Annotated in this window: 98 protein-coding genes and 4 tRNA genes; 32 read left to right on the top strand and 70 right to left on the bottom strand. The window is 47.6% G+C overall.

What is annotated here, in order from left to right; all coding sequences use genetic code 11:
- Positions 1-157: 157 nt before the first annotated feature.
- Entirely contained in the window at positions 158-1,024 is an 867-nt protein-coding gene (htpX, locus tag PY479_RS08485; RefSeq protein WP_212596086.1) for a protease HtpX, read from the bottom strand.
- Positions 1,025-1,297: 273 nt separating this feature from the next.
- On the opposite strand from htpX, the gene pepE reads away from it, so the two are divergent.
- Entirely contained in the window at positions 1,298-2,017 is a 720-nt protein-coding gene (gene pepE, locus PY479_RS08480; RefSeq protein WP_275483482.1) for a dipeptidase PepE, read from the top strand.
- A gap of 53 nt (positions 2,018-2,070) precedes the next feature.
- Here the strand turns inward: pepE and bioD are convergent, their stop codons facing one another.
- From bioD to bioB, 4 genes are read right to left on the bottom strand one after another with little or no spacing between them, the layout of a single operon-like run.
- Positions 2,071-2,754, bottom strand: coding sequence for a dethiobiotin synthase (gene bioD / locus PY479_RS08475; protein WP_212596550.1), 684 nt, complete (start codon positions 2,752-2,754; stop codon positions 2,071-2,073).
- A 32-nt stretch (positions 2,755-2,786) separates the two neighbouring features.
- Positions 2,787-3,518: a methyltransferase domain-containing protein gene (locus PY479_RS08470; protein WP_275483481.1), complete on the bottom strand. Its 732-nt coding sequence runs from the start codon at positions 3,516-3,518 to the stop codon at positions 2,787-2,789.
- Entirely contained in the window at positions 3,508-4,638 is a 1,131-nt protein-coding gene (locus PY479_RS08465; protein ID WP_212596083.1) for an 8-amino-7-oxononanoate synthase, read from the bottom strand. Before PY479_RS08465 ends, PY479_RS08470 begins: the two co-directional genes overlap by 11 nt.
- Positions 4,639-4,652: 14 nt before the next feature.
- Positions 4,653-5,717: a biotin synthase BioB gene (bioB, locus tag PY479_RS08460; protein ID WP_212596082.1), complete on the bottom strand. Its 1,065-nt coding sequence runs from the start codon at positions 5,715-5,717 to the stop codon at positions 4,653-4,655.
- Between the two features lie 134 nt (positions 5,718-5,851).
- Between bioB and bioA the strand changes: the two genes are divergently transcribed.
- Positions 5,852-7,174 carry an adenosylmethionine--8-amino-7-oxononanoate transaminase gene (gene bioA / locus PY479_RS08455; RefSeq protein WP_275483480.1) on the top strand — a complete coding sequence of 441 codons (1,323 nt, stop codon included), beginning with the start codon at positions 5,852-5,854 and terminating at the stop codon, positions 7,172-7,174.
- A 66-nt stretch (positions 7,175-7,240) separates the two neighbouring features.
- On the opposite strand, the gene PY479_RS08450 is transcribed toward bioA, so the two are convergent.
- Positions 7,241-8,383 carry an RNA-guided endonuclease TnpB family protein gene (locus PY479_RS08450; protein ID WP_275483479.1) on the bottom strand — a complete coding sequence of 381 codons (1,143 nt, stop codon included), beginning with the start codon at positions 8,381-8,383 and terminating at the stop codon, positions 7,241-7,243.
- A 183-nt stretch (positions 8,384-8,566) separates the two neighbouring features.
- Entirely contained in the window at positions 8,567-9,289 is a 723-nt protein-coding gene (cobB, locus tag PY479_RS08445) for a Sir2 family NAD+-dependent deacetylase (protein ID WP_212596079.1), read from the bottom strand.
- Positions 9,290-9,537: 248 nt separating this feature from the next.
- Here cobB and fur point away from each other — a divergent pair, with 248 nt between their 5' ends.
- Positions 9,538-9,969 carry a ferric iron uptake transcriptional regulator gene (gene fur, locus PY479_RS08440; protein ID WP_212596078.1) on the top strand — a complete coding sequence of 144 codons (432 nt, stop codon included), beginning with the start codon at positions 9,538-9,540 and terminating at the stop codon, positions 9,967-9,969.
- Positions 9,970-10,068: 99 nt separating this feature from the next.
- On the opposite strand, the gene sucD is transcribed toward fur, so the two are convergent.
- The 8 genes from sucD to sdhC form a co-directional block, all read right to left on the bottom strand.
- Positions 10,069-10,941 carry a succinate--CoA ligase subunit alpha gene (gene sucD / locus PY479_RS08435; RefSeq protein ID WP_212596077.1) on the bottom strand — a complete coding sequence of 291 codons (873 nt, stop codon included), beginning with the start codon at positions 10,939-10,941 and terminating at the stop codon, positions 10,069-10,071.
- Positions 10,941-12,107 (bottom strand): ADP-forming succinate--CoA ligase subunit beta, encoded by a 1,167-nt coding sequence (sucC, locus tag PY479_RS08430; protein WP_212596076.1) that lies wholly within the window; start codon positions 12,105-12,107, stop codon positions 10,941-10,943. Before sucC ends, sucD begins: the two co-directional genes overlap by 1 nt.
- Positions 12,108-12,187: 80 nt before the next feature.
- Positions 12,188-13,384, bottom strand: a complete 1,197-nt coding sequence (gene odhB / locus PY479_RS08425; protein ID WP_212596075.1) for a 2-oxoglutarate dehydrogenase complex dihydrolipoyllysine-residue succinyltransferase — start codon at positions 13,382-13,384, stop codon at positions 12,188-12,190.
- Between the two features lie 27 nt (positions 13,385-13,411).
- Positions 13,412-16,234: a 2-oxoglutarate dehydrogenase E1 component gene (gene sucA / locus PY479_RS08420; protein WP_275483478.1), complete on the bottom strand. Its 2,823-nt coding sequence runs from the start codon at positions 16,232-16,234 to the stop codon at positions 13,412-13,414.
- 188 nt (positions 16,235-16,422) lie between these two features.
- Complete coding sequence (locus PY479_RS08415) at positions 16,423-17,130, bottom strand: succinate dehydrogenase iron-sulfur subunit (protein WP_212596073.1); 708 nt, start codon at positions 17,128-17,130, stop codon at positions 16,423-16,425.
- Between the two features lie 12 nt (positions 17,131-17,142).
- Positions 17,143-18,912, bottom strand: coding sequence for a succinate dehydrogenase flavoprotein subunit (gene sdhA / locus PY479_RS08410; RefSeq protein WP_212596072.1), 1,770 nt, complete (start codon positions 18,910-18,912; stop codon positions 17,143-17,145).
- On the bottom strand, positions 18,913-19,260 hold the full coding sequence (gene sdhD / locus PY479_RS08405) for a succinate dehydrogenase, hydrophobic membrane anchor protein (RefSeq protein WP_212596071.1): 348 nt from the start codon (positions 19,258-19,260) through the stop codon (positions 18,913-18,915). It lies immediately after the preceding gene.
- Complete coding sequence (gene sdhC / locus PY479_RS08400) at positions 19,254-19,649, bottom strand: succinate dehydrogenase cytochrome b556 subunit (RefSeq protein ID WP_212596070.1); 396 nt, start codon at positions 19,647-19,649, stop codon at positions 19,254-19,256. The genes sdhD and sdhC overlap by 7 nt, the downstream gene beginning before the upstream one ends.
- Before the next feature lie 408 nt (positions 19,650-20,057).
- On the opposite strand from sdhC, the gene PY479_RS08395 reads away from it, so the two are divergent.
- From PY479_RS08395 to PY479_RS08360, 8 genes are all read left to right on the top strand, one after another.
- Complete coding sequence (locus tag PY479_RS08395; protein WP_212596069.1) at positions 20,058-21,347, top strand: citrate synthase; 1,290 nt, start codon at positions 20,058-20,060, stop codon at positions 21,345-21,347.
- Positions 21,348-21,624: 277 nt separating this feature from the next.
- Entirely contained in the window at positions 21,625-22,680 is a 1,056-nt protein-coding gene (locus PY479_RS08390; RefSeq protein ID WP_212596549.1) for an efflux RND transporter periplasmic adaptor subunit, read from the top strand.
- 17 nt (positions 22,681-22,697) lie between these two features.
- Positions 22,698-25,970, top strand: coding sequence for an efflux RND transporter permease subunit (locus tag PY479_RS08385; RefSeq protein ID WP_275483477.1), 3,273 nt, complete (start codon positions 22,698-22,700; stop codon positions 25,968-25,970).
- Positions 25,967-29,008, top strand: coding sequence for an efflux RND transporter permease subunit (locus tag PY479_RS08380; RefSeq protein ID WP_275483476.1), 3,042 nt, complete (start codon positions 25,967-25,969; stop codon positions 29,006-29,008). The genes PY479_RS08385 and PY479_RS08380 overlap by 4 nt, the downstream gene beginning before the upstream one ends.
- A gap of 102 nt (positions 29,009-29,110) precedes the next feature.
- On the top strand, positions 29,111-30,001 hold the full coding sequence (locus tag PY479_RS08375; RefSeq protein ID WP_275483475.1) for an MBL fold metallo-hydrolase: 891 nt from the start codon (positions 29,111-29,113) through the stop codon (positions 29,999-30,001).
- A 91-nt stretch (positions 30,002-30,092) separates the two neighbouring features.
- Positions 30,093-31,460 carry a sigma-54 dependent transcriptional regulator gene (locus PY479_RS08370; protein ID WP_275483474.1) on the top strand — a complete coding sequence of 456 codons (1,368 nt, stop codon included), beginning with the start codon at positions 30,093-30,095 and terminating at the stop codon, positions 31,458-31,460.
- 43 nt (positions 31,461-31,503) lie between these two features.
- Positions 31,504-32,274, top strand: a complete 771-nt coding sequence (locus PY479_RS08365; protein ID WP_275483473.1) for a thioredoxin domain-containing protein — start codon at positions 31,504-31,506, stop codon at positions 32,272-32,274.
- Between the two features lie 458 nt (positions 32,275-32,732).
- Entirely contained in the window at positions 32,733-35,030 is a 2,298-nt protein-coding gene (locus PY479_RS08360; protein ID WP_212596064.1) for a hypothetical protein, read from the top strand.
- 71 nt (positions 35,031-35,101) lie between these two features.
- On the opposite strand, the gene PY479_RS08355 is transcribed toward PY479_RS08360, so the two are convergent.
- The 6 genes from PY479_RS08355 to PY479_RS08330 all read right to left on the bottom strand — a co-directional run bounded on the left by PY479_RS08355 (position 35,102) and on the right by PY479_RS08330 (position 44,818).
- A complete protein-coding gene (locus tag PY479_RS08355; RefSeq protein ID WP_275483472.1) occupies positions 35,102-38,056 on the bottom strand; it encodes an Ig-like domain-containing protein in 2,955 nt (984 codons plus the stop codon).
- A 463-nt stretch (positions 38,057-38,519) separates the two neighbouring features.
- The gene (locus PY479_RS08350) at positions 38,520-39,236 is read right to left on the bottom strand and encodes a serine/threonine protein phosphatase (protein WP_212596062.1); all 717 of its coding nucleotides are present in this window, start codon (positions 39,234-39,236) and stop codon (positions 38,520-38,522) included.
- 219 nt (positions 39,237-39,455) lie between these two features.
- Entirely contained in the window at positions 39,456-39,638 is a 183-nt protein-coding gene (locus PY479_RS08345) for a Trm112 family protein (protein WP_212596547.1), read from the bottom strand.
- A gap of 19 nt (positions 39,639-39,657) precedes the next feature.
- Positions 39,658-40,659: a tetraacyldisaccharide 4'-kinase gene (gene lpxK, locus PY479_RS08340; RefSeq protein ID WP_275483471.1), complete on the bottom strand. Its 1,002-nt coding sequence runs from the start codon at positions 40,657-40,659 to the stop codon at positions 39,658-39,660.
- Positions 40,660-40,665: 6 nt separating this feature from the next.
- On the bottom strand, positions 40,666-42,468 hold the full coding sequence (gene msbA, locus PY479_RS08335) for a lipid A export permease/ATP-binding protein MsbA (RefSeq protein ID WP_275483507.1): 1,803 nt from the start codon (positions 42,466-42,468) through the stop codon (positions 40,666-40,668).
- A gap of 40 nt (positions 42,469-42,508) precedes the next feature.
- Complete coding sequence (locus PY479_RS08330; protein WP_275483506.1) at positions 42,509-44,818, bottom strand: DNA internalization-related competence protein ComEC/Rec2; 2,310 nt, start codon at positions 44,816-44,818, stop codon at positions 42,509-42,511.
- 89 nt (positions 44,819-44,907) lie between these two features.
- Here PY479_RS08330 and PY479_RS08325 point away from each other — a divergent pair, with 89 nt between their 5' ends.
- Positions 44,908-45,417 (top strand): DUF2062 domain-containing protein, encoded by a 510-nt coding sequence (locus PY479_RS08325; RefSeq protein ID WP_212596059.1) that lies wholly within the window; start codon positions 44,908-44,910, stop codon positions 45,415-45,417.
- 55 nt (positions 45,418-45,472) lie between these two features.
- Here PY479_RS08325 and lolE read toward each other — a convergent pair whose 3' ends face one another.
- Genes lolE through PY479_RS08310 form a run of 3 tightly spaced genes read right to left on the bottom strand, consistent with a single transcriptional unit; the run spans position 45,473 to position 48,667 of the window.
- Positions 45,473-46,726 (bottom strand): lipoprotein-releasing ABC transporter permease subunit LolE, encoded by a 1,254-nt coding sequence (lolE, locus tag PY479_RS08320; protein WP_212596058.1) that lies wholly within the window; start codon positions 46,724-46,726, stop codon positions 45,473-45,475.
- The gene (gene lolD / locus PY479_RS08315) at positions 46,723-47,418 is read right to left on the bottom strand and encodes a lipoprotein-releasing ABC transporter ATP-binding protein LolD (RefSeq protein ID WP_212596545.1); all 696 of its coding nucleotides are present in this window, start codon (positions 47,416-47,418) and stop codon (positions 46,723-46,725) included. Before lolD ends, lolE begins: the two co-directional genes overlap by 4 nt.
- Before the next feature lie 16 nt (positions 47,419-47,434).
- Positions 47,435-48,667 carry a lipoprotein-releasing ABC transporter permease subunit gene (locus tag PY479_RS08310; RefSeq protein ID WP_212596057.1) on the bottom strand — a complete coding sequence of 411 codons (1,233 nt, stop codon included), beginning with the start codon at positions 48,665-48,667 and terminating at the stop codon, positions 47,435-47,437.
- A 116-nt stretch (positions 48,668-48,783) separates the two neighbouring features.
- On the opposite strand from PY479_RS08310, the gene PY479_RS08305 reads away from it, so the two are divergent.
- From PY479_RS08305 to PY479_RS08295, 3 genes are all read left to right on the top strand, one after another.
- Positions 48,784-49,356: a hypothetical protein gene (locus tag PY479_RS08305; protein WP_275483470.1), complete on the top strand. Its 573-nt coding sequence runs from the start codon at positions 48,784-48,786 to the stop codon at positions 49,354-49,356.
- A gap of 76 nt (positions 49,357-49,432) precedes the next feature.
- Positions 49,433-52,897 carry a transcription-repair coupling factor gene (gene mfd, locus PY479_RS08300; protein WP_212596055.1) on the top strand — a complete coding sequence of 1,155 codons (3,465 nt, stop codon included), beginning with the start codon at positions 49,433-49,435 and terminating at the stop codon, positions 52,895-52,897.
- On the top strand, positions 52,897-53,928 hold the full coding sequence (locus PY479_RS08295; protein WP_275483469.1) for a CsiV family protein: 1,032 nt from the start codon (positions 52,897-52,899) through the stop codon (positions 53,926-53,928). The genes mfd and PY479_RS08295 overlap by 1 nt, the downstream gene beginning before the upstream one ends.
- On the opposite strand, the gene PY479_RS08290 is transcribed toward PY479_RS08295, so the two are convergent.
- The 3 genes from PY479_RS08290 to nagZ form a co-directional block, all read right to left on the bottom strand.
- Positions 53,925-54,197 carry an acylphosphatase gene (locus PY479_RS08290; protein ID WP_212596053.1) on the bottom strand — a complete coding sequence of 91 codons (273 nt, stop codon included), beginning with the start codon at positions 54,195-54,197 and terminating at the stop codon, positions 53,925-53,927. The two genes, PY479_RS08295 and PY479_RS08290, sit on opposite strands and share 4 nt — an antisense overlap.
- Positions 54,198-54,354: 157 nt before the next feature.
- The gene (gene ycfP, locus PY479_RS08285; RefSeq protein WP_212596052.1) at positions 54,355-54,897 is read right to left on the bottom strand and encodes an alpha/beta hydrolase YcfP; all 543 of its coding nucleotides are present in this window, start codon (positions 54,895-54,897) and stop codon (positions 54,355-54,357) included.
- A 78-nt stretch (positions 54,898-54,975) separates the two neighbouring features.
- Positions 54,976-55,983, bottom strand: coding sequence for a beta-N-acetylhexosaminidase (gene nagZ / locus PY479_RS08280; RefSeq protein ID WP_275483468.1), 1,008 nt, complete (start codon positions 55,981-55,983; stop codon positions 54,976-54,978).
- Positions 55,984-56,274: 291 nt separating this feature from the next.
- Here nagZ and PY479_RS08275 point away from each other — a divergent pair, with 291 nt between their 5' ends.
- On the top strand, positions 56,275-57,651 hold the full coding sequence (locus PY479_RS08275) for an L-serine ammonia-lyase (protein WP_275483467.1): 1,377 nt from the start codon (positions 56,275-56,277) through the stop codon (positions 57,649-57,651).
- A 59-nt stretch (positions 57,652-57,710) separates the two neighbouring features.
- On the opposite strand, the gene cysB is transcribed toward PY479_RS08275, so the two are convergent.
- Entirely contained in the window at positions 57,711-58,685 is a 975-nt protein-coding gene (gene cysB / locus PY479_RS08270) for an HTH-type transcriptional regulator CysB (protein WP_212596049.1), read from the bottom strand.
- Positions 58,686-58,913: 228 nt separating this feature from the next.
- Between cysB and PY479_RS08265 the strand changes: the two genes are divergently transcribed.
- A complete protein-coding gene (locus tag PY479_RS08265) occupies positions 58,914-59,690 on the top strand; it encodes a hypothetical protein (RefSeq protein ID WP_275483466.1) in 777 nt (258 codons plus the stop codon).
- 55 nt (positions 59,691-59,745) lie between these two features.
- Here PY479_RS08265 and topA read toward each other — a convergent pair whose 3' ends face one another.
- The gene (gene topA / locus PY479_RS08260) at positions 59,746-62,376 is read right to left on the bottom strand and encodes a type I DNA topoisomerase (protein WP_275483465.1); all 2,631 of its coding nucleotides are present in this window, start codon (positions 62,374-62,376) and stop codon (positions 59,746-59,748) included.
- Between the two features lie 323 nt (positions 62,377-62,699).
- Here topA and astB point away from each other — a divergent pair, with 323 nt between their 5' ends.
- Complete coding sequence (gene astB, locus PY479_RS08255; protein ID WP_275483464.1) at positions 62,700-64,034, top strand: N-succinylarginine dihydrolase; 1,335 nt, start codon at positions 62,700-62,702, stop codon at positions 64,032-64,034.
- Positions 64,035-64,095: 61 nt separating this feature from the next.
- On the opposite strand, the gene PY479_RS08250 is transcribed toward astB, so the two are convergent.
- Entirely contained in the window at positions 64,096-67,587 is a 3,492-nt protein-coding gene (locus PY479_RS08250; protein WP_275483463.1) for an invasin domain 3-containing protein, read from the bottom strand.
- A 210-nt stretch (positions 67,588-67,797) separates the two neighbouring features.
- Between PY479_RS08250 and PY479_RS08245 the strand changes: the two genes are divergently transcribed.
- Entirely contained in the window at positions 67,798-69,102 is a 1,305-nt protein-coding gene (locus PY479_RS08245) for a dicarboxylate/amino acid:cation symporter (protein ID WP_212596045.1), read from the top strand.
- Between the two features lie 51 nt (positions 69,103-69,153).
- On the opposite strand, the gene PY479_RS08240 is transcribed toward PY479_RS08245, so the two are convergent.
- From PY479_RS08240 to PY479_RS08195, 10 genes are all read right to left on the bottom strand, one after another.
- Complete coding sequence (locus tag PY479_RS08240; protein WP_212596044.1) at positions 69,154-70,458, bottom strand: inosine/guanosine kinase; 1,305 nt, start codon at positions 70,456-70,458, stop codon at positions 69,154-69,156.
- Between the two features lie 106 nt (positions 70,459-70,564).
- Complete coding sequence (gene hemH, locus PY479_RS08235; RefSeq protein WP_275483462.1) at positions 70,565-71,560, bottom strand: ferrochelatase; 996 nt, start codon at positions 71,558-71,560, stop codon at positions 70,565-70,567.
- Positions 71,561-71,671: 111 nt separating this feature from the next.
- Positions 71,672-72,316, bottom strand: coding sequence for an adenylate kinase (gene adk / locus PY479_RS08230; RefSeq protein ID WP_275483461.1), 645 nt, complete (start codon positions 72,314-72,316; stop codon positions 71,672-71,674).
- A 174-nt stretch (positions 72,317-72,490) separates the two neighbouring features.
- Positions 72,491-73,336 carry a tetratricopeptide repeat protein gene (locus PY479_RS08225; protein ID WP_275483460.1) on the bottom strand — a complete coding sequence of 282 codons (846 nt, stop codon included), beginning with the start codon at positions 73,334-73,336 and terminating at the stop codon, positions 72,491-72,493.
- A gap of 104 nt (positions 73,337-73,440) precedes the next feature.
- Positions 73,441-75,354, bottom strand: a complete 1,914-nt coding sequence (gene htpG / locus PY479_RS08220) for a molecular chaperone HtpG (protein WP_212596040.1) — start codon at positions 75,352-75,354, stop codon at positions 73,441-73,443.
- Positions 75,355-75,526: 172 nt separating this feature from the next.
- Complete coding sequence (recR, locus tag PY479_RS08215; protein WP_275483459.1) at positions 75,527-76,126, bottom strand: recombination mediator RecR; 600 nt, start codon at positions 76,124-76,126, stop codon at positions 75,527-75,529.
- A 20-nt stretch (positions 76,127-76,146) separates the two neighbouring features.
- Positions 76,147-76,476 (bottom strand): YbaB/EbfC family nucleoid-associated protein, encoded by a 330-nt coding sequence (locus PY479_RS08210; RefSeq protein ID WP_212596038.1) that lies wholly within the window; start codon positions 76,474-76,476, stop codon positions 76,147-76,149.
- 103 nt (positions 76,477-76,579) lie between these two features.
- A complete protein-coding gene (gene dnaX, locus PY479_RS08205; protein ID WP_275483458.1) occupies positions 76,580-79,057 on the bottom strand; it encodes a DNA polymerase III subunit gamma/tau in 2,478 nt (825 codons plus the stop codon).
- 121 nt (positions 79,058-79,178) lie between these two features.
- The gene (apt, locus tag PY479_RS08200) at positions 79,179-79,730 is read right to left on the bottom strand and encodes an adenine phosphoribosyltransferase (protein ID WP_212596036.1); all 552 of its coding nucleotides are present in this window, start codon (positions 79,728-79,730) and stop codon (positions 79,179-79,181) included.
- Between the two features lie 156 nt (positions 79,731-79,886).
- Positions 79,887-80,282, bottom strand: a complete 396-nt coding sequence (locus tag PY479_RS08195) for a YbaN family protein (protein ID WP_275483457.1) — start codon at positions 80,280-80,282, stop codon at positions 79,887-79,889.
- 154 nt (positions 80,283-80,436) lie between these two features.
- Between PY479_RS08195 and PY479_RS08190 the strand changes: the two genes are divergently transcribed.
- On the top strand, positions 80,437-81,369 hold the full coding sequence (locus PY479_RS08190; protein ID WP_275483456.1) for a tRNA-dihydrouridine synthase: 933 nt from the start codon (positions 80,437-80,439) through the stop codon (positions 81,367-81,369).
- A gap of 138 nt (positions 81,370-81,507) precedes the next feature.
- Positions 81,508-81,843 (top strand): TraR/DksA family transcriptional regulator, encoded by a 336-nt coding sequence (locus PY479_RS08185; protein WP_275483455.1) that lies wholly within the window; start codon positions 81,508-81,510, stop codon positions 81,841-81,843.
- Between the two features lie 86 nt (positions 81,844-81,929).
- Here PY479_RS08185 and ndk read toward each other — a convergent pair whose 3' ends face one another.
- The 11 genes from ndk to trmJ form a co-directional block, all read right to left on the bottom strand.
- Entirely contained in the window at positions 81,930-82,361 is a 432-nt protein-coding gene (gene ndk / locus PY479_RS08180; protein ID WP_133038686.1) for a nucleoside-diphosphate kinase, read from the bottom strand.
- A 183-nt stretch (positions 82,362-82,544) separates the two neighbouring features.
- On the bottom strand, positions 82,545-82,742 hold the full coding sequence (gene iscX / locus PY479_RS08175; protein WP_343377250.1) for a Fe-S cluster assembly protein IscX: 198 nt from the start codon (positions 82,740-82,742) through the stop codon (positions 82,545-82,547).
- Positions 82,743-82,844: 102 nt separating this feature from the next.
- Entirely contained in the window at positions 82,845-83,180 is a 336-nt protein-coding gene (gene fdx / locus PY479_RS08170) for an ISC system 2Fe-2S type ferredoxin (protein WP_212596032.1), read from the bottom strand.
- A gap of 8 nt (positions 83,181-83,188) precedes the next feature.
- Positions 83,189-85,048: a Fe-S protein assembly chaperone HscA gene (gene hscA / locus PY479_RS08165; RefSeq protein ID WP_275483454.1), complete on the bottom strand. Its 1,860-nt coding sequence runs from the start codon at positions 85,046-85,048 to the stop codon at positions 83,189-83,191.
- An 81-nt stretch (positions 85,049-85,129) separates the two neighbouring features.
- On the bottom strand, positions 85,130-85,654 hold the full coding sequence (gene hscB, locus PY479_RS08160; protein WP_275483453.1) for a co-chaperone HscB: 525 nt from the start codon (positions 85,652-85,654) through the stop codon (positions 85,130-85,132).
- A 24-nt stretch (positions 85,655-85,678) separates the two neighbouring features.
- Positions 85,679-86,005, bottom strand: a complete 327-nt coding sequence (gene iscA / locus PY479_RS08155) for an iron-sulfur cluster assembly protein IscA (RefSeq protein ID WP_228730437.1) — start codon at positions 86,003-86,005, stop codon at positions 85,679-85,681.
- Positions 86,006-86,019: 14 nt separating this feature from the next.
- A complete protein-coding gene (gene iscU, locus PY479_RS08150) occupies positions 86,020-86,403 on the bottom strand; it encodes a Fe-S cluster assembly scaffold IscU (RefSeq protein WP_212596029.1) in 384 nt (127 codons plus the stop codon).
- 34 nt (positions 86,404-86,437) lie between these two features.
- Positions 86,438-87,652 (bottom strand): IscS subfamily cysteine desulfurase, encoded by a 1,215-nt coding sequence (locus tag PY479_RS08145; RefSeq protein ID WP_212596028.1) that lies wholly within the window; start codon positions 87,650-87,652, stop codon positions 86,438-86,440.
- 83 nt (positions 87,653-87,735) lie between these two features.
- Positions 87,736-88,200: a Fe-S cluster assembly transcriptional regulator IscR gene (gene iscR / locus PY479_RS08140; RefSeq protein WP_212596027.1), complete on the bottom strand. Its 465-nt coding sequence runs from the start codon at positions 88,198-88,200 to the stop codon at positions 87,736-87,738.
- Between the two features lie 193 nt (positions 88,201-88,393).
- Positions 88,394-89,215, bottom strand: a complete 822-nt coding sequence (cysE, locus tag PY479_RS08135; protein WP_275483452.1) for a serine O-acetyltransferase — start codon at positions 89,213-89,215, stop codon at positions 88,394-88,396.
- 13 nt (positions 89,216-89,228) lie between these two features.
- Positions 89,229-89,966: a tRNA (cytosine(32)/uridine(32)-2'-O)-methyltransferase TrmJ gene (trmJ, locus tag PY479_RS08130; RefSeq protein WP_212596025.1), complete on the bottom strand. Its 738-nt coding sequence runs from the start codon at positions 89,964-89,966 to the stop codon at positions 89,229-89,231.
- 147 nt (positions 89,967-90,113) lie between these two features.
- Between trmJ and suhB the strand changes: the two genes are divergently transcribed.
- From suhB to PY479_RS08105, 5 genes are all read left to right on the top strand, one after another.
- Positions 90,114-90,914, top strand: a complete 801-nt coding sequence (gene suhB, locus PY479_RS08125; RefSeq protein ID WP_275483451.1) for an inositol-1-monophosphatase — start codon at positions 90,114-90,116, stop codon at positions 90,912-90,914.
- 188 nt (positions 90,915-91,102) lie between these two features.
- Complete coding sequence (locus PY479_RS08120; protein ID WP_212596022.1) at positions 91,103-91,507, top strand: phosphate-starvation-inducible PsiE family protein; 405 nt, start codon at positions 91,103-91,105, stop codon at positions 91,505-91,507.
- 126 nt (positions 91,508-91,633) lie between these two features.
- The gene (locus tag PY479_RS08115; protein WP_212596021.1) at positions 91,634-91,936 is read left to right on the top strand and encodes a PilZ domain-containing protein; all 303 of its coding nucleotides are present in this window, start codon (positions 91,634-91,636) and stop codon (positions 91,934-91,936) included.
- Positions 91,937-92,010: 74 nt separating this feature from the next.
- Positions 92,011-92,679 (top strand): AAA family ATPase, encoded by a 669-nt coding sequence (locus tag PY479_RS08110; protein WP_212596020.1) that lies wholly within the window; start codon positions 92,011-92,013, stop codon positions 92,677-92,679.
- Positions 92,666-93,010: a replication protein RepA gene (locus PY479_RS08105; RefSeq protein ID WP_212596019.1), complete on the top strand. Its 345-nt coding sequence runs from the start codon at positions 92,666-92,668 to the stop codon at positions 93,008-93,010. Before PY479_RS08110 ends, PY479_RS08105 begins: the two co-directional genes overlap by 14 nt.
- On the opposite strand, the gene PY479_RS08100 is transcribed toward PY479_RS08105, so the two are convergent.
- Positions 93,007-93,249 carry a YecH family metal-binding protein gene (locus tag PY479_RS08100; protein WP_212596018.1) on the bottom strand — a complete coding sequence of 81 codons (243 nt, stop codon included), beginning with the start codon at positions 93,247-93,249 and terminating at the stop codon, positions 93,007-93,009. The genes PY479_RS08105 and PY479_RS08100 overlap by 4 nt on opposite strands.
- A 150-nt stretch (positions 93,250-93,399) precedes the next feature.
- Between PY479_RS08100 and PY479_RS08095 the strand changes: the two genes are divergently transcribed.
- The 3 genes from PY479_RS08095 (at position 93,400) to PY479_RS08085 (ending at position 97,449) form a co-directional block, all read left to right on the top strand.
- Positions 93,400-95,079: a sensor histidine kinase gene (locus tag PY479_RS08095; protein WP_212596017.1), complete on the top strand. Its 1,680-nt coding sequence runs from the start codon at positions 93,400-93,402 to the stop codon at positions 95,077-95,079.
- The gene (gene btsR, locus PY479_RS08090; protein ID WP_212596016.1) at positions 95,072-95,782 is read left to right on the top strand and encodes a two-component system response regulator BtsR; all 711 of its coding nucleotides are present in this window, start codon (positions 95,072-95,074) and stop codon (positions 95,780-95,782) included. Before PY479_RS08095 ends, btsR begins: the two co-directional genes overlap by 8 nt.
- Positions 95,783-96,003: 221 nt before the next feature.
- The gene (locus tag PY479_RS08085; RefSeq protein WP_212596015.1) at positions 96,004-97,449 is read left to right on the top strand and encodes a carbon starvation protein A; all 1,446 of its coding nucleotides are present in this window, start codon (positions 96,004-96,006) and stop codon (positions 97,447-97,449) included.
- A gap of 89 nt (positions 97,450-97,538) precedes the next feature.
- Here the strand turns inward: PY479_RS08085 and PY479_RS08080 are convergent, their stop codons facing one another.
- The 7 genes from PY479_RS08080 to queA all read right to left on the bottom strand — a co-directional run bounded on the left by PY479_RS08080 (position 97,539) and on the right by queA (position 104,591).
- Entirely contained in the window at positions 97,539-98,453 is a 915-nt protein-coding gene (locus PY479_RS08080) for a bifunctional precorrin-2 dehydrogenase/sirohydrochlorin ferrochelatase (protein WP_275483450.1), read from the bottom strand.
- Positions 98,454-98,531: 78 nt separating this feature from the next.
- A complete protein-coding gene (locus tag PY479_RS08075; RefSeq protein ID WP_212596012.1) occupies positions 98,532-98,849 on the bottom strand; it encodes a DUF2007 domain-containing protein in 318 nt (105 codons plus the stop codon).
- Positions 98,850-99,091: 242 nt separating this feature from the next.
- The gene (gene secF / locus PY479_RS08070) at positions 99,092-100,039 is read right to left on the bottom strand and encodes a protein translocase subunit SecF (protein WP_212596011.1); all 948 of its coding nucleotides are present in this window, start codon (positions 100,037-100,039) and stop codon (positions 99,092-99,094) included.
- Between the two features lie 13 nt (positions 100,040-100,052).
- Positions 100,053-101,906, bottom strand: a complete 1,854-nt coding sequence (secD, locus tag PY479_RS08065) for a protein translocase subunit SecD (RefSeq protein WP_212596010.1) — start codon at positions 101,904-101,906, stop codon at positions 100,053-100,055.
- A gap of 17 nt (positions 101,907-101,923) precedes the next feature.
- Positions 101,924-102,259, bottom strand: coding sequence for a preprotein translocase subunit YajC (yajC, locus tag PY479_RS08060; RefSeq protein ID WP_212596009.1), 336 nt, complete (start codon positions 102,257-102,259; stop codon positions 101,924-101,926).
- Positions 102,260-102,286: 27 nt separating this feature from the next.
- Complete coding sequence (gene tgt / locus PY479_RS08055) at positions 102,287-103,411, bottom strand: tRNA guanosine(34) transglycosylase Tgt (RefSeq protein WP_212596008.1); 1,125 nt, start codon at positions 103,409-103,411, stop codon at positions 102,287-102,289.
- Between the two features lie 142 nt (positions 103,412-103,553).
- Positions 103,554-104,591, bottom strand: coding sequence for a tRNA preQ1(34) S-adenosylmethionine ribosyltransferase-isomerase QueA (queA, locus tag PY479_RS08050; RefSeq protein ID WP_275483449.1), 1,038 nt, complete (start codon positions 104,589-104,591; stop codon positions 103,554-103,556).
- Positions 104,592-104,946: 355 nt separating this feature from the next.
- Here queA and PY479_RS08045 point away from each other — a divergent pair, with 355 nt between their 5' ends.
- The gene (locus PY479_RS08045; protein ID WP_275483448.1) at positions 104,947-105,540 is read left to right on the top strand and encodes an ACP phosphodiesterase; all 594 of its coding nucleotides are present in this window, start codon (positions 104,947-104,949) and stop codon (positions 105,538-105,540) included.
- A gap of 46 nt (positions 105,541-105,586) precedes the next feature.
- Positions 105,587-106,240, top strand: coding sequence for an RluA family pseudouridine synthase (locus PY479_RS08040; RefSeq protein WP_212596005.1), 654 nt, complete (start codon positions 105,587-105,589; stop codon positions 106,238-106,240).
- 15 nt (positions 106,241-106,255) lie between these two features.
- Here PY479_RS08040 and PY479_RS08035 read toward each other — a convergent pair whose 3' ends face one another.
- The 6 genes from PY479_RS08035 to PY479_RS08010 form a co-directional block, all read right to left on the bottom strand.
- Positions 106,256-106,651: a hypothetical protein gene (locus tag PY479_RS08035; protein WP_275483447.1), complete on the bottom strand. Its 396-nt coding sequence runs from the start codon at positions 106,649-106,651 to the stop codon at positions 106,256-106,258.
- 251 nt (positions 106,652-106,902) lie between these two features.
- Positions 106,903-108,126, bottom strand: coding sequence for a serine/threonine transporter SstT (sstT, locus tag PY479_RS08030; RefSeq protein ID WP_212596003.1), 1,224 nt, complete (start codon positions 108,124-108,126; stop codon positions 106,903-106,905).
- 127 nt (positions 108,127-108,253) lie between these two features.
- On the bottom strand, positions 108,254-109,144 hold the full coding sequence (locus tag PY479_RS08025; protein WP_212596002.1) for a chemotaxis protein: 891 nt from the start codon (positions 109,142-109,144) through the stop codon (positions 108,254-108,256).
- Between the two features lie 94 nt (positions 109,145-109,238).
- Positions 109,239-109,685, bottom strand: a complete 447-nt coding sequence (locus PY479_RS08020) for a hypothetical protein (RefSeq protein ID WP_275483446.1) — start codon at positions 109,683-109,685, stop codon at positions 109,239-109,241.
- An 83-nt stretch (positions 109,686-109,768) separates the two neighbouring features.
- Positions 109,769-110,299, bottom strand: coding sequence for a methylated-DNA--[protein]-cysteine S-methyltransferase (locus PY479_RS08015; RefSeq protein WP_275483445.1), 531 nt, complete (start codon positions 110,297-110,299; stop codon positions 109,769-109,771).
- A 1-nt stretch (position 110,300) separates the two neighbouring features.
- The gene (locus tag PY479_RS08010; protein ID WP_275483444.1) at positions 110,301-111,827 is read right to left on the bottom strand and encodes an AlkA N-terminal domain-containing protein; all 1,527 of its coding nucleotides are present in this window, start codon (positions 111,825-111,827) and stop codon (positions 110,301-110,303) included.
- Between the two features lie 190 nt (positions 111,828-112,017).
- On the opposite strand from PY479_RS08010, the gene PY479_RS08005 reads away from it, so the two are divergent.
- The gene (locus PY479_RS08005; RefSeq protein ID WP_275483505.1) at positions 112,018-113,847 is read left to right on the top strand and encodes an ABC transporter ATP-binding protein; all 1,830 of its coding nucleotides are present in this window, start codon (positions 112,018-112,020) and stop codon (positions 113,845-113,847) included.
- A gap of 204 nt (positions 113,848-114,051) precedes the next feature.
- Here the strand turns inward: PY479_RS08005 and PY479_RS08000 are convergent, their stop codons facing one another.
- From PY479_RS08000 to PY479_RS07980, 5 genes are all read right to left on the bottom strand, one after another.
- Positions 114,052-114,450: a GFA family protein gene (locus tag PY479_RS08000; protein ID WP_275483443.1), complete on the bottom strand. Its 399-nt coding sequence runs from the start codon at positions 114,448-114,450 to the stop codon at positions 114,052-114,054.
- Between the two features lie 417 nt (positions 114,451-114,867).
- Positions 114,868-114,943, bottom strand: a tRNA-Ala gene (locus PY479_RS07995).
- A gap of 27 nt (positions 114,944-114,970) precedes the next feature.
- Positions 114,971-115,046: transfer RNA gene (locus PY479_RS07990), tRNA-Glu, on the bottom strand.
- A 119-nt stretch (positions 115,047-115,165) separates the two neighbouring features.
- Positions 115,166-115,241: transfer RNA gene (locus tag PY479_RS07985), tRNA-Ala, on the bottom strand.
- Positions 115,242-115,267: 26 nt separating this feature from the next.
- Positions 115,268-115,343, bottom strand: a tRNA-Glu gene (locus PY479_RS07980).

Here is a 115,343-nt window from a genome sequence, read left to right as displayed (position 1 = left end):
AACAAAATGTGCGCTAAATCAAGTTAACTGCGAACTTGGATGGACTTTTACAAAAATTTTACTTGATAAAACAGTCAGTAATACATTTGACAGCAAACGCTTAATTAAAACTGAAGAAGGCCTAAAAAGACCTTCTTCATGCATGATTTTGTTTCAATTACGCAGCGCTACGTAATGCTTCGATACGCTTCTCTAATGGTGGATGGCTCATAAACAGTTCAGCCATTGAACGCTTACCATTGATGCCAAAGGCGGAGATGGTAGCAGGCATATCACCTACAGCCGGCCCCTGACGCAACCGTTCCAGCGCCGCAATCATCTTGTTACCACCGACCAATTTTGCAGAGCCTGCATCAGCACGAAATTCTCTTACACGAGAGAAGTATGCAACGATAAGCGATGCCAAGATACCAAACAGCATTTCCATCACAAATACCACGCCCATGTACGCAAAGGTGCCAAGACCTTCACCCTCTTCGTCATTATTAGCCACGACATTGCTGACGATACCTGCCACCACCCGCGCGGCAAAGATCACGAAGGTGTTCACCACACCTTGGATGAGGGTTAACGTTACCATGTCACCATTAGCAACGTGACTCATTTCGTGCGCCAGCACCGCCTCAACTTCATCAGCATTCATGCCGTACAATAAACCGGTACTCACCGCGACCAATGAGTTGTCTTTACTCGGTCCGGTAGCAAATGCATTCATCTCTGGTGACTGATAAATTGCCACCTCTGGCATTTTCAGTCCGAGTTGCTGAGCCTGACGCGCAACAGTTTCCACTAACCATCTTTCAGTATTATCACGAGGATTAGTGATAACCTCACACCCCATAGCTTGTTTAGCCATCCATTTAGAAATAGCCAAACTGATAAAGGCACCGCCAAAACCAAATATTGCGGCAAATACCAAAAGCCCTTCCATCGAACGGCTGTTAACACCTAACAACGACATCACAATGGAAGCTACCGCTAAAATAGCTAAGTTTGTCGCTATCAACAGAATCACACGCTTCATATCAGCTCCTGTGCATGAAATCCGCTACATTATCATTTGATACAGACATAATATGTCCAAAATACTGCTTTTCAAGAGAACGTCAGATTAATTTATGTTTATTTAAGCGTAAGTCCGCGGCCTCATTGCAGAATGGCTGCAGTCTAGAAACCACTGATTAAACCAAACTTAATAGAACATGAGCATTCACTGAAGTGATAGCGGCAAGCCGTTGTTGCTGTGTAATGCTTTTTGCTAAGATGGACAGACCAATTGACCAGTCAGGACGACTGTATGGCATTTAATGCATTATTACTGAGTAGTTCCAGAGTTGGCAACACTCCCTACCTAGCACACGCCCTAAGTTATATTGAGCCGCTTACTGTATCTGCACGCAAGTGGATCTTTATCCCCTATGCGGGTGTCAGCATGACTTATGACACCTATCTGGAAGCCGTAGTCAATGGGCTGGCTCCACTAAAATTAGATATATCGTCAATTCACCAATATGGCGATCCTAAGCAGGCAATACGTGATGCTGACGGTATTCTGGTGGGCGGTGGTAACACCTTCCATTTACTGCATGAGTTATATCGTTACGATTTGCTGCATCTTATCCGAGAACAAACTGCAGCGGGTAAACCGTACATTGGCTGGAGTGCCGGCTCAAATATCGCGGGGCTGAGCATTCGAACCACCAATGACATGCCGATTATTGAACCGCCGTCATTTACTGCGCTTGGATTGCTACCATTCCAAATCAACCCACATTACAGCAATGTGACCTTACCTGGTCATAATGGCGAATCTAGAGCGCAACGGATCCTGGAATTTACTTGTGTTGATCCACAAACACCGGTACTGGGAATTCAGGAAGGTTCCGCATTAAGGCTACAAGACGATAAGCTATCGCTGCTAGGCGATAAAGACGCGTATTTATTCAGTGGTGTGGAGCAGGAAATACCGGTACCAATCGGCAGCGATCTGTCACATATGCTACTTTCTGCTATTTGATGAGTCTGCGTTTAAAGAGCCATCTGATACGATGGCTCTTTAAACGCGATCAATTAACGCTGCTGCATTAATGGCGTTAAATCTAAATAACTCGCCATGTCCTCAACCGATGGCTCTGTCAGATGCGGTATAACGCCGAGACACGGTGACTGCATCATTTGTTTGAGGCTTGCCAAATTTTCTTCAAATCTTGCCATATCAGCCTGAGCCCGATTTGCCACCCAACCGGCGACTTGTAGGCCATCAGCGCGCACCAATTCCTCCGTCATCACAGCGTGATTCAAGCAGCCGAGTTTCATTCCCACGACGATGATCACCGGCATCGCCAACGCTACCACGGTTTCAGACAGGTAACGGTTATCACCAAGGGGCAGTCGCCAACCACCGGCACCTTCCACCAAACAAAAATCCGCCATGGCATACTGGGTCAGATCTAGCTGCGCAAATACTTCCTCCGGGCTTAAATCTACCCCGATATCGGCAGCAGCAATATGCGGTGCGATGGCTGGTTCGAAAGTGAAGGGATTAATTTTGTTGTAGTCCAGCTTCAGCGTCGACTCGGCAATGAGCATCCGCGCATCAGCATTACGCAAACCGTCGGCGGTGCGCTCGCACCCGGAAGCGATAGGTTTTACACCCACGGTTTTCATGCGGTATGAAGTGCGTGCTTTATGCAGCATTGCCGCAGCTACGTGAGTCTTGCCACTGTCGGTATCAGTACCTGTGACAAAAAAAATCATGATGTTTTCCCTAAAAATACCGCCCTTATTCAGTTGCAAGCGGTGATCAATACAATGTTATACGTTAGCGGTATTCCCCTCGCCGTTCTCAGTGATTCAGCCGTTTGTTGTAATTGTTGCCAGCGTTGACGACCACGCAATCCGCGATGTGTCGCTATCATCGACGCGCCAACGCCTTTTAAGGAATACAGTAAGCTTCTGAGATCATCGAAGTAGCAAGTTAATTCCTGTTGTTCAACGTGCAGAGTCTGCCAATCCACCGAACTAAACTGATGTGATATTTCACCAACGCCAGCAAATTTTTTGCGCGACAGGCCTAACATAGACAGTTGCGGCAAACTGTTGCCTGCGACCAGAGACAATCGCGCTTTAGCGCCGGTACGCAAAACCCGCTTAAGTTCACGCGCGACAGCCCCAAGATCCTCGCACCATTGTAAAGCCAGATTAGAATAAACTGCATCAAACATTCTGTTTTTAAATGGTAAATTCTGAGCGTCAGCACATATTGGCGAATAGGTTGGGAAATCAATCCTTAGCTTTTTTAGCATCGCGGGTGCGATATCTAAGGCTGTAACACGCTCGGGTTGAAATGAAGAAAATGCAGTGCCGGGTCCGCAGCCAAGATCTAACCAATGCCCCCCCTGACAAGCCATACCATCCAACAACATACGAGCAGTCATGCGCTGCACGGTATCGTGTTCACCGTAGATAGAGGCCGCGCGGGAAAACCTTGCCGCCACTTGCATTATTTCAGCATTCATCACAACATTCCGCGATTGCCTTGGCCAGATCGATGAGTTGCTGTGGCTGATGGGCAGCGCTTAGCGTCAGCCGCAAACGCCCCTGGCCATGCGGCACGGTTGGAGGCCGAATAGCACCGACCAGAAAACCACGTTGCTGTAATTTGTTGGCCACCAGCATAACTCTGGCACTATCGCCCAGTACTAACGGCTGAATGGCACTGCGCGATGCCATCAGCGTAATATTCCTGCGTTGACATTCGTCATGAAATAACTGGATATTTTCGTTGAGCCGCTGCTGCAAGTGACCATCTAACGCCAATGCCAATGCTTGAGAAACTCCGGCACAGGCGGCCGGAGCCAGCGCAGTCGAATAGATATACTCGCGTGCATTAGCCACCAAATAGTCAATGAGGGTCTGCGAGCCGAGAATGGCGGCGCCCTGTCCCCCCAAAGCTTTTCCAAAGGTCACTAATCGAGCAAATGGTTTAACCGATAAAGAGTCACTTAATAAGAAGCCATGAGCATCGTCTATGATGAGCGGACTTTGATAACGTTGGCATAATTCAGCTAACGCTCCCATCGGAGCTTCATCACCGTCCATGCTGAAAATTGATTCAGTGACTAACGCGCTGCCTGGCGCTTTAGCCAGTTGTCGCTCTGCTGCGTCGATATCATTGTGAGGGAAGCGCTTAAGGGTGACTTGATGATCCCGTAACGCATCGATCATGGATGCATGGATCAATTTGTCGGCAACAACAGTATCTTCTGCGGCAAACAGCGTTTTCAGCAACGCAGCATTACCCGCAAAACCACTTGAGAGCAGTAACGCTGCCTCAGCACCAGATGCCGCACAGAGTTGCTGCTCCAGCATCGCATGAGCCTCGCTATAGCCACTGACTAACGGTGAGGCAGTACTGCCTGCACCATATGTTGCTAATGCGGCGGTTTGCGCTGCAATCACCTGTGGGTGCGAGGCCAAACCAAGATAGTCATTCCCAGCAAAATCGACCAGCGGCTTACCATTGCGCACTAATAACCGTGGAGACCCCGCGATGGGCGTGGTCATTTGACGGTCACGCCATAAACCAGCGTCTTGCAATTGTTGCTTACGAGTTTCAATACGTTGTAACAGCGTCATAGCAGTACCCAGAATTACAGCGCTCCGGCATCATAGAACTGGCCACTGACTTTATCTGCAACCGCTTTGGCATGATTTACCGCATGTTTCAGTTCTGTGCCTTCATCTTCCACCATCGCGGCTTGTCCCTGCTCGGGTTTTACCCCAAGACGACGAAAGAGGTTCATATCATCGTTTTCCTCGGGATTAGTAGTTGTTAACAATTTACAGCCGTAAAAAATGGAATTAGCGCCAGCGAAGAAACACATTGCCTGCAGTTCGTCGGTCATTTTTTCCCGTCCAGCCGATAACCGAACTCGTGACAATGGCATCATGATGCGTGCGACGGCAATGGTTCTGACGAACTCAAGTGGGTCCAGATCCTGTTGTTGTGCCAACGGCGTACCAGTAACTTTCACCAGCATGTTAATCGGTACAGAATCTGGATGTTTTGGCATATTGGCCAACTGCTGCAGCAAGCCGGCGCGATCGGTGACCGTTTCACCCATGCCGACAATGCCGCCTGAACACACTTTCATGCCAGCAGCGCGAACACGTTCCAGCGTGTCTAATCGATCCTGGTAGGTGCGAGTGGTGATGATATCGCCATAAAATTCCGGCGATGTATCGAGATTGTGATTGTAATAATCCAATCCGGCGTCAGCCAGTTCTTGCGCCTGCTGAGCATCTAGCATTCCCAGTGTCATGCAGGTCTCCAATCCCAGCGCTTTTACTTCTTTCACGATTTGTGTCAGATATGGCATGTCACGCTGTTTAGGATTGCGCCATGCGGCGCCCATACAGAAACGTGTAGCTCCCGCGGCTTTGGCACTGCGAGCTTCAGTGACAACCTTTTCCAGTTCTAGCAGACGTTCCTGCTCCAGCCCGGTGTCATAACGCGCACTTTGTGGACAATATTTACAGTCCTCAGGACACGCGCCGGTTTTGATAGACAACAGCCGACTTACCTGGATCTCATTTGGATTAAAATGTTGCCGATGCAGTGTATGTGCCTGAAACAATAAATCATTCATTGGCAAAGCAAAAAGTGCTTCGATTTCTTCACGCTGCCAATCATGGCGTAATTGCATCTGCGACATAAACACGGGTTCCTATTGAATACTCATACCAATAGCCAAGGCGACTTGAAGGCCTTACTAAATTTGGCTAGCATACCCGTGCGCCGACGTTAGTCAACGCCATTTATTTTAACAGGTTTACATCTGGTTATAATATGAACAATATTGATTATGCATTTGATCGGCAACATCTGTGGCACCCATACAGTTCCATGTCTCACCCAGCACCGGTGTTTGGTATTGCTTCGGCATCAGGCGCAACGTTGGTTCAGGAAAACGGCAAGCAGTTGATTGATGGCACCAGCTCCTGGTGGGCTTGCATCCATGGTTATCAGCATCCCGTTATCGTCGATGCCATGCAACAGCAGTTACAACGACTGAGTCACGTGATGTTTGGCGGTATCACTCATGAGAGTGCCATTGAACTTAGTCGGCAATTATTAGCATTATTGCCCCGGTCATTGACGAAAGTGTTCCTGGCCGATTCCGGCTCGATCGCGGTGGAAGTCGCGCTGAAAATGGCATTGCAATATTGGCAAGGTCGTAACGTTCCGCAAAAGCAAAAAATTCTCACCATTCGTCATGGTTATCATGGTGATACGTTTGCAGCAATGAGTGTATGTGACCCCGAGGAAGGCATGCACACCATGTTTGGTGACAATGTCACACCGCAATTATTTGCCCCGGCCCCTAAAAGCCGCTTTGGTGAACCGTTATGCCAGTCTGATATTGATGGTTTACAACAAGTACTGGAACAACATCATCAGCAAATTGCCGCGCTTATCCTGGAACCGGTAATGCAGGGCGCTGGCGCGATGTGGTTTTACAGTGCTGACTATCTTAAACTGGCACGACAACTGTGTAATAAGTACCAGGTATTATTAATTGCGGATGAGATTGCCACCGGATTTGGTCGTACCGGAGCGCTATTTGCCTGTGATCATGCGGGCATTTCCCCTGACATTATGTGTGTTGGCAAAGCCCTCACCGGCGGTTACATCAGCTTGGCTGCTACAGTGTGCAATGATGAAGTCGCTGCGGGTATTAACCAATCGCCCGCAGGCGTCTTTATGCATGGTCCAACATTTATGGCCAACCCACTCGCCTGTAGTGCGGCGCGCGCCAGTCTGTCACTGATGGCGTCTGGGAAATGGCACCAGCAAGTCAGGACGATTGAGGCCCAGATGCGCCAGGAATTAGCTGCGGCGCATTCATTACCCGCCGTGAAAGATGTTCGCGTTTTAGGTGCGGTGGGCGTACTTGAGCTGCATGAGCCCGTGAATACTGGCGTGCTGCAAGCAGAGTTTGTTAAACGTGGGGTGTGGGTGCGTCCATTTAGTCGGTTTATCTACATTATGCCACCATACATCATTGCAGCTGAGCAACTTAGTCAACTGACTCAGGCAATGATTGAAGTTGCAACATTACTTCCGCAAATACAGCAACATTCCCACCAGCAAACACTCAGCCATGGGTGACTACTCACCGCCCTTAATCGGGTGATGCTTCTTATTTCGTTAGCCGTTGCTCGATAGTATCGAGACTTACGCAGCTTCCATAAGCAAAAACGACCGTCCAGCCGCTTTTAATTCCAGAATCCCTTTATCACGGATATTAAGAGCGGCATTTAAGTCCCGATCTATATCCGGTGTTCCGCAGTTAGGGCAATCCCACTGACGAACTGATAATGGCATTTCTTCCATTTTATGACCGCAGCAATGGCAAGTTTTAGAGCTGGCATACCACTGATCTATTTTTATCAGGTGCTTGCCTTGCTCCTTTGCCTTATATTCCAGCTTATTAATAAAACTGTTCCAGCTTGCATCAGCAATATGCTTTGCCAATTTGCGTTTTTTCATCATATTGGCTGATTTCAGAGTCTCTACGATTATTGCTTGGTTTTCGTCAACAAGGGTTCGACTGAGTTTATGTTGAAAATCAGCGCGAGCGTTCGCTACTTTTTCATGGCACTTGGCAACCAGCAAACGGGCTTTAGCCCTGTTTGCACTGCCTTTTTTCTTTCTTGATAACTTGCGTTGTTTGCGTCTGAGATTCTGTTCAGCAAGTTTTACAAATCGAGGGTTCGCAGTCTTTCTGCCATTGGATTGAATTGCAAAATGAGATAAGCCTAGATCGATACCTGTAACCTTACTCACCGAATGTATAAGGCTAGGCATTTCTATTCCATCATCAACAAGAATAGAGGCGTAGAACTTGCCTACTTTGCTTAGACTGACAGTAATGCTCTTTACTTGCCCGATAATCTCTCGGTGGATATTTGCCTTTACTGGCTGCATCTTTGGCAGCTTAATCGCGGTATCCAACACTTTAACACCGACACAGTGATAACTTGATTGCTTGCCGTGTCTGCGTTTGAACTGCGGATATTTTGCTTTTAGCTTCGGGTTAAAGAAATTGTCGAAAGCGGTATGCAGATTAATGACCGATTGCTGCAACGCAATGGAATCGAACTGCTTGAGCCATTGATATTTTCGTGATTTTTTCGCCGCAGCAAGCAATGGCTTTAAGTCCTTTTTAGGGCTTAAAGATACACCATGCTTGCGGTACATGTGAGACTTAATATGCAGGGCTTTGTTATACGCAAAACGCACAGCACCAAACTGAGCGATTAAAAACTCAGCTTGCTCTGATGTTGGGTAAATGCGTACTTTCGTTGCTCTTAACATAAACTCAACACTGGATAGATATACAGATATCATACCGAAGAAAGGATTTTTCTCAAGCCGTTCTCACTGCTTGAGAAGCGCCTTATATCCCCGCCCGCATTGGCCGAGGGTTTACGGCGCAATTGCTAACATCCGTGACGGAATAAACTGGCGACAGAGGTCACCAGTTTATTTTTCTAACCACTAGGTCTTAGAAAACAAACTTCCTTTCAAGATCTTATCTACAACTCCCGGCACTATTTCGCTGGCTTTTCCTTGATAATGCAGGTGAAACAAACTGTGAGGTTCTTTAGCGGTAATATTCACTTCTGCCGTTAAGGCACCATGGTGATTAGCAATATCGACAAAGCCTGCAGCAGGATAAACCGTGCCCGATGTTCCAATAGCAATGAACAAATCGCAAAGCTCTAACTCGTCATGAATGCGATCCATACTGATAGGGATTTCACCGAACCAGACAATGTGAGGTCTTAGACGTTGCGCAGGAATACAGCATGTACAACAATTCTCTGGGCCAAACGGTTCATCCAAGGTAAAAATCTGTCCCGAACGGGGACAACGGCCTTTTCCCAGCTCGCCATGCATATGCAACAATTTACGGTTACCGGCACGTTCATGTAAGTTATCCACGTTCTGCGTCACCAGCAACAACTTACCAGGAAACTCCTGCTCAAGTCTGGCTAACGCTTCATGTGCGGCATTTGGCTTTACCGCGGCGTCATTCAATTGTTCCCAACGATGATTGTAAAACTGCTCAACTAATTCAGGATCTCGCTGGTAACCTTCTGGTGTTGCCACATCCTCTATGCGATGTTCCTCCCATAAGCCATCCTGATCGCGAAAAGTCTTCAGGCCGGACTCTGCAGAAATGCCGGCACCAGTAAGTACAACAATGTGATGGTACATCCCCTACCCCTGTTGTTTTTTTGTCATCTTGCATGTTGCCCCATACAGGAACAATTGTGCCTTGGTATAACCACACCAGAATTAATGGTAAAAACCAGCTTTTACCACAAGGAACGATAAATGGGTAACAGATGCTCGCAAAAACGCCAACAAAGGTTTAAGTTTTTGAATAAGCCCCATATAATGAAATCTACTATCCAATTCCGAACCGCTAGTTCAACAAAGGGTTCCGCAAGAAGAGATAAACCATGACAGATGGAAATCAGGCACTAAAAAAAGCTGGATTGAAAGTCACCCTGCCTCGGGTCAAGATCCTCGAACTGATGCAGGGTCCAGAAAATCAGCACATCAGTGCTGAAGATCTGTATAAAAAATTGCTGGACATGGGTGAAGAGATAGGACTGGCGACGGTTTATCGAGTGCTAAACCAGTTTGATGATGCTGGTATTGTGACACGCCACCATTTTGAAAGCGGTAAAGCAGTCTTCGAACTGGCAACCCAAGAGCATCATGATCATCTGGTATGTCTGACATGCGGTAAAGTGATGGAATTTACTGACGAAGTGATAGAACGCCGTCAAAAAGAGATTGCCAGCAAACATAATATTAAACTGACCAACCACAGCTTGTATCTTTACGGTGTCAGTACCGATGGTAAATGCGATCACGGCGAAGAGTAATCATCTCAGCAGATGAATGCTGTAAAGTGGGTCAGAGCCTGATTCGCTTAACTTACAAAAAAGGCACCTTTCGGTGCCTTTTTTAATGCCGATTGGATATTACCAACCAGTCTTTTCACGCAGCGCTTTACCAATGTCAGCCAGAGAGCGAACAGTCGTCACGCCAGCGGCTTCCAATGCAGCAAACTTATCAGCTGCAGTACCTTTACCACCGGCAATAATGGCACCAGCATGTCCCATGCGCTTACCCGCAGGAGCAGTCACCCCAGCAATGTATGACACAACGGGCTTAGTCACATTGGCTTTAATGTATGCTGCAGCTTCTTCTTCTGCAGTACCACCGATTTCACCGATCATGACAATGGCTTCAGTCTGAGGATCGTTCTGGAACATTTCCAGCACGTCGATGAAGTTAGTGCCAGGAATTGGGTCACCACCGATACCTACACAGGTAGATTGACCAAAGCCTTCATCGGTAGTTTGTTTTACTGCTTCATAAGTCAGAGTACCGGAACGAGATACAATACCTACTTTACCAGGCTTGTGGATATGACCAGGCATGATGCCGATTTTGCATTCGCCGGGGGTGATAACACCAGGGCAGTTAGGACCGATCATGCGTACACCAGTCTGTTCCAACTTCACTTTAACCTGCAGCATATCCAGTGTAGGAATACCTTCGGTGATACAAACAATCAGCTGAATACCGCTATCGATGGCTTCAAGGATGGCATCTTTACAGAAAGGGGCGGGAACATAAATCACCGACGCAGTTGCACCAGTGCCAGCAACAGCATCTTTTACGGTATTAAATACTGGCAGGCCCAGATGAGTAGAACCACCTTTACCAGGTGACACACCGCCAACCAGTTGAGTACCGTAGGCCAATGCCTGTTCAGAGTGGAAAGTGCCTTGACCGCCAGTGAAACCCTGACAGATAACCTTGGTATCTTTATTGACTAAAACTGACATTATTTGCCCTCCACAGCTTTAACTACTTGCTGAGCAGCGTCGGTCAGACTCTTGGCAGCAATAATGTCCAGACCGGATTCAGCGAGCACCTTGGCACCCAATTCGGCGTTGGTACCTTCAAGACGCACGACAACGGGTACGTTAACACCAACGTCTTTCACGGCACCGATAATACCTTCCGCGATCATGTCACAACGCACGATACCGCCGAAGATATTAACCAGTACGGCTTTCACATTGCTGTCTGACAGAATGATCTTGAATGCTTCTGATACACGTTCCTTAGTTGCACCGCCACCAACATCGAGGAAGTTAGCTGGTTTACCGCCGTGCAGATTGACAATGTCCATAGTCCCCATTGCCAGACCAGCACCATTCACCATACAGCCGACGTTACCGTCGAGTGCCACGTAGTTCAGTTCGAATTTAGCCGCATGAGCTTCGCGTGGGTCATCCTGTGAAGGATCGTGCATATCTTTGATTTTTGGCTGGCGGAACAGCGCGTTGCTATCAACACCGATCTTACCGTCCAGGCAATGCAGGTTGCCTTCGGTAGTGATAACCAGTGGGTTGATTTCCAGCAATGCAAAATCATAATCCAGGAACATGGTCGCCAGACCCATAAAGATCTTGGTGAACTGTTTTACCTGATTAGCATTCAGCCCCAGTTTGAACGCCAGATCACGACCTTGAAAAGGCTGAGGGCCAGTAATTGGATCAATTACCGCTTTATGGATCAGCTCTGGCGTTTCTTCAGCAACTTTCTCAATTTCCACGCCACCTTCGGTAGATGCCATAAACACTACACGACGGGAAGCACGGTCAACCACAGCACCCAGATACAGTTCATTAGCGATGTCAGTACAGCTTTCTACCAAAATTTTAGCAACTGGCTGTCCTTTTTCATCGGTTTGATAAGTAACCAGATTCTTGCCTAGCCATTTTTCAGCAAAGGCGCGGATCTCTTCTTTATCTCCGGTTACCTTTACACCGCCAGCCTTACCGCGGCCACCGGCATGCACCTGACATTTTACGACCCATTTGTCGCCACCAATGTGTCCAGCTGCTTCCACAGCTTCCTGAGGGGTATCGCAAGCGAAGCCCTCAGACACTGGTAAACCATATTCAGCAAATAAGGCTTTTGCCTGATACTCATGCAAATTCATGATGATTTATCCGTTTACAACGTTTCAGTCCAACTGGCCCGCGAACGGGCCAGCTACGAGATCACTGCCTGTAGTCCCCCTTACAGGTCAAGCAGCAGACGGGTTGGGTCTTCCAGTAAATCCTTGACGGTCACTAGGAAACCAACTGACTCACGACCATCAACGATACGGTGGTCATAGGAAAGAGCCAGGTACATCATGGGCAGGATTTCCACCTGACCATTTACAGCCATCGGACGATCTTTAATCGCGTGCATACCCAGAATTGCGCTCTGTGGCAAATTCAGGATTGGTGTAGACATCAGGGAGCCGAATACACCGCCGTTAGTGATGGTAAAGTTACCGCCCATCATATCGTCAACGGTCAACTTACCGTCGCGGCCTTTGATAGCGAGATCGCGGATGGCTTTTTCCATATCAGCCAGAGTCAAGGTATCGGTATCACGCAGTACTGGCGTTACCAGACCACGTGGGGTAGATACCGCAATGCTGACATCGAAATAGTTGTGATACACCAAATCGTCACCATCAATGGACGCATTCACTTCTGGATAACGTTTCAGTGCTTCAGTTACCGCTTTTACATAGAACGACATAAAGCCAAGACGGATACCGTGCTTTTTCTCAAATACGTCTTGATATTTCTTACGAATATCCATGATTGGCTTCATGTTGACTTCGTTAAATGTGGTCAACATCGCGGTAGAGTTTTTTGCTTCCAGCAGACGAGTAGCAATGGTCTTGCGCAGACGAGTCATGGGCACACGTTTCTCACTACGATCGCCAGCCAGCTCTACTGGTGCGGGGGCCGCTGCAGGGGCAGCCTTTCCAGCAGATTTCACATAGGCTTCTACGTCTTCTTTAGTGATACGGCCGCCGACACCGGTACCTTTAACTTTGCTAGGGTCTACGTTATGTTCAGCAACCAAACGGCGTACAGAGGGACTCAGCGCATCGTTGCTTTCTTCAGCAGCAACCGCTTCAGCTTTTGGTGCGCTGGCTTCGGCCTGGGCTTTAGTCACTTCTTGACCAACAACGGCACCGGGTTCAAATTTGGCGATCACTTGTTCAGCCAGTACGGTTTCACCTTCCTGAGCCAAAAATTCACTGATGCAACCGTCTTCCGGCGCAACCACTTCCAGTACAACTTTGTCGGTTTCGATGTCCACCAGATTCTGATCACGGGTCACCGCCTCACCGGGCTTCACATGCCAGGTGGCAATAGTCGCATCGGCTACGGATTCTGGCAGAACTGGTACCTTGATTTCGATACTCATGGAACGCTTTCCTTTTTAAAAAATTTATTACTTCAGATTTAATGCGCTGATAATCAAAGATTCTTGCTGGTGCGTATGCAACTCAGGATAACCACAAGCTGGCGCTGCCGAAGCTTCACGGCCAGCATAACTCAGCTGTGCACCTTTAGGGATTGCGGTCCAGAAATGATGCTGGCTGCAATACCAAGCGCCTTGGTTCTGAGGTTCTTCCTGACACCAAACAAAATCTTTCACATGCTGGTAATCGGCCAGCACTTTTGCCAGTTCTTCATGCGGGAACGGATACAGCTGTTCAATACGAATAATGGCAACGTTATCAATATTCTCTTTACGGCGGCGTTCCAGCAGTTCGTAGTAGACTTTACCGCTACAGAAAACTACACGGTCAACCTTAGTTGGGTCCAAACTGTCAACTTCAGCAATGACGTTCTGGAAAGTCCCTTCGGCCAGTTCCTCTAATGAGGAAACTGCCAGCGGATGACGTAACAACGATTTAGGTGACATCACCACTAACGGACGACGCATAGGACGTACAACCTGACGCCGTAGCATGTGGTAGACCTGCGCTGGCGTTGAAGGTACACACACTTGCATGTTGTGGTTAGCGCATAACTGCAGGAAACGCTCCAGACGCGCACTGGAATGTTCAGGCCCCTGACCTTCATAACCGTGAGGCAACAACATGGTGAGACCACACAAACGGCCCCACTTCTGTTCACCAGAAGACAGGAACTGGTCAATCACGACCTGCGCACAGTTAGCAAAGTCACCAAACTGTGCTTCCCAAATACCCAAACCTTCCGGCTCAGCAGTGGCGTAACCGTATTCAAATGCCAGCACGGACGCTTCTGATAATACGGAGTCATTGATATCAAATGGGCCCTGCTTGTCAGCAACATTACGCAACGGCAGATAGGTAGTGCCGTCATTCTGATTATGCAGTACGGAATGGCGATGGAAGAAAGTACCACGGCCGGAGTCTTGACCACTGATCCTTACCCGTTTACGCAATTCAAGAATTGTTGCATAAGCCAGAGTCTCAGCAGCCCCCCAGTCCAGTAATTTCTCACCGGCAGCCATGGACTTACGATCAGAATAGATTTTCTCGACCCGCGACTGCAGTTTAAAGCCTTCTGGCACATCACTGATTTTACTTGCCAGCTCTTTTAAATGTTCCAGAGGTACGGTGGCATCGTAGACTTCATCCCACTCACGATTCAAGTAAGGAGTCCAGTCCACAGTGTGCAGCGTCATTGGCCGCCACTCTTTAACTACACAGTCGCCTTTATCCAAGGCATCGCGATAATCGTTGACCATCGCAGTGACTTCTTCAGCTGAAATACTTTGCTGGTTGATCAGATTATCGGCATAGATCTTACGTGTGGTGGGATGCTTTTTAATCTTGCTATACATCAGCGGCTGAGTGGCACTTGGTTCATCCGCTTCGTTGTGACCATGACGACGGTAACAAACCAGATCGATTAAAATGTCACGTTTAAAGGTATTACGGAAATCGACTGCCAACTGTGCAATGAAGGCAACCGCTTCTGGATCATCTGCATTGACGTGGAAAATTGGTGCCTGCACCATCTTGGCGATATCAGTAGAATATTCGGTAGAACGCACGTCCTGGTGATTAGAGGTAGTAAAGCCCACCTGGTTATTCACCACAATCCGGATGGAACCACCAACTTTATATGCCCGAGTTTGGGACATGTTGAAAGTTTCCTGGACGATGCCCTGACCGGTAATAGCTGAATCACCATGAATAGTGATTGGCATCACCTGCAAACCATCGGTACAACCACGGCGATCCTGACGCGCCCGGACAGAACCCATGACGACCGGATTAACAATTTCCAGATGTGAAGGGTTAAACGCCAACGCCAGATGGACATTGCCACCGGGAGTTTCGAAATCAGATGAGAAGCCCTGATGGTATTTCACGTCACCAGAACCTAAATTGTCATGGTGTTTTCCGGCAAATTCGTCAAACAATTCTGCAGGACGTTTACCGAGAATGTTGACCAGCACGTTCAGTCGGCCACGGTGAGCCATACCGATAACAATCTCTTTCGTACCTGCATCACCGGAGCGATAAATAATCTCACGCAGCATAGGTACCAGCGTGTCACCACCTTCCAGTGAGAAACGCTTAGCTCCGGGGAATTTTGCCCCGAGATATTTTTCCATACCCTCGGCAGCATTCAGCCCTTCAAGAATACGGTGTTTTACTTTTTGGTCGTAACTGGCCTTACCAAGTGTTGGTTCAAGACGATGCTGGATCCAACGTTTCTCTTCGGTATCGGTGATATGCATGTATTCTGCGCCGATGGAACCACAGTAGGTTGCCTTCAACGAATTCAGCAAATCTGCCAGTTTCATGGTTTCGCCACCATGGTCAAATGACCCGGTGTTGAATTCACGCTGCATATCCTCGGCGGTTAAACCGTGGAAGGCCGGATCCAATTCCGCAACCTTATCACGCTTCCACAACTCCAATGGGTCGAGGTTAGCATTTTGGTGACCACGGAAACGATAGGCGTTAATGAGCTGCAGAACCTTAACCTGCTTAGCATCCACTTCGGGATCGGACACTCTAGCGGCACCTTTATGGCGCCCTTCCGTAGCGAGAGAACGGAAATAGTCACGGATCTTGGAGTGGGCTGCTTCCGGTACATCGGATGACGCACCATTGACGGGAGGGAGGTTATCAAAAACCGCACGCCAGTCTGCGGAGACTGACTCTGGGTCTTCTTGATAGGCTTCATACATCTCTTCTACATAGGTCGAGTTCGCCCCATTCAAGTGGGAGGATTCGAGCCAAGCTTTCATGATGCCTTGGTGCATTTCTGTTCCTTTAAATCTTGCTATAGGTGCATTGCCTGATGTTCATCAGATAAAGACCGCCAGAGAAATCTCCGTATTGCGCGGCAAGTTGTTGTCCTTTACATACAAAATAGAGCCACCTCTCCGCTAGGAAGAAGTGACTCTAGACGAGCCTATACCATTATGGATGATTGGCTGTCTTCTTGCATTTATACCGCCCGTTTCAACAACATGGACTTGATATGTCCAATAGCTTTGGTTGGATTCAACCCTTTTGGACATACATCAACACAGTTCATGATCCCGTGACAACGGAATACGCTATATGCGTCATCTAAATCCGCCAGTCGTTCTTCAGTTGCAGTATCACGACTGTCGATCAGGAAACGATATGCGTGTAGCAAACCGCTAGGACCAACGAACTTATCGGGATTCCACCAGAATGACGGACATGCAGTAGAACAACAAGCACACATAATACACTCGTACAACCCATCCAAATGTGCGCGTTCTTCAGGAGATTGCAAATGCTCACGTACTGGTTGCTTACCATCATTGATCAGGTAAGGTTTAATCTTTTCATACTGTTTGTAGAACTGAGTCAGGTCGACCACGAGATCACGCACCACCGGCATACCCGGTAATGGCCGGATTTCCAGCTTGCTACCTTTAAAGGAAGATACGTGAGTGATACAGGCCAGACCGTTTTTACCGTTCATATTCATGCCGTCAGAGCCACAAACCCCTTCACGACATGAGCGGCGAAAAGCTAACGATGGATCCTGCTCTTTGAGCTTCAACAGCACGTCCAGTACCATCAGGTCAGAGCCGTCTGGTATTTCCAAGCTGTAATCCTGCATGTAGGGCTTAGTATCTACATCAGGATTGTAACGATAAACTGCGATATCCAATTTCATCTGTACAACTCCTTAGTAGGTACGTTTCTTCGGTGGAAACGCTTCACGGAACTTCGGTGCCATGTTGACTGGACGACGATTCATGGTCTCGCTGACCGGATCAAACAGACTGTGACATAGCCAGTTAGCATCATCACGCTCAGGATAATCCTCACGGCTGTGAGCCCCACGGCTTTCAGTACGGTAATTTGCCGCATAAGCCGATGCGATTGCAGTCGCCATCAAGTTATCGAGTTCCAGACATTCAATACGCTGGGTGTTGAATTCTTTGGAGTTGTCAGACAGCTTGGCATTTGCCAGACGCTGACGGATCTGCTGCAGCTCCTCCAGACCTTCCGCCATGGCTTCACCGGTGCGGAATACGGAGAAGTGCATCTGCATACACATCTGCAAATCTTTACGGATTTTGAACGGGTCTTCGCCGTCTTTATTGCTTTCCCAGCGATTCAGACGTTCGAGCGACTTATTGATCTCTTCTTCAGTAGCGGCTTTAGGGCTTTCACCATCTTTCAGCACTTCGCCGAGATGATGGCCTGCAGCACGACCGAAAACAACTAAGTCTAACAGGGAGTTACCACCTAAACGGTTGGCACCATGCACAGATACACAGGCAATTTCGCCGACAGCGAACAAACCTTTTACATCCTGTTCAGTACCGTCTTCATTACGATGGATAACCTGACCGGTAACACGGGTTGGCAAGCCACCCATCATATAGTGACAGGTTGGAATTACTGGAATTGGACCATCAGCCGGATCGATATGAGCAAAAGTACGGGACAATTCGCATACGCCAGGCAAACGGGCCTCAAGAGTTTCTTTACCCAGATGATCAAGTTTTAGCTTCAGATGTGGACCGATATCACCGTCGACACAGCCACGACCTTCACGAATTTCAGTCATCATCGCGCGAGCAACAACGTCACGAGAAGCAAGGTCTTTCGCATTGGGCGCATAACGTTCCATAAAACGTTCGCCATCCTTGTTCAGCAGGTAACCACCTTCACCACGGCACCCTTCAGTTACCAGCACACCAGCGCCAGCAATCCCTGTAGGATGGAACTGCCACATTTCCATGTCCTGCAGCTGCACGCCTGCGCGGGAAGCCATACCGACGCCATCACCCGTATTAATGTGGGCATTCGTAGTCGACGCAAAAATACGACCTGCACCACCGGTAGCCAAAACCGTTGCCTTGGCCTTGAAGTACACGATATCGCCGGTTTCGATTTCCATCGCAGTGCAACCGACAATGGCACCGTCTTCATTTTTTACCAGATCCAGTGCATACCATTCAGAAAACACCTGAGTTTTGTTTTTTACGTTCTGCTGGTACAGGCAGTGCAATAATGCGTGTCCGGTACGGTCTGCAGCTGCAGCCGTACGAGCGGCTTGTTCACCACCAAAATTCCTGGATTGACCACCAAAGGGACGTTGATAGATTTTACCGTTATCGAAACGAGAAAAAGGCAGGCCCATATGTTCCAGCTCAATAATCGCTTCAGGACCAGTCTGGCACATATACTCGATTGCATCCTGATCACCGATAAAGTCTGAACCTTTCACAGTGTCGTACATATGGTATTGCCAGTTGTCCTCGTGGGCGTTACCCAGCGCTACTGTAATGCCCCCTTGAGCCGATACGGTATGAGAACGAGTTGGAAATACTTTAGACAAAAGCGCACAGCTCTTGCCTTCTTTAGAAATCTGTAGCGCAGCACGCATACCAGCACCACCGGCACCGATAACAACTGCATCAAATTCACGAACTGGAATAGCCACTTAAACCCCCCAGACAATCAGTATGCCGGCTGCCAGGTAAACAAAGGCAGTCACCACAAATACAAACTGCAATACCCCACGCAGCGAAATGTTCTTGACGTAGTCAGTGAGCACCTGCCAGACACCAATCCAAGCGTGGATCAGCAGCGCAATCAAGGCTAGCAAAGTGAACACTTTCATTGGCATAGCAGCAAACAAACCATGCCAAACATCATAGGTGAGAGGAGAACTTACTGCGGCAAATGCGACAAGGAATACGGCATAGGATGCCAATATAACTGCACTTGCTCGCAACATAATAAAATCATGGACACCACTGCGCCCAAAACTTGCTGCGTTGGTTACCATACCCATACTCCCGCCAACACTGAAAATATAATTGCCAGTATAAACACTGCCTTAGCAGAGGCTTTACCAGATGCTAGTTCTTCCCAGCGACCGGTATCCATCACCAGGTGGCGAAGACCGCCCAACAGGTGATAGCCAAGTACAGTAAGGATGCCCCACAGGATAAACTTTACAAAGAAGCTATCGAGCATGGTTTGCACATGGTTAAAGCTCTCGGCGGACTGTAATGAGGCATTTAATAGCCACAACAGAATACCGACAGCAAATAACATGATGACACCAGAGACACGGTGGAGGATGGATGCGATTGCAGTCGCCGGAAAGCGAATGGTCTGCAGATCTAGATGGACAGGTCTTTGCTTTTTCACGTTCTGCTCACTCAGCTCCATTGAGCATTTTTGTTATATGAACCAATTTTGATGAAAATTAGTTTGTGACGCAAGTCACATTTTTACATCGGCAAATGGTCTGCGTATTATAAACAGGTAACTAATTGACCTAAATCATATTTATGTATTATACAGCGATAGGTAAAAGCGTTCTGTTCATAGCCCCCAAGAACCGCAGCAAGTATACTCGGGGCAAAAGTCAAATACAAACATCACATTCTTGAAATTTTATTTTTTTTGGCTGTTTTTACCGTAAGCTATAGAGTTAACAGGGAAATTGGTCTTACCTATACCAATGTCTAACGGATTTAAACGCTTATTTAAATTGAAATGTGATCTAGATTACTTGTAAAGTAATTGCCGTTTGATACGCCGCACTCACATAATTGAAGTTAAGGAGATTGGGGTATGGCTGAATTAGTAGCCAAATTGGAACTTCCAGGGAACGACTCAATAGAACTGCCAGTAAAACAGGGAACGGCTGGTTTCGATGTGATCGACATCAGTAAACTGGGCAGCAAAGGATACTTTACTTTCGACCCAGGATTTCTTGCCACCGCCTCATGTGAATCAGCGATTACCTATATAGATGGTGAAAAAGGTATTCTGCTGCATCGAGGATATCCTATTGACCAATTAGCAGTAGAATCCAACTATCTGGATCTGTGTTATCTGCTGCTGTACGGAGAATTACCGACTAAAAAGCAATACCAGGATTTTAGCAAGACTGTCAGTATGCACACTATGGTGCATGAGCAGCTGACTGCTTTCTTCCGTGGTTTTAGACGTGATGCTCATCCGATGGCAATGTTGTGTGGTGTTACTGGAGCGCTGTCTGCGTTCTATCAAGATTCATTGGACGTTACGGATGAAAGACACCGCGAAGTTGCCGCCTATCGGTTGATTGCAAAGCTGCCGACAATTGCTGCGATGTGTTACAAGTATTCCGTTGGTCAGCCATTCCAGTATCCGCGTAACAGCCTCAGTTATGCAGGAAACTTCCTGCAGATGATGTTCGGTGTCCCTTGTGAAGAATATAAGGTGAATCCGATTGTTGAGCGCGCGATGGACCGCATATTTATCCTGCACGCTGACCACGAACAGAATGCCTCAACTTCTACCGTGCGTCTTGCCGGTTCATCTGGCGCGAACCCTTTCGCCTGTATCGCCGCTGGTATTGCGTCCTTGTGGGGCCCAGCTCACGGCGGAGCCAATGAAGCATGCTTGAAGATGCTAGAAGAGATTGGTTCAGTTGACCGTATCCCTGAGTTCATCGAAAAAGCCAAAGATAAGAACGATCCGTTCCGTCTAATGGGCTTTGGTCATCGTGTATACAAAAACTTTGACCCTCGTGCGAAAGTGATGCGCGAAACCTGTCATGAAGTGTTGAGCGAACTTAAGATCGACGATCCTTTATTGGACGTTGCGATGGAGCTCGAACGTATTGCCCTTGAAGATGAGTACTTTATCTCCAAGAAACTGTATCCGAACGTAGACTTCTACTCTGGCATCATCATGAAGGCCATCGGTATTCCAACGAGCATGTTTACGGTAATTTTCGCCTTAGCGCGTACCGTAGGTTGGGTGTCACATTGGAAAGAGATGCTGGATCAACCTGGACATAAGATCAGTCGTCCACGCCAGTTGTATACCGGACACGAACAACGCGATTTCATCCCTCGAGATCAACGTTCTTGATTTCTCTAAAAAAGGCGCCTCGGCGCCTTTTTAATTAGTCATTCCAACTTATCTGCCATCCGCCCTATCTAACCCCCTTGTAAGTCGCATTTAACGATTTGCTCACTTGGATTGGTCAATTTCACCAACTAGTAAACGCTTTTGCTACATTCTCTGGTTAAATTCAACAAATCCAATCAAAAACACTTATAACATATTGATTAACAATAACTATTAATCATGGCACCAGTTTTGCTTTTATGGCTGTAATCTGAATGATAAGGATCTTCAAATGAAACTGACATCCACCTTTATTAATCGTATTGCAGTTGCTAGCGTTGTGGGGCTAATGCTTAGTGGCTGTGGCGAAGAACAACAAGCCAAAAAAGACGAGCCGTTTGCTATTCCAGTTGAAATCGCTACCGTCGCTCAAGGACAGGTGTCGTCCTATTACAGCACAACGGCCACACTCGAAGCCCCCGAAGAGGCCAATGTTGCTACCCGGATCGCTGGGGTTATCGAACATATCTATGTGGAAGAAGGTGATCGGATAAGTAAAGGCCAAGTTCTGGCGCAGATCGATGCCCGAAAACAACGCTATGAACTGGAACATTCAGAAGCAGAAGTAAAAATCCTGTCTCAGGAGCTGGAACGCTATCGAAAGATGAAAAATCCCGAATTCATCAGCGCCGATAGTGTTTCTAAATTGGAATACAGCCTGCAATCGGCCATTGCCCAAAGGGACCTAGCTAAACTGCAGGTGCAAGAAAGTGAAATCCGCTCGCCTATCGATGGCATCATTGCCAGTCGTTTTGTCAAAGAAGGCAATATGGCCAAGGAGTTTGACAAGCTGTTTTACGTCGTTAAGCAAGATGAACTATATGGCATCATGCATTTGCCAGAACAGCAACTTGCGAGTCTCAAACTGGGTCAAGAAGCTCAAGTCTACAGCAACAAGACAGATCATGTTGCCGCCTCAGTGCTGCGGATAAGTCCTGTCATTGACAGCAACAGTGGTACTTTCAAAGTAACCTTGTCGATCCCTAACCAAGAAAACCGGATGAAAGCTGGCATGTTCACCCGTGTGCAGCTGAAATATGACACCCATAACAATGTCCCCGTTGTCCCCTACAATGCGGTGGTCAATCAGGACGATACCCAGGCACTTTACGTGATCCAAGATGGTAAAGCGCAGCGTCGTGAAGTAAGGCTTGGCTACCGCCAGGACGATAAAGTCGAAGTGACTAGCGGTATCAAGCCAGGCGAACAAGTGGTAGTAAGAGGCCAACACAATCTGAAAGATCAGTCAGTTGTCGAAGTGTTGTCACCATTAAGCCTGACTGCTGCCAAATAACTAAAGGGGCTTTTGCAATGTCAATGATTGATACCTCAGTCAAACGCCCAGTTACCGTCTGGATGTTTATGTTGGCCATTATGTTATTTGGGATGGTCGGATTTTCACGGTTAGCGGTAAAGCTACTGCCGGATCTCAGCTACCCGACACTCACTATCCGCACCCAATATAATGGTGCGGCTCCAGTTGAAGTCGAACAATTGGTCAGCAAACCCATTGAGGAAGCGGTGGGTATTGTAAAAGGTCTACGAAAAATCAGTTCGGTCTCGCGTTCGGGAACATCTGACGTCGAATTGGAGTTCGAGTGGGGAACAAACATGGATCTCGCTGGACTAGAGGTTCGCGAGAAGCTTGATACGATTGAACTGCCACTGGATGTTGATAAACCGGTACTGTTGCGGTTTAACCCCAATCTTGACCCCATCATGCGTTTGGCTCTACCCGCAAAAGATGGCAGTGAAGCTGAACTGAAACAACTGCGCACCTATGCTGAAGAAGAGCTTAAGCGCGAATTGGAAACGCTTCCTGGCGTCGCCTCAGTGAGACTCTCCGGCGGTCTGGAACAAGAAATTCATATTCTGTTAAATCAGCAAAAATTATCTCAGCTAAATCTGAGCAGTGAACTGATCAAACAACGGATCGCGCAAGAGAACATCAACCTGTCGGCTGGCAAAGTAGTTCAGGGCGATAAAGAATATTTGGTAAGAACTGTAAACCAATTCAGTAACCTACAAGAATTATCCAACATTATCATCTATAAAAATGGTTCAACTTTGGTACGTCTTGGCGATATTGCCCAAGTCACCGATGGTTTTAAGGAGCGCTCAGATATCACCCGTATTGGTGGTCAGGAATCGATTGAACTGGCGATTTATAAAGAAGGTGATGCCAATACAGTGGCCGTTGCCCAAAAAGTACAGCAGCAACTGCAACGCATGAAAGCCCAAGCGGCTAAAACAGGCGCTCCGACACCGGAGGTGATTTATGATCAGTCGGAATTTATTGAAAGTGCGATCAACGAAGTCACCGCTTCGGCATTGATGGGTAGTCTATTGGCCATGCTGGTGATCTATCTGTTCCTGCGTGACATTATTCCCACCCTTATCATCTCCATTTCGATTCCGTTTTCAGTAATTGCCACCTTTAACATGATGTATTTTGCAGGACTAAGCCTGAACATTATGTCACTTGGCGGCATCGCACTGGCGGTCGGCCTGTTGGTAGATAATGCGATTGTCGTACTGGAAAATATCGACCGCTGTAAGGCAACCGGGATGAACCGACTGGATGCCGCCGTCACCGGAACGCGCGAAGTTGCTGGGGCAATTATCGCGTCAACACTGACCACACTTGCCGTTTTTGTGCCGTTAATATTTGTCGATGGTATTGCGGGTGCACTTTTTAAAGATCAAGCACTTACAGTAACTTTTGCCTTATTGGCATCGCTATTGGTGGCACTGACATCTATTCCAATGCTCGCCTCCAGAGAGGGTTTTAAAGCCTTACCTCCCTTAGTTAAAAGAGCATCTAAGCCGCTAGCTGACAGCCGTTGGGGCAAGTTCCGCTATTATGGTGCCACAGTGTTTGCGCTCCCCTTTACCTTACTATTTAACTGGCTGCCACGAACTCTCATGACTTTCATCCTAATGATTGTCAGGTTCATGAGTTGGCTCGTAGGCTTAATTATGCGGCCATTATCGGCGGTATTTAACGCTGGGTATCAACTGCTCATACGGTTCTATCGGCCGTTACTCAATAGTGCGCTACAGCACAAAGCGGTAACAATCGCCATCGCGTTAGTGTTTACTGCTTCTGCTGGATTACTGGTTAATCGCCTGGGGATGCAGCTGATCCCGCCGATGAATCAAGGCGAATTCTATGTGGAAATTCTGTTGCCTCCCGGCACTGAAGTTAGCCATACCGATAAAGTGCTGCAACAGCTGGCTTCATCTATCAGCGACGATAAAGCCGTAAAACACGCATACAGCCAGGCCGGCAGTGGTGGGCTGATGACATCTGATACCAGCCGTGGAGGAGAAAACTGGGGCCGACTACAAGTGGTTTTGGCAGATCACCACGCTTTTGAAGAAGTAGCAGCTAAGCTGCGAGCCCGAGCCCGGACAATTCCAGAGCTAGAAGCCAACATTAAGTTTCCGGAGCTGTTTACCTTTAAAACACCGTTGGAAATCGAGCTGAGTGGTTACGAGCTTGGCCCATTAAAAAGCAGTGCTGATGCGTTGGTAAAAGCCTTGGAAACGGATCCACGTTTTACCGACATCAACAGTACCTTGCGTGATGGACAGCCAGAAATCACGATTCGCTTCGACCACGCGCGGATCGCAGCGTTGGGCATGGATGCACCGACAATTGCCTCCAGAATTGCACAACGTGTTGGTGGTACTGTTGCCAGTAAATACACCTTGCGTGAACGCAAAATTGATATTCTGGTACGCAGCGAAGCCGATGAGAGAAGGCAGATAAGTGATATTGGTGCCATGCTCATCAATCCTGACAGTCCACATCCACTGCCATTAAGTGCTGTCGCCGATGTGCAGTTGGCCATCGGTCCTTCAGCCATAAATCGCGTCAGTCAACAGCGGGTAGCGATTGTCTCTGCCAATTTAGCGTATGGCGATCTAAATCAAGCCGTTAGCAGTGCCCGTCAGTTACTGGCTCAGGTGCCAATATCAGCATCAGTACAAACCCGTTTCGGTGGTCAGAATGAGGAAATGGAAAGCTCTTTCAACTCGCTGAAAATTGCACTGATCCTGGCGGTATTTCTGGTCTATATCGTGATGGCCAGTCAATTTGAATCGCTGCTGCATCCGTTGTTGATCCTAATGGCGGTGCCAATGGCCCTTAGCGGCAGCGTCTATGGTCTATGGCTCAACGGCAGTAAATTGTCTGTCATTGTGTTTATTGGACTTATCATGCTGGCGGGAATTGTCGTAAACAACGCCATTGTGTTGGTCGACAGGATTAACCAACAGCGGGCAGCAGGCGTCGATAAGCTGGATGCTATCCGCGAAGCTGCGGCGTCACGGTTACGGCCTATTCTGATGACAACCCTCACGACCACACTTGGCTTGCTACCCATGGCTATCGGTCTGGGTGATGGTGCAGAAGTGCGAGCACCTATGGCTATCACGGTGATTTTCGGCTTGAGTTTATCAACCTTGCTGACACTGGTCGTTATCCCGGTGCTTTATGCCTTGTTTGATCGGAAAACTTTCACGGCCAAAGCTGCTATGCCTTCCGATGACGACAAAGTGACAGGAGTCAACGCATGAACCTGACAGCACTCGCGTTAAAAAGACCGGTCACTACCAGCATGTTCTTTATCGCCATCCTGTTATTTGGTATGGCGGCCGCACGCTTGTTGCCGCTGGAAATGTTCCCAGGTATCGATATTCCGGAAATTGACGTACAGGTGCCTTACAAAGGTTCTTCTCCGGCAGAAGTTGAGCGGGATATTACCAATGTGCTGGAAGAATCCCTGGCAACAATGGGCGGTGTGGATGAGCTGAAGTCGAAATCGAGCCAAGATGGCAGTGAAATTGAAATTAAGATGAAATGGGGTGAAAACGTTGCCACCCGCAGTCTGGAAGCCCGCGAAAAAATCGATGCGGTGCGACATTTACTGCCTGATGATGTCGAGCGAGTGCTTATTCAGCAATTCTCTACCGCTGACATGCCAGTGCTCACCGTGCGCATATCCAGTGACCGCGAGCTATCTGCTGCATTTGATCTGCTGGATAAGCAGTTGCGCAGACCACTAGAACGGGTTGACGGAGTCTCCAAAGTCACGCTTTATGGAGTCGATCAGAAGCAGATTGAAGTCCGGATTGATGCCCAACGTCTTGCCGCCAGTGGTATTACATTACCACAACTGCGCCAACGGTTGCTCCGAGAGAACTTTATCGTCAGCGGCGGTAATTTGCGTGACGATGGAATGCTGTATCAAGTCTCACCCAAGGGAGAGTTTCGTAACCTTGATGAAATAAGCGCATTAACCATCGCACCGGGGATACATCTTGGGGATGTCGCAGACATCCGCTTTGCGCTGCCAGAGCGAACTGAAGGCCGTCATCTTGACCAGAAATATGCTGTCGGCTTGGACATATTCAAGGAGTCAGGTGCCAATCTGGTGGATGTTTCCAATAAAGTGATGAAAGTTATTGATACAGTCAAAAACGACCAGCAATTTCGGGGTATTAAGCTGTTCATCATGGATAACCAAGGGGTGGAAGTAGAATCCTCTCTGCATGAACTGTTGATGTCAGGCATGATCGGTGCACTGCTGTCGTTCGTGGTGTTATATCTGTTTCTACGTAACCTGCCGATGACGCTCATTGTGGTGTCGTCGGTGCCAATCTCTATCGGTCTGACACTCGCCGGCATGTACTTTCTCGGTTACAGCCTCAACATACTTTCCATGATGGGACTGTTACTGGCGATTGGGATGTTGATTGATAACGCTGTAGTCGTGTCAGAAAGCGTGCTTCAGGAACAACAACATCATCATGGTGGGATAGAAGGCATCATTGCCGGGGTCGACAAAGTATCACTGGCGGTACTGGCCGGGACACTTACCACCGCCATCGTATTTTTACCCAACATTTTTGGGGTCAAGGTGCAGCTGACCGTCATGTTGGAACATGTCGCTGTCGCTATCTGTATCTCCTTGGCCGCCTCGCTGTTGGTGGCAAAAACCTTAATTCCGTTATTACTGGCCCATATCAAACTGAAAAAAGACGTGGTTGACGCGGCCCCACCCAAAATGCAGCGGCATTATCAACGCAGTCTCGACTGGGTATTATCACACCCTAAAATATCCACCCTGATCGCTGTTTTGATTTTGCTGTCGACCGCCTTACCACTGCAATTCGTGCAAAAAGACAACGAAGACAGCGACAGTACAGAACGGATGTACATTAACTATCAGGTAGATGGTCGCCATAGCCTGCGAGTAACGGAAGCAATGGTTAATCAGATGGAAGACTATCTCTACGCCAATAAAGAGAAGTTCTACATTGATGCCGTATACAGCTACTACGCTACGGATGAAGCCAGTTCAGTGATCCTACTCAAGCCCGATTTACCCGTAGACGTCAATGCGCTCAAAAAGCAGATCCGCGCTGGTTTTCCCAAATACGCCTTTGCAAAACCACAGTTTGGTTGGGGAGATGAAACCTCTGGTGTGCGCGTTACCCTTACCGGCCGCTCCACCAGCGAACTCATTCAACTTAGTCAGCAAGTAATACCGCTGTTATCTCATATCAAAGGGTTACAGGATGTTCGCTCCGAGCTCAATGGTTCCCAAAAAGAAGTCGTGATCCATATTGACCGTGAGTTAGCGGCACGCATGGGACTGAAACTCAACGATATTGCCAGCACAGTTGGCACCGCATTACGTGGCACGCAATTACGTTCATTCCGTCATGATCCCAGTGGAGAACTGCGAATTGAGCTGTTATATGAGCAACAGTGGCAGCAATCACTGGAAACGTTGAAACAGCTTCCCATTGCCAGGATCGGGGATAAGGTATTTTCTCTAGGCACTATCGCCAGCATTGCGATTGAACCCCGATTTGACGTGATCCGCCATTATAATCGGGAAACCGCCTTATCCATCGGAGCCAATCTGGAAGGCATCACCATGGAACAGGCGCAAAAAGAGATCACTCAGGTAATGCAACACGTGAATTTTCCTGATGGCTATCGATTCTCACTTACCGGCGGATTTGAAAAGCAGGATGAAGAGCAATCAGTGATGCTGATAAATATGCTGCTGGCGGTAGCCATGATTTATATCGTCATGGCCGCACTGTTTGAATCGCTGTTACTGCCAAGCGCGATTATCACCAGCATATTGTTTTCCATCACTGGGGTTTTCTGGGCACTGCTGCTCACCCACACCCCCATGTCAGTGATGGCAATGATCGGCATTCTGGTGTTGATGGGCATTGTAGTCAACAATGGCATTGTGCTGGTTGATCAGATTAACCAGATGACACCTGATTTGGATCAATTGTCACGGGTAATTTCTGATGTCTGTATCACCCGGTTACGGCCAGTATTGATGACGGTGGGCACCACTATTTTAGGGTTGGTACCTTTAGCAGTTGGTCATACCCAAATCGGCGCAGGAGGTCCGGCGTATGCCCCAATGGCAATCGCTATCATTGGCGGACTCGGATTTTCTACCCTCACCAGTCTGTATCTGGTGCCACTGTGTTACCAGGCGTTTTATCGGATGCGGCACCATAGTGCAATGTACTTCGGCCACGCGTTGCAACTGAGCCGAAGCTTATTGCCCTGGACCTGAGACTTCTTTTAAAGAGCCGCTTTAGCGGCTTCTTTGTTAGAGTTAAAATAGCGATTCCGTACTTTATTCCCTATCTGCAAACAATTCACGGGACGAGCAAACATGATGGCAGGCGTGCTGAAACAAACATCAACATGGTTAGGCAAACTGCTGCTGGTATCGTACATAATGACACCACTGACATATGCCGCCGAGCAGGATGCCTTTGCCAACGTTACCGTCAAAACGACTGAACTAGCACCAGGTCGCTATATGCTTGAAGGCGCAGGAGGCAATATCGGTGTCAGTGCTGGTAATGATGGTTTATTGATTATTGATGATCAATATGCCCCTATGGCAGATAAGATATCTGCCGCTTTGCACGAACTCCATGATGGATATCCGAAGTACATCATCAATACCCACTTTCACGGTGATCATGTCGGCGGTAACAATTTCTTTGGCCAATACGGCACCATCATCGCACAAACTCAGGTACTTACCCGTCTAAAAGAACAACGCATAGAGCGCAATGCATTGCCGGTCTTGGTTTTTGACAGTAGCCTGGAAATTCATTTTAACGGTCAGGTCATGAAACTCATCCACCTCGGTCCAGCGCACACGGATAGCGATACTATTGTCCTATGGCAGGATGGAAAAGTCGCACATACTGGCGATCTGTTTATTAAAGATCGGTTTCCTTTCATCGACCTAGAACACGGTGGCTCAGTCATTGGATATCGCGATGCCGTGGCCCAAATACTGGACCTTGTTGATGACAACACCCAAATTATTCCCGGGCATGGTTCGTTAGCAACAAAAGCCGATCTGCTGCGCTTCAAACATATGCTTGATGACTGTATTAACTGGATGTTGGATGGCAAACGAAGTAGCAAAACCCTAGATGAAATGCTCGCAACGCCGTTACCGGAACGCTGGCAAAACTGGGGGTGGAATTTTATTCCTAAAGAACGTTGGGTCCGCACCTTGTATAACGGCCTTCCAGCTCAATAGTACTATTCAAAATACTGCTGGTTAAGTTTGTTACCTAGATAAACCTTTCCTAAAATTTAAAGGAGAACGGGTCAAAAAAAGGTCTCATGTTATGGACCAGACAGACAAACACCTTCCCGCAACAGATAACGTTGAAAAACGTTATTTTTTATTACTGGATCCAGAAGGTTGTCTGCAACAATGTCGTCAAAAACTTCAAAATACCGCTTGGCGTTGCGTTCCGGTCGACAATGCCGCCCAAGCGCTGCAAGCAATTCACAAATACAATATTCAGGTGGCGGTCGCCACCATCAATACGAGTAATCAGCACTTCCTGGCTAATGAAATTGACACCATCCACCAGCAATTTCCCTGTATTTACTGGCTGGGAATTTCTGACACACCTTTAAATAAGGATAATAGCTGGCTGTTATCCGCTAATTTCGTGGATTACTACCACCTTCCGGTGGACTGGTGTCGTGTGATAAATGCCATTGGTCATGCATGGGGAATGGCGCAGTTGTGCCCGACCATCCCCGCCTTATCCAGCAAAAATCCTGTTATTCCAGATATTCAGGGTGACCATCCGATACTGCAGGCGCTGCGACGCAATCTGCAAAAATTTGGGGCTGCCGATGAAACTGTATTGCTCAGTGGTGAAACCGGCTCAGGGAAAGGACTCTGTGCAAAATGGCTGCATCAACTATCGAAACGATCTGATGGGCCGTTTATCAGCGTTAATTGTGGTGCATTACCATCGGGAATTATTCACTCCACGTTATTCGGACATGAAAAAGGCGCATTTACCGGAGCAGATAAACGCTATATTGGTCAGATAGAACAAGCCAATGGCGGAACCTTATTTCTGGATGAAATTGCCGATTTACCGCTAGATTTACAAGTCCATTTGCTGCATTTCCTCGATGATCACACCATTATGCGCATCGGCAGTAATACCCCTTTAAAGGTGGATTGCCGTTTACTGTTTGCGTCTCACCAGGATCTGGAATCCGCCGTCGATGAAGGACGTTTTCGTGAAGATCTCTTTCACCGGTTAAATGTATTACGCTTACATGTACCAAGTCTCAGAGAATACCGCAGTGATATTATGCTGCTGGCACAGCAGTTGTTGGATGACTGTCTGGGGGCGGATAAAAATATGGTATTCAGTGATGACGCCGTAAAAGCCATCTGTAGCTACAGTTGGCCAGGCAATGTGCGTGAACTACGTAACCGCATTCATCGCGCAGTGGTGTTAACTGACAATAAGATCATTCAGGCGCAGGCGTTAGGATTGTCAGCTAATACCATTGTTGAATCCTGTGAAGCACTTAATTTGCAACGGGCAAAACTGGATGCCGATTTGTTACTGAAAGCGGTAACCGAAAATAATAACAATATCTCAGCCGCGGCCAGACAACTGAATATTTCACGGACGACTTTTTACCGCTTGATTAAAAAATGCAATATTCAATTATGATAACTCCCAGCCGTATAAGGGATACTCTGCCAAGGAGCAAGCCATGTATAAATACGGTTCAGTCATTAGCCTGTTGTTAACATGTGCGGCATTGGTTGCCTGCCAACCTAAGCCGTCAGATGATCAGCAGCAACTACAGATGTTGCGGCAGGATGTTAAAAATCTGCAGATCCAGCTCAAGCAAGTCGCCAAACAGGTGGATGAAATTCACCAGATAGCAACTGATTCCACCCGGCCTAAAACCAAAACACTACCGACATTAAAAGACCTGGATTTGGGGGGAACCCTGCCCTCTTTGGGGTCAAAGGATGCCAAGGTGGCAATTCTGGAGTTTTCAGATTTTCAGTGTCCCTACTGTAAACGGTTTATGGATACCAGTTTTAGCAAGCTCAAATCAGAGTTTATTGATAATGGCAAAGTACTGTACGTGGTGCGTAATTACCCACTGAGCTTTCACAGCAAAGCCGAAGGCGCGGCCATTGCGGCTGAATGCGCTAAAGCGCAACAGCAATATTGGCCAATGCGCGAACTGTTATTTGCCAATGCCAAGACATTAGGTGACGAACTTTATACTAGCACTGCCGAGCAGTTAAAACTCAATATGGATACATTTAAAAACTGCCTTGCTGATCCTGCGATAAAAACTCAGGTCGCTGCCGATCTGGCTTATGGCCAGCAGTTGGGGATCAATGGCACCCCCAGTTTCGTCATTGGTAAAGTCAAAGATAACCAGTTGATTGAACCCGAACTTTTGGTTGGTGCACAACCCATTGAAGCCTTTTTGCCGCTGATATCCAAAAAGCTCGCGGATTAACGCCTGCAGCTTTTTACCGTTACACAGAACGACTTTATCGGCAGCGCTGTGTAACGGTAACCCATGATATTTCACCGTTCATTCTTACCATTGACCCCCGCCTAAACACAGCAATCAATCTGTATCACCGGAGGTCACGTGTTGCACCCACATTACACAGATAGTCTATTGAATTTAAAGCATTAATCACAATAAAAAACAAATGTGTAACATTCAAGCAACACAATCCCCATTTAAACCTTCTGAAATATATAAAAAACACTTTAAAAACAATGCAATAACTTTGTGGAACAACGTTTGCTAATTGACGATGCATTCTTATTGTTGTTGCACAAACCGTGTTGAACTGGAAGAGGTTGCATGACTAAAACGGCCTTCCTTGATCTGGTCTCAACACAGTACGTACATCAATCCCAGTTGGATCGATTGCTATTTATAAGATCCAGGAGGAACACAAGATGAAAATTGTCAAATATTACCAGCTAATCAGGACATTAGGCATCGCCCTGTTCTGCGCTGCCGGTTTGTACAGTATCGGTGGACTGACGCCCGCAAATGCGTCATTTTTCCCGCAACTAACTGATCAGGCGTGTATGGCAGAACAGGCCGGGTTTGCATTGAACTGTACCGCGAATGACGTACGCGTCAGTAAGGTCGACCATATCACTAATCTGGATGGGTCTACTCCGGTAGAATGTACACTGGGCCAAGATGTGACATTTTTGGCCGATGTGACCATCACCACCACCGCAAACGAGCGTTACGACTACTCCGTGTACCTTCCTGAAGGTTCTTGGAGTGCTCAGGACAGTGACCCAACTAATACCTGTTCTATTCTGTTAGGCAAAACCAATGGACCTGGGGTCGATCTTGAAAATGGACTCGATGCCTGTGCCGATATCAGTAAAGCGGCCGGATACTCTGCGACCCACGTGTACACCGGTGAACAAATCACCATGTACTGCCGTGATGATGACAGCTCAGGCAAGGCAGAGTTTAACTACTGTATGGCCTGGCACAACAAAGAAGGTGCCGACTGTAGTGAAAATGACCCTGCGGCGCCGGGTACCCCGTCTAAATGTCGTTGTGATGCGTTTGATATCGATGTGTTTGTCAAACCTGAACCCCCAACAATCATGAAGTCAGCAGCAACTCCTGCTACTCATACCGAACCAGGTGGAGAATACAGCTTTAATGTCAACTTCAATAACCCCAACGATTACACCCCGATCTTCCTCACTGCATTAACTGATGAAATCGACGTGGATGGCGATGGTACTTATGATCTGACTATTAATCTGTGGGGGGCAACATCTACCGGTACCACCGATGGTGTGTATCTGACAGAAACTAACTGTACCCAGCCGGCCAACGGCGGTGAAATTGCCGCAAGTGGCTCTTACAGCTGTATGTTCAAGGTCAAGATTATTGATAGCCACCTGCCGTTTGTGCCCGATCCTCAGCTCTATAAAGACTATATCAAGGCACATCTGGTGGATATAAACGCGGATCCAGTACTGGACGGCGACAGTTGTGCCGCATTTAGTGGAGCCGTTGATGGCGATCATTGCTCTTTGGAGAAAACGGTATCAATCACCAATGTTCCCCCGGTGATCGATGTCCAGAAAACCACCAATATAGATCAGGTACCCGAATCTGGTGCCGATGTCATCTATACCGTCAAAGTCTTCAACCTTTCCGGCGATTTTGATGATCCGGTAACACTGACATCTCTGATGGATGATAAATTTGGTGATCTGAATGGTAAAGGTAGTTGTCTTACTGGTGTTTCCATTTATAAGGGCACTGGTAATGAATACATCTGTACATTTACTGAATTTATCTCTGGCACCGGTGCGGGTTCCCACACCAATACGGTAACCGCCAAAGCCGTGGATGACGAGAATGCAGAGGCGACCGATAACGATTCAGCCACTGTAACCATCAACGATATCCCATCAGCGATTACCCTGGAAAAAACAGCAAATCCGACTAGTGTGCTGGAGACTGGTGATGATCCGAGCGTGACACGTACTGTGAACTACACCTTCAGAGTTTCGGTAGATTCTCAGGTTAACGGTCAGAATACTGTCGATTATGTTACCTTCACTTCATTGACTGACGATAAATTTGGTACCCTGACTGGTGACTGTATGATCACTAACACCAGTGAATCCGGTGCCATTTCAGCAACTCCGCTGTTAGGTTATGTGCTGTATCCCGGACAATGGGCAGAGTGCGTCATCCCAGAACAGCTGAAGGGTAATGCCGGCGATTCCCATGTGAACGTTGCTACCGTTAACGGTATTGATAGTGATGGTCAGCCGGTAACCGATGACGACAACGCCACTGTGACCTTCACACCGACATCACCTGCCACCGATCTGAAGTTTGCTGCCAGCATGCTGGTAGTGCTGGAGATGCATAACGCCGGTATCGAAAACGTCACTCTTAACCTGTTGACTTTAGGCGGAGTTGACGTGTTCCCAGGTGCTGATGAAGCCGGATTCCGTATTATCAACGCTGGCGGCGATTTTGATGGTATGGCCTACCCACAGTGTGATTCTGGACATGAGCTAGGCTACAATGGCTCTGCTACAGACACTTATGCCTGTGCCTTTACTATTGAGTTCAAGCCAGGACTGGAAAATACCAATCCAATCAGCTTCCTGAACGATGTTGTAGTACAAGTAGTTGACGATGAGGGTGCTGATTCAACCTCTGATGTCACTATCCAGGTAGGTACTGCAGAATAAATTGTTATTCTCGGTAATACCTAACAAAAAGAGCCAGTATTCACTGGCTCTTTTTTATATCTAGCATCAGTTTAAGGCTTACCCTTACCTTTGCTGGTACTGGTCGTTGTATCCGACGTTGATGACAAGGTAACTGTCACTGTCGCAGTCGAACTGCTTTGGCCATCAGTGATGGTGTAACTGAAACTATCACTGCTTTTAAACGATTTGGAAGGGGTATAACGCAACACGCCATCAGCTGACATAGCGACGCTACCCTTTGCGCCTTGGGTAAAACTGACGATGGACAGTGCATCACCATCAGCATCCGTATCGTTTTGCAGCACGCTAACGTCTACCGCGACTTTACTGCTGATTGACACAGAATCATCCACCGCTACAGGAGCTGTGTTGGCAGCCTGCGCCACACTGTAGCTCGTCACCGCGCTGTTACTAATGCCGGTAGCGGTATTGCTGGCAGTGAATGTCAGGGAGTAATCACCGGCACTCGTATCTGTCGCTGAAGTAACCACCAAAGATAGGGTCTGGGTAGTACCACTTGCCAGCGTAATGCTGGCAGAACCTGCCTGCCATCCAGCAGGCACAGCGGCTGAGATTGCATAACTCATATTATCGCAGCTACTGTCGTTACCATTGCTGACCTTGACTGTGTAGGTTTGTTGAGTCCCCGCGGCTACTGAAGTACCACCACCAGTAACCACAATAGTTGGGGCCAACTCATTACATGTAGCTTGAGGGCTGCTGATGATATAACTAGCGCTGGCGCTGCTTTGTAACGTGCTGTCAGTCTCACTTGATGTCGTCATGCTGAAATCATAAGTACCATCATTAGCAGTGAGTGGCGATGCAACTTGCACCGCTACGGATTGCTGTTCACCTGGTTGCAGCGTCACACTGGCCGTTGTGGCACTCCAGCCAGCAGGCACTTGGGCTGCGACATCAAAGGTTGATGCGTCACAACCATCACTATCAAGGTTGCTGATGATCCCTTGGTAAGTCACTGCCGTACCTGCTTCGACTTCACCGCTAGTCGCTGTCTGTAAGCTCCAGCCAGGAGTACTGGCGGTACAGGTGTTTGCAATAGTCGCAATGACATAACTGACCGTCTGGCTGTTGCTGTATTCAGCGCCATCATTAGTCGCAGTGGCACTGATTGGCAAATCATAATAACCGTCTGCAGCAGTGGCAGCAGAGGTGACATTCAGCGTCACGGTATTACTTTGCCCAGGAGAGAGGGTCAACGTCTGTGCAGTCTGCTGCCAGCCGGTTGGTAACGCTGTGCTGACGGTAAAGCTGCTATCACTACATTCCAAACTGTCACTATTGGTCACAGTAACGCTATAAGCCACTGAGCTACCTGCTGTCACCCAATCACTGCTACCGGGGGTCACAGTAACCAACGGCTGAGACCGTACACAGGAACTGCCCTGATAGGTCACATAAACACTCGCATCTGAGCTACTTACGCTCTCCGTCGTAATAGTGACGCCTGCAGCGCTATCGTTATAACTTTTTCCGGCGGCTAATGCGGCATCGTCCAAATCAAACAAACTACTTTGAGGCGTCATGTCCAGCAGTTCGCTACTTTCAATATCGTTGGCACTTTCGTTAAGGTGTACCAGCACCCCCTGGGTGTCAGCCTTACCCGCCAAGAAAGCATCAAAACCAATGGGTTGACGATACTCCAGGTAATACCACAATGCGTCACCTGTCAGACTATCGGTGCCACGACGGACTTTTAACCCCTTCGGCTGACCGTCTCGGGCGGTTTCATAAGGTGTTATCTGGTAACTGCCATCGGTGTCCGCCTGTACAATATCAGCACTGGTCAACCAACCAAGGCGCTCTTTATTGAACAGGTTAAAATGGCCTTCAGACTTACCCATGATATCCAGCGTATCGCCGTAAGTAATCGCTATACAACTGTCACTCAGATAACCGCTACCACAGCTCAGTTCTTTCGCATGTTTTAAGCCGAGGTTATGACCGAGTTCATGACCAATAGTCAGCAGATTCATTTCGCCATTGATCCAGGCACGAGAAGGGCTACCACCGATGGTCCCCTGACCCCGCCAGCCACAGGTGCTGTTTTGAGGGAAGATATAAACCAGACGCTGGTACTGTGACAGATCGATACCATTATCTGTCGCCGCTTGCTGAGCATATGCATCCAACGACATGTAGTCACAGTTGGTATCTACCGGTAGCGTGTAATAGCCCTTAACATCACCGCTAAGCGATGTCTGACCATATGACGCTTCCTGGTAATACTGATTAATAGTGCCAAAGACCATCTGTTGAACTTCAGCAATAGTCCATGGTTGAACTGTCGGATTGTCCTGAAAATTAAGTAACAATACTAGCAACTTCTGATCGCCAGTGGTGCCACTGAGCACACCAGAGCTGGTCACAGGATCTGCCGTAGTAGTGTTATCAGTCGCCGCCAGCACCTGCAATGAATCGCTATCGTCAGCAACCGCTACGGCACTGACTTGCTGTTCAGTGTTCTTGAATTGCCAACCTTTGACTTTGACATTCATGCCTGATTTCAGCGCTTGTTGCTGTGATGCTGAAACTGCTAACTCAATGTTGTCGTTTTTATCATTAGAAATGAAATAGCGTATGCGATGAGTGCCATCTTCACTGTCTTCATTAACCAACAGCAACTTACCCTCCAGTTCGCCATACTGTGCCAAATAAGGCTGTATTTCTGTGGGTAATTGGCTCCTGACATCGGCGGGAAGAATTGCATTTACTGCCGCTTGGGGATCTTTTCTGAACAGCGCCAATAGCTTTTGCTGTCTTGTTTCTGCATTACTGACCAACTTGGCAATGTCCGCATTTCCATTGCTTTTTGTCGCTGCAACACCTTGCTTTCCCAAAGCGATTGAACGCGCTTCTACATCAGCTTTTAAGGTTGAAGTATTGCTAGTTTTGGAGGCTAAACGTTCGTCAACAGACGTACTCGCAAACAGCGCCGGACTGAGCACAGCGCTACATAACAGTATGAAGGCGGAAAATTTCATGATCGGTCTCATTTAAATTTTGAGCAAAACACATCCCTGCTGCAGACCGTATAAAAACGATGCGGCAAATTTGTATTTCTTGTATTTAACTATTTGAAACTTATATGCACGAAGGATTTCCCTTCCGCCATTTCGTGATATATGTCTCATTTTTTATTTCTAACAGGTTTTTACCTGTTTAGAGCAGGCATTCTAGGAAAGTAACAAAGCAATGTATATAGGCTGAAACCCAGTAAATTCGAGGGTTTCAGTAGTTTTCCTTGGAAAACAAGCAATAAGCATGATTAAAAAATATACTGGTCATACCAGATTATTTTTTGACCATTTTTCATTGGTTTACAATTTTAATATCTTATTAAAATGCATTTAAAAAAAGAAACAGTCAGTTAGCACTATATGCAACATAAAAATAACAATGACTGTTTTTTGACGCTATTAAATTTGAGTGATGGGATCGGCTAATTCAGGCATGGCGAAAATGCCACAGCAACCAATAAACCGGACGGATATCACGACCACCGATATCCCGAAAAGGACGCAGCAAATAATACAACCATTGCCAGCTTGCAAGAAAACGCTTGGTCTCTTGCCAGATCTGTTCGCCACCCGCATTGCGATAACATTCAATTACCCTCGCAATTTTGTCATTTACTGGCCCCAGATAGCGGTACAAACTATGGATATAAACCACCAGATCGCGCATGTACTGAAATAGCAGGCTTTTTTCTGGATGATGAGCCTCAAAATCAATAAACGTTACCTGCCCTTGTCGCCAACTGATGTCCCTTAATGCGGGTCGGCCATGGGCAAACCCCATGTTATGCAGTCCGGCTAGCGCTCTGGCACTGTCTTCTAGGATCTGCTGCAACATCTCATCGTCGATAAGAGGCGAATTCAACCAATCCTTTAATGTAATTCCCGCATCTTCCACCACGAAATAACCTGCACCAGAGTCAACAATCCGCGGCACCGGAGCTGAATTATTTTTCAGCAACAATAAGGTGCTTTTTTCATGTTCTAATGCTTGTTGGGGATTGGGCTTTAACACCCTTTGAGTACCATGCAGAATTTCCGCTTGTTTCAACCAGAAATAATTTCCCTGGTAGTCGAAACGGCATACACGTTGACCCGGATGAGTATTGAGCACCTGCTGCACCCGCTCTCTAAGACTTTGCTCCATAACAGGACTCCATTCCAAAATCAGAGCAATTATCTCTCCACTACCGTGGTCATATCAAAAACTTACAGCATATAATACCAATTAAATGTTAATAATTAGAATATTATACAAATCAAAAACACTTCATTTTGTTCTTGTTAACACTTGCCATTACCAAAATTAAACAACAGAAACAAAAACACCACCTAGGTTGGTGGTGTTTCATTTCTCGCGAAAGGATTATTCCTGACGTTCCTGCCAGTTTGTTGCTTTGTCTGCCAGCAGTACTGGAATTCCATCATCAATCGCATAAGCCAGTCGATCTACCTTACAGATCAGCTGCTGGTGTTCTTTATCGTATTCCAGCTTACCTTTACATACCGGGCACGCCACAATTTCCAGAAGTTTTTTATCAAATGCCATCTCTGACTGTCCTTTCTCATTACTCATGTCTGTTGGTCATTACTGTCCGCACTCGGGCCAGCAACTGCGATTCAAATTCTGCCGAAAACACGGCGTCTACTGCCAGGTACCACCAGTTATTATCACCGGCAAACGCCCGGCATTTTACAGCATCCTTCTCTGTCATCAGTAACGGCTGCTGCGAAGAGAACATCGCAAAATCTTGTACATTATAGGGATGATGATCCGCAAATACCTTGGTCTGTGCCAAGTTAAAGCCCTCAGCCTGTAATGTTTCAAAAAAACGCTGGGGATTGCCAATTCCCGCAATGGCGGTTATGGGTTCTGCGGTGGTTGGTACACTGTTCTGGTTAAGTGATGATACGGCGCGTAATCCGGCAGATTTTAGCGTCATAGCATAATGGCCCTGAGCATCCTGCTTGGCACCATTGCTCAGAATAAAATCCACAGTGCTTAACCGCCAGGCCCCTTCCCGCAATGGACCAGCTGGCAGCAACATACCATTGCCTAACCCTCGCTTAGCATCGAGCACCAGTAACTCTAGCGCCCGTCCCAAGCGATAATGCTGCAACCCGTCATCACTGATAATAACATCCACACCGGCTGACTGTAGCAACAACAAGCCCGTGGCAATACGATCACTGCCGACAGCCATCGGCACGCCAGTACGATTTACTATCATACAGGGTTCATCACCAACATCTGCCGGCGTTGAATCAGCAGTGACCATACGTGCAGTTGTCTGCTCACTACCATAACCGCGGCTGATAACGCCCGGGCGATACCCCTGACGCCGCAGCAACTCGATCAGATATATCACCACTGGCGTTTTACCACTGCCACCAACAGTAATATTACCGACCAGGATCACTGGCACCGGCAAAAGCTGTTGCTGTTTTATACCCAAACGGAACGCTAACCGACGCAAACCACTTATCAAAGCAAATAGCCATGATAACGGCCATAACAGCCAACGCGACCAATGGCGACCATACCAGATGCGGTTAATCAGTGTTTCCACCTGTGGTTAACTCCCAAATTGCATCTGATACAGTTTGGCGTACATTCCATCCTGAGCTAGCAGAGTCTTATGATTACCGCGCTCAACGATTTGGCCCTGATCAACTACCAGAATTTCATCAGCGTTTTCGATGGTTGATAGGCGGTGAGCAATCACAATTGACGTACGATCGCGTCGAAGGTTATCCAGTCCTTTCTGAATAGCCTTTTCAGATTCGGTATCCAATGCGGAAGTAGCTTCATCAAGGATCAGTACCGGAGCGTCCCGTAAAATGGCACGAGCAATCGCAATACGTTGCCGCTGCCCCCCTGACAAAGTGACGCCATTCTCACCAATTTCGGTATCAAGGCCCTTAGGTAATTTTTCGATAAACTCCGTGGCATAGGCCAGTCTGGCGGCATCTTCTACTTGTTCACGGCTGGCAGTTCCCGGATAAGCATATGCAATATTGTTGGCAATTGTGTCGTTGAACAATGTCACCTGCTGAGAGACCAATGCCACCTGACTACGCAAACACTTCAATGAATAATCATAGATACTGACATCATCCAGCAGTATATCGCCTTGTTCCAGGTTGCTGTAGAAGCGAGTTAACAAGCTGGCAATTGTGGACTTACCAGAGCCAGAACGGCCAACTAACGCTAAGGTATGACCCTGTTTGACGTCAAAACTCACATTTTTCAACGCCCGATTTTCCTGTCCAGGATAACGGAAATCTACATGGCGAAAATTGACATTTCCCAGCACCCGCTCGACTTCATGATGGCCATTGTCCTGTTCAGGAGGCGTATCCAATAACTCAAATACCGTGGTACAAGCGGTGATGCCGCGCTGAAACTCAGCATTAATGCGAGTCAGGTTCTTGATCGGCTGTAACATAGAAAGCATGCAGGCCAGCACGGTAGTAAAAATCCCAGCGGTCAGTTCTCCACGCAAACTATCGAGGCTGGCCGCAAAAATCACCGCCCCTAAGGCGAAGGAACCAATAATCATCACCAGAGGTTGACTAATGGCCTGGGTGGTTGCCAGTTTCATATTCTGATAGCGGTTGAAATCATTCGCTTTTTCAAAACGCTCGGCTTCTGTCTTCTGTCCACCAAACACCAGCACATTCTTGTGGCCTTTGATCATCTGCTCCGTCACCGTGGTGACGGAACCCATCGCATTCTGGATCTGTCTGGAAACCTTGCGAAAGCGTCTACTGACGATGGTGATCACCAGCGCGATAGCAGGAGCAATCACCAGAATAAAAATGGATAATTTCCACGACAAAAAAAACATCATTCCAATCATGCCGATAACGGTGATGCCATCACGCACGATGGTGATCAACGCATTACCCGAGGCGCGGGCAATTTGTTCGGTGTCGTAGGTTACCTTGGAAATAAGACTACCGGAGTTTTGTTGATCCATATAACTGACCGGCAGTTTGAGAATGTGTTCAAACACCTGTTGGCGCATCTCCTGGATAACCTTGGTACTCATATAGGAAATACCGTAGGTTGAGATAAAGTTAAACAGGCCACGCAGGATAAATAAACCCACGACGATAAATGGCGCCATCGCCAACACATCATTTCCAGACTGAAAACCTTGGGTGGACACAATATCGGTACCCACGGTAACCGCTGATTTGGGTGCAAAGCCCTCATCAACAAACGGTTTTATAAAACCCATAAAGGTGACATCAACCGCACCGTAGCCAAGCAGTCCCAGTACGGAAATGATGAACACTTTTTTCAGATGCTGGACATAAGAAACTAACCTTTTGAATACTATCCAGGTTTCATTTTTCGGAGTATTGGTCATGGGTGACGATAACTGCAATGATATTGGCAAAGTCGGCATTCTACTCTGGATTGCCTGTGTTACCAAATCCAAACAAACGGTTGTACCAATAGGGGAAAATACGTTTACGGTAGGGATAAACTTCAATCCCCTGATCGTTGATGACAAAGCTTAGCTGTCCCTGCTCTCCCGTAACTAACTGATATGAGTTTAGCTTGCGGTATCTCGCCTGAACTTCCGGTTTAGGAAACTGCCAACGATTGCCCAAACCGGCCGGATAAACCACCCAGGTTGGCCGCACCGCAGCAACAAAATCGGCAGTGGATGAGGTTCGGCTGCCATGATGTGGCGCTAGCAGGATATCGGCTGTCAATGAGATTGCCTGACGTAACAGTGCAACCTCACCTGGCAATTCAATATCTCCGGGCAACAGCACGACATGTTGGCCATCAGAGACACGTAAAACGCAGGAGCCATCGTTACCGGCCGCCGCAGTCGCTGGACCGAGTATCGTGAGCGTTAAAGCATGCCAATGCCATTGTTTGGGTCGGCAATCAGTATACGCAGGTAAGCCTTTAACATCAGTGATCAGTTGCGTCGCTGGAAATGTCTGCATTATTGCCTGAGCACCGCCAGCATGGTCGTTATCACCGTGGCTGACCAACAAATAGTCGAGCTGCCAAACTCCCTGCGCAGCCAGAAAAGGTAAAACGACCTGTTCAGCGTAACTATATCCGGAAGGAAATGAAGCTCCCGTATCAAATAGCAGCGCATGGGGCCCCTGCTGCACGACAACCGCTAACCCCTGGCCAACATCCAACACATGTACTTGCCACCCTTTTGAATGAAGCACGCTACTCCATTGCCCCAATTGCAACACGGCAGGCAAAGATAGTAGCAGGGGCAGCCACAAATAAGTGCTGAAAGGACGCCAGTACCACACCAATACCGCGGCCAGTAAGAACAATAGACTCAAAGTCAATGACCACGGCAATAACACCCAACTGCCTGGCAGATGATCACTTAATTGCCATAACACATTGGCTGGCAACAAGGCCCAATCTGCCAAATGCCAGGGTATCAGCGCAAAATTATCAGGAAAATTCAGCACACTGAAACAGCCCCAGAACAGCAGCGCCATTAACGCCAGCGGGATCGCCACCAAGCTGAACCAGGGGACTAACAATAAATTGATCCAAAAACTGTGCAGACTGATACCGCCGAATAGCAGCGCCTGCACCAACGTTAAACCTAAGCATAAACGCCATTGGATCCGCCAAAATTGCCTGAACCAGTGGAAAAATCTACGTTGCCAAGACTCATCACTTGATAGGCGTGGACGTTGCCACTCCCACAGAATTAACGCCAGCGCTATAAATGACAGCCAAAAGCCGCCACTTAACGGGGCCAGAGGATCCAACAGTAAGACAACTGCCATTGCCCACAACCAGCGCTCCCAAACAGATACGGCACGCATTGACAGATTGACCAATATCAAAGCAAGTAACATTAATAGCGCTCGTTGTACCGGTATTCCAAAACCCGCTAACCACGCATACACAGCAGCCGCAGCTAATGCCAGTAATTGCGCCACCAGCAAATTACGCCGCCCGGTGGTTGGCCAAAGGCGCGTGAACGCGAAACGAGACAAGCCATACAACCACAGGGCAACTACTGACAGGTGCAAACCAGAAATCGCCACTAAATGACCGGTACCGCTCTGGCGTAGCTGCCGCCAACGTTGTTCATCAATATACACACGTTCCCCCATCACCAATGCCAGCAGAATATCGCCATTGTTAAATCGGTTCAGGATAGGAGCTAAATGCGTTAATAATGACGCCCGCCAATCATCGGCAGTCTGCTCTCTCACCGCAGAAATCACGCTACCCTTAACAGTAATATGCTGCGCTAACAGATAACGTTGTTGATTAAACCCACCTTGATTTAATACTGAGGGAAACGCGCGTGGACGCACCTGAAACTGCCAATGTTCACCTATTTGCGGTAATAAGGTTGCCGGAGGGGAAAGTTGTTTTACGTCCCAGCCCAGACGCCAGTGTCTGGCGGCGATCCCATTATTGGATTTTCTTGATTCAGCAACTTCTATATTAATCCAGTCGCCATTGCGGTTAACCAGTGATATGATTTTCCCCCGCACAGTCAGGGGTGTCGTCTGTCCCCGAAGCGATGAATATTCGTCCACTTCCTGCAACGACAATATCGAATGGCAATACACTGTCATCCACAAAATCCCTGCAAGGGCTCCGCACATTAGCGCTTTTACGTTATTTGCGTAATTCCATTGCCAGAGTGCGCACAGAAGTAAAGCCCCTGCAATAATTAACTGTGATAATGGAGTGGATGGCATCGTTGGCCAGAAAATGGTCGACGTGATTGCCAGGCAAAAGCCGCTCAGTATGTAATTCATCAGCTAAGTTAAGACAGCAATCGAATCTTATGCCAAAGAAACTGATAAAAAAGTTCCTACCTAAACCCGAAGTTCTACGGGAACACAAATACCTGCGTATGTTTGGTGGTTTGCTGAATAACCCGAATCTTTGGGCACTTACCCGTCGTTCAGCCCCAGGTGCATTTGCTATTGGCTTATTCGTAGCCTGGATCCCCATGCCTTTTCAAATGGTACTGGCCGCTGCACTCGCCATTGCCTTTAACGTGAATCTGCCAGTCTCAGTCGCATTAGTTTGGATTACCAATCCAGTGACTATGCCACCGATGTTTTATTTGGCGTATCTGGCCGGCGCCAAAATACTGCACCATCCGCCAGAACAGTTTGCCTTCGAATTATCATGGAAATGGATTGAAGAGTCCTTTTCAACCATTGCGCCGCCCTTTTTCCTGGGATGCTTTGTCTTCGGCGTTATCAGTGCCGTGGTGGGATATGCGGTCGTGCGAAGCGCCTGGCAATATTCAATCTATATGCAGTGGCAGAAACGCCGCGGAAAATAAGTATGTGTCGCCATAGTCAACAGGCCGCGTAAGCGGCCTGTTGTATTTTTAATGCTTAGCGTGCGGCCAAGGCTCTCGCCGGTGCGATACGACTGGCGCGATATGCCGGATATAACGTTGCCAGTAAACTCATTATCAGGGCCATCAGTAATACCAGTATTACATCTGACAACTCCAACCGAGATGGCAAAAAATCAATAAAGTAGACATCAGCTGACAAGAATTGGTGGCCAGTCAGCTTTTCAATAAATGCCGTGATTGCTGAAAGATTACGCGCCAATAACACCCCGACGACCGTGCCAATCGCACAGCCGACGACCCCGTTCAGTGCACCCTGCACCATAAACACAGCCATCATCGCTTTACGACTAAATCCCATCGTCATTAAAATTGCAATTTCTGCCGCTTTATCCCGCACCGCCATCACCAACGTCGAGACAATATTGAAACAAGCTACCGCAATAACAAGTGCTAAAACCAGATACATAATGGTACGTACCATCTGGATATCCTGATAAAGATGGCCCTGCGTGCGCGTCCAGTCACTGATATAAAGCATCTGTTGCTGCTGGTAACCAAGTTCACGGATAAGTCTTGGCGCTTCAAAAACCCGGGCAACCTTGATACGCACCGCATTAACCGCATCGCCAAGCCCCATCAGTTTTTGAGCATAAGCTAAAGGCATGTAAGCATTGGCATAGTCTAATTCACCACCGACGCTAAAGCTGCCGCTGATAACCAAGGTATGGCTACGCGCACGACCGATATCTGTTGCCGCAGATTGGCTTTTAGGCGGGGGTAGGTAAAGCGTCACGGAATCGCCGATTTTTAACCCCAGTTTTTTCAGCAACGCTTGTCCCATCACAATATGATTGGCATCGCCTTCCAGACTCTGCCAGCCTTGTTGAGACAGGTAATTGCCAAGGGCGGATACTTTCTGCTCCAAGGTCGGGTCAACGCCGGTTATCTGGATCCCAGCAAACCCGCCAGGTTTCTGTATCAATCCCTGAATTTTTACCATGGGTGCGGCGGCGGTAATACCGTTAATGGCACTAGCATCTGCCACCATCTGTCGCCAATCGCTAATGGGTTGTCCGGCGGAGAGCAGTTCGCCTTGAGGTACCACGCCCAACAAGCGCTTTTCCAGTTCACTTTCAAAGCCGTTCATCGCAGACAGCACCAAAATAAGCACTGCCACACCTAACGCTATCCCAGCAGTGGATGCAAAAGAGATAAAACTGACAAAGCCGCTGCGCTGCCGCGCCCGATAGAAACGCCAACCGATCAGTAAAGGCAGCGCCGATTTCATACGTGGTTCTCCATTTCACTCAAATGGCCATCGACCATTTGCAGTTGTCGATCCATACGCGCCGCCAACTGATGATCATGAGTGACAACCACAAACGCAGTCCCCAACTGCGAGGCCAGTTCTCTAATCAACTCGTAAACCGCTTCACCGCTACTGGCGTCCAGATTGCCGGTAGGCTCGTCGGCTAAGACTAGTTTCGGGTTGTTGATTAACGCTCTGGCAATCGCCACGCGTTGCCGCTCGCCGCCAGAAAGTTCAGAGGGTAAATGTTGCAGTCGATGGGCGAGTCCCACCCTGGCTAGCAACGCTTCAGCCTGCTGCCGTACCTCTTGTTTATTACGCCCGGCGATCCAGCCCGGCATACAGACATTTTCCAGCGCAGTGAACTCAGGTAGCAAATGATGAAACTGGTAGATAAAACCCAACGCTTGATTGCGAATTTGAGCCTGTCGCGCGGCTGAGACCTGATACAGCTCTTCACCGTCCAATAATACCTGCCCTGCGCTTGGCTTATCCAGTGTGCCGATAATATGCAACAAGGTGCTCTTCCCCGAGCCCGAACTGCCAACAATTGCTAATTGCTCACCCGCATTTACTGTCAGCGCCACCTCATGCAACACCGGTGTGCTAAGTTTACCTTCTTGATAACTCTTGCTGACCCCTTGGACTTGCAGTAATGGCATATTCTGCATCTGTTCTCTCTTAGCTTTATTCATAACGAAGGGCATTGGCTGGCTGCACCGTTGCAGCTCGTAACGCCGGATAAAGTGTCGCCAGTAACGTGATGACGACAGTGCCGATGGCAATTGCAAGTAACTGTTGATGATTGATAATCACCGGTAATAACTGACCGGGGCCAAGAATACTGATCCCCACACTGTTAAGTAGCGGATTGATATATTCGGTCGCCGTAATACCTAACGCCAGCCCGAGCACTAGACCCAACAACGCATTGAGTGATCCCTGAAACACAAACACCAGCATAATGTCCACACGCCCGAGTCCCTGCGTTTTCAGCACCGCTACATCTGATGTTTTATCGACCACCATCATCACCAGTGCCGATACGATATTAAATGCAGCAACGGCAATGATCAGGCTGAGCATCAGCGACATCATGTTCTTTTCCATTTTTACAGCAGCAAACAGGTGGCCATAGCTATCGCGCCAATCACTGGCTGAAACGTTTAAACCTTGTTTTGCCAATAACTGCTCGACTTTTGGCGTCAATTGCGGCGCGGCAAACGGATCGGTCAAGAACAAGCGTAAATCTTGGATTGCATCTGGAGACTTACGCATTAGTCGGCGAGCATCGGCATAATGGATATAGGCAACATTGGCATCAACCTGTGATCCCATATCAAATACGCCCGCGACCACAAAAGTGCGTTGACTTGGCACCGGCCCTAATGGTGAATACACCACGCCATCACCACTTAGCAGCCGCACTTTATCACCGCTACTGACATTCAGTCGTCTGGCTAACTCGCCACCGAGCAGCACCTTGTAACTGCCACTCCGCAGCGCGTTGTAGGCTTCTGGAAATGTATGGTCAGCGATCGGTGACAACTGACGATCAGCATCTGGAATGATGCCGTAGAGTTGCACTGCACTGATATTCTCGCTGGACTGCACCATCGCTTGTGTGGCGATAGAAGGCGCCGCGCCACGCACTCCCGGTAGAGTTTTCAGCGACTCAGCCAAATTTTGCCAATCACTGAAGGGGTGTTCACTATGCACGGTGAGTTGTGGTACAGCACCTAAAATCCGCTGTTTGAGTTGCCCTTCTAAACCGTTCATTACTGAACTGACAATAATGAGTGCGGCGACTCCGAGGAAAATACCACTGACTGCAAAAAAAGTGATAAAGGAGGCAAAGGCATTAGACTTACGTGCCCGCCAATAACGGTAACCAATAAAACAGGAAAGAACCGGGTTCATGGACAGAACAGCGTCTCCTCAACCATGACACGGCCAAATCCGCGCCAAGCTTGCTAAATCATTGAAGTGGGCACGATAATAGGTGGATTGACCGGTTAAATACAAGAGACTTTGCCTTGTTTCCAGAATCCAGTGCTTATTTCAGTGTGCCGCACCCATTTGACGCTTATATTTCGTTATGGCCAGCAGAACTGCCATTGCCAGATGAAGCACAACTGCAAGCTATGAAATCCAAAGGGATGCAGTTGATGGGCGAAGTCAAAGCGCTTGAAGGTGACTGCCTCATTCACCTGCGGCAGATGGGTGACGATGGCCGAGCCATTGTGGAATATCTGAAATTGCAATCACGCAAGATCGATTTGGTACTCCAGCACCTATTGGAACAGGAAGCGCGGGATGGCGAACACTGTATCGGTCTACAATTTGGTGGCAGCGGCGTACGGCTGCAAAGCCAGATAACCTTACCGCGTGGTAGTCTGGTTAAATTACTGTTGTTTGTGCGCGAAGAGATCCTGTCAGTCTTATGCATGGCTAAAGTCACTGATAGTCGCGAAGATCCCGATAATCCAGGGTTATATCTGCTGGATATGGAATATAGTGTTATCACTGAAGCTGAGGTAGAACAGCTAGTGAAAGCCAGCCTGGTGATCCAGCAGAAACAACTGAAGCTCCGCAAAGTGAGCCGCTGACGACACTGGTACTCGCCGACGCAAATCTCTACAATGTGCGCAATCCTTTCAGAATGAACCTTTTTTTGCCGCTTCAATGACCGTTTTTTCTGTTCTGGCACCGCAGGGTGCCACCAAAGCGGGAGATATCCGCTACCTTGGCTTGCCAGAAGGTGTGCCCCGAGCATTAACGTTAGCCTCTTTGGCGCAACAGCACGGTGGCATCACGCTACTGGTGACACCAGATACACCAACGGCGCTGACACTCGAAGCTGAACTGCGCTATTTGCTTGCGGATAAAGTGCCAGTGTGGCTGTTTCCAGACCGGGAAACCCTGCCTTACGACAGTTTTTCACCACATCAGGACCTGATCTCACAGCGACTGGAAACGCTATCACGTCTGCCCAGCGCAAAACAGGCATTAGTGATCGTCCCGGTGACCACACTGATGGTGAGATTACCGCCTAAGGCATTTCTCAGCGCCAATGTGATGTTGCTGAAACAAGGCGACCACTATCCGCTACAACAGATGCGTGAACATTTGGTGAATGCCGGTTACCACTTAGTTGGTCAAGTCTATGAACATGGCGAATTCGCCATCCGCGGTTCTATTCTGGATATTTTCCCGATGGGCTCGACAGCGCCGCTGCGAATCGAACTCTTTGATGATGAAGTAGAGTCTATCCGCTATTTTGATGCTGACACCCAGCTATCTCAGGAGCCGGTTGACGCGATCCGCATGTTGCCAGCTCGCGAATTTCCAACCGACGATGCGGCGATTGAAGGTTTTCGTCTGCGCTACCGGCGTTACTTTGAAGTGGTAGTTAAAGAACCTGAGTCAGTTTATCAGCAAGTCAGCCGTCACTTGATGCCAGCAGGTATTGAAAACTACCTGCCATTGTTTTTCGATGAAACAGCCAGCCTGTTCGATTATCTGAGCAGTGACGTGCAGTTAATCACTATTGGTGATTTACAAACTGCTGCCGATGCCCATTTGACCCAAGTACAACACCGCTACGAAGACCGCCGCGTTGATCCATTGCGACCACTGCTGGCACCCAAGGATCTTTATCTGCTGACCGATCAACTTTTCGGCAGTTTTAAAGTCTTGCCGCGTGTTCAAGTAGACCTGCCGGACAGCCATAAGCATCAGTGGCATGCAGCCGTTAATCAGCTTCCAGATCTGAGCGTTAATCATAAACAGAAACAGCCGCTCGCTGCGCTGGCAGAGTTTACCGCACAACATGACAAAATCTTATTTAGTGCCGAATCTGAAGGTCGCCGCGAAGCACTGCTGGAATTATTAGCCAAAATCGATCTCAAGCCGCTGTTGTTCGGCGGTATCCGTGAGTTTTTGCAGAGTGATAGCAGTATCGGCCTGATAGTATCGCCACTGTCGGTCGGTTGTCAGTTGCAGGATCCTCGGTTGAGCATCATCTGTGAAACCGAACTGTTCGGTATGCGTATTTCACAGCAGCGACGCCGCGATAAACAGCGACAGATCAGTCAGGACGCGCTTATTCGCGATTTGGCGGAACTGAAAGTCGGTCAACCAATTGTGCATCTGGAACATGGTGTAGCCTTGTATCAAGGATTGGAAACCCTTGATGCTGGCGGCATGGTGGCTGAATATCTCAAGTTGGAGTATGCCGGTGGTGACAAACTCTATGTGCCGGTGTCGTCACTGCATCTTATCAGCCGCTATACGGTCGGGCCGGATCAGGAACCGGGCCTCAACAAACTGGGTAATGACACCTGGGACAAAGCCCGTAAGAAGGCGATTGAGCGGATCCGAGATGTTGCGGCAGAACTGCTCGACATCTATGCCCGTCGCCAGTCCCGCCCCGGCGTGGCAGCCAAACTGGATCAACAGGATTACGCGCTGTTTGCCCAAAGTTTTCCGTTTGAAGAAACAGTAGATCAGGAAACCGCCATTGATGCCGTGTTGCTGGACATGCAATCGCCGGTTGCGATGGATCGTCTGGTGTGTGGCGATGTGGGTTTTGGTAAAACGGAAGTTGCCATGCGCGCAGCATTTGTCGCAGTTAATGCAGGTAAACAAGTGGTGGTGTTAGTACCAACTACGCTACTGGCGCAACAGCACTATGAAAACTTTAAGGACAGATTTGCCGACTGGCCGGTGCGCATCGAAGTGATGTCACGCTTCCGCACAGCGAAAGAGCAACAACAGGTGATTGACGCACTTGCCGATGGCAAGGTCGATATCGTCATCGGAACCCATAAACTGCTGAATTCTGAAGTACGCTTTGAAGACCTTGGCTTATTGGTCATCGATGAAGAACATCGATTTGGCGTACGTCAGAAAGAGAAGATTAAGGCCTTAAGAGCAAATGTGGATATTCTGACGCTCACCGCAACCCCTATTCCGCGGACGCTGAATATGGCGATGTCAGGGATGCGTGACTTGTCGATTATCGCTACCCCGCCGGCCAAACGACTGGCGGTAAAAACCTTTGTCCGCGAATACGATAAAAATACTGTACGCGAAGCGATTCAACGTGAAATTCTCCGTGGTGGGCAGGTGTATTTTCTGCATAACAATGTGGAGACTATCGAAAAAGCCGCCGAAGATATTCGGGAACTGGTGCCACAGGCTCAGGTCGTTGTGGCCCACGGGCAAATGCGTGAACGCGATCTGGAACGCGTGATGTCGGACTTTTATCACCGTCGTTATAACGTCTTGGTCTGTACCACTATTATTGAAACCGGTATCGACGTTCCAAGTGCCAACACCATAATTATCGAACGCGCCGATATGTTTGGACTGGCGCAATTGCACCAGCTCCGCGGTCGTGTTGGCCGTTCACATCATCAGGCCTACGCCTACCTGATGACACCGCATCCCAAACGCATGACGACTGATGCCAGAAAACGCCTTGAAGCGATTGATGCACTCGAAGATCTGGGCGCAGGTTTTATGTTAGCAACACAAGATCTGGAAATTCGAGGTGCAGGTGAACTGCTCGGTGAAGAACAGAGTGGCCATATCTCAAAAATTGGCTTCAGCCTGTATATGGACATGCTGGAATCAGCCGTGAATGCGCTCAAACAAGGTAAAGAACCATCTCTGGCACAAATGCTTAATGAACAGAGCGAATTGGAACTGCGGATCCCGGCGCTGTTACCGGAAGATTATGTCGGCGATGTGAATATTCGCCTGTCGCTGTACAAACGCATTGCTAATTGCCGCAGTGAAACCGCATTAGATGAGCTAAAAGTAGAACTCATCGACCGCTTTGGTTTGTTGCCGGAAGCCACCCGCAATCTCATGCAGATGACGCTACTGAAACACCAGGCCACCGGTTTGGGAATTAAAAAGCTGGAGATGCACAGTCGCGGCGGCAGTCTCGAATTTCGTGAAGATCATCGGATCGATCCTGGTTTCATTATTGGGCTTCTCCAATCTCAACCACAAATCTATCGAATGGATGGTCCGAATAAGTTAAAGTTCACGATGGCAACTGAGAGTAGTAAGCAGCGATTAGATCTGGCTACGTTGCTATTAGCACAGTTAGCACAACACACTCTGGGAGATAAATAGTGTTTGCAAAATTTCTGCTGGCAGCGCTGACAACAATGGCTCTGAGTCCCATTGTTCAGGCGGCACAGTATCCATGGTACGAAGTGGAAATCTATGTTTTTGAACGCCAATCCCACAGTGATGAACATTGGCCTGACACTCCACTGGACTTAAAAACCACTAATGCAGTGGATTTGCTTACGCCACAAGTTGCCAGTGATATTACCGGCGTCAGCATGGCATTAGGTGATTGTGGCAAAAACAGCTGGAATACCGTTGGTAGTGTAAGTAACAGCGATGGTACTAATACTCAGCCACAACAACCGTGCCATGGGCTGGAAAGTGCTACCACCTTGGTAATGCCGAAAATTATGCCCGTCAATGTATTACCAAAGAATGTTCAGACCGCAGATTTACAGACCGCAGTGCTGGAAGGCGCAGACCAGGCACAATTTGGGGACATGATTGCTAAACTCCAACGCCAAGCGGGCGTACAATCGCTGTTGCATATGACCTGGAAACAAGAAATGAAGCCACGGCGTCAGGCTCAGCCCTTGCACTTGTTTGCAGGGCAAGATTTTTCTGAGCGTTTCCAAGCTAATGGACTACCGATCAGCCAGCAAGCTGTCACCCAAAGCAGTTTTGGTGGAATTAACGAGTTGATGCCACAGGAAAAGCCCGCGCCAGTATGGAAATTTGATGGACTGTTGAATATCTACCTAAATCACTATCTATACGTAGAAACCCGCTTTAACTTGCGTCAAGCTGGGCAAAAAAGCATTTCATTGGAGGGGCAGCCTGCAACTGTCATCCCTTACCTTTACAGCATGCCAATGGAACAAAACCGCAGGATCCGTAGCACGGAAATTCACTATTTTGACCATCCGGCAATGGGCATGATTCTGCAGGTAAGACGTATGCAGCAACCAGATGGAGCTGAGCCGCAACAGGAACCGGAGTCTCAGGAGATTGAAGATGATCAACCGCAGACGCCACCGGCGGCTGAGACAACTACGCCATCCACCAAGAATATCCAGCCGCTACAAAATTAAACGGTAATAGAAAAGTCGAGGTAGATTTCATCTGCCTCGTCTTCTTCTACAAATACGTTGTCCACTTTGGCATTTGCTGGTCCCGTCTCACACCAGGCAATTAGCTGATCGACAGCAGGGAAAGCACCTTGCGCCAGGATCTGTACACTGCCATCATCCATGTTGCTGACATAGCCGGTAACCCCAAGCGCATTGGCCTTCTGCAACGCTGAATATCGAAATCCAACGCCCTGCACTTTGCCCCTAATGGTGATCATCACCCTTTTCATGCTACCCGCTCCCCTTTGTCATTGCTCTTATAAATCAAGCACTACGAACGCGAAAAAGCAAAAATAAAAAGGTGATGTCCATTACATCAGGCCATACGTCCACCTGCAGTTGCCTTGGTACGACAACCTAAATTGTTTTTACCATCATCAGCATCAATTAAAGCTGCTTTTTGAAGGCCTTAATCGATACCATATGACTGGATAATGATGGAAATTTATGAGGCTGCTGACGATCCCAGATAACCTCATAATATTGACTCAGTAACGTTTCACTTCGTTGACTGTCGAGTATTTCATCGTTGACCGAAAGAAGACACAGTGCCCGTCCACGATTCTTGAGTCGAAATTCCTTCACGCATTTTTGCGCAATATCGACATATTCTTCGGGACGGTCAATTTTCCCGGGCATATTTTCTTCCGGCCAGAGATTGGGATTAACTAACACCGTTTTGATCCCCGCCAGAAAACCAATACGTTCAGCCCAAAAGCCCCCCAAACCTACCCCCACCAACAAGGGTTGTTTATCGTTGGTCAGTTTCAGCTGTTTGCAAACTTCATTGAGCAGGTGCTGCATATCATGTTTAGGGTATAGCGTGCTATAACTCAACAATCGCACATCATCGTCAATAAACTGCAATTGTCTGACTTTTTCATAATTGCCAGGACTGGTGGCATCAAAGCCATGCAGATATAAAATCATCGTCACGATTTCCTTAGCTGACGGTTTCTCTCTCCAAACTAACCAACCTGCGCACAAAAGATCTTGTGCCAAGTCAAATTAACTGGGAAGAAGCTCTGACGCAAGTGTCACCGCCTGCTGCCAACGAGTGTCATTCTCCAGTGCTTTCATCAATCTAGTACTATCAGGCTTTAATGACGCCAATAATCCCTCAGGCGACTTTGGCCACAAAAAATCATGCAGCAATGTTCTGGCCCCTTCGGGTTCATTACACACCAGTAAGATGTCGCATCCAGCGTCGATTGCCGCTTGTGCTCGCTGACGGTAATCACCTGCGAATGCGGCACCTTTCATTCCCAAATCATCTGAAAAAATAACGCCATTAAAGCCTAACTCGCCCCGTAATACCTGTTGCAGCCAAAAGGTTGAAAAGCCAGCGGGCTGACTATCTGCCTGCGGATAGATCACATGCGCCGGCATAATCCCTTGCAGCGTTCCCTCAGTAATCAGGGCCTTAAACGGCACCATATCATTTGCCTTTATATCAGCCAACGAACGGTCATCAACAGCCTGCGCATGATGAGTATCAGCGGCCACACTACCGTGCCCCGGGAAATGCTTGCCGACGGCCGCCATTCCGGCATCATGCATGCCTTCGATAAAGCGACGAGCTAATGTAACCACATTCGCCGGTTCGGCAGCAAAACTACGTTTACCGATAACTTCACTGATACCATCCAGATCCAATACAGGAGCAAAGCTTAAATCGATATCACAAGCGAGTAACTCTACCGCCATTAGGAAGCCCAACTCACGCGCCCAATTCATCGCTTGTTCGATACTTTCAGCAGCAGGCAAAATACTCCCCATCGCGGGTATCTGGCTAAAACCCTCTCGAAACCGTTGAACACGTCCCCCTTCGTGATCAACAGCGATGACCAACTCCGGCCTTATTTGCCGTATCGATTGCACCAACTCAATCAATTGTGAACGATTACTGTAATTGCGGCTAAACAAGATAACGCCACCAACTGCTGGGTGCTGCAATACTTCTGCTTCATCGTTCCGTAAAGCGATTCCTGCGATATCCAGCATTAAATAACTCATGCATTTTCCTTATAGAAATTGATACTACTGCCGATGATTCAGTCTCACCAAGATATTCGCGCACACTATATCTATACTGACTAATAGCGCAGCAAGCCACAATGTTAGTCTGACTAATGCGAGCATATATAGATTAAAATATCTAATGCATTACCTATCACAAAATGTGGGATACTTAATTCAATATCCGGTCAGCAAATTACCGCTAAGATTACCGGTAAATTTCACTGGGAGCGAGTTTTGCGCTACAGGAAGCACAACGATATCGAGCACTATCAGGGTTTATATTTCATGATCAGCGTATTTGACATGTTCAAAATCGGCATCGGCCCCTCCAGCTCCCATACTGTTGGGCCTATGAAAGCCGGCAAATTGTTCATTGAACGTCTGTTACAAGAAGAGCTGTTACCGCAAGTTGATGAACTACGCGCCGAGCTGTTCGGTTCATTAGGACAAACAGGGAAAGGTCATGGTACAGGAAAGGCGGTCATTCTGGGATTAATGGGCGAAGATCCAGAAACTGTCGATACCGACAAGGTCGAAGCGGTATTGCAACAAGTACACGACCGTGAGTCGTTAACGCTCGCAAGCGGCCAAATCGTTAAATTCACGCTGGAAAACGGTATCACCTATCATCGCCGTAAGACACTTCCAGCCCATGCCAATGCCATGACCTTATCTGCCTGGCGAAACGGTGAATGTATTACTCAACGGACTTATTATTCTGTTGGCGGTGGATTTATCTTGAATGAAGAGGAAATCCAGCAACAGAATGCCTCGCCTGCGACCCCGTTACCTCAAGTTCCTTATGATTTTAATACTGCTAGTCAACTAGTCAGTTTATGTGTTGATAATGGCCTGAGTATTTCATCGCTGATGTATGCCAATGAAATGACCATACTGCCTGAGCGTGAAGTCACCGCGAAACTTTGGCATATCTGGCAAACCATGAAGCAATGCGTCGATAAAGGTTGCCGTAAGGAAGGAATACTGCCGGGAGGTCTCAAACTACGACGTAGGGCGCCAGCCTTATACCGTCGTCTTAAAGCGGAAAGTAAAAATACTATCGATCCACTGAATGCCATGGACTGGGTCGACTTGTTTGCGATGGCTGTTAATGAGCAGAATGCCGCTGGTGAACGTGTTGTAACTGCCCCTACCAATGGGGCTGCCGGTATTATTCCGGCGGTCATGAGCTACTACGATACCTTTGTGGAGCCATTAGACGAAGATAACTGCGCCCGCTTTTTGCTGACAGCTGCGGCAATTGGCATCTTATATAAAAAGAATGCATCAATCTCTGGCGCTGAAGTGGGATGCCAAGGCGAAGTCGGTGTTGCTTGTTCCATGGCGGCAGCGGCGCTGACAGAGATCATGGGCGGGACTGTTGAACATGTCGAAAACGCTGCCGAAATCGGTATGGAGCATAATCTGGGCTTGACTTGTGATCCCGTGGGAGGCTTGGTGCAAGTTCCTTGTATAGAGCGCAATGCGATGGGCGCCGTAAAAGCGATCAACGCCTCTCGCTTGGCATTACGTGGCGATGGCAATCACAAGGTATCACTGGATAAAGTGATTAAAACCATGATGGATACCGGCAAAGATATGCGCAGTAAGTACAAAGAAACCGCGAAGGGAGGACTCGCGGTGAATATTGTCGAATGCTGATACCACAACATTATATACAAAAGCCCGGAATTTCCGGGCTTTTGTATAAGAGCCAAGAGTTAACGCACTGGTAAATCAACATCGGCGAACATCTCTTCAATGAGTTGTGCATCTTTTAGTGCTTCTGCTTTTTCAACCACATCGCGTGTCAAATGTGGCGCAAAATGCCTTATAAAGTCATACATATAACTTCTAAGAAAATTCCCTTTGCGGAAACCGATCTTAGTCGTACTGTGAGCAAACAAGTGACTGGCATCAATTGCGACCAGATCACTGTCAATAATCGGATCTACCGCCATTGAGGCGATAATGCCGACCCCTAATCCAAGTCTGACGTAGGTTTTCAGCACATCGGCACTCGTGGCACTAAACACCACTCTGGGCTCGATGCCGGCTCGTTTAAAGCCCTTCTCAATCTCTGACGCCTTATCGAAACCAAAGACATAAGTCACTAAAGGAAAACGAGCCAATTCTTCAATGGTGATATGACTACGTGATGCCAACGGGTGATCTTTTAACACGACCACTGAACGATTCCAGTGGTAGCAAGGTAACATAATCAGATCTGTATAAAGATGCATGGCTTCGGTTGCAATCGCAAAATCGGCGATACCGTGGGCGGCAGACTCACTGATCTGTGCGGGACTACCTTGATGCATATGTAAATTAACTTTGGGATATCGGGCGATGAATTGCTGAATGATTTTCGGCAGTGCATAGCGAGCCTGTGTATCTGTCGTCGCCAGCGTTAAATCGCCCTGATCTGGCTTGGTGTATTCTTCGGCAACTTTCTTAATACTTTCTACTTTGCCAAGAATATCATTGGCGATGCGGATCACCTGTTCACCAGCAGGAGTGACATGTGTTAAATGTTTGCCGCTGCGGCCAAAAATCTGGATACCAAGTTCATCTTCCAGCATCCGTACCTGTTTACTGATCCCCGGTTGCGATGTGTACAGATTTTCAGCGGTAGCAGAGACATTCAGGTTATGGTTAACGACTTCGGCAATATAGCGCAATTGCTGCAGCTTCATGTTGATAAATCCTTGAATTTCTGTACCGCGCAGTGACAGAATGATAAGCGGAGATCGCCAGACTATAATCAAACGTTATAGTACAACGGAATAACTAAATCAAATAGGAATATAATGAATTTCCTGCCGGAGATCTGCGATTTCACTCATCAAGCTAGTCTATGATAGCTAGGCTAGTTTGTTGATTTAATGTAGCATTACCAAAATTATAAAATTATCGGAACAACTATGGCATTTACCCTGGTACTGGTGCTGGTTGGTGCACTGCTGTTGTTAGTGATCGGGATTAATACCCTGCAACAACAAAAGCAGCGTGCAGAGGCGTTAAGACGAACTGAATTGGCTCGTCAGCGTGCCATTCTTGAGGAAACGGAAGAGGTGTTGGCCAATACCGGCATGTTTCCCTGTACCAGTCATACTAATCTGGTGTTATACAAGCGCATCAAAGAAGCGGCGCAGCAAGCTAAGATGCTCTGCAACACCTCACAGAAAGCAGATTATGAACGTCGGGTGCTAGATCTCAATGGCATGATTGAAAGCATGCAGAAGGTGCCATCGCAACAACCTTCTATTGAGAACTTTCGGTTGCCTGATAATGACCGGCAAATCTTAGTATTAGTGCAAACCCTAAAGAAGCTGAAAGCTATCATTCGCGATGAACACAACAAAGGCAAAATGGATCCCAATGTCTTTGCCAATGAAGAAAACCGGATCAATAGCCTGCAATTACGAATTAACGTGGAAAGTATGCTGTCGCGCGCGCGCAGTGCTTGCTATCTGAAACAATATGGCTCATCAAGACAGATGGTGACCAAAGCGCTGGGAACCTTAAATACCATCAAAGCACAAACCCCGACAGATCCCTTTATCACCAAAAAAGTGGAAGAAGCTAAGCTGTTGTTAGAAGAAATTAACAGTGCGTTAAATTTAGCGCAGCCCAGTGCGCCAAAAGCAAAAGACGAAGACGACATCGATTTACTGTTTCAACCCAAGAAAAAATGGTAAATACACAAACGCCCTGCAATGCAGGGCGTTTTACTCTTTCATGCAGAGAAGTTAATTAACCTTTCTTCTTAGTGTTGAGAACCTGCCACTTTCCATCCACATAATGTGCTGACCACCCAGTCGCTTTACCATTGACTTCACTAGCCACGTACTGCTCTTTGGTTTTACGACTAAATTTCACCAACGTAGGATGCCCATCGTCATCTTTTACCGGGGCATCAGCGAGATATAGGTATTTCGGCCACAATAATTCACGATATTTCACTAATTCAGCCACTAGCGGCGCACGGGTCTCACGTGATTTAGGGAAAGTACTGGCCGCCAGAAATAACCCAGCAGCACCATCGCGTAGCACAAAATACGCATCAGATTTGCTGCATTTCAGTTCCGGAAGATGGATAGGATCTTCTTTTGGCGGTGCGACTTCACCATTCTTCAGTAGCTTACGAGTATTTTTACACTCAGGGTTAACGCAGCCGAAATATTTACCGAAACGACCGTTTTTCAGCTCCATGTTGGAACCACAACGGTCACATTCAATCACCGGACCTTCATAACCTTTAATCTTAAAGTGACCGGTTTCGACCTCATAACCAGGACAACTTGGATTATTACCACAGACGTGCAGCTTACGCGTTTCATCCAAGAGATAACTGTCCATCGCTGTGCCACACAACCCACAACGGTGCTTAGCTCGTAACGCATCAGTTTCCGCATCTTCACCATCGGTAATAGCTTCTTCACCAGGTGTAAGGTTCAGCGTGGTTTTGCATCGTTCTTTAGGCGGCAACTCGTATCCTGAACACCCTAAAAATACGCCGGTAGATCCAGTACGGATGCCCATTGGCCGACCACAGGTAGGACATTTGATATCAGTCAGTATCATCTGATTAGGGCGCATACCGCCCTCTTCTGCCGGTAATTCCGCTTTCTCTAGGGTATGACTGAATTCTTTATAGAAGTTATCGAGTACCTTTTTCCATTCGAGCTGCCCTTGCGCCACATTATCCAATGTTTGTTCCATCTCGGCGGTAAAGTCGTAGCTCATCAGATCAGAGAAGTTTTCCAGCAGGCGCTTACTGACGATTTCACCCATTTTCTCAGCGTAAAAACGGCGATTCTCTACGCGCACGTAGCCACGGTCCTGAATGGTGGAGATAATTGTTGCGTAGGTTGAAGGCCGGCCGATACCACGTTTTTCGAGCTCTTTCACCAAAGAGGCTTCACTGTATCGCGCTGGAGGCTTAGTAAAGTGTTGCTTAGGATTCAGCGTTTGCAGAGACAACATGTCACCCTCCGCAACGTAAGGGAGTGTGACTTCTTCCTCGTTCTTCTTCTTCAATGCTGGCTGTACACGCGTCCAACCATCAAATTTCAGTGTGCGACCAGTCGCCCTTAGCTCAAAGTCACCAGCGGTAACGGTTAAACGCGTAGCATCATACTGAGCAGGTGTCATCTGGCAGGAAACAAACTGGCGCCAGATTAACTCATACAAGCGCTGAGCATCGCGTTCCATATCAGACAACGTCGCAGCGTGAACTTTCACGTCTGACGGACGAATCGCTTCATGGGCTTCCTGGGCACCTTCTTTATTACCATAATGATTGGGCGCGGCAGGTAAGTATTGCTCACCGAACTCTTTGGCAATCATGCTACGTACGCTGTCCAGCGCTTCCTGACTAAGGTTGGTGGAGTCTGTACGCATGTAAGTGATGTAACCGGCTTCATAGAGACGCTGTGCCAGCATCATGGTCTTTTTCACACCGAAGCCTAAACGGGTACTGGCAGCCTGCTGCAACGTTGAAGTAATAAATGGCGCACTTGCCTTACTTTGAGTCGCCTTAACTTCTCTGCCAGTAACTTTGTAAGTGGCATTTTCCAGCAGCTTAACCGCGGCCATAGCTTCGGCTTCATTGCGTGGTGAAAATTCCTGATTTGCCTTTTTTACAACTTCCAGCGTCAGCGGCTCTGCTGCAAGAGTAGTGACATCAGCATTCACATCCCAAAATTCTTCGGGCACGAAGGCTTTAATTTCTGCTTCACGTTCAACCACCAAACGCACAGCCACAGACTGCACCCGTCCAGCAGACAAACCTCGCGCCACCTTTTTCCACAGCAGCGGCGATACCATAAAGCCGACGACACGATCGAGGAAACGCCGCGCCTGCTGAGCATTAACCATGTTGTTATTCAGCTCACCAGGATGACTGAATGCATCTTGAATCGCGCTTTTGGTAATCTCGTTAAACACGACACGGCGATAACGACTGCTATCACCACCAATCACTTGCTGCAAATGCCAGGCGATAGCCTCCCCTTCACGGTCCAAGTCGGTTGCGAGATAGACTTTATCAGCGTCTTCCGCCAGCGATTTCAGCTCTTTAACGACCTTTTCCTTGCCCGGCAAGATCTGATAATTTGCTTTCCAGCCGTGTTCAGGGTCGACCCCCATACGGGAAACCAATGCGGAATGCTCTTTTGCCTGCTTATATGCGACCTTTTCTTCCGGCGTCATTTTTCGGACATCGGCAACGGACTTAGTCTTGCCATTCGGCTCGGCAGAAGAGGAAGTCGGCAGGTCCCGGATATGACCTACGCTCGACTTAACGATGTATTCTTTTCCAAGATATTTGTTAATAGTCTTGGCTTTAGCCGGCGATTCGACAATAACTAGCGATTTTCCCATAGTGTGATTAGCGCCAAAAGATCTCTGAAAGGTAAAAATTGCCCCCATATATAGAGGGTTGTCTATCGACTTGCAAGTCGAACGCTGTTTTTAATGCGACGGCAACTCACTTTTTAAGCAAAGGAAAAATTATTTTTATAAATAATTTTGCGTTATTAAAAACTAATATTTCATATTCAAGCTACTGGCAAGTAATAGTTATGCAATTGTGACAAAAAAGCCTTTATTCGTTACTTTTTCATAGGTTGTTAGCTGACGGGGCATCAGTATACTGGCATTAAATATTGACGATCACGCCCTGCATCACAGCAACAGGAAACGCCATGAAACAGTTCGAAGCGAATTTCGACGGGCTTGTCGGCCCGACTCATAACTATGCTGGATTATCATTTGGTAATGTCGCATCGCAGAGTCACGCGGCACAAGCCTCGAATCCCCGGGACGCAGCGAAACAAGGCTTAAAAAAAGCAAAGGCATTGGCGGATATGGGGCTGGTACAAGGTATCTTAGCACCGCAGGAGCGCCCAGATGTGCACACGCTGAGGCGATTAGGCTTTTCTGGTACCGATGCTGCTGTTTTGCAAAAAGCTGCTAAACAGGCCCCGGCATTACTCCAAGCATGTGCCAGTGCATCAAGTATGTGGACGGCCAATGCCGCAACCGTGTCTCCAAGTGCTGATACTTGTGACGGTAAAATTCATTTCACCCCGGCAAGTCTCGTGGACAAATTCCATCGCGCAATAGAACCCGCAACAACCGGCAAACTTCTTAAAGCGATTTTCGATGATAACCGTTACTTCGTACATCATCAGCCATTACCTTCACACCCGAGCTTAGGCGATGAAGGTGCCGCCAACCATACCCGTCTTTGTCAGGCTTATGATCAGGCTGGTGTTGAAATATTTGTCTATGGTCAGTCTGCAACCAATGCCCATTTACCTAAACCCCAGAAATATCCTGCTCGCCAAACATTGGAAGCGTCCGAGGCAATTGCCAGATTGCACCAGTTAGATAATGACAGTACCGTGTTTATTCAGCAGAATCCTGCGGTTATTGATCAAGGGGTATTTCACAACGATGTGATTGCTGTCGGCAACCAGAATATGCTGTTTTACCACGAACAGGCGTTCTGGGATGGCAAGAAGAAGTTGGCGGAACTGCGCGGCAAGTTGCAAGGGCCCTTACATCTGGTAGAAGTGCCCAATCATCAGGTAAGTGTCACCGACGCTGTAAAAACCTACCTTTTTAATACCCAAATCATCACACTCGCTAGTGGTGAAATGGCATTGATTGCACCGACAGACTGTGAAGAGAACCCTCGTGTAAAAGCCTATTTGGACCAGTTACTGACGATGGATACCCCTATCAAACAAATCCATTTCTTTGACGTAAAGCAAAGCATGCACAATGGTGGAGGGCCGGCATGTTTGCGGCTTCGGGTTGCCATGAATGACACAGAGATAGCCGCAATCAATCAGCATGTATTGTTAACTGATGAGTTGTTTGAAAAATTGAATCGCTGGGTAGATCGTCATTACCGTGATCGACTGGAAGTTACCGATTTGGCTGATCCACAACTATTAATCGAATCCAGAACGGCATTAGATGAGCTGACTCAGTTGATGAAACTGGGCAGTATTTATCTTTTTCAACAGTGATAGTTCTATTTGTAAAAAGAACTGCCCGATAATTACCGGGCAGTTCTATAACTAGACGTTATTAAGGAGCCTGTACAACAACTATTGGCAAATTAACAACTTCCGTTACGGTATCGCTTCCATTTCCCGATGGTCCAGGCGTTGTTACGGTTACCAGTAAATTTCCTGCTCCTGCAGCACCACCTTTCAAACTCACAGAAAAACTTCTTCCGCCGTTATAATTTGAGTTTGGCCATACATATTTACTAGAACTGGTTATGGTAGCCCCATTGGCAGAAATATCGACTTCAGTTCCTGCTGGCATCTGCTGATTATTAACATCGGAGATAGTGAAATACACCCTTGCAGAGCCACCTTCAGTAATATTTACTACACCATCAGCCACCAACCCATCATCGTCATCAATCAGAATATTGGACTCCTGAGTAGCATATGCCTCACTTCCCGACATTATCAATACCAACGACCGACGGACATTTACAGATTTAGAGGCGCTACACAGCACGGTAGATGCTGCACTATCGTCACACAATACCCCATTGTATTCACCATCAGCAAAATTGTACTCATTCAGACCAGTTGGATTATTGGCATCAACAAAATCGGTATAGGTTTCATGATCCCCCGAGGTGTCTGTAGAGCCACCTTTATCATATGCTGGAGTGTAAATACCATCTTCGTTGTGATCGACAAAGGCCTCTGGCAAATCATAACAATCACCACTGTTATCACGACCACAATCCGTTCCATCACCAACAAAACGACTGAACTCAGTATCAGTGTCCATGATGTTATTACTGTTTAAATCAGGAAATGACTCTTCCCCTATTGCCGTTGCAGTAATAGTCACTCGACCACCAAAAGGCTGACCATAATAGTTGCCTAGATACTTATCTCCTTTGAAATTGGTTAACTCAACCTCAGCAGATTGGGGATCAGCTATTTGATTCCCAGAAGCGTCGAGTAATGGTCCATTGTTATCAACGCCAACAGGACGCGGTAACTGGCTTGTCCATAGAACAGAACAAACCCCATCAGTCGTCTGACATGACCCCTCAATAGAACCACCTTCGGCAGTAAAGACTACAGCAGTACCATTGGGCACAGGGTTGTTGAACGCATCAGCTAAACGTGCAGTTACAGTGACCTGAACACCATCATAATTCCAACCTTCAACGTTATAAGTTGATGCGGATAAAGAGAAGCTATCCTGATCAGGCTTACCTGTAGTAACAACGAGTACATTTGACTGACTAGAAATCAATGGACTTGAGCCGTTAACACTCGCAGTAACTCGAACAGACGTTGCCACAGTTCCTGCATTAACTACCGTTTGGGCAATCCCTTGACTATTAGTCGTGGCTAGATAAGGGTCTAATGTTAGCCCTCCAACTGTTGTATTTAAGGAGAAATCAACATCCTTATTAGCGACTGGATTTCCATTAGTATCTAAAACCTTAAACCTTAATGTTGAAGACTCATCACCTCCGGTTCCTTTAATACTAATTTGTTCTGGAGAAGCGTCTATAAAAACAATACTTCCAGCATCAGCAGACAACACGGTAATGGTACCAGTGGCAGAAAGACTTTGACCGCCTACGTCAGCTGTGACAGTTATCGCATCAGGCCCGACACATCCTTGAGCAAGATAAGTGCTGCTTGCTTGCCCATTTATAGCTGTAATTGGTGAGCTAATTTCTGCCTCAGGTACTGATTTATTTGAACATGTAGATGCAAAATTAACGTCCACTGGCTCAGTAAAAGGATTACCGTTCCCATCTTTTAATTCGACGGAAATTGTAGCTGTCCCTCCCGCAGAAAGCGTTGATGCACTCACCAAAGCTTGGCCTGACACGAATGGAGTCCCACTTCCCATAACAACATTTGTGGCGCCTATTGCAAATATCTTTTGAACTGACTCGCCGGTTACCAACGATGCAGTTGCCGTCCCAGCACCAAGTTCACTTCCTGCATAGAGCCGGACACTTGCGACCCCTTCACTATTGGTTATCGCAGTAGAGATCGGCAGATCTCCCTTTGACACGGAAAAAGTGACAATTACAGTCTGTGAAATACCGGTAACTTTTGCGGTAAGTACACCTGGCGTTGTCGAGTTAATCGTATCAATTGGATTTCCAGCCTCATCTGTCAGCGCTAAAGTAACCTGTGCGCTTCCACCACTAGCACCTCCATCACCAGCCATAGTGAAGCCCACTGTAGCTGACTCCCCGGAGGCGATCGACGCTGTAACTGTACCCGCACCTGCGACATCTGAAGTTGCCAATGTCACCGTAGCTACACCGTTAGTATCAGTCAGTGCGGTACCGATAGCAGGGACAAACACACCAAGAGAGCTGTTACTTAACTTAAAGGTCACTAATTGCCCGGCAACCACTCCCGTAGCACTGTTGGTGACTGTCGCACTCAATGTGGCAGGTGTCGCTGCCGAGATATTGGCGTTTGAAATTGCCAAGGCAATGGTAGTGGTTTCACCACCACCAGCGCCATCACCGGCCATAGTGAAGCCTACTGTGGCGGTGGCCCCGGAAGCGACCGATGCGGTCACAATACCCGCACCGGCGACATCAGCAGTGGTCAAGGTCACTGTCGCAACGCCGTTAGCATTTGTCAACGCTGTACCGGTCGACGGAGTAAAGCTTCCTAACGCACTATCATTTAACTTAAAGGTCACTAATTGCCCGGCAACCACTCCCGTAGCACTGTTGGTGACTGTCGCACTCAATGTGGCAGGTGTCGCTGCCGAGATATTGGCATTTGAAATTGCCAAAGCAATGGTAGTGGTTTCACCACCACCAGCGCCATCACCGGCCATAGTGAAACCGACAGAAGCTGATGCTCCGGAGGCGACTGATGCGGTCACAATACCCGCGCCGGCAATATCAGCAGTGGCCAAGGTCACTGTCGCAACACCGTTAGCATCTGTCAGTGCTGTACCAGTCGCCGGAGTAAAGCTCCCAAGCGTACTATCACTCAGCTTAAAGGTCACTAATTGCCCGGCAACCACTCCCGTAGCACTGTTGGTGACTGTCACACTCAATGTGGCAGGTGTCGCTGCCGAGATATTGGCATTTGAAATTGCCAAAGCAATGGTAGTGGTTTCACCACCACCAGCACCATCACCGGCCATAGTGAAGCCTACTGTGGCGGTGGCACCAGAGGCAATCGACGCCGTAACTGTACCGGCACCAGCAACATCAGCAGAGGCCAAGGTCACTGTAGCAACACCGTTAGCATCAGTCAGTGCGGTACCAATAGCCGGAACAAATGTCCCAAGCGCACTATCATTTAGCGTAAATGTCACCAATTCACCAGCAATTGCTCCTGTCAGTGAATTTTTGACAGTAGCCGTTAATGTCGCTGGTGTGTCTGCGGCTATATTGCTGCTTGAGATGCTTAACGTAACTGAAGTTGTTCCGGTTGGCGGGGTAGTACTACCACCAGTGGAATCGGAAAGTGCACTGCCGCCCCCGCCACAGCCACTTACCATAAAACCTAAAAATAACGCCCAAAAAAACTTAACCGCTGACTTCATTGTCAGCCTCCTTGTCATATATTTGAACTTAAATATTTTTATATGCGTTACAGCTTAAAATAAACATTATATTCACACAATGATTTCATTTTTATCATTTCATGGACATGTATTTACTTTCAATATCTATGGTCCAATATTCCCTGAATTGCGCTTTCTTGATAGGCTTAGGGCGCCAAGAATAAAATCTATAAATTTACAGGAATAATTATGGCGTTTATGAAGAGGAAGATAGGGCTAACCGGCAAAATCTTAATTGCCATGGTGCTCGGTGTTGTCGTAGGTCTAATTCTGCGCAATGCGTTTCCTGACAGTCAGTTTGTCAAGGAATACATCACAGATGGTGTACTTAATGTTATTGGAACGATTTTTATTAACTGTCTGAAGATGCTGGTTGTACCCTTGGTCTTTATCTCACTGGTATGTGGTACCAGTTCGCTCAGCGAACCTTCAAAATTAGGTCGTCTGGGCGGTAAGACCCTAGCATTTTATCTGTTCACTACTGCGGTTGCTTTAGTTGTGGCGATCTTTATCGCCGTCATTATCCATCCAGGCAGCAATACGCTTTCCACGGCGAATTTGGCCTATGATGCCAAAGAAGCGCCAAGCTTAGCCCAGGTGATTATCAGCATCGTACCCACAAACCCTATAAAAGCGATGACTGACGGCAACATGTTACAGATCATTATCTTCGCAGTGATTTTTGGCTTTGCCGTGTCACATGTAGGAGACAAAGGCCGTCGGGTAGCGGCAGTATTTGAAGATCTCAATGAAGTTATCATGCGCGTTGTGACGCTGGTAATGTATCTGGCGCCTTTGGGCGTATTTGCTTTGATGGGTAAGTTGGCACTAACACTGGGGCTTGAAACCTTTGGCGATGTCGTTAAGTACTTTGGCGTCGTTATCGGTGTATTGCTGTTCCACGGATTTGTAGTGTATCCAATGCTACTGAAACTGTTCACAGGCCTAAATCCACTGATTTTTATCCGCAAGATGCGTGATGCCCAGCTGTTTGCCTTCAGTACAGCCAGTTCAAATGCCACCCTACCCGTCAATATGGAAACGGCAGAACACCGACTAGGCGTCGATAACCGCGTAGCATCTTTTACGCTGCCACTCGGTGCCACAGTCAATATGGATGGCACCGCCATCATGCAAGGGGTTGCGACTGTATTTATCGCGCAAGTCTATGGTATCCATCTTTCTATCCAAGACTATTTTTCAGTTGTCGTTACCGCAACGTTAGCATCGATCGGAACCGCTGGGGTGCCGGGTGTTGGTCTGGTAATGCTGGCAATGGTGTTAAAACAGGTTGGACTTCCAGTTGAAGGTATTGCACTAATTCTGGGGGTAGACCGTCTATTGGATATGGTGCGCACCGCAGTAAACATTACCGGTGACAGTGTCGCCACATTGATTGTTGCTAAGAGTGAAAAAGCTTTTGATTCAGAGATATATCATGATCCTGAAGCAGGAAAGCTGCGTAATTTCGTCCCCAAAACCGAAGCTGAGTAGTCAGCTAGGTTGAAAAAAGGCGCCTAAGGCGCCTTTTTTCATTATCACAAGTTACCGTTCCCAGTAAGCTTCTTCCAGACTATCTTCCCTTTCCGGTAATCCTCTGGATAAGCGAGGACTATTCTGCGCAAGGACTTCATAAGCCACACGATTAGCATATTTGCATATCTGCGAAAAAGAGGAGTAACACAGTCCGCCACGCTTATGTTTGATAGATCCAGGAACCCGCGCTTTGTGATAATAATTCGCTGCCAAATCATGCAACAGCGCGGCAAGTGCGCCATCTCCGGCACCATTAGTGTTGAGGATCTTATCCGGTCCGCCCATGTAAGGCGAAATATGAGCGAAAACCTTAATCGGATTATCGCAATCACGTTTACGTTTGGGACGGGAAAATTCATACCGGTTAAATTCGGGAATACTGCCTGGGAGCAACAAATGAGCTGTTTCGCGTTTTTCAGCTTCGTCTGCATAGCCCGCTGTATATAATCCAGTAGCACCAGCAGTAGTCAACACCATATCACACCACTCCAGTGCTTTTTCCGAAGCCAACAGCGGATCGTCAAAGCCGGTCAACGCAGCACCTTCGTCCTCGTTCATCGCCAGTACCGTTATATGTTCACGGATAAAATCTTGCCAGAACTGCGGATCTTCCTCTATCAAAAAGCGGGTGCCAAGCGTCAGGACTACTGGGACATCTGCAGCCTTAGCATATGCAATTGCCTGCATTGCTGCCTCGCCGATACCGTCTTCTTTATTTGCACGCATCAGATACGCTGTTAACACCAGTGCAGCTCCGCCCTGTATTAATGGCTTACTGATGTGTTCTGGCGTGAGCTTATCCATAGCCCCTTTACTGATGGCAAATGTCCTTTCGCCTTCAGCAGATATCAGTGTAAAGCAGCGCCCAATAGGGCCATTAACTGGCTGCAAATAATCTAAATCGACTTTTGACGAGGTGTGGCACAGATAACGATAGGCATAACTTCCGACTTCAATCTGTTTGCTCATCACGCCAAATAACACTGAGCGATCATCTGCCAACACAGAGTAGTTGTGTACTGTGTTACCGATAGTCCCGCCAGCAAATTCTCCAGTAATCAACTGTTGTTGCTGTAATTGCTGATACAAACGCTGCGCCGCAATATCATCAATTAACGTAGAGTTTCCTTTGGGCAAACCATAGTCCGCCAGCAACTGATCGTCTATCTGCGCTTCAATATCCACCAGCGTCTGATCGATCCCACAAATCCAGGTGTTAACCGGCAATGGTTGAGTCGTCAATTGGGCCAATAGTGGATCGCGATTTTTAACCGGGAAGTAGTGTTTGGATTTTCGTTGTCCTGGAAACTTCATGGTAACTCTCTGTTTTCAGCGAGAAGAACAAAATAAAACTGCCGCGTATTAGCGGCAGCTGAATTGCGTTGAATTTTACCACATCACTGGAGACTCTCCAGCGCTGTTATCGCCAATTTTCTGTGTGAGAAACCACTAAATCCGCTAGGAATGCCATATGTTGCTCACTGTCGTTAAGACAGGAGACAAAACGATATTGTTCACCACCGGCATGCAGAAAGGTCTCTTTGCCACCTTGCGCTATTTCTTCCAGCGTCTCCAAACAATCAGCCGCAAATGCCGGGCTGATAATATCCACGGATTTAACGCCATTAGCCGGTAAGCTAGCAAGCAATTCGTCCGTATAGGGTGTCAGCCAAGGCTCCTTACCAAATCGAGACTGGAAACATACTTGCCACTCGACTGCTGACAGTGCCAAGTGCTTGGCCACCAGCGCGGCAGTCTGCAGACACTGACTTTTATAGGGATCGCCTTCATTAATGTATCGCTCTGGTACCCCGTGAAATGAAAACAGCAGTTTGTCAGCCTTACCATACTGTTGCCAGTGATTGCGGATACTATCTACCAATGCGGCAATGTATCCATTGCGATCGTGATAATCTTTTACGAAGCGCAGTTCTGGAATATTTCGACGAGGTTTCAATGCGGCTGCCACTCCGTCAAAAACGCTGGCAACGGTAGAGCAAGAATATTGAGGGTATAACGGCAGCACCAATACTTTATCGACGCCGGCACGTTGTAGCTCGTCCAGACCATCAGCAAGCGCAGGACTGCCGTAACTCATGCCCAAAGCAACCGGAACAGACACCCCGAGTCGGGAAGCCAACTGGTTGGTTAATGCTAGCTGTTGACGTTTACTGATCACCATCAAAGGAGATCCCTCTTGCCACCAGATAGACTGATAGAGTTTAGCTACTTTTGCCGGGCGAATATTCAAAATAATGCCCTGCAGAATAGGTTGCCATTTCCAGGCGGGCAGATCGACAACTCGCGGATCGCTCAGAAACTGTTTTAGAAAGGCGCGGACGGCTTCTTTGGTAGGTGCGGTAGGCGTCCCTAAGTTAACCAGCAAAACTCCAAAAGGCGGATGACTGTGTGACACGGCAGATTTCCGATTGAAATAACATGGCGTCAAGGTAACACCGCTGAAAACATAAAAAAAGTCCGCAATGGCGGACTTTTTCCAATTATGAGAATCGGGTTTACCGATAGCTTATGCGAGAGCCTTTTCAAGTGCAGCACTGACGGCGGCTACGCTCTGAGTTCCGTCGAATTTACTGTACTTGGTTTCGCCTTTCGCGGCCATAGCACTGTAATAACTCACTAATGGTTCAGTCTGCTCATGATAGATTGCTAAACGTTTGCGTACGGTGGCTTCTTCATCATCCGGACGGATCATCAGCTCTTCGCCAGTCACATCGTCTTTGCCGGCTTCCTTAGGTGGATTGAAGACTACATGGTAAACACGACCAGAACCTGGATGTACGCGACGGCCGCTCATACGTTTTACAATCTCTTCATCTGGCACATCAATTTCAATCACATGATCGATTTTGATACCGTTACTTACCATCGCATCTGCCTGAGGAATGGTACGAGGGAAACCATCCAGCAAAAAGCCTTTAGCACAGTCATCCTGAGCAATACGTTCTTTCACCAGTTCAATGATCAGATCGTCAGATACCAGTTGTCCAGCATCCATCACCTTCTTGGCTTCCAGTCCCAACGGGGTACCAGCTTTAACAGCAGCACGCAACATGTCGCCGGTAGAGATCTGTGGAATACCATATTTTTCCATGATGAACTGAGCCTGGGTACCTTTACCGGCACCAGGGGCGCCCAATAGGATAATGCGCATATTAAGATTCCTCTGTTCGCATCTGTAATTCTTGTCAGGGCGGGAATCTTCGCATAAATGCACACGGTTGAGAAGGTTTTTGGTTTCGACCTTCGCCGTAGGAATGTAAGAAAAAGTTGGCAAATTCAATCAATAATTTATTGAGTTATTGGAGGAATTTGCCGTAATTATCGATTAGTACAATAAGCTGTATAACTTGCGTCGATATTGACTGGCGAGGGCATTACCCTGCCCCAAGGCTGATAATAAGGTGAGCAGTTGTTGTTTAACGGCACCGTTCCCCAACGTTAAATCGCGCGACAAAGGTGTAAATAGCAATTCCAATGCTTCTTCATCGCGGTGGGCCTGATGCAGTGCTGTTGCGAGCTTTTGCAATGTCTCAACATCCTCTGGCTGCGCATCTAACTGTTGTTGTAACGCACGAATTTCAGGTGTATCAGCCGCCTTTTCTGCAAGATCGAGCTGTGAAACTAAAGAGTTATAATAACCATCCTGATCCGCCAATTTAATGGTCGCCAACAGGGTTTTAGCAGTCGCCAAATCACCAGTCAGCAGGCATGCTTCAGCATAAGGCAAAGCCACAAGAGCCGAGTCCTCTTCTGCATAAGCGTCTTTCAGTAATGCCAAGGCTGCATTCGCATCCCCCTTTTGCAACTGAGCCTTAGCCTCATTCAATTTCAATTCCCAGGCTGCAGGCAGATGTTTTTGCAAAATAGCGAGGATCTGTTCCCGACTCTGCACGCCAGCAAAGCCATCTACGGGTTGTCCTTGGCTTAGCAGCAAAGTGGTTGGCAAGCTACGAATTTGGAAATAAGAAGCTAACTCCAACTGCGTTTCACAGTTAACAGAGGCCAACTGCAGTTGCCCCGGGAAAGTCGCACAGAGCTGCTCCATGGTCTGCAGCAACGCTTTACTTTCCGGCATCTGCTCGGCCCAGAAGACCAGCGCCACCAGTTGCTGCTTGGAAAGCTCCACCACTTGTTGAATATTGTCGCGAGTAAGTTCCATAGTGGTTTCCATCGTTATTCCCGGGAACAGGTCCGCAGGTAATGATTCATTAAATAATTACGTTTTACACGTCAGGATTAATAAGAAGGGGCCGCAAATGGCCCCTTTCTATCGGCCTACTTCAGGCCATCTAGCAACATTTTGTTGACCAATCCAACAAAGGAGGACGGATCTGACAAGCTACCTTTTTCTGACAGCAGCGACTGTTGCAATAATAAATTACTCCAGTCTGCAAAACGACTTTCGTCCTGCTCATCATCCAGGCGTTTTACCAATGGATGTGCCGGATTAATCTCAAAGATCGGCTTCACTTCTGGAACCGGTTGACCTGCGGCCTGCATCAACTTAATCATTTGAGTCGACATTTCACCTTCGCCGACAACGACGCAGGCGGGAGTATCCGTCAGACGAGTGGTGATCCGCACGTCACTGACCTTATCCCCCAACGCATCCTTGATCCGCTTCACCAGTCCTTCTGATTCGGTGACCAGTTTTTCCTTTTCGGCTTTCTCTTCGGCATCTTCCAAATCGCCTAAGTCCAGATCGCCGCGAGTCACAGAATGCAATTGCTTATCTTTGTATTCGTTGAGATGGCTAATTAACCATTCATCAATACGATCAGATAATAGCAATACTTCCACATCTTTCTTACGTAACTGTTCCAGATGCGGGCTGTGAGCAGCTGCTTCATAGCTGTCAGCAACTATGTAGTAGATGTTCTTTTGCCCTTCTTTCATGCGTTCGATGTAGGCATCCAGTGATACATTCTGAGTCGCATTGTCATTGTGAGTTGAAGCAAAGCGCAACAGACCGGCAATACGTTCTTTATTGCTCCAGTCCTCTGCCGGACCTTCTTTTAATACCTGACCAAACTCGGTCCAGAATTGCTGGTATTTTTCGGCATCATCCTGTGCCAATTTTTCCAGCATGCTCAGTACACGTTTGGTTAAGGCACTACGCAGCGCCTGAGTCACTTTATTATCCTGCAATATTTCGCGAGAAACGTTCAGTGGCAAATCATTGGAATCAATCAAGCCCTTCACAAAACGCAGGTAAGATGGCATGAACTGCTCTGCATCATCCATGATGAATACGCGCTGTACGAACAACTTCAGACCATGTTTGTAATCGCGATTCCACAGATCCCAAGGCGCTTTGGATGGGATATACAGCAGACTGGTGTATTCCTGTTTACCTTCTACCCGGTTGTGACTCCACAGCAGCGGATCGCTAAAATCATGAGAAATATGCTTGTAGAACTCTTGATACTCTTCATCAGAGATATCCGCCTTGTTACGGTTCCACAATGCGGTCGCTTTGTTCATTACCTGCCAGTGACCTTCAGTCGCTGGAATTTTTTCACCATCAGGCCCCTCTTTTTCTGGGGTACCTTCCTGCCACATTTCTACCGGAATGGAGATATGGTCTGAATACTTAGTAATGATCGATTTCAGGCGCCAATCATCGGCAAATTCTTTCTCGTCTTCACGCAGATAGAGGGTAATTTCAGTGCCACGGTTTTCTTTAACGATGTTGTCAACGGTAAAGCTACCTTCGCCATTAGATTCCCACAGCACAGCCTCTTCCGGCTTAGCACCTGCGGCACGGGTGCGTACAGTCACTTTATCTGCCACGATAAAGGCAGAATAAAAGCCAACACCAAACTGGCCGATGAGCTGTGAATCTTTGGCCGCATCACCAGACAGATTTTTGAAAAATTCCGCAGTGCCTGATTTGGCAATGGTACCGAGGTGTTCAATCACACCCTCACGGGTCATACCAATACCGTTATCATCAATAGTCACTGTGCCTTTGTCTTTATCGGTGGTGATGCGTACTCGCAATTCGCCATCGCCTTCGTACAGTGAATCATTTGTCAGAGCCAGATAACGCAGCTTATCAGCGGCATCGGCGGCATTTGACACCAGTTCACGCAAGAAAATCTCTTTGTTGGAGTACAAAGAGTGGATCATCAAATGCAAAAGCTGCTTCACTTCAGCTTGAAAACCAAGAGTTTCTTGTTGTGACATGAATAGTTCCTTCGTTTATCGCTAACTAATGGTTAAAACACACCAAATTGGACTGTTAGTTAAAGTGGGGGCCATGAATATTTTTTCAAGGGCTCAGTAATAAAAAGCGAGCACTGAAAAAAATATAGCCCCGCGGGTGCAGGGCTACATTGGCAAACTTGGATAAACAAAATTACAGCGGCAGACGACCGTTAAATGACAACGCCAATGTCGTGCTATCAACATATTCTAATTCACCACCCACCGGCACACCGTGAGCGATACGACTGACTTTGACCTGGTAGCGGTGAGCGATGTCGGCGATGAAATGTGCGGTAGCATCTCCTTCAACGGTGGGATTGGTTGCTAGGATCAGTTCATTGATTTGGCCGCTGGAGAGGTGTTGTTCCAGTAACGCCAGGCCTAATTCATCAGGGCCAATACCGTCTAATGGTGACAGGTGTCCCAGCAGAACAAAGTAACGACCACTGTAATGGCCACCGGCTTCAATTGCCAAAACGTCGGCAGGCGTTTCTACCACACAAATAGTGTCAGCATGCCCACGTCTGGCACTACCACAAATCGGACACAATGACTCTTCAGTGAAGGTGCGACATGACTGGCAATGGCCAACCTCTTTCATCGCTTTATCCAGCGCATCTGCCAATTGCAGACCGGATTTACGATCCCGATCCAACAACTGAAATGCCATCCGCTGTGCCGACTTGGGGCCAACGCCCGGTAGGCAGCGCAATGACTGGATAAGCTCATCCACCAATGGACTGAATTTCATCGTCTAATCCACATTTCTGATCAGAATGGCAGTTTCATGCCTGGAGGTAATTGCATACCGCCAGTGACCTGAGCCATTTTCTCTTTCTGATTTTCTTCAACGCGACGAGCAGCATCGTTACAAGCGGCAGCGATAAGATCTTCCAACATCTCTTTATCATCTTCCAGCAGACTGGGGTCGATTTCGACCTTGCGTACGCTGTGATTACCGGTCATTGTCACTTTTACCAGTCCGGCGCCTGACTCACCAGTAACTTCCATGCGGGCAATCTCTTCCTGCACTTTTGCCATACGTTCTTGCATCATCTGGGCCTGCTTCATCAGATTGCCCATTCCACCTTTTCCAAACATAACGTTATCTCTTCAATTAACAGTGAGTGACAGGTTAAAGTCCGCTGATCTTACCCAAATATTCGTGCTTGGCAATCCATAGCTTGGCACAAACCGAGTTGCATCACTGCGGCAGCTGTCCATCAGGAATTAAGGCGGTTTTATGCGCCAATTGTTCTGGGTTATAGCTGAGGGAGTCAGGCACAAGGTCTGCTCCCATATGTTGTTTTAACCAACGCACATTTGCGTCAGCCATCAGTTTCTGTTCAGCATCGGCTAACAATTCATTTTTGAAACGCTGGCGGATCTCTTGCGGGGTTTCTCTTGTGGAGTCAGAACCGACACTAAACTCTACTGTTAATGGGCGCTGTAATGCTTCAGCTAGCGCCTCCTGTAACTGCGAGATAGCCGCTACTGCCGCTAAATGCTTCTGATCCGGCTTAAGTACCAACGTACATTTTTCAGTGAGAGACAGACACACGGAATTTGCCGCCAATTGCCTGACTCGTCCACGAATAGGCATCGCCGACACTAACTTATACCAAGCTAAATCGGCTGGATTTCCTGAAGGTGCCGCCATTGCAGTCACCGCTACCGGCTTATCTGCTGCAGTCACGTCGATATTGGAGTTAACAGTTGCATCGCTACTCGATATCGTCGCCGCTGACATGGTCGCGTCTAGAGGGGCAGCATTTTCGATAGCCTCATCGGTTAATAGTGCTGACGGCCCCAGAGTTTGGTCCGACTCAATCTCAGTGGACTGTGCTAGCCAATCACTATAAACATCACCATTATCATCTTCACCCGCCTCATCAACAGCACGCGATGAGGCTTCTACGGATAAACTATCATTGCTAGCCGCCATGTCATCAGCGGAAGCAATTTCCTTTAAAGAACTTTCAGCGTTTTTTTTTGAGGGATTATTTTGGTGATGTTCCGAGATAACGACTGGCGCTTCATCGTTCGCCAGCGCATCAATGTCTTGTAATAACAAATCGCGCGTCGCCAATACCTGATCCAGCACATCGTCGCCAAACAGCGGTTCACTAACAGCTGCGGATAATGCCGATTCGTTATCGTCGGTTGATGACGCTTCGACATCTACAGACATTTCTGTCGCAAACATATCCGTGGTCAATTCATCCTTAAACGGCGGCTCATCGTCTGACAAGTCAACAGCACTACCTGACATGATATCTGCCACCGATGGCTCTGCCTGATAGCGATGTCCCATGCTTTCTGCCTGGGATAAAATCAGCGATTGTTCAGCGGCAAAAGCACCGTCGTTCTCGTCATCATCGTCTATAACTTCCGCGACTGCTGCAGGATCATTGATAGCCGAAACAGAAGATGCCGCTGCTGCTAATGCTGAGGTTTTAGCGAGTTCATTGTTTGGAATGGACGATAGGACCGGCTCCAATTGCCGAACCGGTTGTGAAACTGGTATCGATGTCACTGCAGCGGGCGTCGTCATAGTGACAGTGGTTTTAGTACCTACTTCACCCCACCGTTTAGGCGAAGTTTCTGGCACGAATGCAACCGCTCGTAATAATGCCATCTCCAAACCCGATTTAGGATCTGGAGCAAATGGCAAGTCTTTACGTCCTTGCAGCAATAATTGATAGTAAAGTTGAACCTGCTCTGCTGACAGTTGCTGAGCAAACTCCTGGATCTGTGTTGCATATAGCGACAGCTGTGCCGCCGCTGGCGCAAATTGTGTGAGGGTGATCTGATGCAACAGTTCCAGCAGACTGCGTAGCACTTCATTGGCATCAGCACCAAACGCCAAAATACGTTCAGCTTCCTGCATCAAGGGGGCGATATCCGCGTTTATCAATGCTTGCAATAATGAGACGACCTGACGTTCGTCAATGGCCCCCAACATAGTCTGCACTTGCTGCAGTTTTATTTGTCCGGCACCAAAGGCTATTGCCTGGTCGGTCAGACTGAGTGCGTCACGCATACTGCCGTTAGCGGCCTTGGCCAACAATGTCAGCGCTTGCGCCTCAAACGGCAAAGCTTCAGCTGTCACAATATGCTGCAGCTGCTTGGCGATTTCGTCCAGGGTCAGGCTCTTCAAATTGAATTGCAGACAGCGTGACAACACGGTGACGGGAAGTTTCTGAGGATCTGTGGTTGCCAGCAAAAACTTAACGTGCTCTGGCGGCTCTTCAAGCGTTTTCAGCAATGCATTAAAACTGCTGCGCGACAGCATATGTACTTCGTCAATGAGGTACACCTTGAAACGACCACGAGTGGGACGATACTGAACGTTATCCAATAATTCCCGGGTATCATCGACTTTTGTTCGTGAAGCCGCATCCACCTCAATCAGGTCAACAAAACGTCCCTGAGCGATTTCCTGACACGCACTACATTTACCACAAGGAGTTGCAGTGATGCCTTGCTCACAGTTAAGCCCTTTTGCAAATAAACGTGCCAGACTGGTTTTACCCACACCGCGGGTACCAGTAAAAAGATAGGCATGATGCAGTCGTTGCTGATTCAGCGCGTTAACAAGGGCGTGCAGGACATGTGACTGCCCTACGACTTGTGCAAAACTGGCAGGTCGCCACTTACGGGCTAACACCTGATAGGACATGAAACTCCCCAGAATAGATTGATTTCATATTACGGGAGCAAGCTCCTCGGATCGCCAAAACAATAACATGAGCGTGTCTGACATGCCACCCAGGACGATCCGGAGATAAAGGGAAAGGAGATTAATCTCCTTCAAATTCACACAGTTTCAGTACTTCTAAGCCCAAAGACTGCAACCGATTTTCGCCACCAATATCCGGCAGTGAGATCACAAACGCTGCATGACTTACTTCACCACCGAGACGACGAACCAATTTGACGGTTGCTTCAATCGTGCCGCCGGTAGCTAATAGATCGTCAACTACGAGCACTTTATCGCCAGGGACGATAGCATCGGTGTGCATTTCCAATGTATCGTGACCATATTCGAGTTCATAAGTCTCAGAGATAGTCTCACGCGGCAGTTTTCCTGGCTTACGTACGGGGACGAAACCAACACCCAACTCTAATGCTAATGGTGCGCCAAACAGAAAACCGCGAGCTTCAGTACCGACAACTTTAGTGAAGCCAAAGTCTTTGTAATGCTCCACAAATGTGCGAATAGTGGTCTGATAGGCAATCGGATCTTCCAGTAAACTGGTGACATCACGAAACAGAATTCCGGCTTTCGGATAGTCAGGAATAGTTTTAATGCTTTGCTTAATCAGCGCTAAGCTGTCGGGATTAATAGCCATAGTTTTAATACTTAGTTCGTCGGTATCTACCGGCCTTACACAACAAAAAAGTCCACACCAAGGTGGACCGCTTCTCTAAATCCGGCTAAAGCTTAAGCCCCTTTGCCGTTAGTTGCAACCGGGATCATCCGATTGTGTGTCGCATCGCAATATCGCTTATTTCTCGCCAACACCTGATGTTTCTGCGACCACACCAACAACCGGTAGCCTCCACAAACAAACCATTAATATCAATAACATGAATAGTAATAGCAGTTTCACCCACACCAATGAAACCCACCATATACTTAGACTAAAACTGCACACAGTCAAGATTAATGCACGTCGTTTTAATGCTAAACGCAGCCCACGCTTTTGCTGCCAATCGCTCAATGGTTGAGCAAACCAAGGATGTTTATGCAACCAACGATGTAAAACCGGACTAGAACGGGCAAAACAATACCCTGAAAGCAACACAAAAGGCACGGTGGGCAGCAAAGGTAAAACGATACCCGCGATGCCAAGTGCCAAACTGATGATACCCAAGCTCAAAAATACACTGCGTTTGATCATATTTTATAATGACAATAGTTCTCATTTAAATACTATATTAGCAATACGCCTGCCTGTCGCAAAGTTTGTTGCTGATAAACTGAAACTGCTATCAGAAACCGATTCGTATCAGGTAAAATGCGCGGCCTTTATCCTTTTTGTGGAATAACTAAACGTGCGAGTCATTCTGGCCCCGATGGAAGGGGTTGTTGATCACCTGATGCGTGAACTTCTGTCCTCCATCAATCCTTACGATTTGATGGTGACTGAATTTGTCCGCGTGGTAGACCAGCTACTGCCAGAAAAAGTCTTTTTCCGCATGTGCCCCGAACTGAATAATGGCGGTGCCACTCAAAATGGCACACCGGTAAGGGTACAACTTCTGGGACAGGAACCCGGATGGATGGCAGAGAATGCGGTGCGCGCAGTCGCTTTAGGCTCTCGTGGTGTGGATGCCAATTTTGGCTGCCCGGCAAAAATGGTCAATCGCAGCAAAGGTGGCGCAGTACTGCTGCAGTACCCGGAGCAAATCCACAATATTGTAAAAGCCATGCGTCAAGCCGTCCCAGATGCGCAACCGGTCACCGCCAAAATTCGGCTGGGCTACGAAGACAAAAACCTGTTTATGGAAAATGCGCTGGCAATTTACGAAGCCGGCGCTACGGAATTAGCCGTCCATGCTCGTAGTAAAGTAGATGGCTATCGCCCTCCTGCTTATTGGGAATATATCACTGAGATCCGACAAAGAGTTTCCATTCCCGTGATCGCAAATGGTGAAATCTGGAATCGCGATGATGCATTGCGCTGCATCACCCAAACAGGCTGCGACAGTGTGATGGTTGGTCGTGGAGCTATCACACTCCCCAATCTGGCGGCCCACATTAAAAATGGTGACGCACCTTATAATTGGCAACAGACATTGTCGTTATTGCTGGAATACACTCGGCAACAGCAATCACAACCTCGCAATGATTACTTTCCTGGACGCATCAAGCAGTGGTTCAGTTATCTCAATCGTCAATATCCAGAAGCTGACGTGTTGTTCCGGGACTTGCGTGTGCACAAATCTACCGATGCCGTGGTAGATGTACTGTCAAAAGCCGCCTGAACGCTACACATTACTTTCATAAGTACTGCTTTTGACTGATATCACAAGAAATCTCCACTGGATTTGATCCGTATCATAGTTGACCATCCACTGCCAATTAGACTAATAAGTCCATAAGCAAGCAAAAGGCGGTACAGAGTGAGTGGTTTGATCAGACAAAGATTGTCAGCAGTCGAGACGGATCTGAGACGTGCAATCACTGAGCTTAATGCCGACTGGGCTGATAGGTCTATTAGCGAGATCATTGATGCCATGGTTGGTGCTGAGTTGTGCCATCATCCGCTATATGAAAAGCTTAATCGTCTGGATGCTGCACAATGTCAGTTGGATCTCGGACTCTATGGAATGTGTGCTGATTGCGAAAGCGAGATTGAACCAGAACGACTGGCTCAAGATCCTACTGAGCAACGCTGCCAATGTTGTTCAGAACAATATGCACATGAACATCGGCGGGAGCTGCGGCTCAGTCATTGATGTCGGTTTTAAGGGTCCATTAATAACCGATCGATTAGCAACAAAAAAGGCGCCAAATGGCGCCTTTTGTTTACCTGACATACCGATTAACGAGTACGTGGGCAGATTTCATCAGCAGCGAAGAAATAAGCGATTTCACGCTCTGCAGATGCCAGCGCATCTGAACCATGAACCGCGTTTTCGTCAATGCTGTCAGCATAATCTGCACGCAGAGTACCACGAGCAGCTTGAGCTGGGTTAGTTGCGCCCATGATTTCACGGTTAGCTGCAACAGCGTTTTCGCCTTCCAGCACTTGTACCATGATAGGACCAGAAGTCATGAAGCTTACCAGTGCACCAAAGAAAGGACGTTCGCTGTGTTCAGCGTAGAAACCTTCAGCCTGCTCTTTGGTCAGGTGAACCATCTTAGCAGCAACGATTTTCAGACCGGCGCTTTCAAAACGGTTATAGATAGCACCAATGTGGTTTTTAGCAACAGCATCGGGCTTGATAATAGAAAAAGTACGTTCAATCGCCATGACTAGGATCCTTAATCAGCGAGTTTCAAAATTCGCGCGGATTATACGCAATAAATATGACAAATCCTAATCCAATCTCACAAACTACAATGATTATGCGATATCGCAACAAAGATAACCGCTGGAATGATGCCGAAAACGACAAAGGACGGCAAAAACCGTCCTTTGATTACATCTTCTCGCTTATTTTTCATCCATCCAGCATTGCAGAATGGCTTCAAGGATCTGTTCGTTACAACGTTGAGGATCATCATCAAAATCCTCCAGAGCTAGGATCCATTCGTACAGATCAGTAAAACGCACAGTCTGAGGTTCCACATCTGGATACGCTTCTAAAAGCTCCAGAGCCACATCTAAAGAGTCAACCCATTTCAAAGACATAGGGCCTCCAATGTTACTTATTACTATCTGATGACATTATAACGTTAATGTTAATCGTCACCATCAAAACAAAGCCGGTCTGGGACCGGCTGTTAGACTTTATCAACCTTCGCTGACCTGATTTACCGTATATTTGGGGATTTCGACCACTAAGTCTTCATCCGCCACTTTCGCCTGACAGGACAGACGGCTTTCTGGTTCTAGCCCCCAAGCTTTATCGAGCATATCGTCTTCCAGATCATCGCTTGGTTCCAGGTTATTGAAGCCTTCACGCACAATCACATGGCAAGTAGTACAAGCGCAGGATTTCTCGCAGGCATGTTCTATCTGGATACCATTGCGTAATGCTGCATCCAGGATTGATTCTCCGGTCTTGGCTTCTACCACCGCACCATCGGGGCAAAGCTCCTCGTTGGGCAAAAACACTATCTGAGGCATGATTTCACCTATATCTTATCAACCGACTGACCTTTCAGTGCGGTCTTAATTGAATTATCCATCCTTCTGGCGGCAAAGTCCTGTGTTGCAGCATCCACTTTTTCAATGCCAGATTTAATAGCTTCAGCATCATCGCCAACAGCCGCAGCATCCAGTGCCAAAATAGTACTGTCGATCAACGCTCTTTCTTCTGCCGTCAGTAAGTTACCATCCTGTTGCAGTGCAGAATTAAGCGACTCAATCACCCGAGCCGCTTCTACCCGTTGCTCGGTAAGCATACGCAACTCAATATCCGCCTTGGCATACGTCATCGAATCCTTGATCATGCCAGCAATCTCATTTTCAGAGAGCCCAAATGACGGTTTCACCTGGATACTTGACTGTATTCCAGTGGATTTTTCCATCGCAGTCACGCTCAATAAACCATCAGCATCTACTTGGAAGGTCACTCGGATATGCGCCGCCCCGGCTGCCAATGGTGGTATACCTTTGAGCGTGAACCGCGCAAGTGAGCGGCAATCTGCCACCAGTTCGCGCTCACCTTGAACCACATGAATGGCCATCGCCGTCTGACCATCTTTAAACGTGGTGAACTCTTGGGCTCTGGCAACGGGAATAGTGGTATTGCGTGGTACGACTTTTTCTACCAGGCCACCCATAGTTTCAATCCCGAGAGACAACGGGATCACATCTAACAGCAACAGTTCGGAATCCGGCTTGTTGCCTACCAGAATATCCGCCTGAATAGCCGCCCCAATGGCAACGACCCGATCAGGGTCGATACTGGTCAGTGGTGCTTTACCAAAAAAGTCACCTACCTGTTGACGTACCAAAGGTACGCGAGTTGAACCACCCACCATCACGGTTTCTAACACATCAGCGGCATCAACACCGGCATCGCGCAGTGCTTTACGACAGCTGCTGATTGTTTTACGGACCAGAGACAGGATAAGCGCGTCAAATTCGCTACGGGATATATCACACCGTAATTGCTGAGCCTCGATCGTTAATGCTGCGGTCACCACATCGGACTGACTCAGCACTTCTTTCACACGCCGGGCTTCCATCAGTAACTGACGTTCCTGTTGGCGGTTCAGTTCAGTAATCCCCATGCGCTGCCGCAACGCTTCGGCTAACAGATGATCAAAATCATCTCCGCCTAAACGAGAGTCCCCGCCGGTTGCTAGCACTTCAAAGACGCCACGATTCAACCGCAAGATTGAAATATCAAAAGTGCCGCCACCGAGATCATACACCGCGATGACACCTTCCTGGCCAGAATCCAGTCCATAAGCGATAGCCGCAGCGGTAGGCTCATTCAACAGGCGCAATACTTTGACACCGAGTAGATTGGCAGCGTCTTTGGTACCTTGACGTTGGGCATCATCAAAATACGCTGGTACCGTAATGACAACACCTTCTAAATCACCACCTAAGGTCGCCTCTGCGCGCGCAATTAATGGTCGCAGAATCTCTGCAGATACCTGTATTGGATTGACTTTACCCGCAGCGGTAACAAAAATGGGTAAGCCATTTTCACTGGCTTCAAAATGATAGGGGAAACGCTGTTCGCCCTGCAGTACATCGGCAAGTGAACGCCCCATAAAGCGTTTTACTGACACTATGGTGTTTTCCGGATCCAACGCAGAATTAACCAAGGCTTCTTCACCAACTGTCAGGCCATTGGTCCCATAGTGCACAACTGATGGTAACCCGTGTCTGCCAATTTCGTCGGGTAACGTTGCAGCCTGACCACTGCGTACGGAAGCAACCAGCGAGTTGGTCGTTCCGAGGTCAATACCCGCGGCCAACTTGTGTTGATGAGGTGCGGCCATCTGGCCGGGTTCAGCAATCTGCAAAAGTGCCATAATGTTCCATTCTAGGTTAAAAAATTGGCCCAATCAGATTGAGCCAATTTGTGTTCTTTTCGTCTGAAATCTCGAATTCGGCTAGTCGTACAGTGAGTCCTGAATACGGATCAACTCATCTTGTAATTTTGCCATAAATTTAAGCTTTCGAACCTGATCAGCGGCCACAATTGCGGCGGATGCCTGATCATCAGCAAGTTGCTTACGCAGGTTTTCCAGCAATTGCTTACGGTATTGCGAAAAATCACCTTCCAGCTCGGCAATACCCGTTTCAATATCATCGCAGCCGCGTAAATCTTCCAACGCTTCCCGCCACTCCATCTGCTGCATCAAAAAGCCGGTATCTTTCATCGTGGTTGATTCATTATTGATATCAATCCCTCGAAGCGACAGCATATGTTCAGCTCGGCGAATAGGATCCTTTAGGGTCTGAAAAGCATCATTTACTTGGGCAGTTTTAGATATTGCCAGCAGCTTTTGTTGCTCACTGGCATTAGCAAACTTATCCGGATGCACTGCTTTTTGCAGTTCTCGATAGCGTTCTGCTAGCTCCGCGACGTCGACATCGAAGTTCTGAGGGATCTCAAACAGCTCAAAATAGTTCATAAGCGTACAACGGTTGCGGGAAGTTTATACAGTGAAACTCTCGCCGCAACCACACTCCCCTTTGGCATTCGGGTTATTGAACTTGAAACCTTCGTTAAGGCCTTCCTTAACAAAATCCAGTTCAATCCCTTGTAGATAAATCAGACTTTTAGCATCAACGATGAGGTTGACACCTTCAATCTCAAATACCTCGTCATCTTCGTTAAGTTCGTCAACGAATTCCAAGACATAAGCCATACCACTGCAGCCGGAGGTTTTTAAGCCCAAACGCAGACCAATCCCCTTTCCACGATTTTGCAGAAAGGTTCTTACTCTATCCGCCGCTGCAGGCGTCATTGATATTGCAGCCATGTCAACTCCTGGCATTACTTCTGATGCTTGGATTTATATTCTTCCAACGCCGCCTTAATAGCGTCTTCTGCCAGAATTGAACAGTGGATTTTCACTGGTGGTAATGCCAGTTCTTCCGCAATATCGGTATTCTTGATAGCAGCGGCTTCTTCCACAGATTTGCCTTTAACCCACTCGGTCACCAGCGAACTGGAAGCTATCGCGCTACCACAACCATAAGTTTTGAACTTGGCATCTTCAATGATACCGCTGTCATTAATTTTCAGCTGCAGTTTCATTACGTCACCGCATGCTGGAGCCCCCACCATACCAGTCACAACGGATGGATCATTCTTGTCGAAAGAACCTACATTGCGTGGATTTTCATAGTGGTCAATTACTTTTTCACTGTATGCCATATTACTGCTCCAAATTCATCTGTCTGCTGGGAATTTAGTGGGCTGCCCACTGTACCTGATTGAGGTCTACCCCATCCTTGAACATCTCCCACAAAGGAGACATCTCCCTCAGCTTGCCGATAGAGCTCTTAATGGTTTCTATCGCGTAATCAATCTCTTCTTCTGTGGTATAACGGCCAATGGTGAAACGAATAGAGCTATGTGCCATCTCATCATTGAGACCCAAAGCCCGCAGCACATAACTGGGTTCCAGACTGGCTGACGTACAAGCCGAACCGGAAGACACTGCTAAATCTTTCAGCGCCATCATCAGCGACTCACCTTCTACATAGGCGAAGCTAACGTTCAAGCTGCCACAGAAACGGTGTTCCATATCACCGTTAACATAGGTTTCTTCAATATCTTTAATACCGTTCCACAGCTTATCGCGCAGATAGCGGATACGGCTGCTATCTGATGCCATTTCTGCTTTAGCAATCGCAGCGGCTTCACCCAAACCAACAATCTGATGGGTTGGCAATGTGCCACTACGCATACCGCGTTCATGGCCACCACCATGCATCTGAGCTTCCAAGCGAATTCGAGGTTTACGACGCACGTACAAAGCGCCAATACCTTTAGGGCCATACATCTTGTGACCAGAAATGGAGATCAAATCCACCTTAGTCTGCTGCACATCCAGCGGCAATTTACCGGCGCCCTGAGCTGCATCAACGTGGAAGACAATACCTTTGCTGCGACACAGCTCGCCAATACCGTCGATATCCTGCACCACACCAATTTCGTTATTGACATACATGATGCTCACCAGAATGGTGTCCTCGCGCATGGCGGCTTCGATACGCTCCAAGGGGATCAGACCATTGCTGTCTGGATCCAGATAGGTGACTTCGAAGCCATCACGTTCGAGGTGACGGCAAGTATCCAATACCGCTTTATGTTCAGTCTTGCTGGTGATGATGTGCTTACCTTTTTTCTGATAAAAATAGGCCACACCTTTAATCGCCAGATTGTCAGACTCTGTGGCACCAGAGGTAAACACAATTTCACGAGGATCGGCGTTAATCAAATCCGCAACCTGATTACGGGCGATGTCTACCGCCTCTTCAGCCTGCCAACCGTAACGGTGAGAACGGGATGCGGGGTTACCGAATACACCGTCCATAGTCATGTACTGTGCCATTTTTGCAGCAACCCGAGGGTCAACTGGGGTTGTTGCGGCATAATCCAAATAAATAGGAAGCTTCATTACACACTCCGTACTTCGCAGTCTCTGCCGAGGCTACATACAACGTACAATTATCATTATTTATGGCTTTAACAGAGTTGGCCTCAGGCACTGATCCTCTGTTGCTCCTGATGTATCTGATCCTGCTTGATAGAGATAAACTGCACATCGCGCTTCTGCATCAAAGCAGCAAGACTGATACCATTTAAAAAATCAGAAATTTGTTTACTCAAATCTCCCCAAAGAGAATGAGTCAGACAACGAGTGCCACTCTGACAGTTAGACTGTCCCTGACACTTTGTAGCATCAACCGATTCATCAACGGCATTCACTACCATACCCACTGAAATATCTGCTGCTTCACGGCCAAGACGATAACCACCGCCTGGTCCACGAACGCTGGCAACCAACCCTTGTTTTCTCAGTTTGGCAAAAAGTTGTTCAAGGTAGGATAAAGAAATGCCTTGTCGTTCAGAGATATCTGCGAGAGGAACAGGTCCCTGAGCCGAGTGGATGGCAACATCCAGCATAGCAGTGACGGCGTAACGACCTTTAGATGTCAGTTTCATGAAAACACCACAGCTCTTGATTGGAGATGTTTAAATTTCATCATATCCTAGTATTTTAGTCAAGTATAAATCCTACTTTCCTACTAGGATAATGACCCACTTCCTTTACGAATACCCTGACGGCTTGGTCGGTTATTTAACATTTTTAGCCGTCAGGATTCAATGCTGTGAGTTCACATTTAACTATAAAAAGTCAGATTTCTGGATCAAACGCATCCAATGCTTGCTGACGCTTCTCTGCTGCCGCTAATTCAGCCTCACAGAAATCGCCAACATCCAGTTGTGGCAATCTTTCAGTACAGACTGCCCCCCCCATAGTCTGAATAACTTGACACAGCTCGGCCACTTTAGAATCCATCAGATGCATGTGATCTAGCATCTGACCAATTGCATTGGCAACGGGATCTGGATTATCGGGGGAGACCGCATATGCATCAAAACCGTATTTTTTGGCCATTGCATTGCGACGTTCACTTTTCTCTTTTGACTGTTGGGTGGCGACAGTCACAGCTCGGCCTGGGATACCCACAACGGTGGTATCTTTTGGCACATCTTTTACAACAACAGAGTTTGAACCCACACGGGCGCCATCGTGCATCGTAATCGGCCCCAGTACCTTAGCTCCAGCGCCAATAACAACGTTGTTACCCAGCGTTGGATGACGTTTTCCTGCTTTCCAGGTGGTTCCCCCCAAAGTTACGCCATGATAAAGCGTACAATCGTCGCCAATTTCTGCCGTTTCCCCAATGACTACCCCCATGCCGTGGTCAATAAAAAAACGGCGACCAATGACAGCACCGGGGTGGATCTCCACGCCCGTTGCCCAACGAGCAAAGGTGGATAAACAACGGGCTAAAAAATAAAACTTGGCAGACCATAGTTTGTGACTCACCCGATGCATCCATATCGCATGCATACCGGGGTAGTTGAGCAAAATCTCCAACGCGCTGCGAGCTGCAGGATCGCGATGATAGATGGACTGAATATCCTCTTTAATTCTTGATATCACACCCATTTGAATTCCTCGACTACTCTTGGTTGCCTGATTTATCGACCACTTTCTTTTCAATCGAAGTCAGGATGCCACGCAGAATATTGAGCTCCTGAGTTTCAATTTGTGCTTTGGTGAACAAGCGCCGCAATTTTTGCATTACCTGCCCTGGATGATTCTTGATAATGAAACCAGTCTCTTGCAGTGTTCTCTGTAAATGCTCATAAAAACGTTCATGGTCTTCTGCCGAAGGATATTCCACGGGTTCAGGAGTAGCCTGCTGCAGTTGATTTAGATGCGCGATACGCGTTTCATAGCAGACAATCTGTACTGCCTGAGCCAAGTTTAGTGAACTGTATTCAGGATTAGCAGGAATGAACAGATGGTAATTGCATTTTTGCAATTCTTCATTGCTTAACCCATTCCGCTCACGACCAAAAACAATTGCCACTGGCCCATTCTTGCTTTGAATAGCCAACTTTTCTGCGGCTTCCCGGGGTTCCAAAACCGGCCATTCCAAGGTGCGACTACGCGCACTGGTAGCCACGACCAGACCACAGTCATGGATGGCCTGGTCAAGCGTATCTACTTTAACCAGACATTTGAGTATGTCTGAGGCACCAGCAGCTAACGCAATCGACTGACCGTCAGGTTCTACCTGCGGATCAACAAGATAAAGGGAAGATAACCCCATGGTTTTCATGGCCCTGGCCACGGATCCGATATTACCCGGATGAGTGGTACCCACCAGTACCACGCGAATATTGCTGAGCATGAAACTTACGTCGAATCAGAAAAACAGGACGCGGATATTAACATACCCATCATTTTTTTAAGATAGAAAATTCGGCAGTTGCCATCCTAGCCTGACCGAGTATAATGCGCCGGTTGATTTTCGTTCTTTTACATCCAGGGGATTGCAATGCATCCGATGCTCACTATTGGTGTGCGCGCCGCTCGTGCCGCGGGCCAAGTTATTATGCGTGGTTTTTCTGAACTAGACAGAGTTCAGGTAGATGCCAAAGGTCTAAATGACTTTGTCTCAAATGTTGATAAAGAAGCTGAAGCAGCGATTATTTATCAAATCCGTAAATCATATCCGGACCACACTATCGTTGGCGAAGAAAACGGTGAAAACCGTGGTGAGAATCAGGACTATATTTGGATTGTGGACCCTCTGGATGGCACTAACAACTTTGTTAAAGGCCTGCCCCATTTTTCAGTCTCCATTGCTTTACAACACAAAGGCAAGACTGAAGTAGCCGTGGTTTATGACCCAATTCGCGACGAGCTATTTACTGCGGTCCGTGGTCAGGGAGCCAAACTCAATGACTTCCGTCTGCGTGTCAATAATCCTGTCGATTTAAGCCATAGTCTGGTTGCCACAGGTTTTCCATTCAAAGCTCGTCAGCATACCGAGACTTACTTGAAGCTTTTCGCAGAAACCTTCGCGTTGTGCACCGATATCCGTCGTGCCGGATCTGCAGCATTAGATCTCTGCTATGTTGCAGCAGGACGTGTCGATGCGTTCTTTGAAATCGGACTTAAGCCTTGGGATATTGCTGCTGGTGATCTGATCGTGCGCGAAGCCGGTGGCACCGTGACTGACCTGTCTGGTGGCTACAAGTATTTAACTTCTGGTCATATTGTCGCCGGTGGTCCTAAAACAACCGGCTTGTTGGTAAAAAGCTTCCGTCCGCTGTTAAGTGATGCGCTGAAGTAATCACCGACCATCAGTAATGCGTCTGACTAAAGCCACTTTCGAGTGGCTTTTTTGTGATTCATCGCCACTAAAACCACGTTACAACTGTTCAACCATAATAAATGTGTGAACTCTGTCACGCACTTTCCCATGCCTTATCCGCCAGCTTTTGTCGATAATAGAGTCATATCCTTTTTATGGGAGTTTTCATGGAATTATATCGTAAGTACGGATCCAGAAGCCTGAAAGCAGTCGAACATCTAGTATTGATCCTGATCGCCATTGCCACCATCGTCGCGATTGGTCAGGAAGTATTCCACCTCGTGGATATGGGTTCGGTGGAACTGGCTGATCTGCTGTTACTGTTCATCTATCTGGAAGTCTTGGCGATGGTTGCTAACTATGCAGAATCTGGCAAATTGCCGGTTCGCATGCCGCTATATATCGCGATTGTGGCATTAGCCCGGTATCTGATCCTGGATATGAAAGCGATGGAAGACTGGCGCGTACTCGCGGTGTCATTATCTACACTGGTGCTGGCGACGACCGTTGTTGTCATCCGCTGGGGTCAGCTAAAAATGCCATATCCTAAAAACCAAGATTACGACAATTGACTTAGAGCCCGGCGGTGTCCGGGCTTTTTTATGAGTTTTGTTATCTATTAAGGACTTGGCGTAATTTTGTTCTGTGCTATGTTTAACGAGCTGGGTCACTTAGCCAATTATGACAGGAACCACATTATGGGTGACGATAACGTTGAAAGCTTTAAGGAAAGAAGGACTTCGCTGCGGGTAGATTTGGAATCTGAAGAGGTTCGTTTAGGCTGGCAGGATAAAGATGAACAATTACGCACAGATACTGCAACCTGCGTAGATCTGTCACGTAAGGGATTACTGTTTGAATATCGACAGCCATTTCCACAGGGAGCATTGGTGGAAGTAACCTTTAACAGTGGCAGTGATGCGCAAAATACCGTGAAAGGACAGGTCTGCCGTTGTACTGAGAGTCAGACTGGCTACCGTATAGCATTACAGCTGTTTTAAGGCTCTGCGCATAATTGGTAGCGTATGTCCTAAAATTTGGCGAACCAAGTATCTAATACGCAAGGAGAAAATATATGATACTACTCGTTGGCGGCGAAAAAGGTGGCAGTGGAAAGAGCTGTCTTGCACAAAATCTCGCGGTACATATTACCCAAAAATTCAATGCCAACGTGTTGATGGTCGATTGTGATCCACAAAGAACAACGTCTGATTGGATCCAGGCTCGAAATACCGATGCGTCATTACCTTCTATCAACTGCATTCAACTGTATGGCAAAATTCGTAACGATTTGCTCAGCCTCAATGAACGCTTTGACTATGTGATTGTCGATTGTGGTGGACAGGACAACTTAGCCATGCGAGCAGCAATGTCGGTAGCCACTTATGTTGTCATTCCCCTGCGTCCCAAACGTCGCGACTTAAAAACACTGCCACATATGGAAGATATGCTCAGTACCTGTAAGATGGTAAACCCTAAGATGGTCGCCACTATTGTACTAACCCAATGTCCGGCATTACCAACCCAGGCAAAACGCATACTGGAAGCGAAGGAAGTAGTGGAGTCATTTGGCTTAAGGGTGCTGAATTCAGTAACCTTCAGTCGCAATATTTATGATGACAGTGAAGAAAAAGGATCATCAGTGATTGAACTGGAACCGGATGGTAAAGCTGCTGAAGAAATCCATGCGATAGCAGACGAATTGTTAGCCATCCCACCGGAAAACTCCTATGAGCTTAACTGATTTAAAACGTAAACAACAAAAGCAAAAACCTAAGACAGTGTCGATAGAAGATTTTATCGAAGATGCTGTCAACTACGCTGTCGGGAAGCCCAGCCGGATAGAAAAAGCGGTTAACCAGCCTAAAAGGAAATCGCCACCACGAAAATTCCGCCACGCGACGTTCAGTTTGAGTGAAGCCAGCATCCGTCAGTTAGACGATGTTGCGCAGTCTACCGGGATAGCGAAATCCCGGCTACTACGCATGTTTATTCACTATTACTGCGACCTGACAGACGAAGAGCAACAAGCTTTACTGACTCAGGTCGAGGGTGATGCCGCCAAGAAAGGTTAGTGATTGCAGATCAAACTGGCGTCGGTAGTGATGCCTTCACTGCGATCGATAAACTTGCCTTTCTGCTCCAAAAACTGAATTAATGCAGTGGCATCCATATCACTGGCACTGCAGGTGTGAAAGCGAGCATCTGCGCCAAATCGTGCCGCCATCTGGGCCAATAGTTCAGCTTTGCTTAATCCCTGAGGATACTCAAGTAATAACTCCAATACTGCATGGCCATGTACCGAATCACTCATCTTGTTGTTAGCTCCAGAAGAATCAATAAAGATGCATATTAAATCTATTTTTTGGCCATTTTACTGATTTAGCGCAATATCACTGGCAATATTTGATTCCCGTCCGCAATATGGGAAAATCCTCGCGTCCGTCAACTGAGCAGGTCTTTCATGTCACTTATTCTCGCCCTGACGCAACAGATGTGTCTCTACCTGGTGATTGTTTACCTCACCAGCAAAACGCCGTTATTCAAACTGTTTACTGAAAACTCTACACGTCTGCCACATAAGATATTTATTTATCTAGTATTTTCTGCGTTCTGCATCATGGCAACCTATTTTGGCGAACAGACACATGGCGCTATTGCCAATACTCGCGCGATGGGCGCTGTTCTGGGCGGTCTATTAGGAGGCCCGACAACCGGAATTCTGGTAGGCCTCACCGGGGGTATTCATCGCTACACGCTCGGAGGCTTTACCGATATCGCTTGTGCCGTATCAACAACGATGGAGGGGCTCAGTGCTGGGATGATCAACCTGTATTTGCGACGCCATGGGAAAAGCGAACTGGTATTTCACCCGCTGCTGGTTGGATTGGTCACTTTTTATGCTGAAATGATGCAGATGTGCATCATTTTGCTTCTGGCACATCCTTTTGAAGAAGCACTGGAATTGGTGCGACAGATCGCACCACCGATGCTGATAGTCAACTCTCTAGGGGCTGCATCGTTTATGAGCATGGTGCGTGATCAAAAAACCATGTTCGACAAGATGTCTTCAACCTTTTCCACGAAGGCATTAAAGATTGCCGAACGCAGTGTCGGCCTGCTTAGTAAAGGCTTTAACGAAACGAGTAGTACGCAAGTGGCACAAATTGTCATTGAGGAAACCAATGTGGGTGCCGTTGCCATTACCGACCGTGAAAAATTGATGGCGTTTATCGGCATCGGCGCTGATCACCATCTGGTAGGCACGCCTATTTCATCGCAGATAACAATGGATGCCATTCATCAAAATAAAGTGATGTTTGCTGATGGTGTTGAATCCCATTACTCCTGCTCTATCTCAGCCAATTGTAAATTGGGCTCAAGCCTAGTGATCCCGTTACGCAGTGATAATGAGGTCATTGGAACGATTAAACTCTATGAGCCCAAAAACAAACTGTTCCTCAACATCAACCGAACCCTCGGCGAGGGGATTGCCCGATTGTTGTCCAACCAAATCTTGTATGGGCGTTTTGAACAACAACAGATCTTACTGACTCAAGCAGAGCTCAAATTATTACAGGCCCAGGTGAATCCCCATTTTCTGTTTAATGCGCTCAACACTATCAGTGCCATTATCCGTCGTAATCCCGACAAAGCACGGCAGTTGTTACAGCAACTTAGCCAGTTTTTACGTATCAATCTCAAACGCACCACGGGACTTGTCAGTTTAGGTGACGAGTTGGAGCATATTGAGTCTTACCTCACCATTGAGAAAGCCCGCTTTATCGACAAACTCAAAGTGACTATCGATATTCCCCAGAAACTATATTCCATGCAGGTACCTGCATTTACTTTGCAACCGATTATCGAGAATGCGGTAAAACATGGAACGTCGCATATGATGGAAACCGGCATTATTGAAGTAAAAGCTATTGAGCAAGGAAAAGACCTTATTTTGGAAGTGACGGATAATGCGGGCTTGTACCAGCCACGCTCAGATTCAGATGGTCTGGGGATGAATTTAGTACATAAACGGATCCAAAACCTTTATGGCGATGAATACGGGGTTACTGTCGACTTTGAACCTGAACTATTCACCAAAGTGAAGATCCGACTGCCAAACAAAGGAGCCAGTAATGATTAGCTGCCTGATTGTTGATGATGAGCCTTATGCCCGTCAGGAATTGGCAGATTTGCTCATTCAATATGGCGATTTGGAAATTGTTGGCCAATGCAGTAATGCCATCGAAGCGATGCAGGCTGTCAGTAAATACAAACCTGATCTGCTATTTCTGGATATTCAGATGCCACGCATCAGTGGTATGGAACTGATCGCCATGCTTGATCCAGAGAGTATGCCACGCGTTGTTTTTGTCACAGCCTACGACGAATTTGCCGTCAAAGCATTCGACAATCACGCGTTTGATTATCTGCTCAAGCCATTGGATGAAAAACGTTTACAGCAAACATTGGATAAGGTTCGAAAGGATTTGCAGCCAAAATCGCTGGATGTGTTGCTGCCGAAATACCTGGAGCATTTGCCTTGTTTTAGTGCTAATCGACTCAAAATTATCGCAGTGAAAGATGTGGAGTATGTGTTCAGCGACCTCAGTGGTATCCATGTTGCGACAGCCAAGGAAAAAGTTCACACCGAACTGACGTTAAAAGTGCTGGAAGAGAAAACACCGTTGCTACGTTGTCATAGGCAATATCTGGTCGCGCCATCTGCAATTGCGGAAATTGAAGTATTGGAAACCGGTGCCGAAGTGACCACTCACAGCGGTGCCAAAGTACCAGTCTCCCGACGTTTTCTTAAACCATTGAAACAAGCCTTTGGCTTTCAATAAGTTATTAACATCCCCGCGATCTAAGTGGTAACAATCAGTTGCCACTTGTCCAGACGATTGACCGCTCACCAGCGTATTTGACCGCTAAATTATGCTCAAAACCGCTCAGCTTTATCAGCAACCGCTCAACCACTACTTTTAACCGCTTACTTAAACTCAACTTGGCGTTGTTACGGATTTGTTTACACTTGCTACGATTCTAAATTTGGGGAGACAAACCTATGTTGTGGTTCCTACTGTGTGTCGGTCTGCTGATCGGCGGTTACTTTATCTACGGGACCTTCGTTGAGAAGGTGTTCGGTATTAATAAACAGCGCCAAACTCCGGCTTATGCCCAGAATGACGGTGTTGACTATGTGCCAATGTCAAAAGGTAAGGTCTATCTTATCCAGTTGCTTAACATCGCTGGTGTGGGCCCAATCTTTGGTCCTATCCTGGGGGCGTTGTATGGTCCAGCGGCCATGTTGTGGATTGTAATCGGCTGTATCTTTGCCGGTGCAGTACATGACTACTTCTCTGGTATGCTGTCTGTACGTAACAATGGTCAGTCTGTACCTAACTTAGCCGGGAAATATCTGGGTAAGAGCGCGAAAACGTTCATGAACATTTTTGCACTGGTACTGTTACTGTTGGTTGGTGTGGTATTCATCTCTGCTCCAGCAGGCCTGTTAGGCAAGTTGACAGGGTTGAACGTGACTATGTTTGTTGGCATCATCTTTGTGTACTACCTGATCGCCACCATCGTACCAATCGACAAGATTATCGGCCGCCTGTACCCATTCTTTGGTGCACTGCTGCTGTTCATGTCTATCGGTCTGACTGCTGCGATTGTCGTTTCTGATCAACACACACTGTTAGCTGGTTTTGGTCCTAGCGACTTCCTGCAGAACCTGAACCCGAAAGATGCGCCACTGTGGCCGGCCCTGTTCATCACCATCGCCTGTGGTGCCGTATCTGGTTTCCACGCTACTCAATCTCCTCTGATGGCTCGCTGTGTTGAAAACGAATCCAACGGCCGCTTCGTGTTCTATGGTGCCATGATCGGTGAAGGTATCATCGCGCTGATTTGGTGTGCGATTGCTCTGTCATTCTTCGATGGCGTGCAGGGACTGAGTGATGCAATGGCTGGCAACCCTGCCAACGTTGTATACAGTGCATCTACCGGCCTGTTAGGCACTGTAGGTGGCTTCCTGGCGGTACTGGGCGTAATCATTCTGCCTATCACTTCAGGTGACACTGCTTTCCGAGCTGCTCGTCTGATCCTGTCTGAATACTTCCACATGCCACAGACTAAGATCTCTAAGCGTTTGGTACTGGCTATCCCCCTGTTCGTGCTGGGTGCCATCCTGACTCAGGTAGACTTCGGTGTTATCTGGCGCTACTTCGGTGTTGCTAACCAGGCAACTGCAGTGATGATGTTGTGGACTGCTTCAGCTTACCTGCTGCGCCATAACAAACTGCACTGGATCTGTACTATCCCAGCAATGTTTATGACTGACGTAGTTATCAGCTTCCTGCTGAACTCCAGCACACTGGGTGCAGGTCTGCCAATGACTGTTTCTACTATTGCCGGCACTATTACCACCATCTTTATCACTGGACTGGTAATGTACATTGGGAAAGGCAAAGCGCAGGAACTGGCTGCCACAGAAGCTGAAGAAGCTTAATAATTAAATTAAATCAAATAACGCAACGTGAAGACCTAAGAGCCAGTCCAGATGGACTGGCTTTTCTTTACCGATAAAAACAACGGGAACTAAATAGCACCAGGGCGTAAATGTTTCGCAAAAGGGAATGCTGCTTTTAAGCGCTTAATTTCAGTCTCATTGGTGATCCGCAATACCCATTGGCCTTGTTCCCAACAGGTCAGTAATTCACTATCCGCCATCGGCTCGAATGAACGAGAAGCATCACGCCGAATTAACTCCACTAATGCCTGAGCTGGCACTTCATCCTGTAGCACCAAATCCACTCTCTGTAACCACGGAATAATGGCAATGGGCAGCAACTTTGGCATCACATCCTGCTGCAATAACAATAACTCACCAAATGCATCTTCCTCGGTAAAACATTGCTGATAGCGGGTGATAGTGTGACTGTCGTAGCGCTCGCCATTGTTACGTAAAAAACGTTCCCAGAAGTGCCTACGCTGAGACGGATTGAAGTGCTTTTGCTGCACTTCATGGCGTTTTTCCGCAATAAAGTCCATCAGTGGTGACAAGGATTGAGGAAGAAGTGCTTCCAGTTTACCGCGGATATCTTTTGCGAAAACCGGCGCTGCACCAGCAGTACTGACCGCTACGACTAAGCGTCCTCGGTCGACTATTGAGGGGGTAATAAAATCGCAGTTATCGGGATCGTCAACGACGTTTACTAACGCACCTTCCTCCCGGGCTAATTCGGCTAATTGTTGATTAAGGAGGTTATCAGCAGTAGCGATATAGACTAAATCGACATCCTGCAAATCGGTAGATACCACCTCTCGACCGGAAAGTTCAATCCGTCCGCTATCGGCGTAATCGGCAATGTCATCACACACTTGCGGTGCTACAACATGAATATCGGCATCAGTACGTGCCAGAAGATCCAACTTACGCGCAGCGACCTCTCCGGCACCAACCAACAAGACGGATAAATTTGACGTATCAATATACAGAGGGAAATAGCGCATCGTTCCGGTACCCAAGACTGTTAGAAAATTCTGAGACCAGCGTGAACTAGCTCAGGTTACCAGATGGCAGCATAATCCTCAGTTGTGGCATTCACTGCGTTCGGCACTGCAATTCCAACACAGTTCAAAACTCGCGTCATTAAATTCATGACATTGCAAACATTGCCATTGAGGGAGATCGGCATTTAATGTCGCCAGCTGCGTCTGAGCTGGCTCCAGTTGAGATTCCGGCACCCACAATTCCACAGTTTGTAAATCAACCGGTAATTCACCGACACCGCCCATGAGTGCTTCGCCACGCAATTCCACGGTAATACCACAGGCTTCCAGCATACCTTTCCATGTATGAGCCTGAAGCAGATTTCCACCGGCAACTAATATCTTACGTTCTTCCATGTGACTTCCTACCACTGCACTTTGCTGTTTAGACAAAGAAAAAACAGGAATGATTTAGATGAACAAAAAATGAACTGTTCAAATTTTGTTAATCGCCATGCTACTTCCTGAAAGCACGCCTGTCGAGTTGCCCTGCGTAAAAATTTACTTTTCATCAACATTTGAGCGTCATCGTGCGTAAATATTGAGAAACCGGCTCATAAAAAAACCACCCGTAGGTGGTTTTTTAGCGTTAATAGTGGTTACGGCATGATGGAAGGCTGATCTGCACCTTCTTTCTCTACCTGCACCGGCATCATATGTTCGCGACAGACACCAAGTTTGATGGCTAGGAAGCTCGCAACATAGATTGAAGAGTATGTACCTACGGTGATACCCATCAGCAACGACGTGGCAAAGCCATGGATCAACGTACCACCCTTCAGGAAAAGCGCGATCACGGTAATAATCGTTGTACCGGTTGTGATGATAGTACGACTCATCGTCTGCGTAATTGACGCGTTAACCACTTCTGTCGGTGTCGCTTTACGCATCTTCAAGAAGTTTTCTCTGATACGGTCAAATACCACGATAGTGTCGTTAAGTGAGTAACCTACTACCGTTAACACGCCGGCGAGCACTGTCAGGTCAAACTCAAGCTGTAAGAAGGAGAATAGGCCAAGAGTTACTGTCACATCGTGCGCCAACGCGGCTACCGCACCTACTGATAAACGCCACTCAAAACGGAAGGTGACATATATCAAGATACAGATCAGCGCGACTAATACCGCTAATCCGCCCTGCTCTGCGAGCTCTTTACCGACCTGAGGACCAACGAACTCGACACTCTTTTGCACGACATCAGGATCCTGAGCCTTAGCAGCACTGAGTACCAATTTGACCTGGTCATCACTTTTCACGCCTTCTTTAGTCTGTAGTCGTACCACAACATCACGACTAGAACCAAAGTTCTGCACCACGGCACCAGAGGTAATTTCACGGTCCAGCGTATCACGCATTGTGCTGAGATCTGCTGGCTTACTGAAAGTCAGCTGAATAGACGTACCACCGGTAAAATCCAGCCCCCAGTTGATGCCTTTGGTACCTAACGATACCAACGATAATACGACCAGGATCAACGACATAATACTGATCGGCAATGCATGCCGGAGAAAGTTGACTGAGCCTTTAAAGGATAAAATCTGCAACATTTCCACATGCTCCTTATATAGACAGCTTTTTAAGGCGCTTACCGCCCCACAAGGCGTTCACAATCGCACGTGTACCCACAATCGCGGTAAACATGGATGTAGCAATACCGATCATCAAGGTCACAGCGAAGCCCTTAATGGCGCCAGTGCCCACTGCAAATAGGATTAATGCAGTGATGAAGGTGGTAATGTTTGCGTCAGCAATGGTTGAAAATGCGTTAGCATAACCTTCATGGATCGATTGCTGGATTGAACGACCTGCCCGTAACTCTTCACGAATACGTTCGTTAATCAGCACGTTACCGTCCACAGCCATACCGACAGTCAACACCATCCCGGCGATACCTGGCAGCGTTAACACAGCGCCAGGGATCATCGACATGATACCCACGACCATTACGAGGTTCGCGGTCAATGCTAGGTTAGCAATCACACCAAAAGCACGGTAGTAGAACATCATGAATAACAATACTACTGCCATACCCCAAATCATCGCCTGTAAACCATTCTGAATGTTTTCAGCACCAAGGCTTGGACCAATGGTACGTTCTTCAACAATGGATACAGGGGCAATCAAGGCACCGGCACGTAATAGCAATGCCAGATTCTGCGCTTCACCATGGGTTAAGCCGGTGATTACAAAGTTACGACCAAGACGCGCCTGAATTGTCGCCACAGAAATCACTTCTTCCACTTTATTCATTTTTACTGAGCCATCCGGATTGCGTTCGCCGCTATCCTTGTACTCAATGTATAAAGTGGCCATTGGCTTACCGATGTTGTCTTTAGTAACATCGGAGAAAATGCTACCGCCCTTGGCATCGAGGTTAATGCTCACTTGAGGGCGACTGTATTGGTCAAAAGAAGGTTGCGCGCCGGTAATATGATCGCCGGTTAACATGACTTCTTTTTGGAGTACTACTTCACCGCCTTCACGACGTTTGTATACTTCTGAGCCTGCAGGTAACCGACCAGCTTGAGCTGCCGCCAAATCAGTTTTCTGATCCACCATGTGGAATTCGATTGAAGCTGTTGCCCCAAGAATTTCCTTAGCACGAGCGGTATCCTGAACACCAGGCAGTTCTACAATAATGCGCTCTGCCCCCTGACGTTGAACGACAGGTTCAGCAACACCGAGTTCGTTGACACGATTACGAATAGTGGTGATGTTCTGAGTCAGTGCATCTTCTTTAATCTGACGCAAATATTGCTCACTCATCGTAGCGTGCAACACTAATACGTCACCAGCTGAAGCATTGGTAAACACCATTTCATTATTGGAATGGGTTTTCAGATACTGTTCAGCTTTTGTCAGAGACTCTGCATCACGGAAATTGATGTCAATGCCTTTTGGCGTTGCCTTGACACCTGCATAACGAATGCGTTGTTCACGAAGTTCACTACGGAAATCTGCAACTTTAGCATCTTCCATCTTGCGAATGGCTTCACTCATGTCCACTTCCATCAGGAAATGCACACCGCCACGCAAGTCGAGACCCAGTTTCATGGGAGTCGCACCAAGCTTTTCCAACCAGGCTGGAGTCGCAGGCGCCAGGTTCAACGCAACCGAGAAATTTTCACCAAGCGCAGAAGCAATCGCTTCTTTCGCCAGTAACTGATCTTCAGCATTGTTTACGCGCACCAGCAACTGGCCATTTTCCAGCTCAGAACGCTTAATCGCGATGCCCTTGGTAGCAAGCAGCTGATTGACTTCTGTCTGTGTGGCGGCAGTGACTGCCGTACCACGGGTTCCCACCACTTGAACTGCGTGGTCCTCACCAAAGAGGTTGGGGATAGCATAGAAAGCACCGACGGCGATGATAATAATCACCATCAGGTTCTTCCACATAGGATACTTATTTAACACGCCTCAGCTCCCTTGGCTTACAGCGACTGCATAGAGCCTTTTGGCAATACCGCCGCAATATAGTCTTTTTTGATGGTGATTTGAGTGTCATCGTTAAGACTGATCAGCACATAATCATTGTCCTCAGCGATCTTGGCAATCTTGCCTACAATGCCACCGCTGGTTAACACTTCATCACCTTTGCCCAAAGAAGCCATCAGATTTTTGTGTTCTTTCACGCGCTTGGACTGCGGACGGAAAATCATGAAATAGAAGATCAGTGCAAAAATCGCCAGCATAAACACCAATTCCATGGTGCCGCCAGACTGAGGAGCTCCATTGGCTGCACTCGCGTAAGCATTTGAAATAAACATAGTTCTCTCTTCTTATTAACAGTGGATTCAATCAATCGGATCAGGCACTTCTCGCCCCTGACGGCTATAGAAATCCTTTACAAAGGCGTCTAATGTACCTGTCTCTATGGCGCCACGCAAACCTTCCATCAATCTTTGATAATAACGGAGATTGTGAATGGTATTGAGCCGGGCTCCGAGCATTTCATTACAACGGTCGAGATGATGCAGATAGGCTCTGGAGTAATGTTTGCATGTATAACAATCACACTCAGATTCCAATGGTGATGTGTCATCCCTGTGACGTGCATTACGGATTTTTATCACACCATCACTGGTAAAAAGATGACCATTACGTGCGTTTCGTGTGGGCATCACACAGTCGAACATATCAACGCCTCGCCGAACACCTTCCACCAGATCTTCTGGTTTACCCACGCCCATTAAATACCGTGGTTTATCGGCCGGGATCTGCGGACAGACATGTTCCAGGATCCGGTGCATATCCGCTTTAGGTTCACCCACCGCTAAACCGCCGATAGCATAGCCATCGAATCCTATTGCTACTAAACCCTTCAGGCTTTCGTCACGCAAGGTTTCATAAACACTGCCCTGAATAATGCCAAATAACGCATTAGGGTTTTCCAGCCGGTCAAATTCTTCGCGGGACCGTTTAGCCCAACGCAGCGACATCTCCATCGATTTGCGCGCTTCGTCGGGTGTTGCTGGGTAAGGTGTACATTCATCGAAAATCATCACCACATCTGAGCCGAGTGCATGCTGAATTTGCATCGACTTTTCTGGATCGAGGAAAATTTTCTCGCCATTGATAGGCGAACGAAAATGCACGCCTTCTTCGGTAATTTTACGGATATCGCCAAGGCTGAATACCTGGAAACCACCGGAGTCGGTTAAAATTGGCCGAGGCCAATTCATGAAATCATGCAAATCACCGTGTTTTCGCATCACTTCTTCACCGGGACGTAACCAAAGATGAAAAGTATTGCCCAGCAGGATATCAGCGCCAGTGGCACGGACTTCTTCCGGAGTCATCCCCTTTACGGTGCCGTAGGTTCCCACCGGCATAAACGCTGGGGTTTCTACCGTACCCCGCTCAAAAACTAATCGTCCACGTCGAGCGCGGCCATCAGTGGTATCCAATTCAAATTTCATTTATTACCTCGTCAGAGAAACAGTCCGACTTATAAATGGCCTGAAGCCATCAAACAAAAGGGCAACCAGAAGTGCGGCGCACTCCTCTGCCCTGTTTAAACGCCATACGGTTTACAGCAATAGTGTACCGCAATGGCTTATCTCACTTTAATTTCTTAGTCACAAACATGGCATCACCATAACTGAAGAAACGGTATTTCTCCGCAACTGCATGATGGTAGGCAGGCATCACATGTTCAAATCCGGCGAAAGCACTCACCAGCATGATCAACGTGGATTCTGGTAAATGGAAATTAGTCACCATCGCATCTACAACTTTAAAATCGAATCCCGGATAGATAAAAATATCGGTATCGCCGCAGAATGGTTGGATTTCGCCGCCATTGAATTTGGCAGCACTTTCCAGTGAGCGCACCGATGTTGTGCCAACCGCAATAACCCGTTTCCCCGCAGCTTTAGTCGCACGGATCGCTTCAACCACATCTGCCGGCACATTGGCCCACTCGGAATGCATGTGATGCTTCTGAACATCATCTACACGCACCGGCTGAAAAGTACCCGCACCAACGTGCAATGTGACAAAGGCTTGCTTCACCCCTTTTGCTTTCAGCTTTTCCAGCAGTGGTTCGTCAAAATGTAACCCCGCGGTTGGCGCGGCGACTGCGCCTGGATTTTTACTGTAAACCGTCTGATAACGTTCTTTGTCAGCATCCTCATCCGGCCGGTCAATATAGGGTGGCAAAGGCATGTGGCCTACGGCTTCCAACATCGCCAAGATGGTGCTATCGCCCTGTAATTCCAGTTCGAACAGTGCATCATGACGCGCCTGCATTTTCAGTTGATAACCGCCATCAAGCTCAATTGTTGAGCCCACTTTAGGGGATTTAGAACTGCGGACATGTGCCAGCATCCTCTTATCATCGAGCATTCTCTCGAGCAGGATTTCCAGTTTGCCACCGCTGGCTTTATGACCAAATACTCGCGCTGGCACTACACGAGTATTGTTAAATATCATTAAATCGCCTTCTTCTACCAAATCCAGAATATCGGTGAAATGAAGATCACTGAGCGCACCACTATCACCATCCAGACGCAACAGTCTGGATGCACTACGTTCAGGCATAGGGAATTTAGCGATCAACTCTTCAGGTAGATCGAAAGCGAAATCTGCAACTCGCATTGGGGGAGCCTCTGCTTAGCGATAAAACGGCCGCTAGTCTAGGGGCTGGTCGAAACAAGATCAAGAGTCCTTGGGTTCTGACTTCGAAACATCCTCCTGCTTATGTTCATCCATTACAGGCGGGCATGACAAGATTTGCTCAAACGGAATGTCTATTTGCACCCGTTTGCGTTGAGGTTGGGGGTCTTTACCAATGAATTTGCCGATCCAGTTCCACATCATCCTTGATCCTTTAAACCAACAGCCTTTAGAAAGGTACGTATACAATACTATATACGCGTGCCGGCATCTTTGATGCATTTCAAACTCTGGTGGGACATAATAGCCCGATGATAAAAACGCGCAAGTACAAATTATGAACTTTCTGGCCCACTTACACCTGGCGGACATCAGTGGAACATCTCTGGCAGGCAACCTGGCGGGCGATTTTGCTAAAGGCAATATTGCAGATCATCCTTTGCATCTGCAACAAGGAATTTGGTTACATCGTCAACTCGATCGTATCACCGACGATCATGAGCTCATCAAAGAGTTGCGTTGGCAATTTCCTAAATCGCTGCAAAGAGTGGCACCAGTGTTGATTGACTTGGCATTTGACCACATGCTCGCCCGCTGTTGGGATGAATACCATCACACCTCGTTGCCACTATTTTGTGACCAAGCCTATCACGCGTTGGAACAAACGCCGCAATTGCCAGTGCGGCTTCAACGTCTGGTGCCGCTGATGAAACAGGACAATTGGTTATTGTCATACGCGCACCGCAATGGCCTCGAAGCGGCCCTGCAAGGCGTCAGTCGCCGGGTATCACAACCTCAACTGTTCCAAGGTGCCGCCAATGCGCTGGTATCACTGGATGTAGAGGTAGAGATTGCCTTTCGTACTTTCTATCCGCAATTGATGGCCTATAGCCGGATATTAGCGCGCAAAACACCGGAACAATATCTGTGATGATGGGCTGTTTCTGCTAGAATGCGTCGCGACTAAAGGAGCCTTTATGCAGAAGTTTGATTATCAGCCCCCAGCGTTACCTTGGCTGGATATCCGTTATAAAGACCGCGACATTATTGTGATAAATAAGCCGGCAGGGCTACTATCCAATCCAGGTCGGGCTGAGGATACTCACGATTGTGCGCTTACCCGCTTACAACAACTTTACCCAGAAACATTACTGGTCCATCGCTTAGATTGCGCCACCTCTGGGATTATGGTGTTTGCTCGCAGTAAAAAGGCAGAGTCGAATCTGAAGACACAGTTTCAGGAACGTCGTAATGACAAACTGTATATCGCCGAAGTCGCCGGTATTGTCAAAGATGATGAAGGTACCGTAGATCTGCCATTAGCGGCAGATAAACAAAATCCGCCGCTGCAAAAAGTCGATGAGGAAGGACGTAAAGCCGTGACGCATTACCGGGTGTTAGCGCGCCGAGAGCAGTCAACCCTGTTAGCACTGCAGCCGGAAACTGGCCGAACCCATCAATTGCGTGTGCATATGTTGGCGCTTGGCCATCCAATCTTAGGGGATGATTTCTACGGTGATGAACAGGTACAAAAGGCTCGGCCAAGGCTATGCCTTCATGCGGCCAGTTTGATTTTCAATCATCCGTGGTCTGGCAAAGAGATGCATTTTGTCAGCATGGCCGGCTTTTAGAGACCGGTCAGGAAGTTAAAAACTGATTTTTTCCGCAGTACAGTAACAACCATTCTCGTTACAGAATGCGAGGGTATCGTTCCCTTGTAACAACAGATATTCGCCAAAAACATTGCCGTCTTTTTCTTCAAGACGCACACCATCTGCGGTATCAATAGCATTCATTTCATCCAGACTATGGCAACCATCACTAAACCAAGATGCCATTATCCATTTACCGTTATCACGGAAGAGATGTACCTCGTCATTTAGGTTTTCTCGCTGATCGCGCCAACACCCCACTAACTGGCGTTGTCCCTGATGACTCAGCAGTAATCGGCGACGTTTTTCAACTGCAGAAATTCCGGAAAGTTTACTTAATCCCCGCAATTGCAATGGCACTTTATCTTGGATATCCAGCAGTAATCCCATAATACTTTTGCCCCCAAATGCAAAAAGTAATCAAGACGTGAAGGACAGATCGAACCACTCATTGGCACTATTACTATTCGTGAGTGATGACCTTGATATGTGTGCGCAGTGTATCGCATTAACAATTGAAAGACGCGATCAATATCACTCTACTAGCGCTATTTCAGTGTTTAGTGAAACACCTCACAGTGGAGATCATATAGGATAAAGGCAGCCTTAAAGCTGCCTTCATCCTAGATATCATGACGATATTAAGACTGCTGTTGGCGTTCAGCCCCAATACAAGCCGCCGCGGTGAATACCACATCCGTAGAAGAGTTCAATGCGGTTTCTGCTGAATCCTGCACTACGCCGATGATCATACCAACGGCCACGACCTGCATGGCAGTGCTGTTATCAATACCAAATAAACTACAGGCTAGCGGGATCAACAACAATGAGCCACCTGCCACACCTGAGGCGCCACAAGCAGAGATCGAAGCGATTAAACTGAGCAGCAAGGCAGTAGGAATATCCACTGGAATACCCAAGGTGTTGACCGCCGCCAACGTCAGTACCGTGATGGTAATTGCGGCACCGCCCATATTTACCGTTGCCCCTAACGGGATCGACACAGAATAAGTGTCCTCATGCAATTTAAGACGCTCACACAATGCCATATTGACCGGAATATTCGCGGCACTGGAGCGCGTAAAAAAGGCGGTTACCCCACTTTCCCTTAAACAGGTCAGAACTAATGGATACGGGTTCTGATGAGTCTTATAAAAAACCAGTAATGGATTCACCACTAAAGCGATAAATAACATGGCCCCAAGCAATACGGCTAACAAGTGCGCATAGCCTGCCAACACGCCGAAACCAGTTTCAGATACTGCCACAGCGACCAAACCAAACACGCCCAACGGTGCCAGACGGATAACAAAACGCACCATCTGCGAGACACCATGAGCGATATCCCAGAACACCTGTTTACTAGATTCGCTGCCATGGCGCAGCGTAAGTCCAAGACCAATAGCCCAAACCAAGATCCCAATATAATTACCGCTCATCAGTGCATTAACGGGATTATCAATCAGTCGGAACAACAAGGTATGCAACACTTCACCGATATCTTGTGGTGGTGATAACTGTTGTTGGGATGTCTGTAGTTCTAATGAAGATGGGAACATAAAGCTTGCGGCAACAGCTGTGAGTGCCGCCGCAAAAGTACCAACGAGATATAGGATCACCACAGGTTTCATGTTGGTCTGGGTATTTTTCTTCTGGTTAGCAATGGATGCTGTGACCAGCAGGAAGACCAAAATGGGTGCTATTGCTTTGAGTGCACCAACAAACAATTCTCCGAGGAACGCGATTTTTCCAGCCCACTGCGGCGCGATAACTGCCAGCAAGATCCCGGCGATAATACCGGTAAAAATCTGTAATACCAGACTGCCACGAAGTATGCGCTGAAAAATAGAGGAAAATACGTTCATCACTAAACCTATCATTATTATTCATGATGGCGGGCGCCATTGGAGTTACGTTTTTATCGGAGATGCCCCAGCTTGTCCAGCCAGTATCAGGTAAAAACACTAAAATACATGAAAATAAGGCGAGTGATTAATCCCCGGTCAGTGATTTTGCACCACGCAACATGGCTTCCACCAGTTCACGGGCATCAAATTTTGTCAGCGCTTCATTTGCCCCGACCTGATGTGCCTGACTCACGCTAATCTCACTGGATAAAGAGGTGTGCAAAATAATATAGGCATGACGTAACAGTGTATTGTCTCGGACCTCAAACGCCAATTCATAACCATCCAGCCCCGGCATCTCAATGTCGCTCACCAGAATATCTACCGGACGCTGTTCAGCCGCACCTTGCTCCATAATGGATAGTGCTTCCTTACCATTGGAGGTTACATCATATGGAATGTTGAGATCATCCAACGCATCGCACAATTGTTTGCGGGCAACTTTAGAGTCATCTACCAATAAAATGCGCAAAGGCCGCAGCAATTCTCGTTGAATATCGGTGACCCCCACCAGCTTCTGTGAAGCCTGAGGGAAAATTTTTGATAACAGCAGCTCTAAATCCAGTAACTGAATGAGTTGATCGTCGTACCGTGTAACCCCTGTCAGAAACGCATTTTTGCCTAGATTTTGTGGGGGTGACTCAATGTCACGCCAGTTACACTCAACGATTTTATCAATGCCTCGGACCAGAAAGCCAATCACCATCCGCTGACAGTCAGTGATGATGATATACCCTGACTTCATCTCGTCTTTCGTTAACGGGGGATAGCCCACCGCGGCCGCCATATCAACCACCGGAAGTGTGTGTCCACGGATCGCGGCAGCGCCGACGACCGCCGCATGAGCATTAGGTAATTGACTTAGCGGTTGATATGGCACCAATTCACGGATTTTCAGTGTGCCCATGGCAAACAACTGTCGTTGTGACAACCTGAACAAAAGTAATCCTTGTGACTGGTTAGCCTTGCTTTTCATGGGGTCTCCGCAAATAAATGACGTCATTAAACGGCGTTAGCATAACACAGCGGTGAAAAACTACTGTGAGGATGCCAGGATCTGCCGCACAGATTCAGGCTTGCATACGATACAGTACATCAAACACGAATTGATCCCAGCCTTCGTTGGTAAAAGCATCATCATACAATGACCGAACCTGAGCCACCGCGTGTACAGGTGCGGCACCTTGTGTCATTAAGAAGTTAGCCATCATGACACCTAATACCCCAGCGTCAGCGGCAGTCATCAATGCTTTATGGCCCTGCTGTTGCTGACCCTCAACAAATGACAATGCCGCTGGCAGTTGCAGCGCTAATTGTTGCAAAAAGCGATCGTCCGGACTCGGTTGCAGTGGCAATGCCAGTTGCAGCGCGATGATTTCCGATGGCAGTTCACAATCAGTGACAGGTTGCAATTGCAGTACCGCTTGCAGAGCATGCTGTTTAAGCATTGAGGGTAGCGACGACTGCGGCGTAATGGCCAATGCGGCTACAGATTCATTTAACCAGATAAGTTCCACTTCTATTACCACTAAGTAACTGGAATATCGACGATGAAAGATACCCCAATGTTTATTCGCAATCGGTGATATTCTGCAAAAATTTATTTAGATTTCGCTTCCAAGTCCAACAATAGTTGCTTCATTTGCAGCCCCCACGCATAACCAGTCAACTGACCATTTTTACCAATTACCCGATGACAGGGAATGATAATTGCGATGCGATTGGCGCCATTGGCGGTGCCAACCGCACGTGCAGCCGTAGGCTGTTGTATCTGGTCAGCAAGCTCGCCGTAACTGCAACTATCACCGTAAGGTATTTGCATCAACTGTTGCCATACTTTGCGTTGAAATGCCGTACCATCGGGTGCTAATGGCACATTGAACATCTGTCTCGTTCCTGCAAAATACTCTATCAATTGCTGTTTCGCTTGCTGCAGAATTGTCTCTGCTGGCTGGTGACTCGGCTTGGGTGCTGAAACCAATTCAGCACATTGTGCCGAGATAGGACGAAGATAACATAGTCCGGATTCGTTAGCGGCCAACCATAAAACACCACACGGCGAGTCTAATATCAACTCCGCGATTGGTGCAGCGTTGGATGGCACCTTTAGCATTGAAACGACATTGCTCATATTATGACTCCGATACTGAATTTTTAGCCTTGGTTGATGCGGCCTGGTGCCATAACGACAGAGTTAAGTAGCTCCCCCAAGGTGAAATGCTGGCAGCGATAGTCTGACTAAAGCTATTAAGATCCGTTATCTCGGCGACTGCAGCCATTTGCTGTAATTGCTTTTTAATAACTAAATCACTGCAAAGTAAAATGTCCGGTGCTGACAATCCCCGCATGGCAGCGTAGGCAACCGTCCACGGGCCAATACCCTTAATATCGAGCCAATCGTTCAGCAAATGACTGTCGGTAATGGTCTCTGTTGCTTCATCTCTGTGATGCAAATATATGGCCAATCGCTGTAATGTCTGCTGCCGACTTTGCGGCATCGGTAATGGGAGACTTTCCTGAACAGCCAGCAACTCCGCCGAAGGAAAAAATACACAATCCCTGCCATTAATAATCTGTTTTTCACCATATTGCCGCACCAATTGCCCCAACAATGTCGTGGCCTGTTTGAGACTAACTTGTTGTCCTAACACCGCTCGGACACCCGCCTCAAATGATGAGCTACAGCCGGGTAAACGCAACCCTGACATAACCTGTAGCCCGGGTAAATACGCCTGCAACGCTAATAAGCGTTCGTGGATAATCACTGGTTCTGTATCTAAATCCAGGATCTGACGGATCCGCTGTAACCATAACGGAAGCAATTCCAAATTGCCGTCAGCAGCCAATGCAATCTCAACGGAAAAGCGGTGTTGTTCCGGCTGATTGATGGCAAAAAACCAGCCTCGTAACTGATGCTGCTGATGCTTCACTAACAGCGTTCGACCATAACCTTCGTTACCATGCTGTTCAAACCATTCCATTGCTGGCACGGCTCGATAGTGGAAAAAACTGCGAAGGTGTTGCCAGTCATAAGGGGGGCGATAACTTAAAAATAACTGCATAGTACCGTAATCAGAAACAGATTTATGACGACGAATGGCGGACGGTGTCATTTGCAAGCGCTGTTGAAACACTTCATTAAAACGACGCACACTATTAAACCCGGAAGCCAGCGCCACCTGAGTGATGGTTAACCCGGTTTCGTGCAAAAGCTGCTTTGCCAAGAGCAGGCGGCAATATATGGCATACTGTACAGGCGATGTTCCTATCGATTGAGTAAATAATTTACGCAGCCAGCGACTACTAATCCCCAGACGTTCCGCCAGCGAATCCACAGCTGATTGGCTGTCGCCATTTAATGCCCCCTGCTCTATCAGACGCATCGCGCGTTCTAACGTGGTGCGAGTGCCGCGCCAAGCACAAGAACCGGGGGCGCTCTCTGGACGACATCGTAAGCAAGGACGCAAACCCGCTGCCGCAGCCGCAGCAGCGCTGGCAAAATAACGCACGTTATTCTCATTGGCACTGACCGCAGGACATACCGGCCGACAATAAATGCCCGTACTTAAAACCCCGACAAAAAAGCGGCCATCAAAACGGAAATCCCGGCTTAATCGCGCCTGTCGGCAAGTGTCTGGATGTAAGTCCACAAAGCTCATGAGCAGTCACCGATGACTATCGAATATTGCCAAGGTTAACCAACCCAAGGTCGCTTAACCAGCGGAAAACGGAACTCAATTATCATCGTCGTTCCTAAACACAATGAAACCATTAAGCCATGCAGCAACTCCGATAAATAAGGTATGCTAGCGTCAGCATTGGCAAAGAAGAAAAACCATGATCCAGAAGTTGTTTAGTATATTTGAGGGTTGGACCGACCCGTTACCGGATGTCGATCCGGCCCAACCCCCCAAAGGACTGTTTGCGTTTTGCCGCCATTACACTCGCGGTTTTGAAGTTCCACTCGTCATCATGTCAGTACTGACTGCCACCTTAGCGGTATTGGAAGTGTCATTGTTTGGCTTTATGGGACAACTTGTCGATTGGTTAGTCACCAAAGACCCGGCAACATTACTGCAACAGGAAGGGACGAAGTTATTGGGAATGACACTGATGGTACTGGTGTTAATTCCGCTGTTAACACTGGCTCATGCACTGATTGCTTATCAGAGTTTGCTTGGTAACTACCCCATGTCAGTTCGCTGGCTGGCACATAAATATCTGCTTAAGCAAAGCGTAGCGTTCTACCAGAATGATTTTGCGGGGCGTATCGCCGCTAAAGTGATGCAAACGTCCTTAGCCATTCGCGAAACTGTGATGAAATTGCTCGATGTATTGGTGTATATCCTCGTGTATTTCACTTCTATGGTGATCATGATGGCCCGTGCTGACTGGCGTTTAATGATGCCGATGATGCTGTGGCTAGTGATATATATCAGCTTGCAATGGTATTTTGTGCCGCGGTTAAAGCGCGTTTCCAGTGAACAAGCCGATGCCCGCTCAACAATGACCGGTCGCATTGTTGATAGTTACACCAACATCACAACCGTTAAATTATTTGCCCATACCCATCAGGAAGCAGATTACGCACGTACTAGCATGGCAGGCTTTCTGGACACGGTTTACCGCCAAATGCGGCTAGTTACGGGTATCAACGTCAGTGTGCAGGTACTCAACTACTCATTGGCGTTTGCCGTCACCGCGCTGTCGATCTGGTTGTGGATGGGAAGTGCGATTACCGTGGGAGCGATTGCCATTGCAGTGAGTTTGGCATTGCGACTTAATGGTATGTCACAGTGGATCATGTGGGAAGTTAGTGCCCTATTTGAAAATATCGGTACCGTCACTGACGGTATGCACACCTTGTCACAACCCGCCAATATTGTAGATGTTCAGGAAGCGAAACCATTATTGGTGAGCAAAGGTGCCATCGACTTTAATCATGTTAATTTCCATTATGGTGAACAGAACGGGGTATTAAACGATCTGGATCTGCATATAAAACCTGGAGAAAAAATTGGCTTGGTTGGCCGTTCCGGTGCAGGTAAATCAACCATGGTTAACCTGCTGATGCGATTTTATGATGTGGAAAAGGGCAATATCTGCATCGATGGACAGAACATCCGGGAAATATCCCAGGATTCATTACGCTCCAATATTGGTATGGTGACGCAGGATACTTCCCTGCTCCATCGTTCTATTCGCGAGAATATTCTCTACGGTAGACCAGATGCGACTGAAGCGGAGATGCTGCAATCAATCGAAAAAGCTCAGGCAAAAGAATTTATCGCCACCTTGACTGATCCCAAAGGTAACAGTGGTTTAGATGCACAGGTTGGAGAACGCGGCGTTAAACTTTCTGGTGGTCAGCGCCAACGTATAGCCATTGCCCGTGTGCTGCTGAAGGATGCACCAATACTGATCCTTGACGAAGCCACCTCAGCACTGGACTCCGAAGTCGAAGCCGCTATTCAGGAAAGTCTGTATCAGCTAATGGAAGGCAAAACCGTTATTGCTATTGCGCATCGTTTGTCGACCATTGCTGCGATGGATCGCCTGATAGTACTGGATCAAGGGCGCGTTATTGAGCAGGGAACACACCAAGAACTGTTGCAGAATAATGGCATCTATGCGCATTTGTGGGCGCATCAGACCGGCGGTTTCCTCGGCGTTGACTAAGAGATATTTATTGTAAGAGCGGAATAGCGATTAATACGGATTGTCACAGATGCTTGAATCGGCAGCAACCGATACAAGGATATTACAATTTGTCCCGTCCTAAGATAAACGGAAATACGGGCTATTCCAATCTTAGGTTTTAGAGCTTGCAACAGCAGCAAACCAAGAGTCACCGATTAATTTGCCGCTGCACTGGTAGTATTTTTAACTAACGACAGGTTCATCATCATGGATATGAACCCATTCTGCTTTATCTTTAGAATAAACTTGGATTTTAGGGGCTAAATCTTCAGAATAATTGTCAACTTCTCCGAGTGGAACCATAAAGTCCGTAGGAAAATGTTTTCCATTAATGCCATAAACCGTAGAGCCGCAATTAGCGCAAAAATATTTTTGTGATACTTCTGAAAAATGATACGTAGAGATCTCTTCCCTGCCTGAGTTAACTTTGAACTGAGACTTTGGCACGACAATCCAAGAACTATAATCGGAACCCTGTAATTTCCTACAATTATTGCAGTGGCATTTAACTACCGTTTTTACTGGCAACTCAAATTCCCAGCTTACATGTCCACAGTGGCAGCCACCTTGAATCTTATTCATTTAAATGCTCCAAGCCAATGAAAATTAAACATTTTATATCGTGCAAATATACATGTTAATAACGGGCTTTTCCACTTTGATCGATGTCTAGCTGAGCATGACAATTCACGCCGCCTTAGGAGTCGATATCATCTAAGAGGTGAGTCTCTCACCTCTTATCAGGTGGCTAAATTCACTGTGCGACTACAGGTCATAATAGACAATAGCAAAGGTTGACTTGCATAAATCGATACCCGGCGCTTGAATAAACGCGGTAGCTCACCTCCTGTCCAAACTTAATCTCAGCATAATTGCTAAAATTGGAGGCCCACTATCACATTAAACCCAACAATACGGGGCCTTTTAGCAACTGATATAAAATGGGCTCGAACTAAATCGCAGGCATAAAAAAACCGCCTGAGGCGGTTCATTATGTGTTGGTGGAGCTATGCGGGATCGAACCGCAGACCTCTTGCATGCCATGCAAGCGCTCTCCCAGCTGAGCTATAACCCCAAATTCAGATCCCAGACGGAAGTGAATTGGCATCCCCTAGGGGATTCGAACCCCTGTTACCGCCGTGAAAGGGCGGTGTCCTAGGCCTCTAGACGAAGGGGACACTGGACCGAAACTTTACTCTGTTTCCTGAGGCGGTATGAAACCTGCTGACTCTTTTATTTTACTGATATAAGGCTGTATCAGTAAAATTGGCATCCCGAAGGACCCTGAATAAGCAATTGGTGGAGCTATGCGGGATCGAACCGCAGACCTCTTGCATGCCATGCAAGCGCTCTCCCAGCTGAGCTATAGCCCCGAAATTCTTGTTCCGAAAATCGGTTTTGGCATCCCCTAGGGGATTCGAACCCCTGTTACCGCCGTGAAAGGGCGGTGTCCTAGGCCTCTAGACGAAGGGGAC

The organism is Shewanella sp. A32, from assembly GCF_029167175.1.
In the GTDB taxonomy this organism is placed as follows: domain Bacteria; phylum Pseudomonadota; class Gammaproteobacteria; order Enterobacterales; family Shewanellaceae; genus Shewanella; species Shewanella yunxiaonensis.
Note: the sequence above shows the minus strand (reverse complement) of the source record. Positions and strands in the feature narration are given on the sequence as shown.

Excerpts from the sequence above, each read along its gene's own strand:
- htpX (WP_212596086.1), bottom strand. The coding sequence starts at position 1,024 with ATGAAGCGTGTGATTCTGTTGATAGCGACAAACTTAGCTATTTTAGCG.
- pepE (WP_275483482.1), top strand. The coding sequence starts at position 1,298 with ATGGCATTTAATGCATTATTACTGAGTAGTTCCAGAGTTGGCAACACT.
- PY479_RS08470 (WP_275483481.1), bottom strand. The coding sequence starts at position 3,518 with ATGAATGCTGAAATAATGCAAGTGGCGGCAAGGTTTTCCCGCGCGGCC.
- PY479_RS08465 (WP_212596083.1), bottom strand. The coding sequence starts at position 4,638 with ATGACGCTGTTACAACGTATTGAAACTCGTAAGCAACAATTGCAAGAC.
- bioB (WP_212596082.1), bottom strand. The coding sequence starts at position 5,717 with ATGTCGCAGATGCAATTACGCCATGATTGGCAGCGTGAAGAAATCGAA.
- bioA (WP_275483480.1), top strand. The coding sequence starts at position 5,852 with ATGAACAATATTGATTATGCATTTGATCGGCAACATCTGTGGCACCCA.
- PY479_RS08450 (WP_275483479.1), bottom strand. The coding sequence starts at position 8,383 with ATGTTAAGAGCAACGAAAGTACGCATTTACCCAACATCAGAGCAAGCT.
- cobB (WP_212596079.1), bottom strand. The coding sequence starts at position 9,289 with ATGTACCATCACATTGTTGTACTTACTGGTGCCGGCATTTCTGCAGAG.
- fur (WP_212596078.1), top strand. The coding sequence starts at position 9,538 with ATGACAGATGGAAATCAGGCACTAAAAAAAGCTGGATTGAAAGTCACC.
- sucD (WP_212596077.1), bottom strand. The coding sequence starts at position 10,941 with ATGTCAGTTTTAGTCAATAAAGATACCAAGGTTATCTGTCAGGGTTTC.
- sucC (WP_212596076.1), bottom strand. The coding sequence starts at position 12,107 with ATGAATTTGCATGAGTATCAGGCAAAAGCCTTATTTGCTGAATATGGT.
- odhB (WP_212596075.1), bottom strand. The coding sequence starts at position 13,384 with ATGAGTATCGAAATCAAGGTACCAGTTCTGCCAGAATCCGTAGCCGAT.
- sucA (WP_275483478.1), bottom strand. The coding sequence starts at position 16,234 with ATGCACCAAGGCATCATGAAAGCTTGGCTCGAATCCTCCCACTTGAAT.
- PY479_RS08415 (WP_212596073.1), bottom strand. The coding sequence starts at position 17,130 with ATGAAATTGGATATCGCAGTTTATCGTTACAATCCTGATGTAGATACT.
- sdhD (WP_212596071.1), bottom strand. The coding sequence starts at position 19,260 with ATGGTAACCAACGCAGCAAGTTTTGGGCGCAGTGGTGTCCATGATTTT.
- sdhC (WP_212596070.1), bottom strand. The coding sequence starts at position 19,649 with ATGGAGCTGAGTGAGCAGAACGTGAAAAAGCAAAGACCTGTCCATCTA.
- PY479_RS08395 (WP_212596069.1), top strand. The coding sequence starts at position 20,058 with ATGGCTGAATTAGTAGCCAAATTGGAACTTCCAGGGAACGACTCAATA.
- PY479_RS08385 (WP_275483477.1), top strand. The coding sequence starts at position 22,698 with ATGTCAATGATTGATACCTCAGTCAAACGCCCAGTTACCGTCTGGATG.
- PY479_RS08380 (WP_275483476.1), top strand. The coding sequence starts at position 25,967 with ATGAACCTGACAGCACTCGCGTTAAAAAGACCGGTCACTACCAGCATG.
- PY479_RS08375 (WP_275483475.1), top strand. The coding sequence starts at position 29,111 with ATGATGGCAGGCGTGCTGAAACAAACATCAACATGGTTAGGCAAACTG.
- PY479_RS08370 (WP_275483474.1), top strand. The coding sequence starts at position 30,093 with ATGGACCAGACAGACAAACACCTTCCCGCAACAGATAACGTTGAAAAA.
- PY479_RS08365 (WP_275483473.1), top strand. The coding sequence starts at position 31,504 with ATGTATAAATACGGTTCAGTCATTAGCCTGTTGTTAACATGTGCGGCA.
- PY479_RS08360 (WP_212596064.1), top strand. The coding sequence starts at position 32,733 with ATGAAAATTGTCAAATATTACCAGCTAATCAGGACATTAGGCATCGCC.
- PY479_RS08355 (WP_275483472.1), bottom strand. The coding sequence starts at position 38,056 with ATGAAATTTTCCGCCTTCATACTGTTATGTAGCGCTGTGCTCAGTCCG.
- PY479_RS08350 (WP_212596062.1), bottom strand. The coding sequence starts at position 39,236 with ATGGAGCAAAGTCTTAGAGAGCGGGTGCAGCAGGTGCTCAATACTCAT.
- PY479_RS08345 (WP_212596547.1), bottom strand. The coding sequence starts at position 39,638 with ATGGCATTTGATAAAAAACTTCTGGAAATTGTGGCGTGCCCGGTATGT.
- msbA (WP_275483507.1), bottom strand. The coding sequence starts at position 42,468 with ATGACCAATACTCCGAAAAATGAAACCTGGATAGTATTCAAAAGGTTA.
- PY479_RS08330 (WP_275483506.1), bottom strand. The coding sequence starts at position 44,818 with ATGCCATCCACTCCATTATCACAGTTAATTATTGCAGGGGCTTTACTT.
- PY479_RS08325 (WP_212596059.1), top strand. The coding sequence starts at position 44,908 with ATGCCAAAGAAACTGATAAAAAAGTTCCTACCTAAACCCGAAGTTCTA.
- lolE (WP_212596058.1), bottom strand. The coding sequence starts at position 46,726 with ATGAAATCGGCGCTGCCTTTACTGATCGGTTGGCGTTTCTATCGGGCG.
- lolD (WP_212596545.1), bottom strand. The coding sequence starts at position 47,418 with ATGCAGAATATGCCATTACTGCAAGTCCAAGGGGTCAGCAAGAGTTAT.
- PY479_RS08310 (WP_212596057.1), bottom strand. The coding sequence starts at position 48,667 with ATGAACCCGGTTCTTTCCTGTTTTATTGGTTACCGTTATTGGCGGGCA.
- mfd (WP_212596055.1), top strand. The coding sequence starts at position 49,433 with ATGACCGTTTTTTCTGTTCTGGCACCGCAGGGTGCCACCAAAGCGGGA.
- PY479_RS08290 (WP_212596053.1), bottom strand. The coding sequence starts at position 54,197 with ATGAAAAGGGTGATGATCACCATTAGGGGCAAAGTGCAGGGCGTTGGA.
- ycfP (WP_212596052.1), bottom strand. The coding sequence starts at position 54,897 with ATGATTTTATATCTGCATGGCTTTGATGCCACCAGTCCTGGCAATTAT.
- nagZ (WP_275483468.1), bottom strand. The coding sequence starts at position 55,983 with ATGAGTTATTTAATGCTGGATATCGCAGGAATCGCTTTACGGAACGAT.
- PY479_RS08275 (WP_275483467.1), top strand. The coding sequence starts at position 56,275 with ATGATCAGCGTATTTGACATGTTCAAAATCGGCATCGGCCCCTCCAGC.
- cysB (WP_212596049.1), bottom strand. The coding sequence starts at position 58,685 with ATGAAGCTGCAGCAATTGCGCTATATTGCCGAAGTCGTTAACCATAAC.
- PY479_RS08265 (WP_275483466.1), top strand. The coding sequence starts at position 58,914 with ATGGCATTTACCCTGGTACTGGTGCTGGTTGGTGCACTGCTGTTGTTA.
- topA (WP_275483465.1), bottom strand. The coding sequence starts at position 62,376 with ATGGGAAAATCGCTAGTTATTGTCGAATCGCCGGCTAAAGCCAAGACT.
- astB (WP_275483464.1), top strand. The coding sequence starts at position 62,700 with ATGAAACAGTTCGAAGCGAATTTCGACGGGCTTGTCGGCCCGACTCAT.
- PY479_RS08250 (WP_275483463.1), bottom strand. The coding sequence starts at position 67,587 with ATGAAGTCAGCGGTTAAGTTTTTTTGGGCGTTATTTTTAGGTTTTATG.
- PY479_RS08245 (WP_212596045.1), top strand. The coding sequence starts at position 67,798 with ATGGCGTTTATGAAGAGGAAGATAGGGCTAACCGGCAAAATCTTAATT.
- PY479_RS08240 (WP_212596044.1), bottom strand. The coding sequence starts at position 70,458 with ATGAAGTTTCCAGGACAACGAAAATCCAAACACTACTTCCCGGTTAAA.
- adk (WP_275483461.1), bottom strand. The coding sequence starts at position 72,316 with ATGCGCATTATCCTATTGGGCGCCCCTGGTGCCGGTAAAGGTACCCAG.
- PY479_RS08225 (WP_275483460.1), bottom strand. The coding sequence starts at position 73,336 with ATGGAAACCACTATGGAACTTACTCGCGACAATATTCAACAAGTGGTG.
- htpG (WP_212596040.1), bottom strand. The coding sequence starts at position 75,354 with ATGTCACAACAAGAAACTCTTGGTTTTCAAGCTGAAGTGAAGCAGCTT.
- recR (WP_275483459.1), bottom strand. The coding sequence starts at position 76,126 with ATGAAATTCAGTCCATTGGTGGATGAGCTTATCCAGTCATTGCGCTGC.
- PY479_RS08210 (WP_212596038.1), bottom strand. The coding sequence starts at position 76,476 with ATGTTTGGAAAAGGTGGAATGGGCAATCTGATGAAGCAGGCCCAGATG.
- dnaX (WP_275483458.1), bottom strand. The coding sequence starts at position 79,057 with ATGTCCTATCAGGTGTTAGCCCGTAAGTGGCGACCTGCCAGTTTTGCA.
- apt (WP_212596036.1), bottom strand. The coding sequence starts at position 79,730 with ATGGCTATTAATCCCGACAGCTTAGCGCTGATTAAGCAAAGCATTAAA.
- PY479_RS08195 (WP_275483457.1), bottom strand. The coding sequence starts at position 80,282 with ATGATCAAACGCAGTGTATTTTTGAGCTTGGGTATCATCAGTTTGGCA.
- ndk (WP_133038686.1), bottom strand. The coding sequence starts at position 82,361 with ATGGCGATTGAACGTACTTTTTCTATTATCAAGCCCGATGCTGTTGCT.
- iscX (WP_343377250.1), bottom strand. The coding sequence starts at position 82,742 with ATGTCTTTGAAATGGGTTGACTCTTTAGATGTGGCTCTGGAGCTTTTA.
- fdx (WP_212596032.1), bottom strand. The coding sequence starts at position 83,180 with ATGCCTCAGATAGTGTTTTTGCCCAACGAGGAGCTTTGCCCCGATGGT.
- hscA (WP_275483454.1), bottom strand. The coding sequence starts at position 85,048 with ATGGCACTTTTGCAGATTGCTGAACCCGGCCAGATGGCCGCACCTCAT.
- hscB (WP_275483453.1), bottom strand. The coding sequence starts at position 85,654 with ATGAACTATTTTGAGCTGTTTGAGATCCCTCAGAACTTCGATGTCGAC.
- iscA (WP_228730437.1), bottom strand. The coding sequence starts at position 86,005 with ATGGCTGCAATATCAATGACGCCTGCAGCGGCGGATAGAGTAAGAACC.
- iscU (WP_212596029.1), bottom strand. The coding sequence starts at position 86,403 with ATGGCATACAGTGAAAAAGTAATTGACCACTATGAAAATCCACGCAAT.
- PY479_RS08145 (WP_212596028.1), bottom strand. The coding sequence starts at position 87,652 with ATGAAGCTTCCTATTTATTTGGATTATGCCGCAACAACCCCAGTTGAC.
- iscR (WP_212596027.1), bottom strand. The coding sequence starts at position 88,200 with ATGAAACTGACATCTAAAGGTCGTTACGCCGTCACTGCTATGCTGGAT.
- cysE (WP_275483452.1), bottom strand. The coding sequence starts at position 89,215 with ATGGGTGTGATATCAAGAATTAAAGAGGATATTCAGTCCATCTATCAT.
- trmJ (WP_212596025.1), bottom strand. The coding sequence starts at position 89,966 with ATGCTCAGCAATATTCGCGTGGTACTGGTGGGTACCACTCATCCGGGT.
- suhB (WP_275483451.1), top strand. The coding sequence starts at position 90,114 with ATGCATCCGATGCTCACTATTGGTGTGCGCGCCGCTCGTGCCGCGGGC.
- PY479_RS08120 (WP_212596022.1), top strand. The coding sequence starts at position 91,103 with ATGGAATTATATCGTAAGTACGGATCCAGAAGCCTGAAAGCAGTCGAA.
- PY479_RS08115 (WP_212596021.1), top strand. The coding sequence starts at position 91,634 with ATGGGTGACGATAACGTTGAAAGCTTTAAGGAAAGAAGGACTTCGCTG.
- PY479_RS08110 (WP_212596020.1), top strand. The coding sequence starts at position 92,011 with ATGATACTACTCGTTGGCGGCGAAAAAGGTGGCAGTGGAAAGAGCTGT.
- PY479_RS08105 (WP_212596019.1), top strand. The coding sequence starts at position 92,666 with ATGAGCTTAACTGATTTAAAACGTAAACAACAAAAGCAAAAACCTAAG.
- PY479_RS08100 (WP_212596018.1), bottom strand. The coding sequence starts at position 93,249 with ATGAGTGATTCGGTACATGGCCATGCAGTATTGGAGTTATTACTTGAG.
- PY479_RS08095 (WP_212596017.1), top strand. The coding sequence starts at position 93,400 with ATGTCACTTATTCTCGCCCTGACGCAACAGATGTGTCTCTACCTGGTG.
- btsR (WP_212596016.1), top strand. The coding sequence starts at position 95,072 with ATGATTAGCTGCCTGATTGTTGATGATGAGCCTTATGCCCGTCAGGAA.
- PY479_RS08085 (WP_212596015.1), top strand. The coding sequence starts at position 96,004 with ATGTTGTGGTTCCTACTGTGTGTCGGTCTGCTGATCGGCGGTTACTTT.
- PY479_RS08080 (WP_275483450.1), bottom strand. The coding sequence starts at position 98,453 with ATGCGCTATTTCCCTCTGTATATTGATACGTCAAATTTATCCGTCTTG.
- PY479_RS08075 (WP_212596012.1), bottom strand. The coding sequence starts at position 98,849 with ATGGAAGAACGTAAGATATTAGTTGCCGGTGGAAATCTGCTTCAGGCT.
- secF (WP_212596011.1), bottom strand. The coding sequence starts at position 100,039 with ATGTTGCAGATTTTATCCTTTAAAGGCTCAGTCAACTTTCTCCGGCAT.
- yajC (WP_212596009.1), bottom strand. The coding sequence starts at position 102,259 with ATGTTTATTTCAAATGCTTACGCGAGTGCAGCCAATGGAGCTCCTCAG.
- tgt (WP_212596008.1), bottom strand. The coding sequence starts at position 103,411 with ATGAAATTTGAATTGGATACCACTGATGGCCGCGCTCGACGTGGACGA.
- queA (WP_275483449.1), bottom strand. The coding sequence starts at position 104,591 with ATGCGAGTTGCAGATTTCGCTTTCGATCTACCTGAAGAGTTGATCGCT.
- PY479_RS08045 (WP_275483448.1), top strand. The coding sequence starts at position 104,947 with ATGAACTTTCTGGCCCACTTACACCTGGCGGACATCAGTGGAACATCT.
- PY479_RS08040 (WP_212596005.1), top strand. The coding sequence starts at position 105,587 with ATGCAGAAGTTTGATTATCAGCCCCCAGCGTTACCTTGGCTGGATATC.
- PY479_RS08035 (WP_275483447.1), bottom strand. The coding sequence starts at position 106,651 with ATGGGATTACTGCTGGATATCCAAGATAAAGTGCCATTGCAATTGCGG.
- sstT (WP_212596003.1), bottom strand. The coding sequence starts at position 108,126 with ATGAACGTATTTTCCTCTATTTTTCAGCGCATACTTCGTGGCAGTCTG.
- PY479_RS08025 (WP_212596002.1), bottom strand. The coding sequence starts at position 109,144 with ATGAAAAGCAAGGCTAACCAGTCACAAGGATTACTTTTGTTCAGGTTG.
- PY479_RS08015 (WP_275483445.1), bottom strand. The coding sequence starts at position 110,299 with ATGAGCAATGTCGTTTCAATGCTAAAGGTGCCATCCAACGCTGCACCA.
- PY479_RS08010 (WP_275483444.1), bottom strand. The coding sequence starts at position 111,827 with ATGAGCTTTGTGGACTTACATCCAGACACTTGCCGACAGGCGCGATTA.
- PY479_RS08000 (WP_275483443.1), bottom strand. The coding sequence starts at position 114,450 with ATGAATAAGATTCAAGGTGGCTGCCACTGTGGACATGTAAGCTGGGAA.